General features: G+C 72.7%; 96 protein-coding genes and 3 tRNA genes (1 of these 99 running past the window's edge). 54 read left to right on the top strand and 45 right to left on the bottom strand.

Annotated features, from left to right (window positions below; translation table 11 throughout):
• From ACGF3J_RS29485 to ACGF3J_RS29470, 4 genes are all read right to left on the bottom strand, one after another.
• Positions 1-648: the 5' portion of a M15 family metallopeptidase gene (locus ACGF3J_RS29485; RefSeq protein ID WP_393855124.1), read on the bottom strand. The gene continues 618 nt to the left of window position 1, outside the view; only the first 648 of its 1,266 coding nucleotides appear in the window; its start codon is at positions 646-648; its stop codon lies off the left edge, out of view.
• The gene (locus ACGF3J_RS29480) at positions 645-1,193 is read right to left on the bottom strand and encodes an NUDIX domain-containing protein (RefSeq protein WP_393855123.1); all 549 of its coding nucleotides are present in this window, start codon (positions 1,191-1,193) and stop codon (positions 645-647) included. Before ACGF3J_RS29480 ends, ACGF3J_RS29485 begins: the two co-directional genes overlap by 4 nt.
• A gap of 72 nt (positions 1,194-1,265) precedes the next feature.
• Entirely contained in the window at positions 1,266-3,248 is a 1,983-nt protein-coding gene (locus ACGF3J_RS29475) for an ATP-binding cassette domain-containing protein (RefSeq protein WP_393855122.1), read from the bottom strand.
• Between the two features lie 385 nt (positions 3,249-3,633).
• Positions 3,634-6,492 carry a BTAD domain-containing putative transcriptional regulator gene (locus tag ACGF3J_RS29470; RefSeq protein ID WP_393855121.1) on the bottom strand — a complete coding sequence of 953 codons (2,859 nt, stop codon included), beginning with the start codon at positions 6,490-6,492 and terminating at the stop codon, positions 3,634-3,636.
• A 98-nt stretch (positions 6,493-6,590) separates the two neighbouring features.
• Here ACGF3J_RS29470 and ACGF3J_RS29465 point away from each other — a divergent pair, with 98 nt between their 5' ends.
• The 14 genes from ACGF3J_RS29465 (at position 6,591) to ACGF3J_RS29400 (ending at position 18,933) form a co-directional block, all read left to right on the top strand.
• A complete protein-coding gene (locus tag ACGF3J_RS29465) occupies positions 6,591-8,177 on the top strand; it encodes an MFS transporter (protein ID WP_393855120.1) in 1,587 nt (528 codons plus the stop codon).
• Between the two features lie 304 nt (positions 8,178-8,481).
• A complete protein-coding gene (locus tag ACGF3J_RS29460) occupies positions 8,482-10,359 on the top strand; it encodes a sensor histidine kinase (RefSeq protein ID WP_393855119.1) in 1,878 nt (625 codons plus the stop codon).
• A 41-nt stretch (positions 10,360-10,400) separates the two neighbouring features.
• Entirely contained in the window at positions 10,401-10,835 is a 435-nt protein-coding gene (locus tag ACGF3J_RS29455; RefSeq protein ID WP_122616453.1) for a roadblock/LC7 domain-containing protein, read from the top strand.
• A 2-nt stretch (positions 10,836-10,837) separates the two neighbouring features.
• Positions 10,838-11,212, top strand: a complete 375-nt coding sequence (locus ACGF3J_RS29450; RefSeq protein WP_161332607.1) for a DUF742 domain-containing protein — start codon at positions 10,838-10,840, stop codon at positions 11,210-11,212.
• On the top strand, positions 11,190-11,819 hold the full coding sequence (locus tag ACGF3J_RS29445; RefSeq protein ID WP_161332606.1) for an ATP/GTP-binding protein: 630 nt from the start codon (positions 11,190-11,192) through the stop codon (positions 11,817-11,819). Before ACGF3J_RS29450 ends, ACGF3J_RS29445 begins: the two co-directional genes overlap by 23 nt.
• Positions 11,816-12,391 (top strand): GAF domain-containing protein, encoded by a 576-nt coding sequence (locus tag ACGF3J_RS29440; protein WP_365644345.1) that lies wholly within the window; start codon positions 11,816-11,818, stop codon positions 12,389-12,391. Before ACGF3J_RS29445 ends, ACGF3J_RS29440 begins: the two co-directional genes overlap by 4 nt.
• Before the next feature lie 176 nt (positions 12,392-12,567).
• A complete protein-coding gene (tdh, locus tag ACGF3J_RS29435; protein ID WP_161332604.1) occupies positions 12,568-13,596 on the top strand; it encodes an L-threonine 3-dehydrogenase in 1,029 nt (342 codons plus the stop codon).
• Positions 13,597-13,637: 41 nt separating this feature from the next.
• Positions 13,638-14,831, top strand: coding sequence for a glycine C-acetyltransferase (locus tag ACGF3J_RS29430; RefSeq protein ID WP_393855118.1), 1,194 nt, complete (start codon positions 13,638-13,640; stop codon positions 14,829-14,831).
• A gap of 29 nt (positions 14,832-14,860) precedes the next feature.
• Complete coding sequence (locus ACGF3J_RS29425; protein WP_393855117.1) at positions 14,861-15,763, top strand: LysR family transcriptional regulator; 903 nt, start codon at positions 14,861-14,863, stop codon at positions 15,761-15,763.
• 46 nt (positions 15,764-15,809) lie between these two features.
• Positions 15,810-16,400, top strand: a complete 591-nt coding sequence (locus ACGF3J_RS29420; RefSeq protein WP_393855116.1) for a helix-turn-helix domain-containing protein — start codon at positions 15,810-15,812, stop codon at positions 16,398-16,400.
• Positions 16,397-16,930: a GNAT family N-acetyltransferase gene (locus ACGF3J_RS29415; protein WP_393855115.1), complete on the top strand. Its 534-nt coding sequence runs from the start codon at positions 16,397-16,399 to the stop codon at positions 16,928-16,930. The genes ACGF3J_RS29420 and ACGF3J_RS29415 overlap by 4 nt, the downstream gene beginning before the upstream one ends.
• Positions 16,931-16,960: 30 nt before the next feature.
• Complete coding sequence (locus ACGF3J_RS29410) at positions 16,961-17,320, top strand: MmcQ/YjbR family DNA-binding protein (protein ID WP_161332599.1); 360 nt, start codon at positions 16,961-16,963, stop codon at positions 17,318-17,320.
• Between the two features lie 120 nt (positions 17,321-17,440).
• The gene (locus ACGF3J_RS29405) at positions 17,441-18,757 is read left to right on the top strand and encodes an MFS transporter (protein ID WP_393855114.1); all 1,317 of its coding nucleotides are present in this window, start codon (positions 17,441-17,443) and stop codon (positions 18,755-18,757) included.
• A gap of 102 nt (positions 18,758-18,859) precedes the next feature.
• A tRNA-Pro gene (locus ACGF3J_RS29400) sits at positions 18,860-18,933 on the top strand.
• 87 nt (positions 18,934-19,020) lie between these two features.
• Here the strand turns inward: ACGF3J_RS29400 and ACGF3J_RS29395 are convergent.
• From ACGF3J_RS29395 to ACGF3J_RS29365, 7 genes are all read right to left on the bottom strand, one after another.
• Positions 19,021-19,548 (bottom strand): NUDIX hydrolase family protein, encoded by a 528-nt coding sequence (locus tag ACGF3J_RS29395; protein WP_161332608.1) that lies wholly within the window; start codon positions 19,546-19,548, stop codon positions 19,021-19,023.
• A gap of 80 nt (positions 19,549-19,628) precedes the next feature.
• Positions 19,629-20,774: an amidohydrolase family protein gene (locus ACGF3J_RS29390; RefSeq protein WP_393855113.1), complete on the bottom strand. Its 1,146-nt coding sequence runs from the start codon at positions 20,772-20,774 to the stop codon at positions 19,629-19,631.
• A 1-nt stretch (position 20,775) separates the two neighbouring features.
• Entirely contained in the window at positions 20,776-22,176 is a 1,401-nt protein-coding gene (locus tag ACGF3J_RS29385) for a glutamine synthetase (protein WP_393855112.1), read from the bottom strand.
• A gap of 150 nt (positions 22,177-22,326) precedes the next feature.
• Complete coding sequence (locus tag ACGF3J_RS29380) at positions 22,327-23,181, bottom strand: hypothetical protein (protein ID WP_393855111.1); 855 nt, start codon at positions 23,179-23,181, stop codon at positions 22,327-22,329.
• A gap of 111 nt (positions 23,182-23,292) precedes the next feature.
• Positions 23,293-23,943, bottom strand: coding sequence for an endonuclease (locus tag ACGF3J_RS29375; protein ID WP_393855110.1), 651 nt, complete (start codon positions 23,941-23,943; stop codon positions 23,293-23,295).
• A gap of 2 nt (positions 23,944-23,945) precedes the next feature.
• Positions 23,946-24,278 carry a DUF3140 domain-containing protein gene (locus ACGF3J_RS29370; RefSeq protein ID WP_393855109.1) on the bottom strand — a complete coding sequence of 111 codons (333 nt, stop codon included), beginning with the start codon at positions 24,276-24,278 and terminating at the stop codon, positions 23,946-23,948.
• A gap of 78 nt (positions 24,279-24,356) precedes the next feature.
• Positions 24,357-25,166 carry an alpha/beta hydrolase gene (locus ACGF3J_RS29365; protein ID WP_393855221.1) on the bottom strand — a complete coding sequence of 270 codons (810 nt, stop codon included), beginning with the start codon at positions 25,164-25,166 and terminating at the stop codon, positions 24,357-24,359.
• Between the two features lie 162 nt (positions 25,167-25,328).
• Here ACGF3J_RS29365 and ACGF3J_RS29360 point away from each other — a divergent pair, with 162 nt between their 5' ends.
• The 3 genes from ACGF3J_RS29360 to ACGF3J_RS29350 all read left to right on the top strand — a co-directional run bounded on the left by ACGF3J_RS29360 (position 25,329) and on the right by ACGF3J_RS29350 (position 28,969).
• Positions 25,329-26,516, top strand: coding sequence for a thiolase family protein (locus ACGF3J_RS29360; RefSeq protein ID WP_161330221.1), 1,188 nt, complete (start codon positions 25,329-25,331; stop codon positions 26,514-26,516).
• 72 nt (positions 26,517-26,588) lie between these two features.
• Positions 26,589-28,127: a long-chain fatty acid--CoA ligase gene (locus ACGF3J_RS29355; RefSeq protein WP_393855108.1), complete on the top strand. Its 1,539-nt coding sequence runs from the start codon at positions 26,589-26,591 to the stop codon at positions 28,125-28,127.
• A gap of 62 nt (positions 28,128-28,189) precedes the next feature.
• Positions 28,190-28,969 carry a sulfite exporter TauE/SafE family protein gene (locus ACGF3J_RS29350; RefSeq protein WP_393855107.1) on the top strand — a complete coding sequence of 260 codons (780 nt, stop codon included), beginning with the start codon at positions 28,190-28,192 and terminating at the stop codon, positions 28,967-28,969.
• On the opposite strand, the gene ACGF3J_RS29345 is transcribed toward ACGF3J_RS29350, so the two are convergent.
• The 3 genes from ACGF3J_RS29345 to ACGF3J_RS29335 all read right to left on the bottom strand — a co-directional run bounded on the left by ACGF3J_RS29345 (position 28,896) and on the right by ACGF3J_RS29335 (position 32,433).
• Positions 28,896-31,016 (bottom strand): MDR family MFS transporter, encoded by a 2,121-nt coding sequence (locus ACGF3J_RS29345; protein ID WP_393855106.1) that lies wholly within the window; start codon positions 31,014-31,016, stop codon positions 28,896-28,898. The two genes, ACGF3J_RS29350 and ACGF3J_RS29345, sit on opposite strands and share 74 nt — an antisense overlap.
• Positions 31,017-31,088: 72 nt before the next feature.
• Positions 31,089-31,853 (bottom strand): precorrin-6A synthase (deacetylating), encoded by a 765-nt coding sequence (gene cobF / locus ACGF3J_RS29340; protein ID WP_393855105.1) that lies wholly within the window; start codon positions 31,851-31,853, stop codon positions 31,089-31,091.
• Between the two features lie 64 nt (positions 31,854-31,917).
• Positions 31,918-32,433 (bottom strand): DUF309 domain-containing protein, encoded by a 516-nt coding sequence (locus ACGF3J_RS29335; RefSeq protein WP_161330226.1) that lies wholly within the window; start codon positions 32,431-32,433, stop codon positions 31,918-31,920.
• Between the two features lie 99 nt (positions 32,434-32,532).
• Here ACGF3J_RS29335 and ACGF3J_RS29330 point away from each other — a divergent pair.
• A tRNA-Pro gene (locus ACGF3J_RS29330) sits at positions 32,533-32,606 on the top strand.
• 86 nt (positions 32,607-32,692) lie between these two features.
• On the opposite strand, the gene ACGF3J_RS29325 is transcribed toward ACGF3J_RS29330, so the two are convergent.
• Positions 32,693-33,691: a GDP-mannose 4,6-dehydratase gene (locus ACGF3J_RS29325; protein ID WP_386930880.1), complete on the bottom strand. Its 999-nt coding sequence runs from the start codon at positions 33,689-33,691 to the stop codon at positions 32,693-32,695.
• Complete coding sequence (locus ACGF3J_RS29320; protein ID WP_393855220.1) at positions 33,688-34,818, bottom strand: glycosyltransferase; 1,131 nt, start codon at positions 34,816-34,818, stop codon at positions 33,688-33,690. The genes ACGF3J_RS29325 and ACGF3J_RS29320 overlap by 4 nt, the downstream gene beginning before the upstream one ends.
• Positions 34,819-34,956: 138 nt before the next feature.
• Between ACGF3J_RS29320 and ACGF3J_RS29315 the strand changes: the two genes are divergently transcribed.
• Positions 34,957-35,643, top strand: coding sequence for a response regulator transcription factor (locus ACGF3J_RS29315; protein WP_386930881.1), 687 nt, complete (start codon positions 34,957-34,959; stop codon positions 35,641-35,643).
• A complete protein-coding gene (locus tag ACGF3J_RS29310; protein WP_393855104.1) occupies positions 35,640-37,016 on the top strand; it encodes a sensor histidine kinase in 1,377 nt (458 codons plus the stop codon). Before ACGF3J_RS29315 ends, ACGF3J_RS29310 begins: the two co-directional genes overlap by 4 nt.
• Before the next feature lie 27 nt (positions 37,017-37,043).
• Here the strand turns inward: ACGF3J_RS29310 and ACGF3J_RS29305 are convergent, their stop codons facing one another.
• Genes ACGF3J_RS29305 through iolC form a run of 5 tightly spaced genes read right to left on the bottom strand, consistent with a single transcriptional unit; the run spans position 37,044 to position 42,518 of the window.
• Complete coding sequence (locus ACGF3J_RS29305) at positions 37,044-37,829, bottom strand: GntR family transcriptional regulator (RefSeq protein WP_161331806.1); 786 nt, start codon at positions 37,827-37,829, stop codon at positions 37,044-37,046.
• Between the two features lie 32 nt (positions 37,830-37,861).
• Positions 37,862-39,736 (bottom strand): 3D-(3,5/4)-trihydroxycyclohexane-1,2-dione acylhydrolase (decyclizing), encoded by a 1,875-nt coding sequence (gene iolD / locus ACGF3J_RS29300; protein WP_393855103.1) that lies wholly within the window; start codon positions 39,734-39,736, stop codon positions 37,862-37,864.
• A complete protein-coding gene (iolB, locus tag ACGF3J_RS29295) occupies positions 39,733-40,629 on the bottom strand; it encodes a 5-deoxy-glucuronate isomerase (protein WP_393855102.1) in 897 nt (298 codons plus the stop codon). The genes iolD and iolB overlap by 4 nt, the downstream gene beginning before the upstream one ends.
• Positions 40,630-40,654: 25 nt before the next feature.
• On the bottom strand, positions 40,655-41,542 hold the full coding sequence (locus tag ACGF3J_RS29290) for a deoxyribose-phosphate aldolase (RefSeq protein WP_161331812.1): 888 nt from the start codon (positions 41,540-41,542) through the stop codon (positions 40,655-40,657).
• A gap of 13 nt (positions 41,543-41,555) precedes the next feature.
• Positions 41,556-42,518: a 5-dehydro-2-deoxygluconokinase gene (iolC, locus tag ACGF3J_RS29285; RefSeq protein ID WP_161331814.1), complete on the bottom strand. Its 963-nt coding sequence runs from the start codon at positions 42,516-42,518 to the stop codon at positions 41,556-41,558.
• Positions 42,519-42,752: 234 nt separating this feature from the next.
• Here iolC and ACGF3J_RS29280 point away from each other — a divergent pair, with 234 nt between their 5' ends.
• The 5 genes from ACGF3J_RS29280 to ACGF3J_RS29260 all read left to right on the top strand — a co-directional run bounded on the left by ACGF3J_RS29280 (position 42,753) and on the right by ACGF3J_RS29260 (position 47,270).
• Positions 42,753-43,775, top strand: a complete 1,023-nt coding sequence (locus tag ACGF3J_RS29280) for a sugar ABC transporter substrate-binding protein (RefSeq protein WP_122616427.1) — start codon at positions 42,753-42,755, stop codon at positions 43,773-43,775.
• The gene (locus ACGF3J_RS29275) at positions 43,775-44,851 is read left to right on the top strand and encodes an ABC transporter permease (protein WP_161331816.1); all 1,077 of its coding nucleotides are present in this window, start codon (positions 43,775-43,777) and stop codon (positions 44,849-44,851) included. The genes ACGF3J_RS29280 and ACGF3J_RS29275 overlap by 1 nt, the downstream gene beginning before the upstream one ends.
• Before the next feature lie 5 nt (positions 44,852-44,856).
• Positions 44,857-45,840, top strand: coding sequence for an ATP-binding cassette domain-containing protein (locus ACGF3J_RS29270; protein WP_237552786.1), 984 nt, complete (start codon positions 44,857-44,859; stop codon positions 45,838-45,840).
• A gap of 1 nt (position 45,841) precedes the next feature.
• Complete coding sequence (locus ACGF3J_RS29265; RefSeq protein WP_161331818.1) at positions 45,842-46,744, top strand: sugar phosphate isomerase/epimerase; 903 nt, start codon at positions 45,842-45,844, stop codon at positions 46,742-46,744.
• A 112-nt stretch (positions 46,745-46,856) separates the two neighbouring features.
• Positions 46,857-47,270 carry a VOC family protein gene (locus tag ACGF3J_RS29260; protein ID WP_161331820.1) on the top strand — a complete coding sequence of 138 codons (414 nt, stop codon included), beginning with the start codon at positions 46,857-46,859 and terminating at the stop codon, positions 47,268-47,270.
• Between the two features lie 76 nt (positions 47,271-47,346).
• On the opposite strand, the gene ACGF3J_RS29255 is transcribed toward ACGF3J_RS29260, so the two are convergent.
• Positions 47,347-48,351, bottom strand: coding sequence for a Gfo/Idh/MocA family oxidoreductase (locus tag ACGF3J_RS29255; protein WP_161331821.1), 1,005 nt, complete (start codon positions 48,349-48,351; stop codon positions 47,347-47,349).
• Between the two features lie 181 nt (positions 48,352-48,532).
• Between ACGF3J_RS29255 and ACGF3J_RS29250 the strand changes: the two genes are divergently transcribed.
• Positions 48,533-49,567, top strand: coding sequence for a LacI family DNA-binding transcriptional regulator (locus ACGF3J_RS29250; RefSeq protein WP_393855101.1), 1,035 nt, complete (start codon positions 48,533-48,535; stop codon positions 49,565-49,567).
• A gap of 63 nt (positions 49,568-49,630) precedes the next feature.
• Entirely contained in the window at positions 49,631-50,275 is a 645-nt protein-coding gene (locus ACGF3J_RS29245; RefSeq protein ID WP_393855100.1) for a TMEM175 family protein, read from the top strand.
• On the opposite strand, the gene ACGF3J_RS29240 is transcribed toward ACGF3J_RS29245, so the two are convergent.
• Together ACGF3J_RS29240 and ACGF3J_RS29235 are read right to left on the bottom strand one after the other, a co-directional pair.
• Positions 50,253-51,416: a Gfo/Idh/MocA family protein gene (locus tag ACGF3J_RS29240; RefSeq protein ID WP_393855099.1), complete on the bottom strand. Its 1,164-nt coding sequence runs from the start codon at positions 51,414-51,416 to the stop codon at positions 50,253-50,255. The genes ACGF3J_RS29245 and ACGF3J_RS29240 overlap by 23 nt on opposite strands.
• A gap of 107 nt (positions 51,417-51,523) precedes the next feature.
• Entirely contained in the window at positions 51,524-51,877 is a 354-nt protein-coding gene (locus tag ACGF3J_RS29235; RefSeq protein WP_393855098.1) for a cupin domain-containing protein, read from the bottom strand.
• Between the two features lie 156 nt (positions 51,878-52,033).
• On the opposite strand from ACGF3J_RS29235, the gene ACGF3J_RS29230 reads away from it, so the two are divergent.
• From ACGF3J_RS29230 to ACGF3J_RS29210, 5 genes are read left to right on the top strand one after another with little or no spacing between them, the layout of a single operon-like run.
• Positions 52,034-52,684 carry a GntR family transcriptional regulator gene (locus tag ACGF3J_RS29230; protein ID WP_161331825.1) on the top strand — a complete coding sequence of 217 codons (651 nt, stop codon included), beginning with the start codon at positions 52,034-52,036 and terminating at the stop codon, positions 52,682-52,684.
• Between the two features lie 46 nt (positions 52,685-52,730).
• Positions 52,731-53,498 (top strand): PIG-L deacetylase family protein, encoded by a 768-nt coding sequence (locus tag ACGF3J_RS29225; protein ID WP_393855097.1) that lies wholly within the window; start codon positions 52,731-52,733, stop codon positions 53,496-53,498.
• Positions 53,495-54,208 carry a 4-carboxy-4-hydroxy-2-oxoadipate aldolase/oxaloacetate decarboxylase gene (locus ACGF3J_RS29220; RefSeq protein WP_393855096.1) on the top strand — a complete coding sequence of 238 codons (714 nt, stop codon included), beginning with the start codon at positions 53,495-53,497 and terminating at the stop codon, positions 54,206-54,208. The genes ACGF3J_RS29225 and ACGF3J_RS29220 overlap by 4 nt, the downstream gene beginning before the upstream one ends.
• Entirely contained in the window at positions 54,205-55,320 is a 1,116-nt protein-coding gene (locus ACGF3J_RS29215; RefSeq protein ID WP_393855095.1) for a 4-oxalomesaconate tautomerase, read from the top strand. Before ACGF3J_RS29220 ends, ACGF3J_RS29215 begins: the two co-directional genes overlap by 4 nt.
• Complete coding sequence (locus ACGF3J_RS29210; protein WP_161331829.1) at positions 55,301-56,251, top strand: VOC family protein; 951 nt, start codon at positions 55,301-55,303, stop codon at positions 56,249-56,251. Before ACGF3J_RS29215 ends, ACGF3J_RS29210 begins: the two co-directional genes overlap by 20 nt.
• 424 nt (positions 56,252-56,675) lie before the next feature.
• On the opposite strand, the gene ACGF3J_RS29205 is transcribed toward ACGF3J_RS29210, so the two are convergent.
• On the bottom strand, positions 56,676-57,635 hold the full coding sequence (locus ACGF3J_RS29205) for a bile acid:sodium symporter family protein (RefSeq protein ID WP_393855094.1): 960 nt from the start codon (positions 57,633-57,635) through the stop codon (positions 56,676-56,678).
• A gap of 194 nt (positions 57,636-57,829) precedes the next feature.
• Here ACGF3J_RS29205 and ACGF3J_RS29200 point away from each other — a divergent pair.
• A tRNA-Pro gene (locus ACGF3J_RS29200) sits at positions 57,830-57,903 on the top strand.
• A 140-nt stretch (positions 57,904-58,043) separates the two neighbouring features.
• On the top strand, positions 58,044-58,718 hold the full coding sequence (locus ACGF3J_RS29195) for a glutathione S-transferase family protein (protein ID WP_393855093.1): 675 nt from the start codon (positions 58,044-58,046) through the stop codon (positions 58,716-58,718).
• 170 nt (positions 58,719-58,888) lie between these two features.
• Here ACGF3J_RS29195 and ACGF3J_RS29190 read toward each other — a convergent pair whose 3' ends face one another.
• Positions 58,889-59,968: a hypothetical protein gene (locus ACGF3J_RS29190; protein WP_393855092.1), complete on the bottom strand. Its 1,080-nt coding sequence runs from the start codon at positions 59,966-59,968 to the stop codon at positions 58,889-58,891.
• 96 nt (positions 59,969-60,064) lie between these two features.
• Between ACGF3J_RS29190 and ACGF3J_RS29185 the strand changes: the two genes are divergently transcribed.
• Positions 60,065-61,855, top strand: coding sequence for a LuxR C-terminal-related transcriptional regulator (locus ACGF3J_RS29185; protein ID WP_393855091.1), 1,791 nt, complete (start codon positions 60,065-60,067; stop codon positions 61,853-61,855).
• 19 nt (positions 61,856-61,874) lie between these two features.
• Here the strand turns inward: ACGF3J_RS29185 and ACGF3J_RS29180 are convergent, their stop codons facing one another.
• Positions 61,875-64,736 carry a CHAT domain-containing protein gene (locus tag ACGF3J_RS29180; protein ID WP_393855219.1) on the bottom strand — a complete coding sequence of 954 codons (2,862 nt, stop codon included), beginning with the start codon at positions 64,734-64,736 and terminating at the stop codon, positions 61,875-61,877.
• 200 nt (positions 64,737-64,936) lie between these two features.
• Between ACGF3J_RS29180 and ACGF3J_RS29175 the strand changes: the two genes are divergently transcribed.
• The 3 genes from ACGF3J_RS29175 (at position 64,937) to ACGF3J_RS29165 (ending at position 67,535) form a co-directional block, all read left to right on the top strand.
• Positions 64,937-66,370 (top strand): S8/S53 family peptidase, encoded by a 1,434-nt coding sequence (locus ACGF3J_RS29175; protein ID WP_393855090.1) that lies wholly within the window; start codon positions 64,937-64,939, stop codon positions 66,368-66,370.
• A 71-nt stretch (positions 66,371-66,441) separates the two neighbouring features.
• The gene (locus ACGF3J_RS29170) at positions 66,442-67,017 is read left to right on the top strand and encodes an RNA polymerase sigma factor (RefSeq protein ID WP_393855089.1); all 576 of its coding nucleotides are present in this window, start codon (positions 66,442-66,444) and stop codon (positions 67,015-67,017) included.
• Positions 67,014-67,535, top strand: coding sequence for a hypothetical protein (locus tag ACGF3J_RS29165; RefSeq protein ID WP_393855088.1), 522 nt, complete (start codon positions 67,014-67,016; stop codon positions 67,533-67,535). The genes ACGF3J_RS29170 and ACGF3J_RS29165 overlap by 4 nt, the downstream gene beginning before the upstream one ends.
• Positions 67,536-67,555: 20 nt before the next feature.
• On the opposite strand, the gene ACGF3J_RS29160 is transcribed toward ACGF3J_RS29165, so the two are convergent.
• The 5 genes from ACGF3J_RS29160 to ACGF3J_RS29140 all read right to left on the bottom strand — a co-directional run bounded on the left by ACGF3J_RS29160 (position 67,556) and on the right by ACGF3J_RS29140 (position 74,632).
• Positions 67,556-68,353 (bottom strand): N-formylglutamate amidohydrolase, encoded by a 798-nt coding sequence (locus ACGF3J_RS29160; RefSeq protein WP_393855087.1) that lies wholly within the window; start codon positions 68,351-68,353, stop codon positions 67,556-67,558.
• 84 nt (positions 68,354-68,437) lie between these two features.
• The gene (locus tag ACGF3J_RS29155) at positions 68,438-70,657 is read right to left on the bottom strand and encodes an NADP-dependent isocitrate dehydrogenase (RefSeq protein ID WP_393855086.1); all 2,220 of its coding nucleotides are present in this window, start codon (positions 70,655-70,657) and stop codon (positions 68,438-68,440) included.
• 37 nt (positions 70,658-70,694) lie between these two features.
• Positions 70,695-71,837: a mechanosensitive ion channel family protein gene (locus ACGF3J_RS29150; RefSeq protein WP_386930907.1), complete on the bottom strand. Its 1,143-nt coding sequence runs from the start codon at positions 71,835-71,837 to the stop codon at positions 70,695-70,697.
• A 215-nt stretch (positions 71,838-72,052) separates the two neighbouring features.
• A complete protein-coding gene (locus ACGF3J_RS29145) occupies positions 72,053-73,597 on the bottom strand; it encodes an amino acid permease (protein WP_393855085.1) in 1,545 nt (514 codons plus the stop codon).
• A gap of 33 nt (positions 73,598-73,630) precedes the next feature.
• Positions 73,631-74,632: a hypothetical protein gene (locus ACGF3J_RS29140; protein ID WP_393855218.1), complete on the bottom strand. Its 1,002-nt coding sequence runs from the start codon at positions 74,630-74,632 to the stop codon at positions 73,631-73,633.
• 274 nt (positions 74,633-74,906) lie between these two features.
• On the opposite strand from ACGF3J_RS29140, the gene ACGF3J_RS29135 reads away from it, so the two are divergent.
• The 3 genes from ACGF3J_RS29135 to ACGF3J_RS29125 all read left to right on the top strand — a co-directional run bounded on the left by ACGF3J_RS29135 (position 74,907) and on the right by ACGF3J_RS29125 (position 79,190).
• Positions 74,907-76,346 carry an FGGY family carbohydrate kinase gene (locus ACGF3J_RS29135; RefSeq protein WP_393855084.1) on the top strand — a complete coding sequence of 480 codons (1,440 nt, stop codon included), beginning with the start codon at positions 74,907-74,909 and terminating at the stop codon, positions 76,344-76,346.
• Between the two features lie 217 nt (positions 76,347-76,563).
• Complete coding sequence (locus ACGF3J_RS29130) at positions 76,564-77,970, top strand: FAD-dependent oxidoreductase (RefSeq protein WP_161330598.1); 1,407 nt, start codon at positions 76,564-76,566, stop codon at positions 77,968-77,970.
• The gene (locus ACGF3J_RS29125; RefSeq protein ID WP_393855083.1) at positions 77,967-79,190 is read left to right on the top strand and encodes an NAD(P)/FAD-dependent oxidoreductase; all 1,224 of its coding nucleotides are present in this window, start codon (positions 77,967-77,969) and stop codon (positions 79,188-79,190) included. Before ACGF3J_RS29130 ends, ACGF3J_RS29125 begins: the two co-directional genes overlap by 4 nt.
• Before the next feature lie 26 nt (positions 79,191-79,216).
• Here the strand turns inward: ACGF3J_RS29125 and ACGF3J_RS29120 are convergent, their stop codons facing one another.
• A complete protein-coding gene (locus ACGF3J_RS29120; protein ID WP_393855217.1) occupies positions 79,217-80,116 on the bottom strand; it encodes a lysylphosphatidylglycerol synthase domain-containing protein in 900 nt (299 codons plus the stop codon).
• 207 nt (positions 80,117-80,323) lie between these two features.
• Here ACGF3J_RS29120 and ACGF3J_RS29115 point away from each other — a divergent pair, with 207 nt between their 5' ends.
• Complete coding sequence (locus ACGF3J_RS29115; RefSeq protein ID WP_393855082.1) at positions 80,324-82,204, top strand: ABC transporter ATP-binding protein; 1,881 nt, start codon at positions 80,324-80,326, stop codon at positions 82,202-82,204.
• Positions 82,205-82,228: 24 nt separating this feature from the next.
• Here ACGF3J_RS29115 and ACGF3J_RS29110 read toward each other — a convergent pair whose 3' ends face one another.
• The 10 genes from ACGF3J_RS29110 to ACGF3J_RS29065 all read right to left on the bottom strand — a co-directional run bounded on the left by ACGF3J_RS29110 (position 82,229) and on the right by ACGF3J_RS29065 (position 97,649).
• Positions 82,229-84,010, bottom strand: coding sequence for a SpoIIE family protein phosphatase (locus ACGF3J_RS29110; protein WP_393855081.1), 1,782 nt, complete (start codon positions 84,008-84,010; stop codon positions 82,229-82,231).
• Between the two features lie 116 nt (positions 84,011-84,126).
• Positions 84,127-85,731, bottom strand: coding sequence for a glycoside hydrolase family 13 protein (locus ACGF3J_RS29105; protein ID WP_393855080.1), 1,605 nt, complete (start codon positions 85,729-85,731; stop codon positions 84,127-84,129).
• Between the two features lie 131 nt (positions 85,732-85,862).
• Positions 85,863-86,738 carry a carbohydrate ABC transporter permease gene (locus tag ACGF3J_RS29100; RefSeq protein WP_125489809.1) on the bottom strand — a complete coding sequence of 292 codons (876 nt, stop codon included), beginning with the start codon at positions 86,736-86,738 and terminating at the stop codon, positions 85,863-85,865.
• A gap of 17 nt (positions 86,739-86,755) precedes the next feature.
• Complete coding sequence (locus ACGF3J_RS29095; protein WP_122616397.1) at positions 86,756-87,715, bottom strand: carbohydrate ABC transporter permease; 960 nt, start codon at positions 87,713-87,715, stop codon at positions 86,756-86,758.
• A 67-nt stretch (positions 87,716-87,782) separates the two neighbouring features.
• Positions 87,783-89,198: an extracellular solute-binding protein gene (locus ACGF3J_RS29090; protein WP_393855079.1), complete on the bottom strand. Its 1,416-nt coding sequence runs from the start codon at positions 89,196-89,198 to the stop codon at positions 87,783-87,785.
• 151 nt (positions 89,199-89,349) lie between these two features.
• Positions 89,350-90,363 carry a LacI family DNA-binding transcriptional regulator gene (locus tag ACGF3J_RS29085; protein WP_393855078.1) on the bottom strand — a complete coding sequence of 338 codons (1,014 nt, stop codon included), beginning with the start codon at positions 90,361-90,363 and terminating at the stop codon, positions 89,350-89,352.
• 84 nt (positions 90,364-90,447) lie between these two features.
• A complete protein-coding gene (locus tag ACGF3J_RS29080) occupies positions 90,448-94,737 on the bottom strand; it encodes a discoidin domain-containing protein (protein WP_161328388.1) in 4,290 nt (1,429 codons plus the stop codon).
• A gap of 264 nt (positions 94,738-95,001) precedes the next feature.
• A complete protein-coding gene (locus tag ACGF3J_RS29075; protein WP_393855077.1) occupies positions 95,002-96,012 on the bottom strand; it encodes a LacI family DNA-binding transcriptional regulator in 1,011 nt (336 codons plus the stop codon).
• An 88-nt stretch (positions 96,013-96,100) separates the two neighbouring features.
• Positions 96,101-97,051: an endonuclease/exonuclease/phosphatase family protein gene (locus tag ACGF3J_RS29070; protein ID WP_393855076.1), complete on the bottom strand. Its 951-nt coding sequence runs from the start codon at positions 97,049-97,051 to the stop codon at positions 96,101-96,103.
• Positions 97,052-97,199: 148 nt separating this feature from the next.
• On the bottom strand, positions 97,200-97,649 hold the full coding sequence (locus ACGF3J_RS29065) for a cold-shock protein (protein WP_393855075.1): 450 nt from the start codon (positions 97,647-97,649) through the stop codon (positions 97,200-97,202).
• Between the two features lie 252 nt (positions 97,650-97,901).
• Between ACGF3J_RS29065 and ACGF3J_RS29060 the strand changes: the two genes are divergently transcribed.
• From ACGF3J_RS29060 to ACGF3J_RS29035, 6 genes are all read left to right on the top strand, one after another.
• The gene (locus ACGF3J_RS29060) at positions 97,902-99,221 is read left to right on the top strand and encodes a cysteate synthase (RefSeq protein WP_393855074.1); all 1,320 of its coding nucleotides are present in this window, start codon (positions 97,902-97,904) and stop codon (positions 99,219-99,221) included.
• An 89-nt stretch (positions 99,222-99,310) separates the two neighbouring features.
• On the top strand, positions 99,311-100,381 hold the full coding sequence (locus ACGF3J_RS29055; RefSeq protein WP_393855073.1) for an alpha-hydroxy acid oxidase: 1,071 nt from the start codon (positions 99,311-99,313) through the stop codon (positions 100,379-100,381).
• Positions 100,382-100,445: 64 nt separating this feature from the next.
• Positions 100,446-101,525: a 3,5-dihydroxyphenylacetyl-CoA synthase DpgA gene (gene dpgA, locus ACGF3J_RS29050; RefSeq protein WP_393855072.1), complete on the top strand. Its 1,080-nt coding sequence runs from the start codon at positions 100,446-100,448 to the stop codon at positions 101,523-101,525.
• Positions 101,519-102,175, top strand: coding sequence for an enoyl-CoA-hydratase DpgB (gene dpgB / locus ACGF3J_RS29045; protein WP_161331148.1), 657 nt, complete (start codon positions 101,519-101,521; stop codon positions 102,173-102,175). Before dpgA ends, dpgB begins: the two co-directional genes overlap by 7 nt.
• Complete coding sequence (gene dpgC, locus ACGF3J_RS29040; protein ID WP_393855071.1) at positions 102,172-103,365, top strand: (3,5-dihydroxyphenyl)acetyl-CoA 1,2-dioxygenase DpgC; 1,194 nt, start codon at positions 102,172-102,174, stop codon at positions 103,363-103,365. The genes dpgB and dpgC overlap by 4 nt, the downstream gene beginning before the upstream one ends.
• A 79-nt stretch (positions 103,366-103,444) precedes the next feature.
• A complete protein-coding gene (locus tag ACGF3J_RS29035) occupies positions 103,445-104,830 on the top strand; it encodes a sulfotransferase (protein ID WP_393855070.1) in 1,386 nt (461 codons plus the stop codon).
• A gap of 27 nt (positions 104,831-104,857) precedes the next feature.
• On the opposite strand, the gene ACGF3J_RS29030 is transcribed toward ACGF3J_RS29035, so the two are convergent.
• Positions 104,858-106,030, bottom strand: a complete 1,173-nt coding sequence (locus ACGF3J_RS29030) for a sulfotransferase domain-containing protein (protein WP_393855069.1) — start codon at positions 106,028-106,030, stop codon at positions 104,858-104,860.
• A gap of 182 nt (positions 106,031-106,212) precedes the next feature.
• Between ACGF3J_RS29030 and hppD the strand changes: the two genes are divergently transcribed.
• A complete protein-coding gene (gene hppD / locus ACGF3J_RS29025) occupies positions 106,213-107,289 on the top strand; it encodes a 4-hydroxyphenylpyruvate dioxygenase (RefSeq protein WP_393855068.1) in 1,077 nt (358 codons plus the stop codon).
• Between the two features lie 18 nt (positions 107,290-107,307).
• A complete protein-coding gene (locus ACGF3J_RS29020; RefSeq protein WP_161330792.1) occupies positions 107,308-108,822 on the top strand; it encodes a tryptophan 7-halogenase in 1,515 nt (504 codons plus the stop codon).
• 21 nt (positions 108,823-108,843) lie between these two features.
• On the opposite strand, the gene ACGF3J_RS29015 is transcribed toward ACGF3J_RS29020, so the two are convergent.
• Positions 108,844-110,736 carry an ABC transporter ATP-binding protein gene (locus ACGF3J_RS29015; protein ID WP_393855067.1) on the bottom strand — a complete coding sequence of 631 codons (1,893 nt, stop codon included), beginning with the start codon at positions 110,734-110,736 and terminating at the stop codon, positions 108,844-108,846.
• Positions 110,737-111,014: 278 nt separating this feature from the next.
• On the opposite strand from ACGF3J_RS29015, the gene ACGF3J_RS29010 reads away from it, so the two are divergent.
• The 4 genes from ACGF3J_RS29010 to ACGF3J_RS28995 form a co-directional block, all read left to right on the top strand.
• Complete coding sequence (locus ACGF3J_RS29010; protein ID WP_393855066.1) at positions 111,015-112,334, top strand: PLP-dependent aminotransferase family protein; 1,320 nt, start codon at positions 111,015-111,017, stop codon at positions 112,332-112,334.
• Between the two features lie 368 nt (positions 112,335-112,702).
• A complete protein-coding gene (locus tag ACGF3J_RS29005) occupies positions 112,703-113,515 on the top strand; it encodes an alpha/beta fold hydrolase (protein ID WP_393855065.1) in 813 nt (270 codons plus the stop codon).
• A gap of 76 nt (positions 113,516-113,591) precedes the next feature.
• Positions 113,592-113,804: an MbtH family protein gene (locus ACGF3J_RS29000; RefSeq protein WP_361650539.1), complete on the top strand. Its 213-nt coding sequence runs from the start codon at positions 113,592-113,594 to the stop codon at positions 113,802-113,804.
• Positions 113,805-113,898: 94 nt separating this feature from the next.
• On the top strand, positions 113,899-115,343 hold a 1,445-nt coding region (locus tag ACGF3J_RS28995; protein WP_393855064.1), incomplete at its 3' end, for a condensation domain-containing protein.

Genomic DNA, 115,343 nt, shown 5'->3' with positions numbered 1-115,343 from the left:
CTGCGGATCGGACATCAGCACCACAGGGTTCATGGAGTCTCCTCGTGACGGCTTGGACTGCGGTGGAGGGGCGGCGGCAGCGCTCAGACCGGTGTCGCGCACGATGCGGGTGACGGTGTCCTCCAGCGTGCTGTCGGCGGGGATCACGGTCTCCGGAGCGCCGGGCAGCAGGTCCCGCTCGCGGTACCAGGAGGTGAGGTGGGTGTCGGTGACCTGTTCCCGGTAAGCGGCGTCCGCCTTGGAGGCGTGCCGGGCCAGCGTCGCCTCCAGCGGTACGTCCAGGTAGTAGCAGGCCGAGACGCCGCGGTGGTCCCGTACCAGTGACGTGATCATGTGGCTGTAGCGGTCGGCGTACAGGATTCCTTCGAGTACGACGTGGAAGCCGGCGTCCAGGGCGTGGCGGGCGACCCTGCCGAGGAGGGCGATGTTGGCGCCGCATGCGGTGTCGTGCTCGCGCAGCACGTTCCGGCGGATCACGTCCTGGCCCACGATCGCGACACCGCGGCCGTAGTGATCACGCAGGCCCTGGGCCACGCTCGACTTGCCCGACGCCGAGTTCCCGCGGATCACTACGAGGCGGGTGTCCGGACGTCCGGCCGCCGAGGCAGCGGGCACGCGACTGGACGCGCCGGCTGTTGTGTCGGTCATGCGGGCCAGCCCGTCTCGCTGTACAGCTCGCCGTTCTTGATGCCTTCGATGGCGATCCGGGTGTAGGGGACGAGGTCGTCGGGAAGGGCGGCGGGGTCCCAGAACTTCCACCGGGTGCACTTGTCCGGCTCGCGCAGCTCCGGCTCGCTGCTCCAGGCGCGGGCGCGGAAGAAGAGGCCCATGCGGGGCCGGTCCCCGGCACGGTCGATGTGGTGGACGACGTGGACGAGTTCGACGTCCCGGCGCTCGATGCGCAGGCCGGCTTCCTCCTGCGCCTCCCTGATGAGGCAGGCGAGGGCCTCGGCCTGCAGCCAGGGCGCCGAGATGGAGCCGGTGATGGTTCCGTCGTCGTGGCAGGTGGGGACGATGTCGTCGGCGTACGAGACGGGGAGGGGAACCTCGGGGGCGAAGACGTGCCGGGGCACGGTGCGGAAGGCGTGCTCGACGGCGGCGGAGCGGATGTGGTTGTGGGCGTGGAGTTGCTGGACGAGTTGGTGGCGAAGCCGGCTCGCGTCGCCGACTTCGGTGGCCGGTGAAGCCGTCACGGGATTCCTTCCGGGGGTCGTCGGGCGGTTGGTGTACGGGGGCAAGGTGGTTCGGCAGCGGGTCGGTTCGGTTTAGGCGCCCGGCGCGGCGGTGGCCTGGCGTGGGCAGGGTGATGTGGGGGTATCGCCGCTCATCCGGCGCTGTAGCTCCCACAGACTGCGGAACAGCCCCGGCTGCTGGGTGAGCTGTGCGTAGGTCCCTTCCTGGACGATTTGCCCACGGTCCAGGACCACGATCCGGTCGGCGACGGCCACGTTGGTGAGCCGGTGCGTGATGAGGAGGATCGCGCGGTCCTTGGCCAGTTCGCGCAGGCCGGCGAAGATCCGGTGCTCGGCGCGGGCATCGAGGGCGGCCGTGGGCTCGTCCATCACCAGCAGCGACGCCTGCCGGTGGAAGGCACGGGTGAGGACGAGACGCTGCCACTGGCCGCCGGAGAGCTGCTGTCCTCCGAACCACTCGCTGGTCAGGAGGGTGTTGAGGCCCGAGCGGAGTCCGGGGAGCATCTCCGCGGCGCCGGACGCCTCGCAGGCGGCGAGCAGGGCCGCGTCGCTGCCGTCGCCCTGCCCGAAGGTGATGTTGTCGCGCATCGTGAGCGGGAGGTAGGTGAACTTCTGCGGCACGAGCGCGACGTGCTCCCACGACCCCCAGGGGTCCAGGTCCGCGGTGGACGCGTGGTCCCAGGCCACGTTGCCCTCGGTGGGCAGCAGCAGCCCGCACAGCAGGCGCGAGAGGGTCGTCTTGCCGGAGCCGTTCTCCCCGACCAGAGCCACGATCTCCCCGCGCCGCACGTGCAGGGAGACGTTGCTCAGGCTGTCCTTGGGCGCGCCGTCGTAGCGGTATGTGCCGTCGCGGACCTCGAAGCGCTCTGGAGCGGTGGGAACGGGCGCGGTGGCACGGGAGTCGGTCATGGCCTGGCCGTGGGCGTTGTCGAGGAAGTTCTGCCAGTCCTGGACGTACCAGCCGGTTCGCACCAGGCGCGCGCCGCCGTTGATGATGCCGCGCACCGAGCCGGTGGCGGTCTGGAGGGCGAAGACGGCGCCACCGCCCGCCGCCAGGCCCATCCGCCCCGAGGCCAGGAGCCACAGCAGCGCCGCCCACACGGCGGTCGAGGCGAGCCCGCCGGCCACGGCTCCGGCCAGTCCCATCCAGGCCCCGGTGTTCGCGGCCTTGCGTTCGGCGGCGTTGACCGAGTCGGCCAGCCGCCGGTATCGGCCGATGAGGAAGGGGCCGGCCAGGCAGGCGCGCATTTCCTCACTGGACTCCTGGTAGGCCATGTGCCAGCGCAGCTTGCCCAGCATCCGGCGCCGGCCGGAGGTCTCGAGTCCGGCGAGGTAGATCACGCGGGCGGAGCGGACGTAGGCGGCGGCCTGAGGCAGGCAGGCGAGGAAGAGAAGGGGCAGGAGGAGGGGGTGCAGGACGGTCAGGACCGCGGCGCCGGCCGCGAGCGTGGCGGTCGCCGCGAGCACGTCCTGCGCTTCCTCGACGAGGTCGGGGGTGACCTGGGCGCCGCGGTCGGCGATGTCGTAGGCGTCGTTGTAGCCGGGTTTGTTGTTGGCGGCGAGTTCCGCGCCGAGCGCGGCCTCGATCATCGTCAGCTCTGCCGCCCGCCCGAGGACCGGGCGCAGACGCCCGGTCAGCCAGACCACGGTGATGCCCAGCAGAGCGCGCAGACCGGTGGCGACGGCGATCACGGCCAGCTGCGGGGCGGCGTCCCACAGCCGCTCGGCGATGTTCCCCGAGGAGATCAGGGCGGTGATCGTGCCCGTGACGGCCAGGAGGCCCAGAGCCGCGAGGACGCCGGTCGCGATCTGGCACACCAGCAGTCCGATGGTCGCGCCGCGGTCGACGCTCCAGGCCATTCGAACCGAGCGCCGCACGAGGGACGGCAGGCGCCGCGCCATGGTGCGGGAGGTCAGCAGGGAGCCGGCCTGGAGTCGTGAGGCGTCGCGGTAGAGGTACTCCTCCTCTCGAACACCGGCGTCCTGCGTTTCGTCGTCCGGTGCGGTCTCCTTGTCCGGTTGCGGTGGCTGGTCCTGCGTAATGGCCGAGGTCATCGTTCCCCCTAGGACGGTCGCTGCGGCTGAGTCGTGATGTCCAACGACGCGATCGCGATATCGAACACACGTCATTCGGTCGTGCTGGGGAGCCCGCTGTTTCCTGTGTCAGCCGGTCATACGGGCGCGGGAACCCTGGTCCGGCTTGGAGCGGCCGCGGGCAGGAAATGGCTGAAACGCCGACACCGCCGAACCTCGGCCCCCAGTCCGGCTGTGGCGGTCATCGCGTTCAGCGCGTCTTTCGCCGCGTCTTTCCCCACGTCGGTCGGGGACGGGCGTGGCGGGACGGTCCGGATGAAGCGGCCTCCCTCTGTGGCGGAGGCCCGGTGTCCGAGCGACGAGGCGGCGGACCTCCGGTCGGCGGCCGCGGGCGCCGCGGAGAGCGTCACACCTGGGGGGTGAGATCCAGTTCCGCCAGCGCGGCCGCCGCTTCGGCGGCGTGGTCCGCCGAGGGGCTTTTGGCGAGCGCACGGTTCAGGTGGCGCCGTGCGGCGTCCCGGTCGCCGCGCAGGCGCGCGGCGAGGCCCAGGCCGATCTCCGCGCGGGCCTCGCCCCGGCCGTAGGCGCGCTCGGCCGCCAAGGCCAGCGCGCGCTCGTACAGTTCTGCCGCCTGCGGGGCGTCGCCGCCGGCCAGCGCGGTCCCGCCGAGCCACGTCAGGGTCTCCACCGCCTCCGTCCACAGCCCGAGTTCCTCGGCCATCAGCAGCGCCGAGCGGTACAGCCGTTGGGCCCCTGCCCGGTCCCCGTCGCGTTCGGCCACGAGCGCGAGCGCCCGGGTGGCCCGCAGCTGTCCCCAGCGATCGCCCGCCTCCTGGAACAACGCCGCCCCCAGTTCCGCCCGTTGGCGGCCCTCGGCAGGCGTGTGCAGCGCCAGTTCGACCAGCGCGGCGGCCTCGGCCCAACGATCTCCGGAGCCCCGTGCGGCGGCCAGACCCGCCGTCAGCAGACGCAGTCCCTCCCGGTGCCGGCCGTGGCCGAACAGCCCGGTGCCCACGAAACACCGCAACCGCCCGCGCAGCACCGGGTCGACGACGCCCGACGCGGGGTCCACGTCCGCGGCGAGCACCGGCGCCGCCTCCGCCGACGAACCGCGCAGTTCGATGCCGGTCAGCCAGGCCCGCGCCGCCAGGCGCGCTGCCTCGCCTGCCTCGCCGTTCGCACCTGCCTCGCCGTCCGCGGCCAGCGCCGTGTGGAGCGACCTGCGGGCCTCGGTGAGCCGGCCGCGCAGGAACCAGTACCAGGTCAGCGCGTTGACCAGGCGCACCGCGTACGCCGGGGTGCCTGCGGCGACCGCCAGGTCGAGGGCACGGCGCAGGTTGACGGTCTCCGCGTCCAGGCGTTCCAGGCAGCGGCGCTGGTCCGGGCCGCGCAGCGACTCGGCCTCCCGCTCCGCCACTTCGGTGTGGCAGCGGACGAACCGCGCCCGGACGGAGGCTTCCTCGCCCGCCTCCGCCAGCCGTTCCCCGCAGTAGGCGGCCACCGACTCCAGCAGGCGGAACCGGTTCCCCTCCCGCACCACCAGTGAGCGGTCCACCAGCCGCGCCAGCAGGTCGGCCACCCGGTCGGCACCCAGGTCCGTGTCGGCGCAGACCGTCTCGGCGAACGGCAGGGTGCAGCCGTCCGCGTGCACGGCGAGGCGTCGCAGCACCGTCTGCTCGTCCGGGGAGAGCAGCTGCCAGCTCCAGTCGAGCATGCTGCGCAGTGTCCGCTGCCGCTCCGGCAGCCCGCGCACCCGGACCGCGGGCGGCGTCAGCCGGTCCTCCAGGCAGGCGGCCAGCTCGTCCGCGCTCAGCGTCCGCAACCGGGGCGCCATCAGTTCCAGGGCGAGGGGAATCCCGTCCAGGCGGCGGCAGATGGCGGAGACGGCCGCCGCGTTGTCCGCGTCGAGTGTGAAGCCGGGCGTGGCCGCCGCCGCTCGTGCCACGAAGAGCTCGACGGCGCCCGACCGGGCTGCCGCCTCCGCGTCGGCGCGCTCCGGCAACGAGAGCGGGGGCACCGGATGGACCAGTTCGCCGGGGATGCCGAGGGCTTCCTGGCTGGTGACCAGCAGGTGCCCCGCGGGCACCGCCGACAGCATGGCCCCGGCGAGCTGGGCGACCGGCTCGACCAGGTGTTCGCAGTTGTCCAGCAGGATCAGCAGCTGTTTGCCCGCCACCGCCCGGCACAGCCAGCTGACCAGGTCGTCGAGGTCCGGCTCGGTCGACGCGGTGTCGCACAGGCCGAGGGTGGTGATGACGCGTTCGGCGATGTCGTCGCGGCCGGCGGTGGCGCCGAGCCCGGACAGCTCGACAAGCCACACGCCGTCGGCGAACCGCCCGGTCATGTCCCGCGCCGCGGCGATCGCCAGCCGGGTCTTGCCCACCCCGCCCAGACCGGTGAGCGTGACCAGGCGGCTGCCCCCACCGGGACTCAGCCGGGCGCGGACCGTCTCGACCGCGCCGCGCCGCCCGATCAGCGGGGTCAGCGGGGTGGGCAGGTTGGTGCGGCAGGAGGGCGCGCCGACGACGGGCGCGGCCAGCCCGGGGTCCTGACGCAGCATCGCCTCGTGCAGCGCCGAGACCTCCGGTCCGGGCGACGTCCCCAGTTCCTCCGCCAAGTGCCGCCGCAACTCCTGGAAGCCGTGCAGCGCGTCGCCCTGCCGCCCGGCCCGGTAGAGCGCGCGCATGTGGAGCATGCGCAGCCGCTCCCGCAGCGGGTGACGGCACACCACTTCACCGAGCTCCGCCGCCGGCGCCGCGTGCTCGCCGAGCGCAAGCAGTGCCTCGGCCCGGTCCTCGACGACGCCGAGGCGCAGCTCCTCCAGGCGGGCGACCTCCCCGCGGGCGAAGAGGGACTCGGCCACGTCGGCGTAGGCCGGTCCGCGCCAGAGCGCGAGCGCGTCGGCGAACAGGCTCGCCCGCGCCGCCGGCTCCGCCTGACCGCGGGCGCGCTCGGCCAGCTCCTGGAAGCGTGCCGCGTCGAGCGCGCCGTCGGCGAGCGGCAGCCGGTAGCCGGCGGGCTCGCGGACCACCTGCTCGCGGCCCAGCACACGGCGCAGCTGGGAGATCTTGGTCTGCAGGGTGTTGGCCGAACCACCCGGCGGTTTCCCCGCCCACAGGTCGTCGATCAGCCGGTCCGCCGGCACGGGGCCGCCGCCGTGCACCAGCAGGTCCGCCAGGAGGGCGCGCACTTTGGCTTCGGGGACCTTGACCGGCCGGCCCTCGGCGTCCCAGACGGCCAGCGGGCCGAGCACCCCGTAACGCATGCCCCGCAGTGTATCCGCGCGTGACCCTCAGGAAATCGTGCGTGACGGTCGGCAGTGTGGCGGCGAAGGTTCCGGACCGGACGCCAAGGGGGAGTTCCATGAGCACGACGACCTTACGCAGGGCCGGTGCCCGGGAGTGGGGAGGCCTGGCCGTCCTGTCGATGCCCACCGTGTTGCTGGGCCTCGACGTCACCGTGCTGTACCTCGCACTTCCCTCCCTGGCGGCGGACTTGCGCCCCAGCGGCATCGAAGAGCTGTGGATCATGGACGCCTACGGCTTCCTGATCGCCGGCTTCCTGATCACCATGGGCACCCTGGGGGACCGCATCGGCAGGCGCCGGCTGCTGATGATCGGGGCCGCCGCCTTCGGCATCGTCTCCGTGCCGGCGGCCTGGTCCACCAGTGCCGAGATGCTCGTCGCCGCCCGGGCCGCCCTCGGCATCGCGGGGGCCACCCTCATGCCGTCGACCCTGGCGCTGATCGGCAACATGTTCCGCGACGAACGCCAGCGCTCGCTGGCCATCGGCGTCTGGGCGACAAGCTTCGCGCTCGGCATGGCGCTCGGTCCGGTGGTCGGCGGCGCGCTGCTGAACCACTTCTGGTGGGGCTCGGTGTTCCTCCTCGCGGTCCCGGTCGCCGTGGTGCTGCTGGTGGCCGCACCCCTGCTGATCCCGGAGTACCGGGCGCCGCACAGCGGAGGCTTCGACCTGCTCAGTGCCGTCCTGTCGCTGGTGGCGATCCTGCCGGTGATCTACGCGGTGAAGCGGTTCGCCAAGGACGGACCGGACGTCGCGACGATCGGCGGCGCGGTGATCGGCGTGGTGTTCGCGGTGGTGTTCGTCAAGCGGCAGGGCAGGCTCGCGAGCCCTCTGCTGGACGTGCGTCTCTTCACCGACCGCACCTTCAGCGCCGCGCTGAGCGTGCTGCTGATCGGCCTCGTCGGCGTCGGCGGCGCCATGCTGCTGATCACGCAGCAGCTGCAGTTCGTCGAGGAGCTTTCCCCGGTCGAGGCCGGGCTGTGGATGGGGCCGCCGGCGCTGATGATGTTCCTGGCCGCGATCGGGGCGCCGCTCGTCGCCCGCCGGGTCCCCCCGGGCATCGTGGTGGCCGGCACGCTGACGCTGTCCACGGTCGGCTACGTGCTGCTGAGCCGGGTCGACGCCTCGGGCGGGGTCGCCCAGATGGTGATCGGCTTCGGACTCGTCTACCTGGGGCTGGGGGCGATCGCCGCCCTGGGCACGGACCTGGTGGTGGCAGCCGCACCACCGGAGAAGGCGGGATCGGCCTCGGCGATGTCGGAGACTGTGCAGGAACTGGGTCTCGCGCTGGGCGTGGCGATCCTGGGCAGCCTGGCCACCGCGGTCTACCGCCGTCGCGTCGACGGCGAGATCCCCGCCGGTACGCCGTCCGACGTCGCCGAAACAGCCGGTGACAGTCTCGCGGGCGCCGCCTCGTCGGCACGGCGGTTGCCGGAGGGCTGGTTCGAGACGGCGAAGGAGGCGGCCACCTCGGGTCTGAACACCGCCATGCTCGTTGCCGCGGTCTGCACCCTGCTGCTCGCCTTCCTCTCCGCCGTCGTCCTGCGCCATGTCGGCGTCATCGGCGGCGAGGAGCCGCGGAAGGACGGCGGGGCCGGGAAGGCAGACCCAGCAGAGCTGAGGGGCGAATTCCACTACCGACAGTGACTGTTTCTGATCGAGTCCGACCGGTCTTCGGCCCTTCCGGAGCGGGTGCTTCACCGGCTTATCGGGCTGTCGTACGAGGGCTCATACCAGAGCAGGACGTTGCCCGGGGGACTTTGGCAACTGCCCACCGCACATGAGGGGCAGGCGACTACTGTCAGTGTCCGTCGGGCGACGTAGGGCCGGGTCCCCCGGTCCGGTCGGTCGACGCAGCGATGACGCGTGCCCGCGTGCCGTCGCCTGCCCGCGTGGCACTTCCGTCACCACGCGCGAGCACCCAGACCGACGGACCAGTACGAGGACCCCGATGTCTCACCTCCGCGCCCCGGCCGCGCGAGCAGACCGCCGCGAGGGCGGGCGGCACGGCCGGCCGGCCCCCCGCACCACCCCCGCGCTGCCCGAGACCCACATACGGCCCCAACTCCTGCGTCTTGCCGTGCTGCCGCCGGTCGCGGTCGCCCTCAGCGGCTGCGCGGTCGTCCTGTTCACCGTCCGCTCCACCGGCATCCGGCCCGGCCCCGTCCTGTGGGCCGTGGTCGCCGGCGCCATCTCGGTGACCGCCGCGGCCGTCGTCATCGCCGCCGTCGCAGCCGACCGTGCCGCCCGCTCCGTGCACGAACGCGTCGGCGCGCTGCGCCGCGGCGCCGCACGTCAGGAGGGCGACCTGCGCGCCGTGGTCGAGGCGCTGCGCCGCGGCGAGCCGCCGCCCCGGCGCAAACCGCGCGGCGGGCCGCCCGCCGACGCCGACGACTTCGAACTGCTCGCCGCCGACCTCTCCCGCGCCCACGACGGCGCCGTCACCGCCGTCGTCCGGGCCGCCCAGCTCTCCAGCCAGGCGGGCAGCGAACAGAAGCTGGAGGTCTTCGTCAACCTCGCGAGGCGCCTCCAGTCACTGGTGCACCGCGAGATCTCCATCCTGGACGAGCTGGAGAACGAGATCGAGGACCCCGACCTCCTCAAGGGCCTCTTCCACGTCGACCACCTCGCCACCCGCATCCGCCGCCACGCGGAGAACCTCGCCGTGCTCGGCGGCGCCGTCTCCCGCCGGCAGTGGAGCAATCCGGTGGACATGACCGAAGTGCTCCGCTCGGCCATCGCCGAGGTCGAGCAGTACTCCAGGGTCCGCCTGGTCCCGCCGATCGACGGGACCCTGCGCGGCCACGCCGTCGCCGACGTCATCCACCTGCTGGCCGAACTCGTCGAGAACGCCACCCTGTTCTCCGCCCCGCAGACCCAGGTGCTGATGCGGGCCAGCCTCGTCACCTCGGGCCTCGCCGTCGAGGTCGAGGACCGCGGACTCGGGATGCCCACCGCCGAGCAGGCCCGGATGAACGCCCTGCTCGCCGACCCCGACCAGGTCAACGTCGCCCACCTGCTGGCGGACGGCCGCATCGGCCTGTTCGTCGTCTCCCAGCTCGCCAAGCGGCACGGCATCACCGTCCGGCTGCAGACCAACATCTACGGCGGTGTCCAGGCCGTACTGGTCGTCCCGCAGGCTCTGCTGGGCACGGAACCCGGCCGGCTCCCCGGCGGCACGGCCCGGCCGCCGGAGGCGGCCGCCTCCGAACCGGTCCCCGTACCGGCGCCCCGTCAGCAGCCACCGCCCATGGCACCGGCGCCGACGGTGCCGGCGGCCCCCGCCACCCCCGCCGCAGGACCAACGACCGTCGTACCGACCGCCGTCGCACCCGCCACGACCGCGCCCGCGGTGCCCCGCCCCGCCCGGGGCCGCCCCGCCGCCGAGGGCGAACCCCTGCCGCTGCCCGTGCGCGGTACACGGCAGAACCGGCCCACCCCGGCCGCCGCCGTCCCCGGCGTACGCCCCGACGAGCGCGGTGTCATCGCCGAACACGCGGCCACCCCGCCCGTCCCGCGCCACAGCGCGGTGCGCGGCACCATGGGCAAACCCCAACTGCCCCGCCGCCGCGCCCAGGAGCACCTCGCACCCCAACTGCGCGGCGGCCCGGCACCGCGCCAGGAACCCGAGCGGTACACCGGTCACGACCCCGGCCTGATGGCGGCCTTCCAGCGGGGCATCGGCCTCGCCGAGGCCCAGCAGCACCGGGAACCGGCCTCCCTGGAGCCGGTCCGCACGGACTCCGTCCACACGGCGCCCGCCCCCACCGCGCCACCCCACCCGGCCGCACCGCACCTGGAGCCGACCCCCCGGGACCAGTCCGGATGAACGCCCCCACAGATCTTCGTACCCCAAGGAGTCGATCCACCATGGCGAGCGATGCGCCGACCGGCCAAGTGTCCGACCTCGACTGGCTGATGAGCGGCCTCGTCCAGCGCGTTCCGCACACGAGCAGCGCGGTGCTCCTGTCCTGCGACGGCCTGGTGAAGTCCGTCCACGGTCTCGACGCCGACAGCGCCGACCACATGGCGGCCCTGGCCTCCGGCCTGTACTCCCTCGGCCGCAGCGCCGGCGTCCGCTTCGGCGACGGCGGGGACGTGCGACAGGTCGTCGTCGAACTCGACTCGACGCTGCTCTTCGTCACCACCGCCGGATCCGGCACCTGCCTCGCCGTCCTGGCCGGCCGGGAGGCCGACGCCGCGGTGCTCGGCTACGAGATGGCCATGCTGGTCAAGAGCGTCCGCCCCTACCTGGCCACCGCGCCCCGGCAGCACGCCGTCGAACCACCGGCGATGAGGCCTTGAGGGTGGCCGCGGCCGGCGACGGGCCCTGGCTCGACGACGCCGCCGGACGGCTGGTGCGCCCCTTCACCGTCAGCAACGGCCGTACCCGGCCCACCGTCGCACTCGACCTGATGTCCCAGGTGATGGCCACGGGGACGACCCCCCTCGGCTACCTCGGACCCGAGCACACGCAGGTACTCGACCTGTGCCGGGCGCCGCTCCCCGTCGCCGAACTCGCCGCGCACCTGCGGCTGCCGGTGGCGGTCACCAAGGTGCTGCTCTCGGACCTCGTCGACTGCGGCGCGCTGACCACCAAACCCCCCGCCGCGTTCCACCACAACCCCACGGACCGGGCCCTTCTGGAGGCAGTGCTCGATGGACTACGACGACAGCTCTGACCACGTCCACGGCGAAGGCGCCGACCCGTTCCCCACCGCCCTGAAGATCCTCGTGGCGGGCGGATTCGGCGTCGGCAAGACGACCTTCGTCGGCGCCGTCAGCGAGATCGCGCCGCTGAGCACGGAGGAACTGCTCACCACGGTCAGCGCCGCGACCGACAACCTCGACGGAATCGAGAACAAACTCGAAACGACCGTGGCCATGGACTTCGGCCGCATCACCCTCGACCCCGCGCACGTCCTGTACCTGTTCGGCACGCCCGGCCAGGAACGCTTCTGGTTCATGTGGGACGAGCTGTGCGAGGGCGCGCTCGGAGCCGTGATCATCGCCGACACCCGCCGGCTGGAGGAGTCCTTCGCCGCCGTCGACTTCTTCGAGGAACGCGGCCTCGGCTTCGTCGTCGCGATCAACGAGTTCGACGGCTCCCACCGCTACGACCCCGAGGAGGTGCGCGCCGCCATGGACCTGCACCCCGAGATCCCCATCGTGCGCTGCGACGCCCGGATCTCCAGCTCCGGTGTGCAGACCCTGCTCACCCTCGTACGCCATCTCATCGCCCACACGCCGGCCCCCACCACGGGGTACGGCGCCGGAGCCCGCCCATGACCTACGACCCGCCGCGCCCGGCCGGACGCCTGCTGCTCACCCCCGAGGACCGGGAGGCCCCCGCCCGGGTACGACGGCTGCGCCTGCTCGGTCTGGTGGAACGCCCCGACCCCGCACTGGACACCTTCGCCGCGCACCTCGCCGGGCTCGCCGAGGCCCCGTACGGGATGGTCAACTTCCTGGTCGAGGGCGGGCAGTTCTTCGCGGGCCTCCGGGTCCCCGACATCCCGCCGGTGACCCGGGGGGACGGGACCAGCCCGGAGTTCGGCCGCGTCCAGCCCCGCGACCACGGCTTCTGCCCGCACGTGGTGGTCAGGCGCAAGGCCCTGGTCCTGGAGGACGTACGCGACTACCCGCGCTTCGCCGGCAACCCGGTCGTCGACGAGTTCGGCATCCGCTCCTACCTCGGCGCCCCGCTCATCGACAGCACGGGCACCGTCCTGGGCACGGTCTCCGCCGCCGACGTACGGCCCCGGACCTGGGGCACGGCGGGCCTGGCGACGATCAAGTCGACGGCGGCCGACCTCGTCCGCCGCATCGAGCGCAGCGCGCAGGACGGGCTCCCGCTGTGAGAACGCGGGACGGCGGGCGGGCGGCGTGAAGGAAAGCTGCGGCCGGGCTTAAGAAAGGCTCGATGGACCCGGGGCGGTGTCGTACGGCAGATTGCAGTGCGATCCCCTCCCCTCCCCGGACGCGGGCCGCTTCGGCGTGCGCGGTCCCGGGGTCTCACCCGTCAGGAGCCGTAGCGTTGAAGGCGCTGGTCAAGGAGAAGGCGGAGCCCGGTCTGTGGCTCGCGGACGTGCCCGAGCCCGTCGTGGGACCCGGTGACGTCCTCATCAAGGTGCTGCGCACCGGCATCTGCGGCACCGACCTGCACATCCGGGCCTGGGACGGCTGGGCGCAGCAGGCCATCCGCACCCCGCTCGTCGTCGGGCACGAGTTCGTCGGCGAGGTCGTCGAGACCGGCCGGGACGTCACCGAGATCAAGGCCGGCGACCGGGTCAGCGGCGAGGGGCACCTGGTGTGCGGCAAGTGCCGCAACTGCCTGGCCGGCCGGCGCCACCTGTGCCGCGCCACCGTCGGGCTCGGCGTCGGCCGCGACGGGGCGTTCGCCGAGTACGTCGCCCTGCCCGCCGGCAACGTCTGGGTGCACCGCGTCCCCGTCGACCTCGACGTCGCCGCGATCTTCGACCCGTTCGGCAACGCCGTGCACACCGCTCTGTCCTTCCCGCTGGTCGGCGAGGACGTGCTGATCACCGGCGCCGGACCGATCGGCCTGATGGCCGCCGCCGTCGCCCGGCACGCCGGGGCACGCAACGTCGTGATCACCGACGTCAGCAAGGAACGCCTGGACCTGGCGCTCAAGGTCGGGGTGAGCCTCGCCCTGGACGTCTCCCAGGCCACCATCGCCGACGGGCAGCGCGAACTCGGCCTGCGCGAGGGCTTCGACATCGGCCTGGAGATGTCCGGCCGCCCCGAGGCGATGCGCGACATGATCGCCAACATGACGCACGGCGGCCGGATCGCCATGCTCGGTCTGCCCGCCGAGGAGTTCCCCGTCGACTGGGCGCGGATCGTCACCTCGATGATCACCGTCAAGGGCATCTACGGCCGCGAGATGTTCGAGACCTGGTACGCCATGTCGGTGCTGCTCGAAGGCGGCCTCGACCTCGCCCCCGTGATCACCGGCCGGTACTCCCACCGCGACTTCGAGGCCGCGTTCGCCGACGCCGCGAGCGGCCGGGGCGGCAAGGTCATCCTCGACTGGACCGCGTGAGCCACCGCGCCCACCCGTACGTACTCCTAGGAGCTTCTGAGATGTTCGACTCCGTGCGCGACGACCTGCGCGCCACCCTCGACGAGATCCGCGCCGCCGGTCTGCACAAGCCCGAGCGCGTGATCGGCACCCCCCAGTCGGCGACGGTGAACGTCACCGCGGGCGGCCGCCCCGGCGAGGTCCTCAACTTCTGCGCCAACAACTACCTCGGCCTCGCCGACCACCCCGAGGTCGTCACCGCCGCCCACGAGGCGCTGGACCGCTGGGGCTACGGCATGGCCTCCGTCCGCTTCATCTGCGGCACCCAGGAGGTGCACAAGGAACTGGAGGCCCGGCTCTCCGCGTTCCTCGGCCAGGAGGACACGATCCTCTACTCCTCCTGCTTCGACGCCAACGGCGGCGTCTTCGAGACCCTGCTCGGCCCCGAGGACGCGGTGATCTCCGATGCCCTCAACCACGCCTCGATCATCGACGGCATCCGCCTCAGCAAGGCGAAGCGCCTGCGCTACGCCAACCGCGACATGGCCGACCTGGAGGCCCAGCTCAAGGCGGCCGGCGACGCCCGGCGCAAGCTGATCGTCACCGACGGCGTCTTCTCGATGGACGGCTACGTCGCCCCGCTCGACGAGATCTGCGACCTGGCCGACCGCTACGGCGCCATGGTCATGGTCGACGACTCGCACGCCGTGGGCTTCGTCGGCCCCGGGGGCCGCGGCACCCCCGAGCTGCACGGCGTCATGGATCGCGTCGACATCATCACCGGCACCCTCGGCAAGGCCCTCGGCGGCGCCTCCGGCGGCTACGTCGCCGCCCGCGCCGAGATCGTCGCCCTGCTGCGCCAGCGGTCCCGGCCCTACCTCTTCTCCAACACCCTGGCCCCGGTCATCGCCGCCGCCTCTCTGAAGGTCCTCGACCTGCTGGAGTCGGCCGACGACCTGCGCGTCCGGCTCGCCGAGAACACGGCCCTCTTCCGGAGCCGGATGACCGAGGAGGGCTTCGACGTCCTCCCCGGCGACCACGCCATCGCCCCGGTGATGATCGGCGACGCCTCCGAGGCCGGCCGCATGGCCGAGCTGCTTCTCGAGCGCGGCGTCTACGTCATCGGCTTCTCGTACCCGGTCGTGCCGCAGGGGCAGGCCCGTATCCGCGTCCAGCTCTCCGCCGCGCACTCCACGGCCGACGTGAACCGCGCGGTGGACGCCTTCGTCGCGGCCCGGGAGCAGCTCGCCGCGTGAAACGCCGGTGACCTGAGAGAATCGATCCCGTGATCGAAGCGCGGCGGCTGCACATCCTCCGAGCGGTGGCGGACCACCGCACCGTGACGGCGGCTGCCGCCGCGCTGTACCTCACCCCTTCCGCGGTCTCCCAGCAGCTGGCCGCCCTGGAGCAGGAGACCGGCCACCGCCTGGTCGAGCGCGGCGCCAAGGGCGTACGGCTCACCCCGGCGGGCGAGATCCTGCTGAGCCACACCAACGCCGTCCTCGCCCAGCTGGAGCGGGCCGAGGCCGAACTCGCCGCCTACGGCTCGGGCGCCGCCGGCACCGTCACCGTCGCCTCCTTCGCGACCGGTATCGCCCTGGTGGTCGCGCCCGCGCTGGCCCGCCTCGCCGAGACCGCGCCCGGCATCCGCATCCGCGTGCAGGACGCCGAGGGCGACGCCAGCCTGCCGATGGTCCTGGACCGGCAGGTCGACGTGGCCGTCGCCGTCGAGTACCGGGGGGCGCCGCCCGCCGACGACCCGCGGCTGACCCACGTCCCGCTGTACGCCGAGCCCTTCGACGCGGTCGTCCCGTTGGCCCACCGCCTCGCCGGTGCGGACGAGGTGCCGCTCGCGGAGCTGGCCAAGGACACCTGGATCGGCCCCTACCCGGGCAACCCGTGCCACGACGTCGTCGTGCTGGCCTGCGAGAGCGCCGGGTTCCAGCCCCGCCTGGAGCACTCCTCGGACGACTTCCGCGCGGTGGTCTCGCTCGCCGCGGCCGACGCGGGTGTCGCGCTGGTCCCGCGCTCGGCGCTGCACGGCACCGACCTCACCGGCGTGGTCGTCCGCCCGGTCGACGGGGTCGCGCCCACCCGCCGGGTCTTCGCGGCCGTACGCCGGGGGGCCGAGGAGCACCCGCTGATCCGGCCGGTGCTCGACGCGCTCGACGAGGTGGCCCGGGCGTGAGGCTTCCGTAACGTGCATGTCTCATATCAGGGATAACGTCCCTGATATGAGAGACGCCGACGGAGGGGTAGACGGGGCTCCCGACCTCGTGGATGCCCGGCTCGCCGCCCGCCTCGCCGAACTGCGGGCCGAGCACGGCTGGTCGCTGGGGGAGCTGGCGGAGCGCAGCGGAGTGAGCCGGTCCACGCTGTCCCGGGCCGAGCGTGCGGAGACCAGCCCGACCGCCGCCCAGCTGAACCGCCTGTGCGCGGTCTACGGCCGGACCATGTCGCGGCTGCTCGGCGAGGTCGAGGCGGAGCCCGCGCTGCTGGTACGGGCCGACGAGCAGCCCCGGTGGCAGGACAGGACCGCCGGCTTCGTGCGCCGCTCGGTCTCCCCGCCGCACGCCGGACTGCGCGGCGAACTGGTCGAGGGGCGGCTCGCCCCCGGCGCCGACATCGCCTACGACCGGCCGCCCGTCCCCGGCCTGGAACAGCACGTCTGGGTGCTGGGCGGCGCGCTGGAGGTGACCGCCCAGGACGTGGCGCACCACCTCGGCACCGGGGACTGCCTGCGGATGCGGGTGTGGGGGCCGACCAGGTTCCGCTGCGCGGGCCCGCAGGAGGCGCGCTACGTACTGGCGGTGGTGCTGCCGTGATCGTCAGCCGCGTCGACGAGCACCGACTGGCCGCGCTGCTGGAGGAGTTGGCGGACCTGCTGACCGACGTCGTGGACGGTGGCGCGTCGGTCGGCTTCCTCGCGCCGCTGGAACGCGGCCCGGCGCTCGCGTGGTGGCGGGCCAGGGTCCGCGCGGTGGCCGCCGGGGAGCTGGCCGTCTGGGTGGCGCACGAGGGGGAGCGGGTGTGCGGGACCGTGAGCCTCGCCCTGCCCGACAAGCCCAACAGCCGCCACCGCGCCGAACTGGTCAAGCTCATGGTGTCCCGCGCGGTCCGCGGCCGGGGCGTGGGCCGGGAGCTGCTGACGGCCGCCGAGGAGTCGGCCGCCGCCGCTGGCCTCACCCTGCTCCACCTGGACACCGAGACCGGCAGCCCCGCCGAACACCTCTACCGCTCCGCCGGGTGGACCCGGGCCGGCACCATCCCCGGCTACGCGGCGGACCCGGGCGGCGAGCTGCGCCCGACGACGCTCTACTACAAGCAGGTCGGCGTCCCCGCCGCCGCCGGGTGATTGTCAGTGGCGGCGGATAGCGTGCCTGGCATGCCGGACGCAGAAGACGTACGCCGTGTCGCCCTGTCCCTGCCGGACACCACGGAGAAGACCGCCTGGAGCATGCCCACGTTCCGGGTCGCGGGGAAGATGTTCGCCACGCTGCCCGAGGACGAGACCTCCATCGCGGTGCGCTGCCCCAAGGAGGAGCGCGACGAACTGGTGCTGGCCGAGCCCGGGAAGTTCTGGATCGCCGGTCACGAGGCGCAGTTCGCCTGGGTCCGGGCCCGGCTCGCGGCCCTGGAGGGCGAGGACGAGCTGCGCGACATCCTCGCCGACTCCTGGCGGCAGGCGGCCCCGACCCGCCTCCTGGAGGCCCATCCACGACTGGGGCTGCCGGCCGGGAGCTAGAAAAACCCCTCGGGCGTTGTCGGTGCCCCGTGGCATGATCCGGGGACACGCGTGGCAGCCGGGGCCGGAGGGGGGCTCCGGCTGTCGGACGTACGGCGCGGCCGGGGAGGGGAGCGCGGGATGGGCGGGACGGCCTCGCAGTCCACGCACGAGGGGGCGACGGCGGCGCGAGCCGTCTGGTCGCGGGACTTCGCGCTGTTCTTCGCCGCGCGGGCCATCGCCCGGCTGGGCGACACCATGCTGCCCGTCGCGCTCGCCGCCGGTCTGCTGCAGCACGGGTACGGGGCGGGCGCGGTCGGCCTCGCCATGGCCTCGACCGCCGCCGCCTTCGCCGGACTCGTCGTCTTCGGCGGAGTCCTCGCGGACCGCTTCAGCACCCGCAGGCTGATGATCGGCGCGGACCTGGTGCGGCTCGGCACCCAGGCGGCGGCCGCCGTCCTCTTCTTCTCCGGACACGTCGTGCTCTGGCAGATGTGCGCCATCGGGTTCGTCAACGGTGTCGCGAGCGCCGTCTTCCAGCCCGGCGTCGCCAGCACCGTGCCCCGCCTGGCCGCCGACATCCAGGGCGCGAACGGCGCGATACGCGTCGCCGAGTCCGCCGCCCAGCTCGCCGGTCCCGCCGTGGCCGGCCTCCTGGTCGGCTTCGCCTCACCCGGCGGGGTCTTCGCCGCCCACGCCACCACGTACGCGGTCAGCGCCGGGTGCCTGCTGCTGCTCCGGCTGCCCCCGCTCGCCCCGGGCGGCCGGACCGCGACCGGCCCGCGGACGAAGGCCTTCCGCGCCGACCTCGTCGAGGGCTGGCACGAATTCCGCTCCCGCCGGTGGCTGTGGGGCGTCATCGCCGTCTGGTGCGTCTACATGATCGCCGTCTGGGGCCCGACGGTCCCCCTCGTGGCCACCGAGGTGGTCCAGGAGCACGGTGCCCGCGCCTACGGCCTGGTCAACTCCGCCCTCGGCGCCGGCACCGTCGTCGGCGGCCTCGTCGCGCTGCGGCTGCGGCCCCGCCGCATGCTCCGCGCCGGGGCGATCGCCCTCGTCGGCTTCGCCGCCTTCCCGGCGAGTGTCGGCGCCGGGCTCGGCGTCCCCCTGATGGCCGCGGGCGCCGCCGTCGCCGGGGCCGGGATGTCCTTCTGGGGGGTGATGTGGGCGACCAGCGTGCAGACCCAGGTGCCGCCCGACGTACTCAACCGCATCCACGCCTACGACGTCGCGGGCTCGCTCGCGATGATGCCCGTCGGCCAGGCCCTCGCCGGGCCCGCCGCCTCGGCCCTCGGCGCCGACCACGTGCTGCTCGTCTCCGGCGCGACCAGCTTCGGCGTCTGCGCGGCCCTGCTCCTGATACCGGCGGTGCGCGGCCTGGTACGGGTCGACGCGGCCGCGGCCGGCTCGGGACGGGCGGCGCGGAAGACCCAGCCGTCCCGGGCCGAGAAGTGCTGACCGCGGTGCCCGCCCCGGAAAAGCGATGCGCGACCACGGGCCCGAGTGCGGTATGGTTTTCCTGCGCGTTCGGCCGGGGGAAACCCCAGGTCAGACGGGCAACGGGACGTGGCGCAGCTTGGTAGCGCACTTGACTGGGGGTCAAGGGGTCGCAGGTTCAAATCCTGTCGTCCCGACACGGCGAAGGGCCTTCGCGGACAGCAGTCCGCGAAGGCCCTCTTCGCGTGCGGGCGAGGTGGCGGCCGCACGCCGCCACCCGCGGCTCAGTCCACGCAGCCCACATGCGCCAGCGCCTGCTTCAGCAGCACCCCGTGCCCGCCCGGCATCTCACTGCGCACCGCCTCCGACAGGGCCTCGCGCGGGTCGAACCAGACCAGGTCCAGCGCGTCCTGCCGGGGCCGGCAGTCACCGGTGACCGGCACCACATAGGCCAGGGAGACGGCGTGCTGCCGGGGGTCGTGGTACGGCGTCACACCGTGCGTCGGGAAGTACTCGGCCACCGTGAACGGCTGGAGCGAGGACGGCACCCGGGGCAGCGCCACCGGGCCGAGGTCCTTCTCCAGGTGGCGCAGGAGGGCGTCCCGGACCCGCTCGTGGTGGAGCACCCGGCCGGAGACCAGCGTCCGGCTGACCGTCCCGTCCGGGCCGATGCGCAGGAGCAGGCCGACGCTGGTGACTTCGCCGCTGTCGTCGACGCGGACGGGCACCGCCTCGACGTACAGGATCGGCATGCGGGCACGTGCCATCTCCAGCTCGTCGGTCGTCAGCCAGCCCGGCGTGGTTTCGGTCATGTCAGACATCGCTTGATCATACTTTCAGCCGTTCCTGCTTCCCGGGCGGCGCTCCGGGACTGTGACCGGTCCCACGCCGCTCAGCCGTCGTCCATCGGGCCTCCGGGCAGCCGGTAGACCCGGCGGGCGTTGTCCCGGCCCGCCCAGCGCGCCAGGCGCAGCGCGTCCGGAAGGGACAGTTCGTCGGCGTCCAGCCGCTCCTGGAGCAGCCCCGCCAGTCCCCGCCGGAACGCGACCGCCCCGAGGTGATGGAACTCGGCCACACCATAGGCGTCGGAGCTGTACAGCAGCTTCCGGAACGGGGTGATCTCCGTCGCCTCCGCGAGGATCGCGCCGGCCCGCGCGGGGCCGACGTGGTGCAGGGTGAGGCCCACGTCCAGGTACACGCGCTCGAAGACCGCCGAGAGGTACGCCGCCTGGCGCTGGTAGGGCCAGCAGTGCAGCAGCAGGACGGGAACGGTGCCGGCGATGAGGTGCAGCCAGTCGGTCAGCAGGGTCGGGTCCACGCGGTGCATGCGGATGTCGCCGTCGCCGAACCCGGTGTGCAGTTGCAGCGGCAGCCCGAGGTCCACCGCGGTCCACAGCAGGTGCCGGACGAGCACCGGGTCGTCGAGCCGGCCGCCGCGCGCGAGCCACCGCCGGGCCGCCCCCGTGACCTCCTCCGGTGAGGGCCGGGCCGGGTCCAGGCCGAAGCCGGTCCGGTAGGCCGCCACCGACTTGACGGCCACCACTCCCGGCCGCCGTACCGCCTCCCACGCGGCCGTGCGGAACGCCTCCGCGTACGCGTCCGGCTCGACTCCGCCCGCCGCCACCGCCTCCGCGACCTGCTCGAGTCGCACCACTTCGTACGCGGTGGCGTCCGCGGCGCGCGCCAGCTCGGCCGGCCCGGTCACCCGGTGCGGGGCGTAGCCCGTGTCCACGCAGAACACGCCCGTGCCCGCGGCCCGCAGGAACCGCCGGTTCACCTCGGCCGCACCCAGTTCGGACCGCCGGGCCAGATACGCGTCCGGGGGCGCGTGGCGCGGCAGGTCCAGCAGGGGAGCGCAGTGACGGCGCACGGCAATGCCGACGGGGCTGTCGAAGGGGGACACACCGGGCCATCGCTCGCCCTCGGTGAGGAGCGACTCGAAGCCCTCGCGGTCCAGATCGCCGGTGACGGCGCCGTGGCAGTGGTGGTCCACCAGCTCCAGCGCGGCGAGGCTCTCGTGGACGGGTCCGCCGGCCATGTCAGTACTTCCAGCGGTAGGCCGCCGCCACCCGGTCGTCGTCGAACCCGTCGACCGCGTCGATCTCCCCCCGCCGTACGGCGGTCACCGCGTCGGCCAGGACCGGCCCCAGCGCGGTCCGCAGCACGTCGTCCGCGCGGAACGCCGCCACCGACTCGGCGAGGGAGACCGGCAGCCTGCGTACCCCCCGGGCCACCGCGTCGGCGGGGTCCAGCCGGGCCGGGTCGCCGGTGATCTCCTCGGGCAGCGGCGCGGAGGACGCGAGTCCGTCCAGTCCGGCGGCGATGACCGAGGCAAGCGCGAGATACGGGTTGGCTGCCAGGTCGACCGGCTTCACCTCCAGGTTCGCCGCCCGGCCCTGCTCCCCGGCGCTCCCGGTGACGATCCGCAGGGCCGCCTCCCGGGTCTCCCGGCCCCAGGCGGTGAAGACGCCCGCCCACTGCGAGGGGCGGAGCCGCAGATGGCTGGCCGGGCTCGGCGCGGTCATCGCGAGCAGCGCCGGCAGGTGGCCCAGCACCCCGGCGACGAAGGACTCGGCCTCGGCGGTCATGCCGTACCGGCCGGTGCCGCCGGCGTGCAGGTTGGTCCCGTCCCGCCAGGCGGAGAGGTGGATGTGCCCGCCGTTGCCGACGCCTTGCCCGAGGACCGCCGGGGCGAAGGAGACCCGCAGCCCGTGCCGCTGGGCCACGGCCCGGATCGTCTGCCGCACCAGCACGCTGCGGTCGGCCGCCGCCACCGGGTCGAGGGCGCCCACCGAGACCTCGAACTGCCCCGCCGCGTACTCGGGGTGCAACTGCTCCACGTCCACGCCCTGGGCCGCGAGCGCCGCCAGCAGGTCGGCCGCGCAGTTGCTGAGCCCGATCTGGCGGGCGGCGCCGTAGGCCGGCCCCGACACGGCCGGGACGAAGGCGCCGTCGTCCGCGTCGCCCCGGCCCACCGACCACTCGATCTCGATCGCGGCCTTGAACCGGACGCCGTACCGCTCGGCGGCGTGCGCGACGGTCCGGCGCAGGACGGTGCGCGCGCACGCCGGGTGCGGCCCGCCCTCCTGCGTGATCCGGTCGACCGGCGCCCACGCCCAGCCGGGCTGCGCCGCCAGCACGGTCAGCCGGTCCAGGTCGGGGTGGAGGCGCAGGTCGCCGTCGGGGGAGCCGAGGACGTCCGTGGCGACGATCGAGTCGTCCGCCAGGAAGGTGTCGAACACCGGGGACATGCCCACGCCCCACGCGGCGGCCGAAGCGAGTCGCGCGGTGGGCACGGTCTTCACCCGGGCGATCCCCGCCGTGTCGACGTACGCCAGCACGACACCGTGCACCCCCTGGCCGGACAGCTCACCGCTCAGCGCGGTGGCCCGCTCGGTCTCGCCCGGACGCCCGCCGGGTACGGGGTCGCTCTCGCTCACGTCTCGGGCTCCTTCGCGCATGCGCCGTCCGCCGCCGACCATTGTGCCGTCCGGTGATCACCCTGTCCGGGTTTCGCCGGATCCGTGCACGCGGCGCCGCCCCGCGCCGTGTCGGCGTACGCGGGGCGGGGCGGGGTGCGGGAGCCCGGGTCAGGTCATGGGGGTGGGCTGCGGGGAGGGCGTCCCGCCGTCCAGGACGGTCTTCAGGCGGTCGGTGCCCTGCCGCACCCCCTGCTCGACGGCGTCGGCCTGGTCGCCGTCGAGGCCGCCGCCGGTCACGGTCAGGGCGGAGGTGCCGACGCGTACGACGGCCACGTCCAGGCTGAGTGTGGCCGGATCGCCGCCGGTGGACCCCTGCACGGTCACGCGCAGGCCCGCGCGGGCATCGCCCACCTCGGGCACCGAGGCCTCGGTCACCTGGACCGTGCGCTTCTCGCCCTCGGAGTCGGTCGCGGTGAACTGGTCGCACTTCTGGGGCAGGGAGTCCATCCACTCCAGGCGGTCGTCCAGCCCGCCGCGGTCGTAGCCGGCCACCTGGTCCAGGAGGCGGGAGTCGCCCTGCTCGAAGCCGGTGACCGCCGACGGCCCCGACGGCTCGCCCAGCAGCTTCTCGCCGTAGAGCCCGTCGAGGAGTTCCTGGCAGTCCGAGGCGTCCGTCTTGGCGGTGAGGAAGTCGGACACGTCGACCTCGCCGACGAGCATCTGATCGCGCCACTTGTCCGCGTCCTGGACCTGGTTCCAGTCGCCCTCCAGGTCGCCCTCCGTGAGCAGCGCGGCCTTCGCGCCGGACTCGGTGAGGGTGGGGGCGGTCTTGGGGGACCCGGTGGGCTGTGCCGCGATCGACTGCTCGGCGGCCGGGGAGGCCGGCCGCGCCCGTTCCGCGGCGGTGTCCGAGGCCGCGCCCGACCCGCCGGCGTCGTCCGAGCAGGCCGCGGCGGTCAGCAGCGCGCCCGCCGTCAGGGCGGAGGCCACGAGGCGGGCGGGGCGGGACGGTCGACGGCTCATCGCGGGATGCCTCCTGGGACGGGAACGGTGTCCTCAGCGCATCACCGCGGCCGCGGGCCCACCAGCGCACGGGGCTGTCCGGGTGACATGACCCGGGCCGGGCGGCCGGACTCAGCCCGCGCGTTCCAGGGTGTCCTCGGCGACGTCCTTGTCCACCGCCGCGCGCACCAGCGCGGCCGCGAGGACGGCCGGTTCCGTCGTCCCGGCGAGGCCGAGCAGCCGGTCCGGGTCGGACGGCAGACCGAGGCGTTCCGCGCCCTGGAGGGCCTTGCGGTCAAGGGTGGGGCCCGCTTCCGGCCAGACCAGCTGGGCCTCGCGCAGGAAGATGTCCGCGCCGGTCGGACCCACCCCGGGAAACTCCCGGAGCAGCCGCCGTACTTCGCCGAGGTCGCCGTCCGCCTCCTCGCGGAGCCGGCGCAGGTCGCCGCCCCACCGCTCGGTCAGCAGCTGTGCGGCCTCGCCGAGCTGGGTGGCGGTGCGCTCGTCGTAGCGCCGGTAGCCGCCCCGGCCGAGGGCGTCCACCCGCTCCTGCCAGTCGGCGTCGGCCATGCGCCGCGGGTTCCGCAGCCCCGCGTCGTACAGGGCGCGCGCGGTGGCCACCGCGATCGAGCCGCGGATGCGGGCACTCAGCAGGTGGGAGAGGACCAGCAGCCGGTACAGCGGCTGCGGGGTGTCCCTGAGCCGGATGCCCGCCTCCTCGGCGTACGTCCGCCCGTGCGCGTCGACGAGCGCGCGGACCACTTGCCGCCGGCCGGGGCTCACGGCTAGGGCTTCAGCGGGTCGTGGCCGACCGTCATCAGGCGGTGCCGGAGCGCGGTGTCGTCGGACCGGGGCTCGTTCTCCAGGTCCGCCTGCGCCGTCACGGTGTCCACGACGTCGCGCATCGCGCCCAGGTCGTCCTCCGTGAGGTCGGTGCGCCGCTTCTGCAGGATCTGCAGGACGTGCCGCCCGAGCGGCGGTCCCGCGTCGTCGGGCAGCGGCTCGGTCAGCTCACCGGAGTCGCGTACCCGGAGCCAGTCCGCGAGTTCCGCGGAGGTCATGTTCACGACGCGGTGGAAGTCCTCCCACAGCGCGTCGAGTTCGAGGGCGTCGGCCATGAGGTGCCCCTCAGATCGTCGTGCGTACGTGCGTAGGCGCGGGTGCCCGAGGGGTGGAGCGGCAAACGCGCCGCCCGGTCAGCGGGCGAGCACGCCGTCCAGGAAGCGAGTGACGTCGGCGAAGACCTCGGCGCGGTTGGTCTCGTTGAACAACTCGTGCCGGGCGCCCGGATAGATCCGCTCGGTCAGGTCGCCGCCGCTCAGCGCCTCGACGCCGGGGCGGCTGCCCGGCAGCGGCACCAGGCGGTCGTCGTCCCCGTGCACCCACAGCAGGGGCAGCGGGCCGACGTCGCCGTCGTCGGCCACCTTCCCCAGGGTCCGGACGAAGGCCTCCAGGGTCGGCCGCTTCATCGGGCCGTGCCAGACAAGCGGGTCCGCCGCGTACGCCGCGCCGACCGCCGGGTCCCGGGAGAGCGAGGACGGGCTGATCGGGATGTCGGGGATCTCCGGCAGGGCGAGCAGCCTGCGCGGCAGCTCCCACTCGCCGATGACCGGCCCGGACAGCACCAGCGCGGCCGGCCCGCCGGGGTGGCGCTGGGCGTAGCGGGAGGCGATCAGGCCGCCCATGGAGTGGCCGATCACGACGAACGGGAGGTCCGGGTGGGCGGCGCGGGCCCGTGCGGCCACGAAGTGCACGTCGGTGACCACGTCCTCGAAGTCCTCGACCAGCACCCGCTCGCCGTCGGACCGGCCGTGTCCGGTGTGGTCGAGACCCCAGACCGCCGCGCCGTGTCCGGCCAGGACGCCGGCCACCTCCTCGTAGCGCCCGACGTGCTCGCCGTAGCCGTGCACCAGCAGCGCCACGTACCTGGGCCGGTCCGCGGGCCACTCGCGGGCGCTGATCCGTCCCCGTGTCCCGGTCAGGTCGTGTGCGCGGGCCTCGGCCATGGCTCCTCCGGCTGCGTCGGTGAAGGTCACCGGAGGATCTTCCCAGGGAGCCGTCCGGCGGTCTATAGTCCAAAACTAGCAGTGCTAATTAATGTCGTGTGCCCCTCGTCCGGCGGTGGCGTGCCGTCCGACGGCCGGGCGACGACGGTCAGGAGTCCCCTCGTGCGTCCCGTCCACTTCGCGGCCGCCCGCCGCACCCCGATCGGCAAGCTGCGCGGTGCCCTGTCCTCCGTGCGGCCCGACGACCTCGCCGCCGCCGTGATCCGGGGCCTGATCGCCGACGTGCCCGCCCTCGACCCGGCCCGCGTCGACGACGTGTACTGGGGCGCCGCCAACCAGGCCGGCGAGGACAACCGCAACGTCGCGCGGATGGCCGCCCTCCTCGCGGGCTTGCCCGAGTCCGTCCCCGGCGCCACCGTCAACCGGCTGTGCGCCTCCGGCCTGGAGGCCGTCACCACCGCCGCCCGCACCGTCGCCGCGGGCGAGGCGGACGTCGTGCTCGCGGGCGGCTCCGAGTCGATGAGCCGCGCCCCCTTCGTGCTGCCACGCCCCGACGAGGCACTGCCGCACCGCATCGAGACCGTCGACACCCGGCTCGGCTGGCGCCTGGTCAACCCGGCGATGAAGGACCTGCACGGACTGCTGGCGATGGGCGAGACCGCCGAGGAGGTCGCCGGGCGGTACGGCATCGCGCGCGAGCGCCAGGACGAGTTCGCCCTGCGCAGCCACCACCTCGCCGCCGAGGCCCGCAAGAACGGGTACTTCGACGACGAGATCCTCCCCGTCGAGCGCCCCGACGGCGTGGTCGTCGACGCCGACGAATGCGTCCGCGAGGACACCTCGCTGGAGAAGCTGGGCCGCCTCAAGCCCGTCTTCCGCCCCGGCGGCACGGTCACCGCGGGCAACGCCTCCCCGATGAACGACGGCGCCGCCGGACTCCTCCTGGTCAGCGAGGAGGCCCTGAACGACCTGGGCCTGGAGTCGCTGGGCCGCTACGTCGCCGGCGGCTCGGCCGGCGTCCACCCGGACGTGATGGGCATCGGCCCGGTCCCCGCCACCCGCAAGGTCCTCGCCCGGGCCGGCTGGAGCGTCGGCGACCTGGCCGAGGCCGAGTTCAACGAGGCGTTCGCCGCCCAGGCCCTCGCCTGCGTCGACCAGCTCGGCATCGACCCCGGCCTGGTCAACCCCACCGGCGGCGCCATCGCGCTGGGCCACCCGCTCGGCTGCTCCGGCGCCCGCATCCTCACCACCCTGCTCCACCGCATGCGCCGCACGGGAGCGGCCCGCGGGCTGGCCACCATGTGCGTCGGCGTGGGGCAGGGCAGCGCGGTGCTCGTCGAACGGCACTAGGTCCGACAGGACCTGGCCGCAGGAACGCCGCACCTCTCCGCAGAGCCGCAGCAAGGAACGGAGCAACACCCCATGGCAACCCTCTCCGTCGCCGCCATCCTCGCCGAGAACGCCCGGCGCCGTCCCGACAAGGAGGCGCTGGTCGAGGGCGGCCTGCGGCTCTCCTTCGCCGAGGTGTGGCGGCGGGCGCGGGCGCAGGCCGGCGCGCTGACCGGCCTCGGCGTCCGGCCTGGGGACCGGGTCGCGCTGATGGCGCCGAACACCGCCGACTTCCCGCAGGCGTACTACGCGATCGCCGCCGCCGGTGGCGTCGTCGTGCCCGTGCACCTGCTGCTGTCGGCCGCCGAGGTCGAGCACGTCCTGCGCGACAGCGGCGCCACGCTGCTGCTGTGCCACCCCGCCCAGGCCGAGACGGGCGCGGCCGCCGCGCGGGAGGCGGGCGTACGGGTGATCACCCTCGGCGACGAGTTCGGCAAGCTCGCCGCCGACGCCGAGCCGCTGCCGACGTACGTCACCCGCGACGCCGACGACCCGGCCGTGGTCTTCTACACCAGCGGCACCACCGGTGTCCCCAAGGGCGCGGTGCTCAGCCACTTCAACCTGGTGATGAACGCGACCGTCAACGCCTTCGACGCCAACGACATCCGGCCCGAGGACATCGCGCTCGGCGCGCTGCCGCTGTTCCACGCCTTCGGCCAGACCGTCTCCCTCAACTCGACCTGGCGGGCGGGGGCCACCCTCGTCCTGCTGCCCCGCTTCGACGCGGCGCGCGCGATCGAGCTGATGGTCGAGGAGAGGGTCAACACCTTCCACGGGGTGCCGACCATGTTCGTCGCCCTCGCCGCCGCGGCGGGCGACGTCGACGCCCTGCCGGATCTGAGGGTGTGCGTCTCCGGCGGCGCCTCGCTGCCGGTGGCGGTGCTGGAGCGGTTCGAGGCGGCGTTCGGCGCGCGCGTCCACGAGGGGTACGGGCTGTCGGAGACCTCGCCCGCGGCGGCCGTGAACCAGCCCGTGTTCGGGACCAGGCCCGGCACCATCGGCCACCCCCTGTGGGGCGTGGACGTGGAGATCGCCCACGCGGACGTCGAGGGCCGCGTCGTCCTGCTGCCCCCCGGTGAGCTGGGCGAGGTCGTGGTACGCGGCCACAACGTCTTCTCCGGCTACCTCGGCCGGCCGGAGGCCACCGCCGAGGCGCTGGTCGACGGCTGGTTCCGCACGGGGGACCTCGGCACCAAGGACGACGAGGGCTTCCTCCGCATCGTCGACCGGAAGAAGGACGTCATCATCCGGGGCGGCTACAACGTCTACCCGCGAGAGGTCGAGGAGGTGCTGATGCGCCACCCCGGCATCGCGCACGTCGCCGTCATCGGCCTCCCGGACGAACTCCACGGCGAGGAGGTGTGCGCCGTCGTCGTCCCCGAGCCGGGCGCGGCGCCGGACGCGGCCGGGATCACCGAGTGGTCCAAGGGGCACCTCGGCCGGTACAAGTACCCGCGCCGGGTGGAGTTCGCGGACGCGCTGCCGCTCGGGCCGAGCATGAAGGTGCTGAAGCGGGAACTGCGGGCCCGCTACGTGGACCGGGCCCAGCACCAGGGACCGGCGGCCCACTAAGGACCGACTGGCGAGACGGTGCTTACGCCGACGGTTGAGTGCGCATAGCATCAGTGGCCGCAATGGACACCATGACGCTCTGGCACCTCACCGGCTGGGAGTTCGCGGCACTCGCCTTCGCGGCCCTGCTCGTCGGCTTCTCCAAGACCGCCGTGAGCGGGGCCAACACGGTCAGTCTCGCGATCTTCGCCGCGGTCCTGCCCGCCCGCGCCTCCACCGGCATCCTGCTGCCCGTCCTGATCGCCGGGGACGTCCTGGCCGTCCTCACCTACCGGCGGCACGCGCACTGGCCCACGCTCTGGCGGCTGTTCCCCGCCGTGGGGGTCGGCGTGGCCGTGGGCACCCTGTTCCTGGTCTGGGCGGACGACGCGGTCGTCCGGACCTCGATCGGCGTGATCCTGCTGCTCATGGCCGGGGTGACGGTGTGGCGCAGGAGACAGGCCGACGTGTCCGACCCGTCCGAGGGCGACGGTACGGCCTCGCGGGCCGGCCGGGTCAAGGCCCGTTCGTACGGCGTCCTCGGCGGCTTCACCACGATGGTCGCCAACGCGGGCGGCCCGGTGATGTCGATGTACCTGCTCTCCGCGGGCTTCCGCAAGCTCGGCTTCCTCGGCACGTCGGCGTTCTTCTTCCTGATCGTCAACGTCTCCAAGGTGCCCTTCAGCGCCGGCCTCGGCCTGATCGACGGCCGCTCACTGCTCCTCGACGCCGCGCTGGTCGTCTTCGTGGTGCCCGGCGCGCTCCTCGGCAAGTGGGCGGTGAAGCGGATCAACCAGCGCCTGTTCGAGCGTCTGGTGATCGCGGCGACGGTCGTGGGCGGTCTTCAGCTGTTGCTGACCTGAGGCGCTGCGGGAACCCGTTGCTCAGGTCCTCGACCAGCAGCCGCTTGGCGATCGAATCGACCGCGGCCCGCAGATCCGCGCCCGAGGGCCGGCCGATGTCCTGCTCCACCCGGCCCTCCAGCCAGGTGGCCCACGCTCGCCCGATGACCAGCGCCTCGCGGGCGCCCGCGTCGGTGTGGGAGTACAGCGAGCCGTGCCGGGTCAGGAAGCCCTCCTCCACCATCCGCTCGAAGACAGGCAGCAGCACCTCCGGCGGCAGCCGGCGGCGGGCGGCGATCAGCCCCAGGCCGGCGTGCCCGACCAGGCGCGTGAACAGCTCGACCTGCATCACGGCCCAGGCGCCGGCGACGTCGAGCCGGGTGTCGCTGTCCACGATGATCCGGCGCGCGGTGTCCAGCTCCGTACCGCCGAGGATCCTCCCGACGCACGCCTCCAGGGTGCGCCTGTTGTCCGCACCGTGCGGGGAGGCGAAGCCCTCGCCCAGGTCCGTCGAGCCCGCGCGGGCGCTGTCGCGCAGCCGGACCTGCTTGAGGAACAGGGCCACGAGGAAGCCGACCGCCGCGACCGGCACCGTCCACAGGAACACCGTGTGGATGGTGTCCGCGTACGCCCCGATGATCGGCGCCGACGTCTCGGCGGGCAGCCCGTGCACCCCCTCCGGACTGGTCGCCGCCCGGGCGATCGCCGACGGGTCGGCGGCGCCCGTGCGAGCGGCCTCGGCGACGCCGTCGCGCAGGTTGGGGCCGAGGGCGTTGACGTAGATGGTGCCGAACACGGCGGTGCCGAAGGAGCTGCCCAGAGTGCGGAAGAAGGTGACGCCGGAGGTCGCGGTGCCGAGGTCGGCGTAGTCGACGGTGTTCTGCACGGCGATGATCAGCACCTGCATGGACAGGCCGATGCCCGTGCCCAGCACGAACATGTACAGCGACTCCAGGACGGCGCCGGTCGACGGGTCCATCAGCGACATCAGGTACAGGCCGACGCCCATCACCAGCGTGCCCACGATCGGGAACAGCCGGTACCGTCCCGTCCGGCTGACGACGCTGCCGCTGAAGACCGAGGCGATCAGCAGTCCCCCCACCATCGGCAGCGTGCGGACCCCGGAGACGGTGGCCGAGTCGCCGTCGACGTACTGAAGATAGGTCGGCAGGTACGTCAGCGCCCCGAGCATCGCGAAGCCGACGATGAAGCTCAGCACCGAGCAGACCGTGAACACCGGGTTGGCGAACAGCCGCATCGGCAGCATCGGTTCGGCCGCCCGCAGCTCCACCAGGCAGAACAGCGCGAGCGCGACCAGCCCGCCCGCGAACAGGCCCAGGATCACGCCCGAGCCCCACGCGTACTCGTTGCCGCCCCAGCTGGTGGCCAGGATCAGCGCGCTCGCCCCCACCGCGACCAGCGTGATGCCCAGGTAGTCGATGACGGGCCGGACGGCCGACTTCACCACCGGGATGGTGCGGGCCGCGGCGATCACGACGGCGATCGCGATGGGCACGTTGACGTAGAACGCCCAGCGCCACGAGAGGTGGTCGGTGAACAGCCCGCCCAACAGCGGTCCGATGACCGTCGAGACCCCGAACACCGCACCGATGGCGCCCTGGTACTTGCCGCGCTCCCGCAGCGGGATCACGTCCGCGATCAGCGCCATCGCCGTCACCAGCAGCCCGCCCGCGCCGATGCCCTGCATCGCCCGCCAGGTGATCAGCAGCGGCATGCTGGTCGCCAGGCCGCACAGGAACGACCCGGTGATGAACACGATCGCCGAGACCTGGAAGACCACCTTGCGGCCGAACAGGTCACCGAACTTGCCGACCAGCACCGTTGCCACGGTCTCGGCCAGCAGGTACGACGTCACCACCCACGACTGGTGCGAGGCGCCGCCCAGGTCGGACACGATCGTCGGCAGCGCGGTGCCGACGATCGTCTGGTCCAGGGCCGCCAGCAGCAGCCCGAGCATGATCGTGACGAAGACGACGTTGCGCCGCCGCCGGTCCAGCACGGGCGGCTGGGCGGCGGCGGTCCGTGGCGCTTCCTCGGCGACTGTCACGAGGTCACGATCACACCCGTGCGGCGGCCACGCATGTGGGGACGGGCCGCCCGGGTGCGCCGGAGCCCAGGCTCAGGTGCGCCGCCGCAGCAGGTACGTGTCCATGATCCAGCCCTTGCGCTCCCGCGCCTCGGCGCGCAGCCGCTCGATGCGCGGGCCGGCCTCGGCGATCGGACCCGAGTCGAGGATCTCGTCCGGGGTGCCCAGGTAGGCGCCCCAGTAGATGTCGAGGTCCTGGTCCGCGTACCGCCGGAAGGTCTGGTGGGCGTCCAGCATCACCACGACGTCGTCGACGCCCTCGGGGAAGCCCTCCGCGAGCCGTCGCCCGGTGGTGATCTGCACCGGCCGCGCCACCCGGTTCAGCCCCGTCCGGTGCCGGGCGGCCAGGGACGAGACGCTGCTGATGCCGGGCACGACGTCGTACTCGAACGCCACCGTGCCGCGCCCCAGGACCTCCTCCAGGATGCCCAGCGTGCTGTCGTACAGCGACGGGTCGCCCCACACCAGGAACGCGCCGCTCTCGTCCTCGCCCAGCTCCTCGGCGATCAGCCGTTCGTAGATGCCGGCGCGGGCCAGACGCCAGTCCTCGACGGCGGGGGAGTACGCCGCGCCCTCCGCGCTCCGGTCCCGCTCCGGGTCACGGGCCTCGACGACCCGGTACGTGCCCTCCGGTACGTGCGTCTCCAGCATGTCCCGGCGCAGCCGCACCAGGTCGTCCTTCACCTCGCCCTTGCCCAGGACGAAGAACACGTCCGTGCTCCGCAGCGCCCTGACCGCCTGCAGGGTCAGCTGGTCGGGGTCGCCCGCACCGATACCGATCACATGAATCTTCCGCACCCCACGAGTCTGCCGTACGCCACCGGCGGCACCCGGACCGGGCCGCCTCCCCGGCACGTGCGGGTCAGCCCCGCAGCCGCGGCGCCCGGGCCCCAGCGTCCACCCGCGCGCCGTCCTCCACGTCCCCCGCCAGCTCCACGGCCCACCCGGCGACCGCGCCCAGGTCCATCCCGTACGGCCGTTCCCGTCCGGGGTCCGACGCCGCCCACTCCGTCACGGCGCCCGCCCCGCGCCGCAGCAGCCTGGCGCCGCCGGTGCCGTTGCCACGGGCCGCGTGTGTGAGACCCACCGCCAGCTGGGCCATCCCGCGCCACAGCTGCCGCTCCTCCCCGGGGCCCGACTTCCAGGCGTCCTCGAAGACCTCGTGCGCGTGGAACGGCTTCCCCTCGTCCAGCAGCCGCTGCGCCTCGGCCACCGTCGCGTCCGGCGCCCGTACGACGCCCTCCGGCTGGCGGGCGACGCCGTCCGCGCCGTACGGCAGCGGGCGCCCCAGCCCGTCGCGCGGCCGGGCGTTGCGCGCCCGCCCCTCCTCGTCCCGGTCGCGGGCGCCGGCCGGGCGGTCCGATGCTGTGCTGTCCATACGGCCGATTGTCCCCCGCCGGTCCCGCTTAGGCGTGGCCCGGTGGGTGCGGTAAGGTGCTGTCGCGTGATCGCGCGGTCGCACCGCGCGTGGGCACACCGGGACGTGGCGCAGCTTGGTAGCGCACTTGACTGGGGGTCAAGGGGTCGCAGGTTCAAATCCTGTCGTCCCGACGGTGACGTAAGAAGGGCCTCCGCGGGCATCAGCCCGCGGAGGCCCTTCTCGCATGTCCGGCCGCCACGGCCGCGGGAATGCCGGTTCAGACCTGGTAGCGCTCCGCCGCGAACAGGTCCAGGTGCTCCTTCACCCACGCCGACGTCCTGCGCAGCCCGTCCGCCAGGCCCACCTGCGGCTCCCAGCCCGCCCACCTGCGGGCGCGGGAGTTGTCGGACAGGAGGCGCTGGACCTCGCTGCCGCTCGGGCGCAGCCGGGCGGGGTCCACGACGATCTCCGCGTCGGTGCCCGCGGCGACGGTGAGGGCCTGCGCCAGGTCGCCGATGGATATCTCCCGGCCCGAGCCGAGGTTGACCACCTGCCCGAGGGCACGGTCGCAGTCGGCCATCGCCACGAAGCCCCGCGCGGTGTCGGTGACGTAGGTGAAGTCCCGGGTGGGCGTGAGCGAGCCGAGCCTGATCGTGCGGGCCCCGGAGTGCAGTTGGGCGAGGATGGCCGGGATCACCGCGCGGGCGGACTGCCGGGGGCCGTAGGTGTTGAAGGGGCGCACCACGGTGACCGGCAGTTCGAAGGCGTGCCAGTGGGAGAGCGCCATCATGTCGGCGCCGATCTTGGACGCGGAGTACGGCGACTGCGGCTGCAGCGGGTGGCTCTCGCTGATCGGCGCCGTGCGGGCGGTGCCGTACACCTCGCTGGTGGAGGTGTGCACCAGGCGGCGCACCTGGTGGCGCCGGCAGGCCTCGGCGATGTTCTCGGTGCCGACGACGTTCGTCTGGACGTAGGCGCCGGGCGAGTCGTAGCTGTACGGGATTCCGATCAGCGCGGCGAGGTGGAAGACGGTGTCGCAGCCGTCGACGGCGTCCATCACCCGCCCGGCGTCGCGGACGTCGCCGGTGACCGTCGTGACCAGCGGGTGGCCGAGGAGGTGGGCGAGGTGGCCCTTCTCGGCGTACGGCTTGTAGTGCGTGAACGCCCGGACCCGGGCGCCCCGGGCGACGAGCAGGTCGACCAGGGCCGAGCCGATGAAGCCCTCGGCTCCGGTGACCAGTACCTCGCGGCCGGTCCAGTCGGGGGTGTGGTTCATGGGGTGCGCTCCAAGGGGTCGAAGGCCGGAAGGGGGTGGCCGGCGAGGCGCAGTACCTCGGCGGCGAGCAGGTCGGCGGCGTACGCGTGCGGGCCGGGGTCGGCGGCCGACCCCATCGCCGCGAGCCGGGCGGGATCGGCCAGCAGCGGTCCGATCAGTTCGGCCAGCCGCGTCGCCGAGGTCTCGGCGTCGGACAGCAGCAGGCCCGCCCCGGCGTCGGTCAGCACCCGCGCGTTGTGGGTCTGGTGGTCGCCGGGCGCGTGCGGGTAGGGCACGAGCACCGCGGGCACGCCGGTGCTGGCGAGTTCGGCGACCGTCGCCGAACCGGCCCGGCAGACCACCAGGTCGGCGGCGGCGTACACCTGGTCCATGTGGTCCAGGTAGGGCACCACACGGGCCACCTGGCTGCCCGCGAGCCGGAACCCGGCCTCCTTCAGGGCGTCCGGCCCGGTCTTGATCAGCAGATGGACGTCGGTGCGCCCACGCCAGAGCCGGGCCAGCTCCGTCGCCGCCTCGGTGAGCCGCGCGGCGCCTAGGCTGCCGCCGTTGAAGACGACGAGCCGCGCCCCGTCCGGCACGCCCAGCGCCCGCCGTGCCTCGGGGCGCCGGGCGGCGCGGTCCAGCCCGGCGAGGGCCGCCGCGATGGGCATGCCGACGACGCGGGCGTTCTCGCCGCCGGCCAGGCCCGAGCGCGAGCGGTCGAAGGCGACCGTGACGTGCGGGGTGAGCCGGGCGGCGAAACGGTTGGCGCGGCCCGGTACGGCGTTGGACTCGTGGATCAGGCTCGGCAGGCCCGACCAGCGGGCCCCGAGGATCACCGGGGCGCTCGGATAGCCGCCCATGCCGACCGCCACCTGGGCCCGCTGCTCGCGCAGCACCGTCCGGCACTGCCCGGCGGACCGGACCAGCGCCGAGGGAAGCAGGTAGCGCCGGGCGCCGAGGCTCGGGTCGAAGGGGATCATGTCCACGGTGTGCAGCCGGTACCCGGCCTGCGGGATGAGCCGGGTCTCCAGGCCCCGGGTGGTGCCGACGAAGGAGATCTCCGCGGCCGGTACGGCGCGGCGCAGCGCGTCGGCCAGGGCGAGACCGGGGTAGATGTGCCCACCGGTACCGCCCGCGCCGATCACCACGGACAGCCGGGGCGGGGGACTGTGAGGTCCGGCGGGCGGCACGTGGGCCGGGCCGGAGGAGGATCCGAACATGGCCGCCACGGTCACAAGCCGGCCTAAGAAGGTTTTAAGACACTCCTTTGGCAGGCTGGGCGCGTGCTGAGAAGAATTCTGGTGGTCGACGACGAGCCCGAGGTGCGGGCCGCCGTCGAGGACGGCCTCACCGTCGAGGGCTACGCCGTGCGGGGCGCCGCCGACGGTCTCGCGGCCCTCTCCGAGGTCGCCGCCTGGCAGCCGGACGCCGTGGTCGTCGACGTGATGATGCCGGTACTGGACGGCCTGGCGTTCTGCCGCCGACTGCGGGGCATCGGCGACCGGACCCCGGTGCTGGTGCTGACCGCGCTCGACTCGGTGAGCGAACGCGTCGACGGGCTCGACGCCGGCGCCGACGACTACCTGGTCAAGCCGTTCGCGCTGGACGAGCTGACCGCCCGGGTGCGGGCCCTGCTGCGCCGGGCGGACACCGGCGCCCAGGAGCCGGGCGACCTGCTGTCGTACGCCGACCTGGTGGTGGACCCGGACACCCGGACCGGACGGCGCGGCGAGCGGACCATCGAGTTCAGCCGGACCGAGTTCGCGCTCCTCGAGCAGCTGCTGCTCCACCCCGGACAGGTCCTCACCCGGGAGACCCTCTTCGAAAGGGTCTGGGGACACGACTTCGGCCCCGGCTCCAACTCGCTCGCCGTCTACGTCGGTTACCTGCGCCGCAAGCTGGAGGCGGAGGGCGAGCCGCGTCTCGTGCACACCGTGCACGGTGTCGGCTACCGCCTGGGCGCGGCGTGAACCGCCCGTGGCGTCTCCTGCCGCGCCCGCGCCGGCTGCGGTCCCGGCTGGCGCTGGCGGCCTCGGCGGCCGTCGTCCTCGTCACCGTAGGCGTGTGCACGGCCGCCTTCTTCGTCCTGCGCTACAAGCTCTACCAGCAGGTCGACCAGAACCTCGCCCAGTCGGCCACCCTCGTCGCCCAGCAGAGCCGGGAGGACGGCCCGACCGTGCACCGCGGCGAGTGCCGCTTCCTGGGCGCCCCCGCCTGCGCCCAGACGGTGCCGTCCGATCCGGCCGACGACCCCGCCGAACCGTACGTCCTGCCCGTGTCCCCGGCCGTCCGCGAGGTGGCGGCCGGCCGCCACGCGCCCTACTACCGGAACATCACCGTCGACGGGCATCCCGCGCGCATGCTGACCACCACGTTCGGCGACGGCACCGCCGTCCAGGTCGCGCTCCGTTCCGACGTGGCCGAGCGCGGCGTGCACCAGGCCGCGTGGCTGCTGAGCGGCATCGGCGCGGCGGGCGTGGTCGTCGCCGGACTGCTCGGCTACGCCGTCTCCCGGACCGGCCTCGCCCCCGTCACCCGGCTCACGGCCACGGCGGAGCGGGTCGCCGCCACCCGCGACCCGCGCCACCGCATCGACCTGCCCGCCGGTCCGGGGTCCGGCCGACACCGGGACGACGAGATCACCCGGCTCGCGACGACCTTCAACACGATGCTCGACGAGCTGGAGCGGTCGGTGACGGCGCAGCGCCGGCTGATCGCCGACGCCTCGCACGAGCTGCGCACCCCGCTGACCGCGCTGCGCACCAACGCCGAACTCCTCACTCGCGCCGACCGCCTGCCCGCCGACCGGCGCGAGCGGGCGGCCGGCGCCCTGGTCCGGCAGCTGGAGGACGTCACCACCCTGGTGAACGACCTCATCGAGCTGGCCCGGGACGAGGAACCGCAGCCGCTCCTCGAACAGATCGACCTCGCCGCGCTCACCCGGCACGCCCTGACCCGCGCCCGCGAACGCTGGCCCGGCGTCACCTTCACCCTGGACGTCACCGACCGCGCGGCCGGCCTGCTGCGCCCCGGCATCCCGGCCCGGCTGGCCCGGCTGCTCGGCAACCTGCTGGACAACGCGGCCAAGTTCAGCCCGCGTGGCGGCACGGTCGAGGTCGTCCTGACCGAACGGGAGCTGACCGTGCGCGATCACGGCCCCGGCATCGCCGACCAGGACCTGCCGCACATCTTCGACCGCTTCTACCGGGCACCCTCCGCCCGCGCGCTGCCCGGTTCGGGCCTGGGACTGGCCATGGCCCGCCAAATCGCCCGCACCCACGGCGCCGAACTCACCGCCGAGCGCGCGCCCGGTGCGGGGGCGCTGTTCCGGCTCACCCTCTGAGGCCGGCCGAACCGGACGGAGCCGGCGTCAGGTCCTCACCAGCAGCTGGAAGTCGAAGGCGTACCGGGACGCGCGGTAGACGTGCGTCCCGTACTCGACCGGGCGCCCGGTGTCGTCGTACGCGGTGCGCCGCATGGTCAGCAGTGCGGCGCCCTCCCGTTCGTCGAGGCGTTCGGCCTCCTCGCGGGTGGCGATGCGGGCGCCGACGGTCTGACGGGCGCTGTGCAGGGTGATCCCGGACGCGCGCATCAGCCGGTACAGGCCGGTCGACTCCAGCCGTGTGCCGTCGAGTTCCAGCAGTCCCGCCGGAAGGTAGTTGCACAGCAGCGCCACCGGCCGGCCGTGGGTGAGGCGCAGCCGCTCCAGGACGGTGACCTCGTCGCCCTCCGCCACGCCGAGCGCCGCCGCCGCTTCGGCGGGGGCCGGGGCACCTTCGTTGCGCACCACCAGGGTGCCGGGGCTCTGCCCGGCCGCCTCCAGGTCGTCGTACAGGCTGCTCAGCTCCAGCGGGCGCTTGACCTGGCTGTGCACCACCTGGGTGCCGACGCCGCGCCGCCGGACCAGCAGGCCCTTGTCCACCAGGGACTGGATGGCCTGCCGGACGGTCGGCCGGGACAGGCCCAGCCGTACCGAGAGATCGACCTCGTTGCCCAGCAGGTTCCCCGGCGCGAGGACCCCGTGCTCTATCGCCCCCTCCAACTGCTGGGCCAGCTGGTAGTAGAGCGGCACGGGACTGCTCCGGTCGAGGGCGAAGTCCAGGGTGCTCAGCGCGGGGGCGGTCACGGCAGGTCCGCGGTCGCCGGTCTTCGCCATGGACGTACCTCCGTTGCGTGGATGACGGGGTGTCAGAGGTGGTGGCGGCGGTCGGCCACCGCGTGCTCGTACCTGGCGCGGGCGTCGGTGACGGGCTCGCGGCCCGACACCTCGGCCACCGGCACGTCCCACCAGGCCTCGGCCGGGAGGGCGTCGCGGGCCGCCGCGGTCTCGACGTGGACGCAGGTCGGGCGGGTCGCCGCGCGCGCAGTGGCCAGCGCCTCGCGCAGCTCCCGCACGGTCTTGGCGCGCAGTACGTCCATGCCGAGGCTGGCCGCGTTGGCGGCGAGGTCGAGGGGGAGCGGGGCGCCGGTGAAGGTGCCGTCGGCGGTGCGGTGGCGGTAGTCGGTGCCGAACCGCTCGGCGCCCACCGACTCGGACAGGCCGCCGATCGAGGCGTAGCCGTGGTTCTGCACCAGGACCAGCTTGACCGGCAGGTTCTCCTGCACGGCGGTGACGATCTCGGTCGGATTCATCAGGTACGTGCCGTCGCCCACCAGGGCCCACACCGCCGTGCCGGGCGCGGCCTGCTGGACGCCGAGCGCGGCCGGGATCTCGTAACCCATGCAGGAGTAGCCGTACTCCAGGTGGTACTGGCGCGGCGAGCGGGACCGCCACAGCTTGTGCAGGTCGCCGGGGAGCGAACCGGCCGCGTTGATCACCACGTCCTCGTCGCCGACCACCGCGTCCAGCGCGCCCAGCACCTGCGTCTGGGTCGGCACGGCGCTGTCGTCGTCGGCCCGGAAGGCGGCCCGCACCTTCTCCTCCCAGCGTCCCCGGCCGGCCCGGTACTCGTCCTCGTACGACGACGGCACCCGGTGGCCGGACAGCGCCTCGGTCAGCGCCGTGAGCCCGGCGCGCGCGTCGCAGACCAGGGTGCGGGCGGCGAGCTTGTGGGCGTCGAACGCGGTGATGTTGAGGTTCAGGAAGCGGACGTCCGGGTCCTGGAAGAGCGTGCCGGATGCCGTGGTGAAGTCCGAGTAGCGGGTGCCGACGCCGATCACCAGGTCGGCGGTGCGGGCCAGGTCGTCGGCGACGGCGGTGCCGGTGTGGCCGATGCCGCCGAGGTCGGCCGGATGGTCGTGGCGCAGGGCGCCCTTGCCGGCCTGGGTGGAGGCGACCGGGATGCCGGTGGCGTCGACCAGCGCCGTCAGCGCCGCCTCGGCCTCGCTGTGGTGGACGCCGCCGCCCGCGACGATCAGCGGCCGCCGGGCGGCGCGGAGCGCCCGGACGGCCTCGGCCAGCTCCTCGGGGTCGGGTGCCGGCCGCCGTACCCGCCAGACGCGGTCGGCGAAGAACTCCTCCGGCCAGTCGAACGCCTCCGCCTGCACGTCCTGCGGCAGAGCGAGGGTGACCGCGCCGGTCTCGGCCGGGTCGGCGAGCACGCGCACGGCCCGGAGCGCGGAGGCGAGCAGCGCCTCGGGTCGGTTGATCCGGTCGAAGTACCGCGAGACGGGACGCAGGGCGTCGTTGACCGACACGTCGGCCTCGACCGGGTGCTCCAGCTGCTGGAGCAGCGGGTCCGCGGCGTGCGAGGCGAAGTAGTCGCCGGGCAGGAGCAGGACCGGCAGGCGGTTGACGGTCGCCAGGGCCGCGCCGGTGACCAGGTTGGTGGCGCCGGGGCCGATGGACGTCGTCACCGCCTGCGCGGAGAGGCGGTTGAGCTGCCGGGCGTACCCGACGGCGGCGTGCACCATGGCCTGTTCGTTGCGCCCCTGGTGGAAGGGCATGACGCCGCCGTACTCGACGAGGGCCTGGCCGACGCCCGCCACGTTGCCGTGGCCGAAGATGCCCCAGGTACCGGCGATCAGGCGGTGCCGTACGCCGTCGCGTTCGGTGTACTGCGCGGCCAGGAACCGCACCAGGGCCTGGGCGGTGGTCAGTCGGCGGGTGCCGGTGGCGCTCATGCGGACCTCTCCGGTGCGGTGTAGAGGGGGAGTCGGGGGTCGACGGCCTGGTCCGGCCAGGTGTCGCGGATCCAGGCGTGCCCGGGGTGGTCGCAGATCAGCCAGGCGCGTTCGGCCTCCGGGCCCGCCATGACGTTCAGGTAGTACATGTGGTGGCCGGGGACGGCCATCGACGGTCCGTGCCAGCCGTCGGGGATGAGGACCACGTCGCCGTCGCGCACCTCGGCCAGCACGTCCGTGCCCCGCCCCTGCCCCGACGGGGAGACCCGCTGGTAGCCGAGGCCGGGTGTGCCGTCGTGATCCGCGAACTCGAAGTAGTAGACCTCCTCCAGCACCGACTCCTCGCCGGGCCGGTGCTCGTCGTGCTTGTGCGGCGGGAAGGAAGACCAGTTGCCGCCCGGGGTCAGCACCTCGACCGCGATCAGCTTGTCGCACTCGAACACCCCCGCCGCACCGAAGTTGTTGACCTGCCGCGAGCAGTTCCCGGTGCCGCGCAGCTCCACCGGCACCGAGGACGCCGGGCCGTACCGGGCGGGCAGGCGGCGGGTGCAGCGGGCGCCGGTGAGGGCGAAGCGGCCGCCGCCGGCCGAGGTCACGGTCGTACGCGCGTCCCGGGGCACGTAAGCGAAGTCGCTGACGCCGCTGAACACGCTGTCACGGCCGGTGAGTTCGAAGGTGTCCTGGCCGAAGTCGTCGGCGGTGGCCACGGTGCAGCCGCCGCTCAGCGGCAGGACGATCCACTCGCTCTCGCCGCTGTCGAAGGTGTGGCCGCCGCCGGGCGGCAGGTTCAGGACCCGCAGACCGGCGTAGCCCCAGCCGGCGCTCTCGGGCGTCACGTCCACGGCGTACGGGCCGTCCGCCGCCGCCTTGCCCGCTGGAAGGTGATACGTCATCGCCTGCTCCTCCGCCTCTCCTCTGTCACAGCAGTCCGACGGCCGTGTCCACCGCCTGTTCGACGCTGCCCTCGGCCGGGTAGAGCAGCGAGCGGCCGACGACCATGCCCTGCACGGTGGGCAGCCTGAGCGCCTTGCGCCAGCGCTCGTAGGCGGCCGTCTGGTCGGCGGGCGAGCCGCCTATGTCGCCGCCGAGCAGTACGGCGGGCAGCGTGGAGGTCTCCAGGACCTCACCCATGTCCTCCGGGTCGTCGGTGACGGGCAGTTTCAGCCAGGTGTAGGCCGAGGTGCCGCCGAGGCCGGAGGCGATGGCGACGGAGCGGGTGACGGCCTCGGCGGACAGGTCGTTGCGCACCCGGCCGTCGACCCGCCGGGAGATGAACGGCTCCACGAACAGCGGCAGCCGGCGTTCCGCCATGGCGTCCACGGCGCGGGCGGCGGCCTCCATGGTGGCCAGCGAGCCCGGATCGTCGTAGTCGACGCGCAGCAGCAGCTTCCCCGCGTCGAAGCGCAGCCGGGCGATGTCCTCGGCGCGGTGACCGGTGAAGCGGTCGTCCATCTCGAAGGCGGCGCCCGCGAGACCCCCGCGGTTCATCGACCCCATGACGACCTTGTTCTCCAGCACCCCGAGCAGCAGCAGGTCGTCCAGCACGTCGGCGGTGGCGAGCACGCCGTCGACGCCCGGCCGGGACAGCGCGGTGCACAGGCGCTCCAGCAGGTCGGCCCGGTTGGCCATGGCGAGCCGGCGGTCTCCGACACCGAGCGAGCCGCGGGCCGGATGGTCGGCGGCCACGATCATCAGCCGGCCGGAGTCACCGATCAGCGGCCGGCGGGTACGGCGGGCCGCGGCCTCGGCGACCGCCTCCGGACGCCGGGCTCTGACCGCGGTGAGGTCGGGGATGCTGAGGGACAAGGCGTTGCTCCGTTCAGGGAGTGGCTCGCGCGAGGAGGTCGTCGACCTCGGCCCCGGTGGGCATCGCGGAGGAGCAGGCGAGTCGGGAGGCGACGAGGGCGCCGGCCGCGTTGGCGTACCGCATGATCCGCTCCAGCTCCCAGCCGGAGAGGAGACCGTGGCAGAGGGACCCGCCGAACGCGTCGCCCGCGCCGAGGCCGTTGACCACCTCGACCGGCACCGGGGGCACCTCGGCGCTGCGGCCGTCGCGGTGCACGGCCAGGACGCCCTTCGGCCCCTGCTTGACGACGGCCAGTTCCACACCGGCGGCCAGCAGCGCCTCGGCGCAGGCCCGCGGCTCGCGGACGCCGGTGGCGATCTCGCACTCGTCCAGGTTGCCGACCGCGACGGTCGTGTGCCGCAGCGCCTCGGCGTAGTACGGGCGGGCCTGGTCGGGGTCGGCCCAGAACATCGGCCGCCAGTCGAGGTCGAAGACGGTGGTGCCGGACTTGGCGCGGTGGGCGAGCGCGGCCAGGGTCGCCGCGCGGCTCGGTTCCTCGCTCAGCCCCGTCCCGGTGATCCAGAAGATGCGGGCGGCGCGGATCGCGTCCAGGTCCAGCTCCTCCGGGTGGATCTCCAGGTCGGGTGCCTTGGGGCGGCGGTAGAAGTACAGGGGGAAGTCGTCCGGCGGGAAGATCTCGCAGAAGGTCACGGGGGTCGGGTGGGCGGCCACGGGGGTGACCCAGCGGTCGTCGACGCCGAAGTCCTGGAGCGCGCGGTGCAGATAGCCGCCGAACGGGTCGTCCCCGGTCCGGGTGATGACGGCCGTGGCGCGGCCGAGGCGGGCGGCGGCGACCGCCACGTTCGAGGCCGAGCCGCCGAGAAACTTGCCGAAGGTCTCAACCTCCGCCAGGGGTACGCCCGTCTGCAAGGGATAGAGATCGACCCCGATGCGGCCCATCGTGATCAGATCGAAACGCGGGACTGACTCGGCCATGTGCGACGCTCCTCGGGCTGGGCGGGGGCCTGCCGCCTCCCAGGTGTATGACTCCTGGACGACGCTGTCAATAGTTTGTACTTACATTCGGACCTGTGAGTGAAATGATGTCTTGACAAAGTATTGACAGCGGGCGCCCCAAGGACTTGTATCCGGTCCCAGCGCCACAGCCGTTCTTCTCCGGTCTGGCACACGGCTTCCCGTCGCACAGTCGCACAGTGAGGTGCAGGAAAGATGGACCGCTCTTCGCACGCCCGCTCCCGCAGATTCGCCCCCGCCGTGGCCCTCGCCGCCGCCGCGGCCCTGACCCTCGCCGGCTGTTCCAGCAGCTCGGGCGGGAAGAAGGCCGACGAGGAGGGAGACTCGGGCGCCTCCGCGGGCAAGGCGAACACCCCCCGTATGACCGTCGCCCTGGTGACCCATCAGGCGCCCGGCGACACCTTCTGGGACATCGTCCGCAAGGGCGCCGAGGCCGCGGCCGCCAAGGACAACGTCAAGCTCGTCTACTCCGCCGACCCGAACGCGGGCAACCAGGCCAACCTGGTGCAGAACGCGATCGACCAGAAGGTCGACGGCATCGCCGTCACCCTCGCCAAGCCGGACGCCCTGAAGAGCGTCCTCGGCAAGGCGGAGAAGGCCGGCATACCCGTCGTCGGGCTCAACTCCGGTCTCGCCGACTGGAAGAAGCTCGGCCTGATGGAGTTCTTCGGCCAGGACGAGAGCGTGGCCGGCGAGGCGCTCGGCAAGCGGCTCAACGAGGACGGCGCCAAGAACGCCGTCTGCGTGATCCACGAGCAGGGCAACGTCGGCCTGACCCAGCGCTGCGAGGGCGTGAAGAAGACCTTCGAGGGATCGATCGAGAACCTCTACGTCAACGGCACCGACATGCCCTCGGTGAAGTCGACCGTCACCGCCAAGCTCAAGCAGGACGGCGACATCGACCACCTCGTCACGCTCGGCGCCCCCTTCGCGATGACGGCCGTGCAGGCCGTGGACGAGTCCGGCAGCGAGGCCAAGGTCGCCACCTTCGACCTCAACAAGGAACTGACCGGCGCCATCGAGAAGGGCGACATCGAGTTCGCCGTCGACCAGCAGCCCTACCTCCAGGGCTACCTGGCCGTCGACGGACTGTGGCTCTACAAGAACAACGGCAACTACAGCGGCGGCGGTGAGCAGCCGGTGCTGACCGGCCCGGCCTTCGTCGACGAGTCCAACGTGAAGGCCGTCGCCGAGTTCGCCTCGAAGGGCACCCGGTGATGAGCATGGCCCAACAGGCTGAGCCGGCGGTGACCACACCGCCGGCCCCCGGCCCCAAGGAGACCGACGGGCGCACCCGCGAGCGCTCGGTGGCGCTGCGGGTGCTCGCCCGGCCCGAGGTCGGGGTCTTCCTCGGCGCCGTCGCCGTGTTCGTCTTCTTCCTGATCGCCGCCCCCTCGGTCCGCGACGGCGGCTCCATGGCGACGGTCCTCTACCAGTCGTCCACCATCGGCATCATGGCGCTGCCGGTGGCCCTGCTGATGATCGGCGGCGAGTTCGACCTGTCGGCCGGTGTCGCCGTGGTCGCCTCCTCGCTCACCGCGGGCATGCTCAGCTACCAGCTGACCGTGAACGTCTGGATGGGCGTGCTCGTCGCCCTCGTCGCCTCCCTCGCCGTCGGCGCGTTCAACGGCTGGGTGCTGATGAAGACCGGCCTGCCGAGCTTCCTCGTGACGCTGGCCACCTTCCTCATCCTCCAGGGCGTCAACCTCGCCGTCACCAAACTCGTCACCGGCAACGTTGCCACCGACGACATCAGCGACATGGACGGCTTCGACCAGGCCAAGGCCGTCTTCGCCTCGTCCTTCGACATCGGCGGCGTCGAGGTGAAGATCACCGTCTTCTACTGGCTGGCCTTCGCCGCCCTGGCCACCTGGGTGCTGCTCCGCACCAAGTACGGCAACTGGATCTTCGCGGTCGGCGGCAGCCAGGACTCCGCCCGCGCGGTCGGCGTACCCGTCACCTTCACCAAGATCACGCTGTTCATGCTGGTCGGCTTCGGCGCCTGGTTCGTCGGCATGCACCAGTTGTTCTCCTTCAACACCGTGCAGTCCGGCGAGGGCGTCGGCCAGGAGCTGATCTACATCGCCGCGGCCGTGATCGGCGGCTGCCTGCTCACCGGCGGCTACGGTTCCGCCATCGGCCCGGTCTTCGGCGCCTTCATGTTCGGCATGGTGAACCAGGGCATCGTCTTCGCCGGCTGGAACCCCGACTGGTTCAAGGCCTTCCTCGGCGTGATGCTGCTCGGCGCCGTCCTGATCAACCTGTACGTCCGCCGCGCGGCGACCCGGAGGTGACGGAAATGACCACCAAGACCCCCGGCACCGACGGTGCCGTCCGCACGGACCCCGCACCCGGGCAGGGCGGCCCGATCGTCGAACTGCGCGGCACGGGCAAGGCGTACGGCAACGTCCGCGCCCTGCACGGCGTCGACCTCGCCGTCCACCCCGGCCGGGTGACCTGCGTGCTCGGTGACAACGGCGCGGGCAAGTCCACCCTCATCAAGATCATCTCCGGGCTGCACCAGCACACCGAGGGCGAGTTCCTCGTCGACGGCGAGCCGGTGCGCTTCACGACCCCGCGCGACGCCCTCGCGCGCGGCATCGCCACCGTCTACCAGGACCTCGCCACCATCCCGCTGATGCCGGTGTGGCGGAACTTCTTCCTCGGCTCCGAGATGACCAGGGGCCCCTGGCCCGTGCGCCGCCTCGACATCGCCCGCATGAAGCGGACCGCCGACGAGGAGCTGCGCAACATGGGCATCGTCCTGGACGACCTGGAACAGCCCATCGGCACCCTCTCCGGCGGCCAGCGCCAGAGCGTGGCCATCGCCCGCGCCGTCTACTTCGGCGCCCGCGTCCTCATCCTGGACGAGCCCACTGCCGCCCTCGGCGTCAAGCAGTCCGGCGTGGTCCTCAAGTACATCGCCGCCGCCCGCGAACGCGGCCTCGGCGTCATCTTCATCACCCACAACCCCCACCACGCCTACATGGTCGGCGACCACTTCAGCGTGCTGCGCCTGGGCACCCTCGAACTCAGCGCCGCCCGCGCGGGCATCACCCTCGAACAGCTCACCAACCACATGGCGGGCGGCGCGGAACTGGCCGCCCTCAAGCACGAGCTGGCCCAGGTCGGCGGGGTGGACGTGGAGGCGCTGCCGGACGCGGAGCCCGAGGAGGGGGAGCCCAGGGAGGGGGAACAGAAGGAGGAGAAGCCGCAGGACACGGTGGCGGGGGACACGCCACCCGCCACCGACGCACCGCACACCGTCGAAGGGAAGACCTGACATGCCCGCTGCCCTGGACCGCATCCGCGTCGGCTCGGCACCCGACTCGTGGGGCGTCTGGTTCCCCGACGATCCTCAGCAGGTGCCCTGGGAACGCTTCCTGGACGAGGTCACCGAGGCCGGGTACGACTGGATCGAGCTGGGCCCCTACGGCTACCTCCCCACCGACCCGGCCCGGCTCACCGACGAGGTGACCCGGCGCGGGCTCAAGGTCTCCGCGGGCACCATCTTCTGCGGGCTGCACCGCGGCCCCTCCGAGTGGGACGCCACCTGGGAACAGGTCGGCCGCGTCGCCGCCCTGACGCGGGCCATGGACGCCGAGCACCTGGTCGTCATCCCATCCTTCTGGCGCGACGACAAGACCGCCGAGATCCTGGAGCCGCCGGAGCTGACCGGTGAGCAGTGGACCCACCTGACCCGGGGCATGGAACGCCTCGCCCGCGAGGTGCGCGACACCTACGGCCTGGACATCGTCGTCCACCCGCACGCCGACACCCACATCGACACCGAGGAGCACGTCGAGCGCTTCCTTGACGCCACCGACCCCGGTCTGGTCAACCTCTGCCTGGACACCGGCCACTACGCCTACTGCGGCGGCGACAGCGTCAAGCTGATCGAGACCTACGGCGAACGCATCGGCTACCTGCACCTCAAGCAGGTCGACCCGGAGATCCTCGCCGAGGTGCGGGCGGGCGGCGTGCCGTTCGGGCCGGCCGTGCAGCGCGGGGTGATGTGCGAACCGCCGGCCGGGGTGCCGGAGCTGGGCCCGGTGCTCACCGCCGCCCAGAAACTGGACGTGGACCTGTTCGCCATCGTCGAGCAGGACATGTACCCCTGCGAGCCGGACAAGCCGCTGCCCATCGCCGTGCGCACCCGGAAGTTCCTGCGCTCCTGCGGCGCCTGAGGCCGACCGCGCCGGCGGGCGGGTCCCGCCGGTGCGCCGCTCGGCGGGCCGTTGTCGGTGCTGCGCGCTAGCGTCGCAGCACTGGCACTTTCGTCCCGACCCGGGAGGCGTCATGACCTCGCGACTCAACCCCTACCTCAGCTTCGACGGCGACGCCCGACAGGCCATGGAGTTCTACGAGCAGGTGTTCGGCGGCACCCTCGCGCTGAACACCTTCGGCTCGGCCGGCATGCCCGACCCCGCGTACACCGACAAGATCATGCACGCCATGCTGGAGACCCCGAGCGGCTTCACTCTGATGGGTGCCGACACCCCGCCCGGGATGGACCACACGCCCGGGACCAACTTCTCGGTGAGCCTCAGCGGCGACGAAGCGGCCGAGCTGCGCGGCTACTGGGAGAAGCTGTCCGCCGGCGGTTCCGTCTCCGTGCCGCTGGAGAAGCAGATGTGGGGCGACGTCTTCGGCATGTGCACCGACCGGTTCGGCATCCCCTGGATGGTGAACATCAGCGAGCCGACGGGCTGACCCCGCCGGCTCGTAGGTCACTCGACCCGTCACCCGTCACCCGTCGGCCCGGCCGTCCCACCGGGCCCGTCCGGGCTCACCCCCGCCGCACCTCCGCGATCGTCACGGGGCGGTGCTCGTGCAGCGACAGGGTGCACGCCTCGGCGATCCAGCCCGCCTCCAGCGCGTCCTCGATCGTGCAGGGCGAGGGCCGCCCGCCCGCGACGACCTCGGTGAACGCGGCGAGTTCGGCGCGGTAGGCGGCGGTGAACCGGTCCATGAAGAAGTCGTGCGGCGTGCCCGCCGGGAAGGTCACGCCGGGCTCGACCGAGCGCAGCGGCAGCCTGTCCTCCAGACCGACGGCGATGGAGTCGGCGAAGCCGTGGAGCTCCATGCGGACGTCGTGGCCACGCGCGTTGTGACGGCTGTTGGAGACCACGGCGATCGTGCCGTCGTCCAGGGTGAGGACCGCGCCGGTGGTGTCGGCGTCGCCCGCCTCCCTGATGTACTCGGCACCCCGGTTGCCGCCGACCGCGTAGACCTCGGTGACCTCGCGGCCGGTCACCCAGCGGATGATGTCGAAGTCGTGCACCGAGCAGTCCCGGAAGATGCCCCCGGAGGCGGCGACGTACGCGGCGGGCGGCGGCGCCGGGTCCAGCGTGGTCGAGCGCACCGTGTGCAGCTTGCCCAGCTCGCCCCCCAGCACCGCCTCCCGTGCGGCGGTGAACCCGGCGTCGAAGCGCCGGTTGAAGCCGATCTGCACCGGCACGTCGCGGCCCGCGACCGCCTTGAGCACGTCGACGCCCTCCGCCATGGTCCGGGCGACGGGCTTCTCGCAGAAGACCGGGACGCCGGCCTCGACGGCGGCCACGATCAGCTCGGGGTGGGCGTCGGTCGCCGCGGCGACCACCACACCGTCCACGCCGGCGGCCAGCAGCGCCTCCGGCGAGGCGGCGACCTCGGCGCCGAACCGGTCGGCGGCGGCCCGCGCGGCATCCGCGAACGGGTCGGCGACGACCAGCGAGTCGACGGCGGCAAGTCCGGAGAGGGTCTCGGCGTGGAAGGCACCGATGCGGCCGAGGCCGAGGATTCCGATACGCATGTTCTTCCGCTGCTCCTTGTGCGTGGTTGCCGTGGCCGGCACCCGGTCGTCCTTTCGCTGACAGGGGCGGCACGGTGCTGCCATTCTTGTCCTGACAAACAGCGCGAACAACCAGCAGCCAGCCATCAAAAACCCCTCAAGACGTCCGCGCGGGACTGAGCGGGTCACGGAGGAGCCGGACATGGGGCATCCCTTCCCGATCAGGGAGATCGCACGTCAGGCGGGGCTGAGCGAGGCCACGGTCGACCGGGTGCTCAACGGCCGCGGCGGGGTGCGGGAGTCCACGGCGGACGAGGTGCGCCGGGCCATCGCCGACCTGGACCGGCAGCGCACCCAGGTCCGGCTGGTCGGCCGCACCTTCATGATCGACATAGTGATGCAGTCCCCGGAGCGCTTCTCGACCGCCGTGCGCGCGGCGCTGGAGGCCGAACTGCCCTCCCTGCACCCCGCCGTCGTGCGCTCGCGCTTCCACTTCCGTGAGACCGGCCCGGCCGGCGGGCTGACCGCCGTCCTGGACCGGATCGCCCGGCGCGGCTCGCAGGGAGTGATCCTCAAGGCACCGGACGTCCCCGAGGTCGCCGCCGCGGTGGGCCGCCTGACCGCGGCGGGCGTGCCCGTCGTGACCCTGGTGACGGACCTGCCCGCCGCATCCCGGCTCGGCTACGTGGGCATCGACAACCGGGCGGCGGGCGCGACCGCCGCCCATCTGACGGGCCAGTGGCTCGGCGACCGACCCGGCAACGTCCTCACCAGTCTCAGCAGCGGCTTCTTCCGCAACGAGGAGGAGCGCGAGATGGGCTTCCGCGCCGTCATGCGCGCCCGGCACCCGGAGCGCGCCCTCGTGGAGATCGCCGGGGGCCAGGGACTGGACGCCACCCAGTACGACCTGGTCCGGGCCGCGCTGGAACGCGATCCGGAGATCCGCGCGGTCTACTCGATCGGCGGCGGCAACATCGCCACGCTGCGGGCCTTCGCCGACCTGGGCCGCACCTGCGTGGTGTTCGTCGCCCACGACCTCGACCAGGACAACACCCGCCTGCTGCGCGAGCACCGCCTGTCCGCCGTACTCCACCACGACCTGCGGCAGGACCTGCGGGAGGCCTGCCGCATGGTGATGCGGGCCCACGGCGCACTGCCGCCCGCGGGCCCGTCCCTGCCCTCCGCGATCCAGGTGGTCACCCCCTACAACATGCCGCCCGGCGTCGCGGCCGTGTGACGTCGCGTGGCCTCCCGGGCGTGTGACGCCGCCCCGCGTGGTGCCGCTTCTACCGTCGGGGACATGTGGAAATCGACTCCGGCCGGAGGTCCCGAGCGGGTGGTGGCGCTGGCCGACGGCGTCTTCGCGATCGCCATCACCCTGCTCGTCCTCGACTTCGCCATGCCCCGCGGCCTCGACGCGGCGGCGTACCGCGACGAACTGCGGGAGCTGGTGCCCAACCTGGGGGCGTACGCGCTGAGCGTCGTCGTGCTCGGTGTCTTCTGGCGCGACCACCGCCGCATCTTCCGCTTCGTCGAGCGGGTCGACGGCCAGGTGATCACCCTGTCGCTGCTCGGCCTCGGCGTCGCCGCCCTCGTGCCCTTCCCCACCACGCTCATCTCCGAGTACGGCCACGAGCCGGCCTCCGTCGCCATCTACGCGGCGGCGGTGGCCTCCCTGGGCGCCTCGCACCTCGCCCTGGTCGCGCTACTGGCCGCCCGGCCCTGGCTGCGCGGCGACACCGTCCCCGAGGAGGGCTTCCTGATCTACGGCCTGGATCTCGCCGCGTCGGTCGTGGTGTTCGCGCTCAGCGTGCCGCTCGCCCTGGCGATCGGCCCCGCGGCCATGTGGGGCTGGCTCGTCCTGCCCCCGGTGAAGGTCATGCTGGGCAGGTGGGCGATGCGGGCGCGACGCCCACCCGAGGTCAGGCGGGAAACTCGGGGGTGACCCAGCCGCCGCTCAGCGCCGAGGCCGCCATCGCCTCCAGTACGGCGGCGCTGTGCACGGCGTCCGGCAGGCCCGCGCCGTGCGGCACGCCCTCCGCGACCGAGCGCAGGAAGCGGTACGCCTCCACCACCTTGAGGTCGTCGTAGCCCATGGCGTTGGCGGCACCCGGCTGGAAGGCGGCGAACTCGCCGTGCCCGGGGCCGACGTACACCGTGGAGACCGGCTGGTCCTGGTACCCCGTGCCCCGGCTGACGCCCAGCTCGTTCATGCGGCGGAAGTCCCAGAACACCGCGCCCGTGGTGCCGTGCACCTCGAAGCCGTAGTTGTTCTGCTCCCCGACCGAGACCCGGCAGGCCTCCAGGACACCCCGGGCGCCGGACGCGAAGCGCAGCAGGCAGTTGACGTAGTCCTCGTTCTCGACCGCTCCCAACTCGCCGCCCGAGGAACGTGAGTGACCCGCCGTCGCGCCGGTGGGCCGGGCCCGCTCGGCCAGGAAGACCGCCGTGTCGGCGGTCAGGGACGCGATGTCGCCGAGCAGGAAACGGGCCAGGTCGGCGCCGTGCGAGGCCAGGTCGCCGAGCACCCCGCTGCCGCCGCGCGCACGCTCGTAGCGCCAGGTGAGCGCGGACTCGGGATGGGCGGCGTAGTCGCTGAAGAGGCGGATGCGGACGTGCGTGACGGTGCCGATCCCGCCGGTGGCGATCAGGTCGCGGGCGGCCTCCACGGCGGGCGCGTTGCGGTAGTTGAAGCCGACCGCGCCCTGTACGCCCGCCGCGGCGACCGCGTCCGCGACCGCGCGGGCGTCGTCGGTGGTCAGGCCGACCGGCTTCTCGATCCAGATGTGCTTGCCGGCCTCCGCCATCGCCACGGCGATCTCGCGGTGCAGGAAGTTCGGCGCGGTGATGCTGACCGCGCCCACGCGCGGGTCGGCGGCCACCTCTCGCCAGTCACGGGTCGTCGACGCGAACCCGAACTGCTCGGCGGCCTCCTCGGCCCGTCCGGGTACCTCCTCCGCGACCGCCACCAGCTCCGGCCGCAGGGCGAGCCGCGGGTAGTGGTGCCGGACACGGGCGTACGCCTGGGTGTGCACCCGGCCCATCCAGCCGAACCCGACGACGGCGACCCCGAGTGCGTCGACCATGAGAGCCCCTTTTCGGACCTGTCCGTGATCTGTCCAGGCCACCCTGGGCGGGCATCGGCATCATGTCAACCTTTTGACAGGACAAAGCTCCGGACAACCGCCGGACCTCAGGAGCCGCCGAGGTTGATCGCGTACGCCTTGCGGAGCGTCTCGTGCACCGTCCACGTCGTACGCTCGCCCTCGCGCAGCACGGCCAGGTCGCCGGGGCCGACCCTCAGCGTCGGGCCGCCCGCGACCTCGATGGTGGCCGAGCCGCTGAGCACGACGAACAGCTCGTCCGCCTCGGTGTCGGTGACCACGCCCGGCGTGATCTGCCAGATGCCCCGCACCTGCCTGCCGTCCGCCGACTCCCAGACCACCTTGCCCGTCACCTCGGGGGCACCGGACACGATCTGGTCGGGGGAGAGCGGCTCGGGTTCGAGTTCCGCGTCGGGCACGTGGACGACGAAGCTGTGGGTCATGCCGCGACGCTAGCCGGGTCGCACGGCGCCGCGGGGGAGACAGGGTGTGCGGAAACCGGCCGGGTGCTACGACACTTCGTCAACGCGAACAAAATTGTTGACAATCTTGTTTGGCTAGATTTACGTTCGACAGGCACTCACCCAGGGAGGGCGACCATGCCGAACCAAGCCCGTCCGGGCACCGGGGAGCAGGCCAAACAGCTTGCGCTCGGCCAGCTGCGGCAGGCGATCCTGCGCGGCGACATGGCACCCGCGCAGCGGCTGGTGGAGAACGAACTCGCCGAGCAGTTCGGCGTGACCCGGGCCAGTATCCGGGCCGCGCTGATCGACCTGGAGGGCCAGGGGCTCGTCGAGCGCATCCGCAACCGCGGTTCACGCGTACGGGTGGTGACCGTGGAGGAGGCGGTCGCCATCACCGAGTGCCGCCTGGTCCTCGAAGGGCTCTGCGCGGCCAAGGCCGCCGCGGCCGTCGACGACGGGCAACTCGCCCAGCTGAAGGAGCTGGGCTCGGCGATGCGCAAGGCCGTGACCGCGGGCGAACCGCTGACCTACTCGGATCTCAACCACGAACTCCACGCCAGGATCCGGGAGTTCTCCGGCCAGCACACGGCCGTGGAACTGCTGGAACGGCTCAACGCCCAACTGGTGCGCCACCGCTTCCAACTGGCGCTGCGCCCCGGGCGGCCACAGCAATCCCTGAACGAGCACCTGGCCATGATCGAGGCGATCGAGGCCAGGGACCCCCAGGCCGCCGAGGCGGCCGTCCGGGCCCACCTCACCAGTGTGATCGAGGCGCTGCGCGACTGACGCACACATCGAGGCGGGCGCCCCTGTCCAGCAAGGAGACCCGAGCATGACCCACGGCAACGCGCCCGCCGCCGTCCCCCGTTCGGCACCCGCCCGTTCGACCCTCGTCGTCACCGCGCACGCCGGTGACTTCGTGTGGCGGGCGGGCGGCGCCATCGCTCTGGCCGCCGCACGCGGGGAGACGGTCACCATCGCCTGCCTGACCTTCGGTGAGCGCGGCGAGTCCGCCAAGGCCTGGCGGGAGGGGATGACGCTGGCGGAGATCAAGGCACTCCGCCGGGACGAGGCCGAACGGGCCGCCGCCGCCCTCGGCGCCGAGGTCCGCTTCTTCGACGCCGGCGACTACCCCCTGACCGCCACCCCCGAACTGACCGACCGGCTCGTCGAGGTCTACCGCGCCACCCAGCCCGACGTCGTACTCACCCACCCCGTCGAGGACCCCTACAACGGCGACCACCCGGCCGCCAACCGCCTCGCCCTCCAGGCCCGCGTCCTCGCCCAGGCCATCGGCTACCCGGCCGAGGGCGAGATCATCGGCGCCCCGCCCGTCTTCTACTTCGAGCCCCACCAGCCCGAGATGAGCGGCTTCCGGCCCGAGGTGCTGCTCGACATCACCGAGGTGTGGGAGACCAAGCGCCAGGCCATGGAGTGCCTCGCCGCCCAGCGGCACCTGTGGGACTACTACACCGACCTCGCCGTCCGCCGCGGCGTCCAGCTCAAGCGCAACGCGGGCCCCAACCTGGGACTCGCCCACACGACCATGGCCGAGGCGTACATGCGCCCCTACCCGCAGATCGCGAAGGAGCTGGCATGAGCGGCGTCGTCGTCACCAACCCCCCGAAGGCGGACGCCGCCGACGTCGAGGCGCTCGCCGGGTACGGCGTCGCCACGGTCGGCGAGGCGATGGGCCGCACCGGACTGCTCGGGCCGGAACTGCGCCCGATTCAGCAGGGCGTGCGGATCGCCGGCACCGCCGTCACCGTCCTCGGCTGGCCCGGCGACAACCTGATGATCCACGCCGCCGTCGAGCAGTGCGGCGAGGGCGACGTCCTCGTCGTCACCACCACCTCCCCGTCCACCGACGGCATGTTCGGCGAGCTGTTCGCCACCGCCCTCCAACGGCGCGGCGTACGCGGCCTGGTGATCAACGCCGGGATCCGCGACACCCAGGAACTGCGGGAGATGGGCTTCGCCGCCTGGTCCCGCGCGGTCAGCGCCCAGGGCACGGTCAAGGCCACCGGGGGCTCCGTCAACGTCCCTATCGCCGTCGGCGGCCAGGTGATCCGCCCCGGCGACGTGATCGTGGCCGACGACGACGGCGTGGTGGTCGTCCCCCGCGAACGGGCCCGGCGGACCGCCGAGGCGTCCGAGGCCCGCGAGGCGAAGGAGGCCGGCGCCCGCGCCGCCTTCCTCGAGGGCCAACTGGGCCTGGACCGCTACGGGTTGCGCGAGAAACTCGCGCAACTCGGCGTGACCTACCAGTCGTACGAGGAGTACACGTCCGCCCCCGGGGAGCCGTCATGAGCGCTCCAGAGGGGGTGCGCTGCACACTGATGCGCGGCGGCACCTCCAAGGGCGCCTACTTCCTCGCCGGCGACCTGCCCGCGGAACCCGCCGCCCGCGACGCCCTGCTGCTGCGGGTCATGGGCAGCCCCGACCCGCGCCAGATCGACGGGCTCGGCGGCGGCCACCCGCTGACCAGCAAGGTCGCCGTGGTCTCCGGCTCGGCCGACCCCGACGCCGACGTCGACTACCTGTTCCTCCAGGTCGCCGTGGACGCGCCCGAGGTCACCGACCGGCAGAACTGCGGCAACCTCCTCGCCGGGGTGGGCCCGTTCGCCGTGGAGCGCGGACTCGTCCCGGCCGGGGACACCGAGACGGCGGTACGCATCCGGATGCTCAACACGGGTGAACTCGCCGTCGCCACCTTCCCGACCCCGGGCGGGCGGGTCGACCCCACCGGCACCGCGGCGATATCCGGGGTGCCCGGGACCGCCGCCGTGGTCGTCGTCGAGTTCCCGCAGGGCACCGGCCCGCTGCTGCCCACGGGCAACGTCCGTGACACCGTCGCAGGCACCGAGGTCACCTGCGTCGACAACGGCATGCCGGTCGTGCTGATCCCGGCCGCCGCGCTCGGGGTCGGCGGCCACGAGACGCCCGCGGAACTGGAGGGGGACGCGGTGCTCGCCGGGCGCCTGCGCGAGATACGTTCGGCCGCCGGGCGCCTGATGGGCCTCGGCGACGTCGAGGGCACCACCGTGCCCAAGCTCACCCTGCTGGCCCCGCCCCGGGACGGCGGCGCGGTCGCCACCCGCACCTTCATCCCCGTGCGCTGCCACACCTCCATCGGCGTCCTGGGCGCGGCGAGCGTCGCCGCGGGCCTGCGGCTGCCCGGCGGGGTGGGGGAGGGGATAGCGCGACTCCCCGGATCCGGCGACCGCGTGCGCGTGGAACACCCCACCGGATTCCTGGAGGTCGACGTCCGGGTCGACCCCGGTCCCCCCGTGGTCCGGCGCACCGCCGTCGTCCGCACCGCGCGCAAGATCTTCGACGGCACCGTCTACCCCCGGTCCGCCGCGGTGGCGCCGACCCCCGCACAACGCCCTGGAGGGCACCATGACTCCGCCGCTTCGTGACATCGCCCATGTCGGCCACGCCCAGCTGTTCACCCCCGACCTGGACGCCAGCGTCGCCTTCTTCACGGACTTCCTCGGCCTCACCGTCAACGGCCAGGACGGCGGCACCGTCTACCTGCGCACGTTCGACGACTACGAACACCACAGCCTGGTGCTCACCGCGCGCGATCAGGCCGGCCTCGGCCGCCTCGCCCTGCGCGCCTCCGGCGAGGAGGCGCTGCGGCGCCGGGTGGCTGCCCTGGAGGCCGCGGGACGCCCGGGGAAGTGGGCGGAGGACGAACCGGGCCTTGGCCCGCTCTACGTCACCACCGACCCCGACGGCCACGAACACGCCCTGTACTGGGAGAGCGAGCACCACCGGGCGCCGGAGGAGCTGCGGCCCGCACTGAAGAACCAGCCGCAGGCCAAACCCAACCGGGGTGTGGGCGTCCGGCGGCTCGACCACGTCAACTTCCTCGCCGCCGACGTCCTGGCCAACGCCGAGTTCCAGGAACAACTCCTCGGCGCCCGGCCCACCGAGCAGATCCGTCTCGACTCCGGGCGGATCGCCGCCCGATGGCTGACCTTCACGGACAAGTCGTACGACGTCGTCTACACCGAGGACTGGACCGGCTCCTCCGGGCGACTGCACCACATCGCCTTCGCGGCAGACACCCGCGAGGACATCCTGCGCGCCGCCGACCTCGCCATCGACACCGGTGTGTTCATCGAGACGGGACCCCACAAGCACGCCATCCAGCAGACGTTCTTCCTGTACGTCTACGAGCCCGGCGGCAACCGCATCGAGCTGTGCAACCCGCTCACGCGGCTGGTGCTGGCGCCCGACTGGCCGCTCGTCACCTGGACCGAGGCCGAGCGCGCCAAGGGGCAGGCGTGGGGCCTGCGGACCATCGCGTCCTTCCACACCCACGGGACACCGACAGTCGGCTGACAGGAGGCGCACAGCGCGGGCGGGATTGTCAACAAAAGTGTTGACACTTAGGAGTGGGGTCCCTAGCGTCGCCCCACACGGTCCCCTCCAGGGCACCGCCTCCTGGCCGCGGGCAAGGGCGACTGGGGCTTCACCGCCTTCGCACTCGCCGGCTTCTCGTCCATGGTCTTCATCGGCATCGCGGCCCTGCGCACGTCACGGCGCGAGGCCGCCGTGAGACGCGGCGGGTGCGGGTGCGGGTGCTTCGGCGCGGGCGGTGCGTCCCGGTAGGGCGGTGGGCCCCGCGCCGTACCGGCCGGGGAGCCGAGGGGGCGTAGCGCGACGGGGACGGCGCGCCCCACGGTGGAGGCCGCCCCCGTGCGTGCCCGGAGCCGGAATCCGCGGCAGGGCCCGTCAAACGGCCCTCCGGCCGGCCACCGCCGGCCTAGCGCTCCCGGCGTGACAGCCACGCGGCCGTCAGGGCACCGGAGATGTTGTGCCAGACGGAGAAGACCGCGGCGGGGAGGGCCGCCAGAGGGCTGAAGTGGGCGGTGGCCAGGGATGCCGCGAGGCCGGAGTTCTGCATGCCCACCTCGAAGGCCATCGCCCGGCTGCAGGGCTCACCGAGCCGGCCGAGGCGGCCCGCTCCGTAACCGAGTGCCAGGCCGAGGCCGTTGTGCAGGATCACCGCGACGAACACCAGCCCCGCGGCCGACTTGATGGCGTCCGCGCTGCCCGCCACGACCACCGCGACGATCACGGCGATCGTCAGCGCCGACAGCCAGGGCAGCGCCGGCAGCGCCCGCTGCACGTACCGCCCCGCGAGCAGCCGTACGACGACGCCCGCGAGGACCGGCAGCAGGACCGTCTTGAGGATGTCGGTGACCATGGACCCGGCGTCGACCGGAAGGTACTCGCCCGCCAGCAGCAGCGTCAGCGGCGGAGTGACCAGCGGCGCGACCAGCGTGGAGACGGTGGCGACGGAGACGGAGAGGGCGACGTCACCGCGAGCGAGGTACGTCACCACGTTGGAGGCCGTCCCGCTGGGCGCACAGCCGACCAGGATCACGCCGGCCGCGAGCTGCGGGGGGAGATCGAGCAGGTGGGCCACGGCCCAGCCGAGCCCGGGCATGATGACGTAGTGCGCGACCAGCCCCAGGGCCACCGCCCAGGGACGTGTGGCGACCCCGCGGAAGTCCTCCGGAGTCATGGTGATGCCCATGCAGAACATCACGACGCCCAGCAGGTACGGCACGGCCTCGCTCCACCCGGTGAAACCTCCGGGGAGCAGCAGGCCGAGCGCGCCGGCCAGGAGGACGAGGATCGGGAAGACGGTCACGGCCCGCCGCGCGGAGCGGTCGGCGGTGACGTCGGTACTGGCCTGTTCGGGTCGTTCGGTTCGCACCGTGCGAGGTAACGCCTGGTCGGGCGCATGACGCAAAACCGTCTCGCGATGTGATCATCGGTATGCGTGAGTGACGGGCGGCCCGCCGACCTCGCGTTCCGCCGGTGATCCGGCGGCACACCGCCGGACATCGTCCCGCCCCCGGATGAGGTAGGGTTGACCAGCGCGATCACGGGAATCAGCGGATCGCGCACCGGGACGTGGCGCAGCTTGGTAGCGCACTTGACTGGGGGTCAAGGGGTCGCAGGTTCAAATCCTGTCGTCCCGACGGTGATGAAGGGTCCTCGCGGGCGACAGCTCGCGGGGACCCTTTTCTTGATGGGCGGACGCCCCCTTGACGCGCCCCAGGCCCCGGTCGACACTTCCCGAGTAATCCTAGTGAATAGGTAGGGAAACGTGGGGAGAACCATGTCCGTCACACCGCTCATCCCCGCCGCCGCCTTCCGGGGCCGGATCGGCCGCGACCCGCGCAGCGGGCACTACGCCGTACCGCGCCGCTACCGCCTCCATCTGTCGCCCGGTCACGACGACTGTCTGGGCATCGCCGTCGTACACGGCCTTCTCGCCCTGGACGAGATCTGTCCGGTCACCCTCCTGGACCCGGTCCCCGATCGCGCCGACGGCGGCCACTCCGTCCTGCGCCCCCTCTACGAGGCGAGCGCCCACCACTACCGGGGCCCGGCCGTCGCGCCGGTGCTCAGCGACGGCTGGTCCGGCCGGATCGTGTCCACGCACGCGCGCGACATCATGCGCGACCTCGCCCGCTCCTTCACTCCGGCCGCCGGTCCGGTGCTGTACCCGTCCGGTGCCGAGGCGGAACTGGCGGCCGTCGAGGAGCTGTGCGCCCGGGTCGCCGACCCCGCGGTGCTGCCCGGCGTACTGGACCTCCTGGAGCGGCGCCTGACCGCGCACTCCCACGTCGTCGACGACCGGCTCACCGCGGCCGACGTCCAGGTGTGGGCGGCCCTCGTCCGGCGCGACCGCCCCGGCAGAGGGACCGGCCACCCGGCCCTGTGGTCCCACGTGCGGAACCTGACCGCGCACCCCGCCTTCGGCCGGCACCTCGCGGGCCGGCCCGTCTGACGCGACGGCGCCGGCACCCGCCGGATCACGTACGACGCCGTGTCCGCCGCCCCCCAGCGGCGGACACGGCATGTGCCGCGGACGTCACCCTCCCCCGAAGGTGGCGTCCGCGGCCGGCCCCCGGCGCCGGACTGTGGCCGCGGCGCCCGGGTGCTTGCGGAGCCGCGCGGTCACCAGCACATGACCGCGGTCTCGCCCGCACCCCACGAGGAGTACAGACGCACCCGGACGACATAGCGGCGGCCCTTGACGAAACGGGCCCTGATGGTGGCGTTGCGGGAGGTGCCGCCGTCGTCCTGTCCCACGAGGAAGCGGGGCACGCCGTCCCGCTCCTCGAAGACCACGACGACGGCGTCGCTGTCCCCGAAGGTGCCCACGGTGTACTCGCGGGTCTCCGGCGGGTCCAGACGGAAGTCGGCCTGCTCGCCGGGCCCGAGGCCGAGCGGCACCGAACGGAACGGCACCAGCGGACCCGGCCGGCCGGTGGGCGGGTACCAGCGCAGGGCGAACTCCTTGTCGGCGGCGGACAGCGTGCCGGGCGGCTGGAGGCCCGAGCGGTAGTGCTCCGGCTCCAGTATCAGACCCGACGGGAAGGGGTACTCCATGATCGACTGCGGGTCCCATACCGGTCCGTTGGCCTCGTCGCCGTCCAGCTTGCGCAGGATGTTGTGGAAGGTCCGCTCCCGGCTCCAGTGGTTGGGCGGGCCCGCCAGCTCGGCGTAGACCGCCTCGTCGTCCCAGAGGATGCCCGCGAACGGGCTCTGGTGCTCGTGCAGCATGCCGAGCGCGTGCCCGATCTGGTGCAGGGCCGTCGCACGCTCACCCGGCGCGGTCAGGTCCCAGCCGAAGTTCATCGTGCGGTCGTTCAGACCGACCCGGAGCGCGTCCTTGCCGATCGCCGACCAGGATCCGTCACCGGGCTGGAAGCCGATGCGCAGCTCCGCCTCCGAGCGGTCCCGCACCTCGGTGAGACCGACCCCGATGCCCAGGTCCCGCCACTCCCGGAAGCAGTCGCGCACCACGTCCCGCTGCTCCTCGGTCCCCACCCACGATTCCCGCCGCGGCCGGCCGGACCCCCGCATCGGGACCACCGAGTCGTCGGTGTCGCCGCCCAGGAAGCAGTAGTGCAGAACGGTTCCGTCGACCCACATCCGCTGCCCGCCGACGAGCGCGGCGACACGCTCGGCGGCCAGCCCCGGCGCGAACGCGGGGAGCGGCTGCTGCGCGAGCGAGCAGTAGCGTGCGGTCATGGCCCCCAGACTGCCGTCAGGCCTGGATCCGGCGCCTGAGTCGGGGGGTACTCAAGTCACCCTGTATCAGGGTTGAGCAATCCGACTCATGTTGTCGTGACGACTTCTCTGCGCGACGCGACGACGCTTCGGACGCCCTGGCCGTTCACCGGGCGGGCGGACGAACTGGAACTGGTGCGCCGGTCCGTGGCCGCCGGACGTGGCGGTCTCGTGGTGACGGGCCCGGCGGGCTTCGGCAAGACCAGGCTCGTGACCGAGGCCCTGCGCGGCCTGGACTGCGCCCGCGCCGCCGGCACGCCCGAGGCCCGGGACATCCCCTTCGCCGCCTTCGCCCACCTGCTGCCCGAAGGCGTCACGCTGCACCGCGCGGTACACCTGCTGTCCGGCGTACGGCTGCTGCTGGTCGACGACGCGCACCTGCTCGACAGCGCCTCCGCCGCCCTGGTGCACCAGCTCGCCGTGCACGGCCGCACCCGCCTCCTGGTGGTCGCCACCGAGGGCGCCGCCGTACCGGGCGCGGTGTCCCGGCTGTGGTCCGGCGAACTGCTGCCGCGCCTCGTCCTGGAGCCGCTGCCCCGCGAGGAGACCGCCGAACTGCTCACGGCGGAGGCGGGCACCCCCCTGGACCCCCTCACCGCCGACCGGCTGTACCGCCTGTGCCGGGGGGACCTGCGGCTGCTGCGCGACCTGCTGACCGCGGTGCGCGAGCACGGCCTGCTCGTGCCGGTACCCGGTACGGACCAGCGGGCCTGGCGGGGGCCCGTGCCGATCTCCGTGGAGGTGCGGGAACGCACCGCGCACCCCCTCTACCGCGAGCGCGCCGAGGAGCGCGAGACGCTCGAACGCCTGGCCTTCGCCGAGCCCCTGCCCCTGGACCCGGACACCCTCGACGTACCGATCCTGGAGCGCCTGGAGGCGGACGGCCTGGTCACGGTCGACGACCGGGGCACCGCCCGGCTCGCCCACCCCCTGCACGGCCCGGTCCTGCGCGCCGCCGCGGGCCGGCTGCGCGCCCGGCGCCTGGCCCGCACCCCCGACCAGTGCGGCCCCGCCCTGGAGGCCGAGCGGGCCGCCCTCGCGCTGCGCATCGAACAGGCCGACGTACGCGACCTGGAGACGCCCGTGGGGGAGTGGCTGGCGGCCGAGGGAGCGCCGCTGCCCGCCGGGTACGCGGCGCTGCGCGCCCGGTTCGCCCGGTTGCGCGGACGGCTGAGCGAGGCCGCCGCGTGGGCCCGGGAGGGACTGCGGACGAGCCGCGACGACTCCTCCTGCCTCGCTGAACTCGCCCTGTCCACCGCCCAGTCGGGCGAGGCACCGGCGGGGAGCCACGGTACGCACGCCTGGGCCGCCGCCGCGCGCGGCGACCTCGACGAGGCCGTCCGCGCGGCGGGTTCCGACGACCCGTACGACGCCGTACGGCTCGGCGCCCCCGACCGGGCCGCGGGACGGCTGACCGGCGTCTTCGCCGAGCACGCCGACGCCCTCGAGCGCGAGGACGGGCCCGCGCTCGACCGGGTGGCCGAGGAACTGGAGCGGCGCGGCTTCCTGCTCTTCGCGGCCGAGGCGCACGCCCAGGCGGTGCCCGCCCACCGCGACCCGCGCGCCGCCCGTACCGCCCGCACCCGCGCCGCCGCCCTCGCCAGGCGCTGCCAGGGCGCCCGCACCCCGGCTCTGTCCGGACTGGTGCTCGGCGAACTCACCGCCCGCCAGCGGCAGATCGTCACGCTGGCCGCCGCGGGGCTGAGCAACCGGCAGATCGCGGAGCGGCTCACCCTGTCCGTCCGCACCGTCGGCAACCACCTCTACGGCGCCTACACCCGTCTCGGCGCCGGTGACCGCGGTGCCCTGCCCTGGCTGATGGACCTGCCCGAGTCCCAGCCCGCCTGACGAGGTCGGCGGCCGGGTCTCAGGCCGCCCCGAATGCGGAGAAGGCCCAGCCGGTCGCCTGGTGCACGGCGTCGCCCGGCAGCGCCGCCCGTGCGTCGCGCAGCGCCTCCGCCAGCGACAGACCGGCGTCCAGGCCCTTGTGCAGGGTGAGCATCAGCGGCACCACCGCGGCGTCGTTGACGGGCGCGCTGCACGCCACCACGCCTGCCGTACCCAGCGGCAGCAGAGCGGTGACCAGCCCGAGCACCTCGTCCGCGCCTACGGACGCGAACCGCGCCGTGTCGCAGCAGGACAGGATGATCCGGTACGGGCTGCGGTCGAGGCGCTCCAGGTCGTGCACGATGAGCGGCCCGTCGGTCATGCGCAGCGACGAGAACAGCGGGCTGTCCGCACGGAAGGTGCCGTGCGCGGCGATGTGCGCCAACGCGGCTCCGTCCAACTCCCGCAGCACCCGCGGCACCCGCGCCGCGTCGCCCTCCAGCACGGTGGGCCGCGGGACGGGACGGCCGGCGGCCCCGGCCGCGCCGCCCCGGACGCCGTACGCGTCGACCGGGACGTGCGCCCGGTCCGCCCGGCCGGGTGTCCCGTCCGCGCGGCCGAACGTCCCGTCGACGCGGTCCGACGTCGCGTTCATGTCGGCCGACCCGTCCGTCCGTCCCACCGGCCCCCTGTCCGCGCCGGTGCCGGGCACGCCCGGAGTCGTTGCGTCCGGTGCCGCCGAGCCCGGAGTCGTCGCGTCCGGTGCCGCCGAGCCCGGAGTGCCGCTCCCCGGCGCCCCCGCCGCCCCGTACCGCTCCGCCAGCTCCGTCACCTCGGCGCCGCCGCTCGCCAGTCCCGGGCCGCGGACCAGGACCTGGCGGCCGCCGGGCGGTGGGGCCGTGTCGCTCGCGCGGAGCCAGCTGCTCGCCGACGGCGACACGCTGAGCACCCGCTCGCGCAGCGCGGGCAGCAGGGCCCACGGCACCCGGTGCAGCCGTCCGGGCGGGACCACCACCACCGGACCGGAGCCGAGGTGGGCCGCGGCGGGGCCGAGCAGCAGCTCCTGGAGGCGCGCGCCCGCCGCCTCCACCAGGGGCAGCCGCGCCTCCGCCCCCGGGTGGGCCAGCCGCCGCAGCCCGGCCTGCACGTGCTCCGCCTCCCGTTCCGCCTCCGCCAGCAGCCCGGCCTCGAACCGCCGCACCCGCCCCTGTCCGCACAGCAGCACCTGCACGCGCCCGTCGAGCACGGCCAGTTCCACCAGCCGTACGTCGTCCCCCAGCCGCCGCAGCAGCCGCCCCACGTCGAACCGGTGGCCGTCGCCGGGCGCCCCGCCCCGCATGTGCAGGGTGCGGGAGCGGATCTCCCGCTCCAGACGCCGCTGTTCGCGCTCCAGGGCGGGGACGGGCCGGCCGCCGTCCGTGCGGGCCTCCTCCGCGCGGGCGGCGATCTCCCGGAACGCCGTCATGCCGCTCAGCAGCGCGGGATCGGCCGGCGGACGGGTCGGCGGTGCCGTCAGCACGGTCGCCCGCCAGCGCTCGCTCCACACCAGCAGCCGCCGCGGCCCGCCCGAGACCAGACTGGCCTCCTGTGCGAGCGCCGCCAGTTCGGCCCCCTGAGCCGTGGCCCGGGCCCGCAGCTCCGAGGCGCCCAGCGTCATCCGGTGGTCGTCGAGCACGTCCAGGCCCCGTCGGCAGGCCTCAAGGACCCCGCGCGCCGACCCCGCCGCCCGGGCCCGCAGCGCCTGCGCCGCCCAGCCGGTCATCCGCGCCAGCGGCGGCCCGCCGTGCCGGCTGCGCGCGGCGACCGCCAGATGCCGTTCCGCGTCCGCCGTCCAGCCGAGACCGAGCGCGATCCGGCCCGCGAGCAGCGACGCCTCCGGCGCGGCCGGCGCCCCGAAGGCGGTCAGCCGCTCGGCCACCGCCGCCGCGTCCGCGACCAGCCGCCCCGACGCGCGCCCGGTGGCGACCCGAGCCTCCAGCAGCACCAGCCGGGCGTGCGTCTCGTACCAGGTGCGCCGCTGCCCGGCGAACAGCCGCACCGCCAGAGCCGCGCGCGCCAGCGAGGTCCGCGGCTCGCCCGCCAGCCGGGCCGCCCGCGCGGCGACCAGCAGCAACTCGGCCCTGCGGGTGGACTGCCCGCCGATGCCGTCCAGCGCGGCCGTCGCCGCGTCCGCCTCGGCCAGCGCCTCCGTGGCCAGCCCCGCCGCCATCAGCACCTCGCACCGCCGGATGGTGAGCATGAACGTCGGCGTGCCCAGCTTCGCGTACCGCTCCTCCGCCTCGTCGAGCAGCCGCAGTGCCGCCGGCACGTCACCGGACCGGAACGCCGCGAGCCCCCGGCTCTCCACCGCGTCCGCCTTGTCGTGCTCCTGGCCGGTGGTGTCCCACAGCCGCTCCGCCGCCGTGAAGTCCGCGTCCGCGCGCTCCACCGAGCCCAGCGCCAGGTGCACGGTCGCCCGCAGGGTCAGCGCCCGCGCCGTCCAGATCACGTCGTCCGCCTGCCGCAGCACCGGGATCGCCCGCCGTACGTCCTCCAGCGCCTCGCCGTGCCGCCCGAGCACCCACCAGACGTACGCCCGCCGGTACAGCACCCGCGCCCTGGTGTGCCCGGTCCCACGCGCCACGCCCCGCTCGAACGCGGCCAGTCCCTCCCGCGTGCGCCCGGAATGCACCAACGCGACCCCGAGCGTGGCCAGTACGTCCGCCTCCCGCTCGGGCGAGTCCGCACGGGAGGCCAGATCCCGGGCGCGCCGCAGCTGGGCCAGGGCCAGCCGGGTGTCGCCGAAGTCCCGCTGCCAGATACCGATCACCTGGTGGGCGACCGAGGCGTGCAGCGGCGACGGATCGGCCGCGAGCAGTTCCTCCGCCCGCGCCAGCGCTTCGTTGGGGGCGGCGAACACCATGGGCAGCAGTTGGAGAACCGAGTCGTTTCCCGCCGTCACCCCACGGATGGTAGTGCTCCGGAACCACACCCCACAGGTTCGAGTCTGTATCAATCGGCCGCCTGCGGACTCTGATTGACGAACGCGGCCCAGACCGCAGCCAGACCGCAGCCGGACGCGGCCACGACCGCCGTCACCGCCGCCGACGTGGAGGACATGCCATGGCACCACAGCGATTCCACGAGCAGTTCGACCAGATCCAGCGCTCCATGCCGGACATCCCGCTGGCGATGGGCCCGGACGACTCCGCCGAGTTCTTCTACGAGAAGGGTGTCGTCCTCGCCCGCGACGGCGAAGAGGCCCGCATCGTCGAGGACACCGTGCGCGACCACTTCACCGCGATGTCCGGACTCACCTCGGACTCCGTGCGCCGCACGAGCCCCGAGACCAACCGCACCGGCATCACCCGCATCCGGGTCGGCGAGGCGGACGAGGGCGACCGAGGCACCGACTCCACGGTCGCCCACGCCCTGCGCTCCCTGCGGACCGTGGAGGGACGCGCGGGCCGCCGGCTGATCAGCCGCAACCACGTCGTCTCCATCGCCGTCAACGCCTGCCCCGGCGACGAACCCGTACCGGTCCCGGTCAGCGAGCCGCCGAACCCGGCCGCCGCCGGGACGCCGTACGACGAGGAGACCGCCGTGGGCGTCCTCGTCATCGACACCGGCCTCATGAACGACTACCGCTCCTACCCGCTGCTGGCCCACACCGACGGCGACGCCCAGCTCAAGGAGTGCGACGACGACGGCGTCCTGCTGCAGTACGTCGGCCACGGCACCTTCATCGCCGGGCTCGTCGCCGCCGTCGCCCCCAACACGGACGTGACCGTCCTGGGCACGCTCAACGACGCCGGGGCCATCCTGGAGTCCGAGCTGGGCGAGAAACTCTTCGAGGCCGTGGACCGCGGCGGCTGGCCCGAGATCCTCAGCCTCTCGGCCGGCACCTCCAACGGCCGCGTGGACGGGCTGCTCGGGGTGCACGCCTTCATGGAGGAACTGCGCGACCAGCGCACCCTGCTCGTCGCCGCCGCCGGCAACAACGCCAGCGCCACGCCGTTCTGGCCCGCCGCCTACGCCGACCTGCCCGGCTGGGAGAACTCGGTGCTGTCGGTCGGCGCGCTGCGTTCCGACGGCGAGTTCGGCGCCTGCTTCTCCAACCACGGCGGCTGGGTCAAGGTCTACGCCCCGGGCGAGCGCCTCACCAGCGCGCTGACCGGCTTCGGCACCCCCGTGCCGTACGTCTACCAGCACTCCACCTACGACGCCTGCCGGTTCGGGTTCGCCTATCCCTGCACCTGCCAGTACCCCCGGCACAACGGGGTGCTGAGCGAGCCGGGCGAGGCGCCCGCCAAGCCGGACCAGGTGATGTTCGAGGGGCACGCGCAGTGGAGCGGCACCTCGTTCGCCACCCCCGTGGTCGCGGGTCTCGTCGCCGCCCACATGACGGCCCACAAGGAGACCGACCCGCGCGCGGCCCGGACGCAGCTCCTCGCGGCCAACACCGAGTACGCGGAGGTGCGGGGCGCGCACGTTCCCGCGCTGCTCCCGCCCACCTGGCACCCGGTCACCGTCGACCCGTCGGCCGGCGGGTCGTGAGCGTCCTGACGGCGGCCGGAACCACTCGCTCCACGGCGTACGATGACGTGTCGTACACGAGGGGTGGGACCGTGGACCGTGCACATGTCGGGGCGCTCGTCCAGTCGGCCGCCGACGGGGACGCCGCGGCCTGGAAGTCACTGGTGGACGGGCTCGGCCCGCTGGTGTGGTCCGTCGTGCGGGCACACGGGCTGTCCGACGCCGACGCGCACGAGGTGTACCAGACCGCCTGGTTCCGGTTCGCCCAGCACCTGGGGCGGATCCGCGAACCGGAGAAGACCGGCTCCTGGCTGGCGAGCACGGCGCGCCACGAGTGCCTGAAGCTGCTGCGGGCCTCGAAGCGGTGGACGCCGACGGACGACCCGCAACTGCTCGACCGGCCGAGCGAGGACCGTACGCCGGAGGAGTCGGTGCTCGACTCCGAGGAGGCCGCCGCGCAGACCGAGCGGGTGCGCCGGCTGTGGCAGGAGTTCGAGGAACTGGGCGAGCGGTGCCGCCAGTTGCTGCGGGTGCTGATCGCCTCGCCGCCGCCCAGTTATCAGGAGGTGTCCGCGGCGCTGGGGATCGCGGTGGGCAGCATCGGACCCATGCGCCAGCGCTGTCTGCGCCGGCTCCGGGCCCGGCTGGAGACAGGGGGGACGGCATGAGCGGCCAACACGACGACTTCGACGGGCTCGACGACTTCGACGAGCCCCGCGACGGACTTCCCGAGGGGGCGTCAGCGGACGACGACCCGGACGACGGCCTGCTGGAGGAGGAGCTGCGGCAGGCGGCCGCGATCCTGGACCCGGTTCCGGCCGGCCTGCGCCAGGTCGCGGTCGACGCCTTCGCGCTGCACGACCTCGACGCCCGCGTCGCCGAGCTGACCTTCGACTCGCTGGTCGACGCCATCCCGGTCCGGGGGGAGACGGATCCGCCGCGGATGCTGACCTTCCGCAGCGACGGAGTGACCGTCGACGTGGAGGTCACCGCGGACGGCCTGATCGGCCAGGTGCTGCCGCCGGGCCCGGCCGGGATCGAGGTGCTGAGCGGCCCGCGGGCGCACGCCCGGCTGACCGCCGACGACATGGGCCGCTTCACCGGCGACGCCCCGCCCGCGGGCCCGTTCGCGCTGCGCCTGCGGACCGGCGGCGAGGTGGTCGTGACGGAGTGGCTGCGCGCCTGACCCGCCGGCGGTCGCCGAGGTCAGACCGGCACGGCGTCCACCAGTGCCGCGAGTGACCGCGCGAGGCCGGGCAGGCCGGGCCCGGCCGGGCCGCCGGGCTCGGTCATGTAGGTGTCCCGGCGGATCTCCACCATCAGCGCGCCGACCTCGTGCCGCTGCCCGTAGAAGTCCAGCGGCACGTACGTCCCGCCGAAGGGGCTGTCCAGGCCCATGTCCCCGCACGGCTCGAACGCCGCCCGGGCGGCCGCGAGCAGGTCGGGCGGGGTGTGGAAGGAGTCGGTGCCGAGGCAGACCGCCGGGCGCGGGCCCTCGCCGTGCAGCTCGTAGGGGAGCGGCTCGGCGGGGTAGGAGTGCACGTCGATGACCACGGCCCGCCCGGTCGCCGCCAGCCGGTCGGCGACCGCTTCGGTCATCGCCCGCGCGTACGGCCGGAAGTACCGCTCGACCAGCGGCCCGGGTTCGGTGCCGGCGGCGCGCAGCACCTCGCGGTGCGAGGTCCGCGTGTACACGGCGCCCATGCCGACGGCGGCCATCTCCTCCCGTTCGTCCGGGAACCGCTCCGGGTCGACGACCAGCCGCGACGTCCGGTTCACGAACCGCCAGGGCGTGAGGCCGGCCAGCCCGGCGGCGCGCTCGGCGATCTCGGCGGTGTGCGCGTCGGTCATGTGGTCCAGCTCCCGCTCCAGCGCCGCGTCCGTGAGCACGATGCCGGTGCGGACGTCGGCGGGGATCTCGCGGGAGGAGTGCGGCACGTGGAGGATCACGGGGGACCCGGGAGCGCCGGGCAGCAGCTCGAAGGCGGGCGGGGCGTCGGTCACGGGGCGGCTCCTCGGGCTCGGACGGCACAGACGGGCACCCCGCCTCCCAGGAGAGGAGACGGGGTGCCGAGGAACGGATGAGGATCAGGCGAGGGACGCCAGCGCCTCGTTCCAGGTGGCCGACGGGCGCATGACCTCGGCGGCCTTGGCCGGGTCGGGCTGGTAGTAGCCGCCGATCTCGGCGGGCTTGCCCTGGACGGCGTTCAGCTCGTCGACGATCTTCTGCTCGGCGGCGGTGAGCGTCTCGGCGAGCGGGGCGAAGGCCTTGGCCAGTTCCTGGTCGTCGGTCTGCTTGGCCAGCTCCTGCGCCCAGTACAGGGACAGGAAGAAGTGGCTGCCGCGGTTGTCGATGCCGCCGACGCGACGGGTCGGGGACTTGTCCTCGTTGAGGAAGGTCGCCGTGGCACGGTCGAGGGCGTCGGCGAGGACCCGGGCCTTGGTGTTGCCGGTCGTCTCGGCGTACTGCTCCAGGGACGGCACCAGGGCGAAGAACTCGCCGAGGGAGTCCCAGCGCAGGTAGTCCTCCTTGACCAGCTGCTGCACGTGCTTCGGGGCCGAGCCGCCGGCACCGGTCTCGAAGAGGCCGCCGCCCGCCATCAGCGGGACGACCGACAGCATCTTGGCGCTGGTGCCCAGCTCCAGGATCGGGAAGAGGTCGGTCAGGTAGTCGCGCAGCACGTTGCCGGTGACCGAGATGGTGTTCTCGCCGCGGCGGATGCGCTCCACCGACAGCTTGGTCGCCTCCACCGGGGAGAGGATCCTGATGTCCAGGCCCTCGGTGTCGTGCTCCGGCAGGTAGGCCTTGACCTTGGCGATCAGGTTGGCGTCGTGGGCGCGGCCCTCGTCCAGCCAGAAGACGGCCGGGTCGCCGGTGGCACGGGCGCGGGTGACGGCCAGCTTCACCCAGTCGCGGATCGGGGCGTCCTTGGTCTGGCAGGCGCGGAAGATGTCACCCGCGGAGACCGTCTGCTCCAGCACGGCGTTGCCGTCGGCGTCGACCAGGCGGACCGTGCCCGTGGTGGGGATCTCGAAGGTCTTGTCGTGGCTGCCGTACTCCTCGGCCTTCTGCGCCATGAGGCCGACGTTCGGGACCGAGCCCATGGTGGAGGGGTCGTAGGCGCCGTTCGCGCGGCAGTCGTCGATGACCGCCTGGTACACGCCGGCGTAGGAGGAGTCCGGGATGACGGCGAGGGCGTCGTGCTCCTGGCCGTCCGCGCCCCACATGTGGCCCGAGGTGCGGATCATGGCCGGCATGGACGCGTCGATGATGACGTCCGAGGGCACGTGCAGGTTGGTGATGCCCTTGTCGGAGTCGACCATGGCCAGCTCCGGGCCCTCGGCCAGCTCCGCGTCGAAGGAGGCCTTGATCTCGGCGCCCTCGGGCAGGGACTCCAGGCCCTTGTAGATGCCGCCCAGGCCGTCGTTCGGGGTGAGACCGGCCGCGGCGAGCTTGTCGGCGTACTTCGCGAAGGTCTTCGGGAAGAAGGCGCGGACCACGTGGCCGAAGATGATCGGGTCGGAGACCTTCATCATCGTGGCCTTGAGGTGCACGGAGTACAGGACGCCCTCGGCCTTGGCGCGGGCGACCTGCGCGGTCAGGAACTCGCGCAGCGCGGCGACGCGCAGCACGGAGGCGTCGACGACCTCGTCCTTCTTCACGGGTACCGACTCGCGCAGCACCGTGGTGGTGCCGTCGTCGCCGACCAGTTCGATCCGCAGCGCGCCGTCCTCGGCGATCACCAGGGACTTCTCGGTGGAGCGGAAGTCGTTCTCGCCCATGGTCACGACATTGGTCTTGGAGTCGCCGCTCCACGCACCCATGCGGTGCGGGTGGTTCTTGGCGTAGTTCTTCACCGAGGCCGGGGCGCGGCGGTCGGAGTTGCCCTCGCGCAGGACCGGGTTGACCGCGGAGCCCTTGACCTTGTCGTAGCGGGCGCGGATGTCGCGCTCCTCGTCGGTCTTCGGGTCGTCCGGGTAGGCCGGCAGCGCGTAGCCCTGGCCCTGGAGCTCGGCGATCGCGGCCTTGAGCTGCGGGATGGACGCCGAGATGTTCGGCAGCTTGATGATGTTGGCGGCGGGCGTCTTGGCCAGCTCACCGAGTTCCGCGAGGGCGTCCGGGATGCGCTGGTCCTCGGCCAGGTACTCCGGGAAGAGGGCGATGATGCGGCCGGCCAGCGAGATGTCGCGGGTCTCGACGGCGACACCCGCCTGCGAGGCGTACGCCCGGACCACCGGCAGGAACGAATACGTCGCCAGGGCCGGGGCCTCGTCAGTGTGTGTGTAGATGATGGTCGAGTCAGTCACCGGGTGCTCCGCTCCACGTCTGCAACATTGCTCGACATCAAGATATCTCGTGCTCGGCGTCGACTCGACTGGGGTTCGACGGGAGATTCCGGACGAATCCGGCGTGCGGGGCGTCGTCGGGCTCTCCCGTCCGCTGCTGCGGGAACACCACGGCCCCCTGCTGGAGCGCGACCGTCCGGGCGGGCGACGGGATGCGGATGCCCTCCGTGCGGTAGCGCCGGTGCAGGCGCTTGATGAACTCGTGCTTGATCCGGTACTGGTCGCTGAACTCGCCGACGCCGAGGATCACCGTCATGCCGATGCGCGAGTCGCCGAAGGTGTGGAAACGCACCGCGGGCTCGTGCTCGGGCACCGCGCCGGTGATCTCCGCCATCACCTCGGCGACCACCTCGATCGTCACCCGCTCCACGTGCTCCAGGTCACTGTCGTAGGAGACACCCACCTGGACCAGGATGGTCAGCTGCTGCTCGGGCCGCATGAAGTTGGTCATGTTGGACTGCGCGAGCTGGCCGTTCGGGATCACGACCAGGTTGTTGGACAGGTCGCGGACGGTGGTCTGGCGCCAGTTGATGTCCTCGACGTATCCCTCCTCGCCGCTGCTGAGCTGGATGTAGTCACCCGGCTGCACGGTCTTCGAGGCCAGGATGTGGATACCCGCGAAGAGGTTGGCCAGCGTGTCCTGGAGGGCCAGCGCGACCGCCAGACCACCCACGCCCAGCGCGGTGAGCAGCGGCGCGATGGAGATGCCCAGTGTCTGCAGCATCACCAGGAAGCCGATGGCCAGCACCAGGATCCGGGTGATGTTGACGAAGATCGTGGCCGACCCGGCCACCCCGGAACGGGACGTCGTCACCGACCGCACCAGGCCGGCGACCAGCCGCGCCGCCGTCACCGTCGCCACGAAGATCAGCAGGACCGTCAGCACCTGGTTGACGTGGTGCTGCACGGCCCGCGTCAGCGGGAGCGCCGCCGCCGCGCCGGCCGCACCGGCCGAGACCGCCACCCACGGCGCCATCGTGCGCAGCGCGGCCACGATGACGTCGTCGCCGCTCCAGCGGGTGCGCCCCGCGTGGCCGGCCAGCCAGCGCAGCAGCATCCGCAGCAGGAACGCCCCCAGCAGGCCCGCCCCCAGCGCGATACCCGCGGGCACCAGGTGGTCCATGGTCAGGTCGTCGTTCACCGGCCACCTCCGCGGGGCTCGGCGGCGGCGAAGTTCCCCGCCGACGGCCGGATGTGAGCTCGCGTCACGTCGTCACCTGCTCGATCACTCGATGGCTACTGGAATCCGGGATCTGCGCTCGCGCCGGTCGCAAGGCCGTTCGACCGACGCGAGGGCTCATCCTGCCGTATCCCGAGCGGTGTTCCGTACCGCGCACAGGGGCGGGGAGGGGCGTTTCAGACGATCCCCTCGGCGAGTTCCGCCTGGTCACGGTCGTCGCCGTACGCCGCGGTCGTCGGGGTGCCGTACGACCGGCGGGCGACGAACCACCACACCGTGGCCAAAACCAGTACGACGACCAGGGCGACGGCCGCGTAGTTCATCGTGTCGACCGTCACCGGCGACGACTGGGGGAGGCAGAACAGCACGGTGACGAACGCCACCCACACCACCGCGACCCAGCCCACCGGCCTGCTCCACCGGCCCAGGTTCCACGGCCCCGGCGTGAACCGGTCGCCCGCCCGCAGCCGCAGCAGCACCGGGATGGCGTACGCGGGAGTGATGCCGATGACGTTGATCGCGGTCACCGCGCCGTACGCCGTCGCCGAGTACAGGGACGGCACGGCCAGCAGACCGGCCACCACCACCGACAGCCACACCGCGGCCACCGGCGTCTGGGTGCGGGCGGAGACCTTGCGCCACAGGGCCGAGCCGGGCAGGGCGCCGTCCCGGCTGAACGCGAACACCATGCGGCTGGCGGCGGCCACCTCGGCGTTGCCGCAGAACAGCTGCGCCACGATCACCACGAGCAGCAGCGCGCTCGCGCCGTCCGTGCCCAGGGCGTCCAGGAGGATCTGCGCGGGCGGCACCCCGGTCGCCGTGTTCTGCGTGGCCGCGTAGTCCTGGATCGCGAAGGTCAGTCCGGCCAGCAGCACGAAGCCCGCCAGCCACGACACCCAGATGGCCCGCACGATGCCGCGCGCCGCCGACACCGAGGCGTTCGACGTCTCCTCGGACAGATGGGCCGAGGCGTCGTAGCCGGAGAACGTGTACTGCGCCAGCAGCAGCCCGATCGCCGCCACGTACAGCGGGTTCTCCCAGCCGGTGTCGTTGACGAACTCGGTGAAGACGAAGGACGGCGACTGGTGGTGGTCGGGGACGATCACCAGCGCGCCGACGATGAGCGCCACACCGGCCAGGTGCCACCACACGCTCACCGAGTTGAGGACGCTGACCAGCCGCACGCCGAAGAGGTTGAGGGTGGCGTGCAGCATCAGGATCACGACGAAGATCAGCATCGTCTTCTCCGGCGTCGGCTCGAAGCCCCACTGGAGGTTCAGGAACGCGCCCGTGAACAGGGCCGCCCCGTAGTCGATCCCGGCGATCGCGCCGAGCAGCCCCAGCAGGTTCAGCCAGCCCGTGTACCAGCCCCAGCGGCGTCCGCCGAGCCGGTCGGCCATGTAGTACAGCGCGCCGGACGTCGGATACGCGCTGGTGACCTCGGCCAGCGCCATCCCGACGCAGAGCACGAACAGGCCGACGCCCGCCCAGCCCCACAGCATCACGGCGGGGCCGCCGGTGCCCATGCCGAAGCCGTACAGGGTCATGCAGCCGGACAGGATCGAGATCACCGAGAAGCTGATCGCGAAGTTGCCGAAGCCGCCCATGCGGCGGGCCAGCACCGGCCGGTAGCCGAGTTCGCGCAGGCGCTGCTCCTCGTCGGTCGCGGCGCCGGACGCGGCGCGCGGCCCCGGGACGGACGGTTCGGAAGGGCGGGACATACGAAACCTCCGGAACGGAAGGGTGGGGGGGGGTCAGGGTTGGCGGCCACCGCCGTGGGCGGCCGAGCGGCTGCGCGTCCGGGCCTGGCGGAAGACCTCCACCGCCCGCTGGGAGGAGCCCGTCCCCGGTACCCGGCAGGCCCAGGGCTGCGGCGTCCAGTAGGGGCCGAGCGCGTCGAACACCCGGTCCGCCTCCGAGAACCGCAGGGCGCCCCACAGGGCGTGCGCCAGATGGTTCATGTCCAGCTGGGACCGCTCCTCGTGGGGGGTGAGCGCGAACCAGGAGTGGTACGCCTGCCGCGCCTCCCGGGTGGCGTCCTCCGCCACCCAGTGCAGGTCGAGGGCGGCCTCCCGCCCGCCCGAACGCCGGTAGCGCTCCACCCGCACGTACAGCGGCAGCACGTGCAGCGCGGAGCCGGGCGGCGCCGACCCCGCCGCCCACTGCGCGAACCCCGCGGCCTGCGCGAGCCGTTCGGAGCCGCCCCGCGGATACAGGAACTGGAGCATGCGGTGGTGCGCCTCGCGGTTGTACGGGTCCCGCTTGCCGGCCTGCGCGAGCAGCCCCCACGGCCCCGCCGGCAGCATGGGTTCCGGCGGCGCCATGCGGTGCTCGTCCCAGCGCTGCTCCTCGTCCAGCCGGGCCAGCGCCAGCAGGCACACCCACGGCACCGGGTCGTACGGCGCCGAGCGGGTCGCCGCGTCGCAGGCGTGCCAGGCCTGGAGCCACAGTTCCCGCGTGCGCGGATGGTCCTCGCGGTGCGCCCGCAGCGCGCGCTCCACGACGACCCGGGCGTGCATCACCGCGGCCGGCACGCTGTGCGGCTCCTCGGTGAGCCAGGCCCGCACCACATCCGTACCGGCGGCGGACGCGGCCAGCACCTGGGTGCGCTGCGTCCACCGCGACCAGGACGTGGTCTCGTCGAGCAGGGCGCGCATCGACATCCAGCGTCCGGCCCGCAACTCCTGGAGGGCGGAGCGCAGTCCGGTGTCGTGGCCCGCGGGGTCGTAGGCGGGCTGTGTCCCGTCCCTGGCCATCATGCGCCCGCTGCCGGGAGTGGTACGGGCGGGACGGCAGCGTGGCGTGACAAACAGCCCTCCCCTGGGCGGCGGTGAAGCGGTCGTGCGGTCGGCGGACACTATAGAGGCGGAGGTTCCGCCTCTGATCAGTTTCGGCACAGCCGTGCAAATCCGCTCCCACCAGGGCGAATTGACGCCTCACCAGTCACTCTTGACGCGGGTCCGCGCCCGGCGGCAGGCTGGCCCGCAGTGATCGCCGAGGCCGTCGGCGGGGGAGGCGGGAAGGGACGCGATGACCGGTGCGGTGCTCGCCGTCGACCAGGGCACGTCCGGCACCAAAGCCCTGGTGATCTGCCCCGAACGCGGCGTCGTCGGCACCGGCTTCGCCGAGGTCGGCCCCCGCCACCTGCCGGGCGGCCTGGTCGAGGTGGACCCGGAGGAGCTGTACGGCTCGGTGGTCGACGCCGGCCGTCAGGCCCTCGCCGAGGCGGGGCGGCCCGTCACCGCGCTGGGCCTGGCGAACCAGGGCGAGACCGTACTCGCCTGGGACCCGGACACCGGCCGCCCGCTCACCCGCGCCCTGGTCTGGCAGGACCGCAGGGCCGAACCGATCTGCACCGAACTCTCACCTCAAGCGGACGAGTTGCGCCGCCTGACCGGCCTGCCGCTCGACCCGTACTTCGCCGCGCCGAAAATGGCCTGGATCCGACGCCACCTCACCCGCGACGGCCGGATCTCCACGTCCGACAGCTGGCTGATCCACCGGCTCACCGGCGCCCACGTCACCGACGCCGCGACCGCCTCCCGCACCCAGCTCCTCGACCTCGACCGCGCCGACTGGTCGCCCCGCGCCCTGGAGCTGTACGGCCTGTCCGACGAGCCGCTTCCGGACGTCGTCGACAACGCCGCGCCGGTCGGCACGACCAGCGCCTTCGGACCCGAACTCCCGCTCACCGGGCTCGCCGTCGACCAGCAGGCGGCCCTGCTCGCCCAGCGCGTCACCGAGCCCGGAACCGCCAAGTGCACCTACGGCACCGGCGCCTTCCTCCTCGCCCACACCGGCGACACCCCGCGACGGGGCGGCTCGGGCCTGGCCGGCTGCGTCGCCTGGCGGCTGGGCGGACGCACCGAGTACTGCCTGGACGGACAGGTGTACACGGCCGCCTCCGCCGTGCGCTGGCTCACCGGCATCGGCGTCATCACCGGCGCCGCCGACCTGGACCCCGTCGGCGCCACCGTGCCGGACAGCGGCGGCGTCACCTTCGTCCCCGCACTGGCCGGCCTCGCCGCCCCCTGGTGGCGCGGCGACCTGCGCGGCTCGCTCACCGGTCTCGGCCTGGACACCGCCCCCGGACACCTGGTGCGCGCCCTGTGCGAGGGCATCGCAGCCCAGGTCGCCGAACTCGCCGACGCGGCCGCCGGCGACCTTGGTACCCCCCTGAAGGTGCTGCGCGTCGACGGCGGACTCACCCGCTCGGCGCTCCTCATGCAGACCCAGGCCGACCTGCTGCAACTCCCCGTGGAGGTGTCCGCCCTGCCGGACGCCACCGCGCTGGGCGTGGGAGCGCTGGCCCGCCTCGGCGCGGACCCCGCCCTGATGCTCGCCTCCGCACTGCCCGCCACCGGCCCGACCACCGTCTACGAGCCCCGCGTCACCGCCGACGAGGCCGCCTCGCGCCGTGCGCGCTTCCGCACGGCGGTCGGGGTGCTGCTGGCCGGGGGCCCGGCGTGAGGGGCGTCGGGCGGGTGCGGGGGTCAGGGTGCGCCGAGGAAGGCCCCGCGGGCTCGTCCCCGTCACCGCTGACGGGACCGGTCTGCCGCCGCGCGCGTTTCCGCGGGGCCGTCCACGCGCTGCTCGCCGGGGCTCGGCTCGACGCGTGCCGCCGCGGGCGGCGTGCCGGTCGCCGGGAACCACGCGTGACGGGCGCCCGTACCGGGCGGAGCCCCGCATGACGACCGTCACCGTCTCCGGCGCGCTGCCCGAGGACCCGTACGACGTGGTGATCGTCGGTGCCGGAGTGGTCGGGTGCGCGATCGCGCGTCGGCTCGCGCACCATCCGGAGCTGCGTGTGGCGCTCGTCGAGGCGCGGGACGACGTCGGAGAGGGCACCTCCAAGGCCAACACCGCCATCCTGCACACCGGCTTCGACGCCGTGCCCGGCTCCCTCGAGGCCCGGCTCGTACGGACCGGCTCCCGTGAACTCGCCGCGTACGCCGCCGAGTCCGGCATCCCCGTCGAGCCCGTGGGCGCGCTGCTCGTCGCCTGGGACGAGGAACAGCTCGCCGCCTTGCCCCGCCTCGCCGAGAAGGCCGCGCGCAACGAGTACCACGACACCCGCGTCCTCGGCCCCGCCGACCTCTACGCCCGCGAACCCCACCTCGGACCCGGCGCGCTCGGCGCCCTGCACGTGCCCGGCGAGAGCGTCATCTGCCCGTGGACGACGACCCTGGCGTACGCCACCCAGGCGGTCCGGGCCGGCGTCCACCTGCACCTCGAGGCGCCCGTCGGACACGCCGGACACCACGACGGCGTCCACCACCTGACCACCCCGCGCGGCACCCTGCGCGCCCGCCGCCTGGTCAACGCCGCCGGACTGCACGCCGACACCCTCGACCGGCAACTCGGCCACGACGACTTCACCGTCACCCCGCGCCGGGGCCAGCTCATCGTCCATGACACGTTCGCCCGCGCACTCGTCCGGCACATCCTCCTGCCCGTCCCCACGGCGCTCGGCAAGGGCGTCCTGGTCGCCCCCACCGTGCACGGCAACGTCCTGCTCGGGCCCACCGCCGAGGACCTCGACGACAAGGACGCCACCGAGTCCACCGCCGAGGGCCTGCGCCGACTGCGCGAGCAGGGCCGCCGTATCCTCCCCGCGCTGCTGGAGGAGGAGGTCACCGCCGTCTACGCCGGCCTGCGCGCCGCCACCGAGCACGACGACTACCGGATCACCGCCCACCCCGGCCAGGGCTGCGTCACCGTCGGCGGCATCCGCTCCACCGGCCTCACCGCCTCCCTCGCCATCGCCGAGCACGTCACCGGCCTCCTCGCCGGTACCGGACTCGACCTCGGTCCGCGACGCCCGCCGGAGCCGGTCCGCATGCCCTCCCTCGGCGAGACGTGTCCGCGCCCCCACCAGCGGCCCGACCTGGTCGCCGCCGACCCGGAGTACGGCGTCCTCGTCTGCCACTGCGAACGGGTCTCCCGGGGCGAGATCCGCGACGCCCTCGCCAGTACGATCCCGCCCCGCGGCCTCGACGGACTGCGCCGCCGCACCCGCGCCCGGGCGGGCCGCTGCCAGGGCTTCCACTGCGGGGCCGCGGTCCGGCAACTGTTCGAGGAGGCACGGCGATGACGCGAGAGGTCGACGTCCTGGTGGTGGGGGCGGGCCCCGCCGGACTCGTGGCCGCCACCCGGCTCGCGACGACCGGTGCGCGCGTCGAGGTCCTGGAGCGCGAGCCGTGGCCCGGGGGAGCGCCGGTCCACTGCGCGCACCGCGGCTTCGGCACCTGGCCGCACACGCGGACGGGGCCCGCCCACGCCCGGCTGCTCGCCGACGCGGCGGTCCGCGCGGGGGCGGACGTACGGACCGGCGTCACCGCCCTCGACTGGGCGGGTCCCCGCACCCTCGCCACCGTCGGACCCCGGGGCGCCGAGACCATCGCCGCCCGGGCCGTCATCCTCGCCACCGGCGCCCGCGAACGCCCGCGCGCCGCCCGCCTCGTCCCCGGCACCCGCCCCGCCGGCGTGTACACCACCGGCGAACTCCAGCGGGCCGTGCACCAGTACGGGCAGCACATCGGCGACCGCGCGGTGATCGTCGGCGCGGAAGCCGTCTCGCACGCCGCCGCCGACACCGTACGCGCCGCCGGAGCCGAGGTGGTGGCACTGCTCACGGAGCTGCCCCGGCCCCCCGCCCGCCCCGCGCTGACCCTGAACACCCGGCTGCGGCACCGCACTCCGGTCCTCACCGGCACCACGGTCAGCGAACTCCTCGGCCACGGACGCCTGTCGGGCGTGCGGGTCCGTCACCGCGACGGCCGTACGGCCACCCTCCGCTGCGACACCGTCGTGTTCACCGGCGACTTCGTCCCCGAGCACGAACTCGCCCGGCGCGGCGCGCTCACCCTCGACCCCGGCACCGGCGGCCCCGCCGTGGACGGCGCCCTGCGGACCACCCGCCCCGGTGTCTTCGCCGCCGGCAGTGTGCTGCACGCCGTCGAGAGCGCCCACACCGCGGCCCGCGAAGGCGCCCACGTCGCGACCGCCGTACTCGACCGGCTCCGCACACCCGCGCCGGACGACGGACCCGCCGCCGTCCCCCTCATCGCCGGACCGCCCCTGCTCCGCGTCACCCCGAACCGCGTCACCCCCGCCGACCGCCTCCCCTACCTCCTGCGCACCGCGATCCCCCTGACCCGCCCCGTCCTGTACGTCACCCAGGACGGCCGCCCGCTGCACCGCGCCCGCCTCCCGCTCACCACCGCCGTCCCGCACCGCCCGCTGACCCTCACGGCCCGCTGGACGCACCGGGTCGACCCCGGCGGCGGACCGGTACGCGTCACCGTCGCCTGACCGGTACCCGGAGCGCCCGGCGAACCTCAGATCACCCGCATCCGCACCAGCGCGGCCAGCGTCAACGCCCCCGGCAGCAGCGGCAGCCAGACCGTCAGGAGCCGGAACGCCAGCACCACCGCCGTGGCCACCGCCGCCGGACCGCCCGCCGCCACCAGCGCCACGACCAGCGCCGCCTCGACCGAGCCGATACCGCCCGGCGTCGGCACCAGCGCCACCGCGACGGTCGCCGCCAGATACGCCACCGCCATGTGCGCGACCGGCACCGGCAGCCCCAGCGACAGGCCCACCAGAACCAGCGCGGACGCCTGCAGGGCGGGGAACGCGAGCGCGCCGCCCCACAGCGCCACCGCCCGCGCCGGGACACGGTGCACCGAGCGGGCCTCACCGAGCGCCGTCCGCAGGAAGGAGACCACCGCCCGACGCAGCCGCGGCACCAGCACGAGCACCCCCGCCGCCACCACCGGCACCGCACCCGCGACCGCCAGCAGCGGCCCCACCGCCCCCTCGGGCAGCAGCGTGCCGAGCCGCAGCGCGCCGGGGAACAGGAGGAACAGAACGCCCAGCAGGGCGAGCCGGCCCACGCTCTCCGCCAGCAGATACAGGGCGAGAGCCGCCGAGGACCGGGCCAGCGGCAGCCCGCACACCGCCATGAACCGCAGATTGACCGCGCTCGCGCCCAGGCCCGTCGGCAGCAGGTGGTTGGCCGCGCCCGCCGCGAACTGCGCGGCCAGCAGCCGCCGTCGGGGCAGCCGTTCCACCACCGCGCCCTGCCGGGTGCAGGCGGCGGCCACCCAGGTCAGACAGGTCGCGCCGGCCGCCGCCAGCAGCCACGGCCAGCGGGCCGTGGCGAGATGACCGAAGCCCTCGGCGAGCACCGACCGGTGCCGCACCGCGACCACGGTGACCAGCAGCAGCGGAAGCACGCACAGGATCCGGCGGACCGGAACCCGGCGCAGGAGCGGCTTCTCGGGGAGACGGGGGAGGCGTGGGAGTCGTACCGCTGTCGTCACACCACAAGACATTCCCCCAGCCGCGCCAACTACGGATGGCCGACGCGCGGACGACGGCTTACGGACCGCGGGCGGCGCCGCCTTGACCTCAAGGTTGATTGAGGTTCTACCGTCCTTCGCATGAGCATGGAGACCACAGCCTGGACCCAGCTGCACAGCGTCATGAACGCCGAGCAGGAGCGCCGCCCCCTCGCCCGCGCCACACTGCGCCGCATCGGCGCCTTCGCCCGCCCGCACCGCACCCGCATCGTCCGGTTCGTGCTGCTCGGCGTGGTGACCGCACTCCTCGCCGTCGCCACCCCCGTCCTGGCCGGACGCGTCGTGAACGCGATCGTGTCGGACGGGGACGAGGGCAGGGTCGTCCGCCTCGCCCTGCTCATCGCCCTCATCGCGGTCGCCGAGGCGGTGCTCGGCATCCTCTCCCGCAGGATCTCGGCGACGCTCGGGGAGGGGCTCATCCTCGATCTGCGCACGGCCGTGTTCGATCATGTGCAGCGCATGCCGGTCGCGTTCTTCACACGTACTCGTACGGGCGCGCTGGTCTCCCGGCTCAACAACGACGTCATCGGCGCCCAGCGCGCCTTCAGCAACACCCTGTCCGGCGTCGTCAGCAACCTCGTCACCCTCGTGCTCACCCTCGCCGTCATGCTCACCCTGTCCTGGCAGATCACCCTGCTCGCGCTCGCGCTGCTCCCGGTGTTCGTGCTCCCCGCCCGGCGGATGGGCCGCCGCATGGCCCGCATGCAGCGCGAGGCCGCCGCCCTCAACGCCGCGATGGGCACCCGGATGACCGAGCGGTTCTCGGCACCCGGCGCCACCCTGATCAAACTCTTCGGCCGCCCCGAGGACGAGTCCGCCGAATTCGCCGACCGGGCCCGCCGCGTCGCCGACATCGGAGTGCGCACCGCCACCGCACAGGCGGCCTTCATCACCGCGCTCACCCTCGTCTCCGCCCTGGCCCTCGCCCTCGTCTACGGCCTCGGCGGCTTCCTCGCCCTGCGCGGCAGCCTGGACCCCGGCGCCGTCGTCGCGCTGGCCCTGCTGCTCACCCGCCTCTACGCGCCGCTCACCGCGCTCGCCGGGGCCCGCGTGGAGGTCATGAGCGCCCTCGTCAGCTTCGAGCGGGTCTTCGAGGTGCTGGACCTGACCCCGCTCATCGACGAGAAGCCCGACGCCCGCCCGGTCCCCGACGGTCCGGTCGCCGTCGAGTTCGACGACGTCCGCTTCGGCTACCCGGCCGCCGACAAGGTCTCCCTCGCCTCCCTCGAAGAGGTCGCCTCCCTGGACACCCGCGGCGGCGACGAGGTCCTGCACGGCCTCTCCTTCCGCGCCGAACCCGGACAGACCGTCGCCCTCGTCGGCTCCTCCGGCGCCGGCAAGTCCACCATCGCCGGCCTGCTGCCACGCCTGTACGACACCGACGGCGGCGCCGTGCGCGTCGGCGGCGTCGACGTCCGCGACCTGAGCGCCCGGTCACTGCGCGACACCGTCGGCATGGTCACCCAGGACGGCCACCTCTTCCACGACACCGTCCGCGCCAACCTGCTGCTGGCCCGCCCCGGGGCGAGCGACACCGAACTGTGGGACGCGCTGCGCCGCGCCCGCCTGACCGACCTCGTCCGGTCCCTGCCCGACGGCCTCGACACCGTGGTCGGCGAGCGCGGCTACCGGCTCTCCGGCGGCGAACGCCAGCGCATGACCATCGCCCGGCTGCTCCTCGCCCGCCAGCGCGTCGTCATCCTCGACGAGGCCACCGCCCACCTCGACAACACCTCCGAGGCGGCCGTCCAGGAGGCCCTCACCGAGGCCCTGGCGGACAGGACCGCCCTGGTGATCGCGCACCGGCTGTCCACCGTCCGCGCGGCCGACCGCATCCTGGTCGTCGAGGCCGGCCGCATCGTGGAGAGCGGCACCCACGAGGAACTCCTCGCCGCCCAGGGCCGCTACGCCCAACTGCACCGCACCCAGTTCGCCCGCCGGACGATGGACAAGGCCGCGTAGCCGCCAGGGCCTGTCCGACATGCCCTACCGCGGGCCGGGCACCCCGGCCCGCACCGGCAGGTCCTGCTCCGCCCAGACCACCTTGCCGTCAGGGGTGCGGCACGAACCCCAGCGCCGGCACAGCATGTTGATCAGCTGCAGACCCCGCCCGCTCTCGTCGCTCACGTCCGCGTGCTGGATCTGCGGCAGGTCGGGGCCGGAGTCGGAGACCTCCACCGACAGCCGCTCGTGCCGCAACAGCCGCAGCTCACCGGGGGCGTTCCCGTACCGCAGGGCGTTGCCGACCAACTCGCTGACCACCAGCTCCGTCGTGTCGACCAGTTCCTCCAGACCCCACCGCTCCAACTGCTCGCGCACCGCCGCACGGGCCTGTCCCGCGGCCTTGCCGTCCGGCGGCAGCGGGCGCACGTACACGTCGCACTCCGGACCGAGCGGCAGGGCGAGGGCCGCCAGGACGATCGCGTCGTCCGACCGGTCACCGCCGATCCGCTCGGCGACCGCCCGGCATTCGGTGCCGTCGGCCGGCAGGCCCTCACCGACCGCCACGCGCAGCCGCTCCAACTGCGTGCCCAGATCACTCGTGCGCGATCTGACCAGCCCGTCCGTGAACAGCGTCAGCCGGCTCCGCTCGGGCACCCGCCGCTCGACCACGTCGTACGGGATCACCCCCGCCCCCAGCGGCGCCCCCGCGGGCACCTCCAGGAACGCGGAGGCGCCGTCGGGCCCGGTCAGCAGCGGCGGCGGGTGACCGGCGCTGGAGACGCGGAACGTGCCGCCGTACGGGTCGTACACCGCGCACAGACAGGTGGCGACCTGGTCCTCCTCCAGGTCGCGGGCGGCGAGGTCGAGGCGGGCCAGCAGCCGCTCGGGCGCGATGTCCAGCGCCATCAGGGTCCGGGCCACCGTGCGCAGCCGCCCCATGGTCGCGGCGGCGGCCAGCCCACGCCCCATCACATCGCCCACCATCAGGGCGGTGCGTCCGCTGGGCAGCGCGACCACGTCGAACCAGTCGCCGCCCACCGCGGCCGGGTCCGTCGCCGGGTCGTAGCACGAGGTCACGTCGAGACCGGGAGTGCTCGGGCTGGACCGCGGGAGCAGGGCCCGCTGCAGCGTCACCACCTGCTCGCGCTCGCGCCCGTAGAGCCGGGCGTTGTCGATGTACACGGCGGCCTTGGACGCCAGCTCGACGGCCAGGGCCACGTCGGTCCGGCTGAACGGCGCCCGGTGGCCCGCCCGTACGAAGTCGGCGAGTCCCAGCAGCACCCCGCGCGCGATCAGCGGCACCGCCAGGTAGGAGTGGACGCCCGCCCGGCGCATGATGTCCGACGACTCGCGCGAGGGCGCGATCACGGCGAAGTCCGCCCGCGTCATCCGGGTCACCAGCACCGGCCGGCGGGAGGTCAGGCACCGCTGCCCCAGCCGGTCGGCGGTGTGCACCGACAGCTCGCCCACGGGGTCGGGCGCGAGGTTCAGGCCCTCGACCTCCGACACCGCCATGGCCCTGAGCCGCGGCGCGTCCCCTCCCGGGATCCGGTCGCCCTCCTGGAACCGCAGTACCGAGTCCAGCAGGTCCACCGCCGCGCCGTCGGCCAGCTCCGGCACGGCGAAGCCGGCCAGCTCCTCCGCCGTCCGCCGCACGTCGAGCGTGGTGCCGATGCTCAGGTCCGCCGCGTTCAGCCAGGCCAGCCGGCGTCGCGCGCCCAGCGCCTCCGTCATCGACCGCAGCGCCCCCCGCGCCGCCCGGTGCCCGCTCACGAGGGGGTTCGGGGGGCGCCGCACCCCGCTCAGCCACGGTCGCTCCCGCACGCCTCGCCTCCTCCCACGGCCTCCTGCCCCGATTCTGCCTCGCCTCGGGTCGAGGGGCGACGGCGAGGCCCCGATCGGCGGGGGAGCGCCGACCGGGGAACCGGTCCGGGGGCGGCTCAGCCGCGCAGCCACACCGCCGTGTCGGCGCGCAGCCGGCCGTCCTCGTCCAGCGGCCCGCTGCCGAGCAGCAGGGAGTCGTGCGCGGGCAGCTCGACCGGGGCGGCCGACAGGTTGACCACGCACACCAGACCGCCGGGGCGACGGAACGCGAGGACCCCGTCGGGGGCGGGCAACCAGTCCAGCGGACCGTCACCGAAGCCCTCGGTGGAGCGCCGCAGTCGCAGCGCCTCGCGGTAGAGCGCCAGCATCGACCCCGGGTCCGCGGCCTGCCGGTCCGCCGCGTACCGCGCCCAGCCCTCCGGCTGCGGCAGCCAGGGCTCGTTCTCGGAGCCGAAACCGCAGTACGGGGCGTCGGCCGCCCAGGGCAGCGGAACCCGGCAGCCGTCCCGGCCCGGATCGGTGCCCCCGGAGCGGAAGTGCATCGGGTCCTGGATGCTCCCGCGCGGGACGTCGGCCTCGGGCAGGCCGAGTTCCTCCCCCTGGTACAGGTAGACAGAGCCCGGCAGGGCCAGCGTGAGCAGGGCGGCCGCGCGGGCGCGCCGGGTGCCGAGGGCCGGGTCGGTCGGGGTCCCGAACGCCTTCTTGGCGAAGTCGAATCCGGTGTCCTCGCGGCCGTACCGGGTCACCGTCCGGGTCACGTCGTGATTGCACAGCACCCAGGTGGCGGGGGCGCCGACCGGAGCGTGCTCGGCCAGCGTGTCGTCGATGGTGCGCCGCAGCCGTCCCGCTTCCCAGGGGCAGGACAGGAAGTTGAAGTTGAAGGCCGTGTGCAGTTCGTCGGGCCGCAGATAGCGCGCGAAGCGTTCGGCGTCGGGCAGCCACACCTCGCCCACGAAGACGCCCCCGTACTCGTCGGCGACGGCCCGCCAGGAGCGGTAGATGTCGTGCAGCTCGTCCTGGTCGATGTACGGGTGCGGGTCGACGCCCTCCACGAAGTCCGCCAGCGCGGGGTCCTTGGCGAGCAGCGCGGCGGAGTCGATGCGGACGCCGGCCACCCCGCGTTCGAACCAGAACCGCAGGATCTCCTCGTGCTCCCGGCGTACCTCCGGATGGGCCCAGTTGAGGTCGGGCTGCTCCGGCGTGAACAGGTGCAGGTACCACTCGCCGTCCGGCACCCGGGTCCAGGTGCGGCCGGAGAACTGGGAGGGCCACTCGTTGGGCGGCAGTTCACCGTTCTCGCCGCGGCCGGGCCGGAAGTGGAACCGCTCCCGCTCCGCGCTGCCCGGACCGGCGGCCAGCGCCGCACGGAACCACGCGTGCTGGTCGGAGACGTGGTTGGGGACGATGTCGACGATGGTGCGGATGCCCATCTCCCGTGCCTCGGCGATGAGTTTCTCGGCCTCGCCGAGGGTGCCGAAGGCCGGGTCGATGGTGCGGTAGTCGGCGACGTCGTAGCCGCCGTCGACGAGCGGGGAGACGTACCAGGGCGTGAACCAGACGGCGTCGACCCCGAGTTCGGCGAGGTACGGCAGTCGCGCTCGGACGCCCGCGAGGTCACCGGTGCCGTCGCCGTCGCCGTCGGCGAAACTGCGGGGGTACACCTGGTAGATGACGGCGTCGCGCCACCAGTCTTCGGTGCGGTGCGAGGTGGGGGCTGCCACGTGACGGTCCTTTCGGGCAGGGTGGATCTTCGCCGCCGGCCCGGACAGTGCGGGGCGTCGGACGGGCCGGCGGCGAAGGCTGACGGGACGAGCCGGCGGGTCGGAAGAGGAGGAGGGCGGGGCGCGGTGCCTCAGCCCTTGAGCCCTCCGGCGGTGAGTCCGCTCATGATGTTGCGCTGGAAGATCAGGAAGATGATGAGCGTGGGCAGTGAGGCCATGGTCAGCGCGGCGATCAGCACGTTGACGGGCACACCGTTGGACAGCGAGTAGATCCCCACGTTCAGGGTCTGCCTGGCCGGGTCGGGCAGGGTCAGCATGGGCCAGAGGAAGTCCTTCCACACGCCCACGATCGCGAAGATGGACACCACGCCGAGGATCGGCCGCGAGATCGGCAGGACGATCGACCGGAGGGTGCGCATCGGGGAGGCGCCGTCCATCGAGGCGGCGTCGAGCAGCTCCCTGGGGATCGAGTCGAAGAACCGCTTCAGCAGGAAGATGTTGAAGGCGTTGGTCACCGAGGGCAGCCAGATCGCCCACGGCGTGTTCAGCAGGTTGCGTTCGAAGATCGGCACGTCGAGCACCGTCAGGTACTGCGGCACGACCAGGACGGTCGCCGGGATCATCAGCGTCGCCAGCATCATGCCGAGGATGGCCTTGCCGAAGACCGGCCGGAGCTTGGACAGCGAGTAGGCCGCCGCCACGTCGAGCACCAGCTGGAAGGCGAGCGCGCCGAACGCGTAGTACAGCGTGTTCCCCAGCAGGCCGGCCAGGTCCATGACGTTCCAGGCCTGCGAGTAGTTGTCCGGTTCGAAGGACTCGGGGACCAGCGTCGGCGGCGTCCGGACGACCTCCTGGGTGTCCTTGAACCCGCTGGAGACCATCCAGTACATGGGGCCCAGGAAGACCACGGTGAACAGCGTGATCACACCGCCGAACGTCACCCAGTAGAGGACCTTGCCGCGGGGCCGGGCGAGCTGGGCCGGCGAGATGAGCGTGCGTGTGGACATCGGTGGATTCCCCCGGCCTACTCGTCCTCGGCGCGGTTGAGCTTCACGTACGCCGCCGAGAAACCGGCCAGCAGTACGAGGAGCAGCAGGCCGAGGGCCGCCGCGGCGCCGTAGTTGTTGAAGTTGAAGGCGTACTGGTAGATGAGGTAGACGACGGTGGTGGTCGAACCCTCGGGCCCGGCCCCGCCGGTGAGCAGGAAGGGCTCCACGAACACCTGCATGGTGGCGATGATCTGCATCAGCAGCATCAGCGAGAGGATGAGCCGCGTCTGCGGGATCGTCACGTGCCAGACCTTGCGCAGCAGTCCGGCCCCGTCCAGCTCCGCCGCCTCGTACAGCTCGCCCGGGATGCCCTGGAGCGCGGCGAGGTAGATGAGCGCCGCGCCGCCCATGTTCATCCACGTCGACGCGATGACCACGGACAGCATCGAGAGGTCGGGGTCCTGGAGCCACTGCTGCTCGGGCAGTCCGACGGAGCCGAGCAGTTCGTTGAGCAGCCCGTAACCGGGGTCGTACAGGTACTTGAAGAGCAGGACCGCGGCGACCGGGGGGAGCATCACCGGCAGGTAGACCAGCAGCCGCAGGTATCCCTTGCCGTGCCTGAGTTCGTTGATGACGAGCGCGACGACGAACGGCACCGCGAAGCCGAGGACCAGGGCCAGCACGGTGAACAGCAGCGTGTTGCGCCACGCCTGCCAGAACGCCGGGTCGTTGAAGACCGTTCGCAGGTTGTCCAGGCCGACCCAGGAGACCTCGCCCTGGTCCGTCTTCTGGAAGGCGAGGAGGAACTCCCGGACCATCGGGTACCAGGAGAAGAACGCGAAGCAGAGGACCGCTCCGATCAGAAAGCCGTGCGCGGTGAGGTTGCGCTTCAGGCTCCTGCCGAAGGACCCGCCGCGCGGGGGCGGGCCGTCCACCGGCGGCTGGGCGTGGCGGGCTCTCGCCGCCTTGCTCGGGGTCAGGCTGGGGGCCGACATCGTCGCTCCTTGGGACTGATCTCATGGGCCCCGGGGGGCGGTGCGGCCCGCCCCCCGAGGGAGCCGGTCACTGCGTGGCCAGAACCTGGTCGACCTGCTTCTCCGCGCTGGAGAGCAGCTTGTCGATGTCGGCGTCCTTGTTGGTGAGGATGCCGGACATCACGTTGTCCAGGACCTTGTAGACCTCCTGCGCCTTCGGCGGCTCGGCCATGCCGGGCACCGGGTTGTCCATGAACGCCTTGAAGTTCTCGACCGGCATCGTGGCGTGCTCGATCCGGGCCGCGTCGTCCTTCGTCTTGGACTCGTTCAGCCAGAAGTTGGGCTGCGGGAGGCCGACCGGGAGCTTGTCGGTCTTCTTGCGGCCCCAGTTGAACTGACCCTCACCGACGGTGAGGTTCTGGAAGTTCAGCCAGGCGACGGCCGCCTTGATCTTGTCGGCGGAGATCCCCTTCTTGATCATGTAGCTGTTGCCGCCGGCCAGGGTGTTCTTCTCACCCGGGATCGGGCCCATGCCGAAGTTCTCGTAGTCCGCGCCGAGTTGCTGGACCATGTAGGTGATGTCGTCCGGCGCGGCGAGGAACATGCCGAGCTTGTCGGTGGCGATCTGCTTCTGGAGGTCGCCCCACTTGAGCAGCTGGGTCTTGCCCATGCTCTCGTCCTCCCAGCGCATGGCGTGGAGGTTCTCGGCGACCTGCTTGCCCGTCTCGTTGTTGAACGCGGCCTTCTTGCCGCTCTCGTCGACGACCTGGGCGCCACGGCTGTACATCTGGGCGGTGAAGTGCCAGCCACCGGTGTTGCCCGCGCTGTACTCGCCGAAGCCGGCGATGCCGTCGCCCAGACCGGCGATCTTCTTCGCGGCGGTGCGGACCTCGTCCCAGGTGCGCGGCGGGTTGTCCGGGTCGAGTCCGGCCTTCTCGAAGAGCTTGCGGTTGATCAGCAGGCCCATGGTGTAGTTGCTGGTGGGCAGCCCGTAGAGCTTGTTCTCGTGCTTCAGCGAGCCCAGGACGTTCGGGTCGATGTCCTTGAGGGCGGGGACGGTCTTGTCGTTGACGTACGCCGTGATGTCCTCGGCGCCGTCGTTGTCCAGCACCTGCGGCAGGTCGGTGAAGTAGGTGTAGAAGACGTCGGGCTGCGACTTGGCCTTGAGCATCGCGGTGAAGCGCGGCGGCTCCAGGCACTGGCCGGGGGTGGAGCGGCCCTCGATGGTGACGTTGGGGTAGGTCTTGTTGAACTCCTTGACGTCCTCCTTCCACTCCTTCAGCTCGGCCGCCTTCGCCGTCGGCGGCATGCAGTCGATGGTGATCGTGACCTTGGTCTTCGGGTCCAGCGGAGCAGCCGGGTCGGAGGACCCGCTGCCGCCTTCGGAACCGCCGCCGTCGTCACTGCTGCTCGTGCCGCAGGCGGCCAGAGCGGTCAGGGTGAGAGCGGAGACGAGCGTGATGGCGCCGGCACGGCGAGTACGGCGGAACCGAGCACTTCTCATGGGTGGTCCCCTTCGGGCATGAACGTGGAAGGCGCCCCACCGCCGATGCGTTGTGGGGCGCCGCTCACTCAACCACCGCGAACAAGTGAACGCAATATCTCGCGCTGATTTCGTAATTGCTTGACAGTCGACCGAAGAAGTTGAGGATCCGCTACCGGGCCCCAACCTGCGCGGTGGAGCCCCGAACCACGAGTTCCGGTTCGAAGAGCAGCTCCCTGTGCGGGACTTCGGTGCCTTGGATCTGGGCGCAGAGGAGGTCGACGGCGGCGCGTCCCATGGCTTCGATGGGTTGGCGGACGGTGGTGAGGGGTGGTTCGGTGCAGGTCATGAAGGCGCTGTCGTCGTAGCCGATGACGGAGACGTCGTGGGGTACGTGGAGTCCGCGTCGTCGGGCGGCGCGGACGGCGCCGAGGGCGAGGGGGTCGCTGGCGCAGATGATGCCGGTGACGCCGCGTTCCAGGAGGCGGGCGGCGGCGGCCTGGCCGCCTTCCAGGGAGAACATGGCGCGTTCCACGTACTCGTCCGGCAGCTCGGTGTGTGCGGCGCCGGCCGCTTCCCGGGCCGCGGCCAGCTTCCGGCGGGAGGGGATGTGGTCCGAGGGGCCGAGTACGAGGCCGATGCGGTCGTGCCCGAGCGATGCAAGGTGCCGCCAGGACTGCTCGACGGCGACCGCGTCGTCGCACGCGATGCACGGGAAGTCCAGATCCGGGATGGAGGCGTTGATGAGCACGACGGGGATGTTGCGCTCGGCGAGCAGCCGGTAGTGGTCGTGCGGCGCGTCCGCCTGCGCGAACAGCCCGCCGCCGGCGAAGACCACCCCAGAGACCTGCTGCTGGAGCAGCAGCTCGACGTAGTCGGCCTCGGAGACGCCGCCCTTGGTCTGGGTGCACAGCACCGGCGTCAGTCCCTGCTGGGCGAGCGCACCACCGATGACCTCGGCGAACGCGGGGAAGATCGGGTTCTGCAACTCGGGCAGCACCAGTCCCACGAGTCTCGCTCTCTCGCCCCGCAGCTGGGTGGGCCGCTCGTAGCCCAGCACGTCCAACGCGCTCAGCACGGACCTCCGGGTCGCCTCGGAGACCCCGGGCTTGCCGTTGAGCACCCGGCTGACCGTGGCCTCGCTGACCCCAACCTTCTTCGCCACCTGAGCAAGTCGTCGCGTCACAGACGCAAGACTAGCGCAAGCCTCTGCAAGAGGCTTGCGCCAGTCAGTGGTCCGACCGACAAGGGCCGAGGCGGCCCGGTCGGTCTACGGGTTGCGGTTGATCTTGAAGGTGGACGTCGTGTTCCGGACGTCCACGGCGTTGCCCTCCAGCCTCAGCCCGTTGAACGTGACCTCGCCGACCGCGGGGCCCTGCCCCGGCTCGGGCATCTCGTTGGCCCAGAGGCCGAAGCCGGACTTGGCGTCGAACGCGTCACCGCTCTTGCGCGCGCCGGTGACGGACACGTCGGTGAAGACGGTGTCCTTGATCGGGAACTGCGGCTGCCCTCCCACGTAGTTCGTCTGGAACATGATGCCGCTGTAGGTCGGGTCGACGATGTCGACGTTGTTGACCCGGATCCCCTGGAACACCTTCGACGCGGAGAACACCCAGATGCCGGGGAATGTCTGCTGCCCCCAGAAGTGGCCGCCGGCCCGGACGATCGAGATGTTCTCGAAGGTCGTCGGATCGGTGCCGAAACCGTTCATCGGGTAGCCGAAGTCCAGCGAACTGATGGTGATGCCGGAGTAGACCAGGGTGTCCGCGATGTGGATGTTGCGGAAGGTGTTGTTGTAGCCGCCGTAGACGGCGAGACCCGCGGCACGCCAGGTCAGCGTCGTCGAGAGGTTCTCGTACAGGTTGTTCTTCATGTCCGCCCCGCCGGCGTCGATCGCGGAGAACAGCGCGAAGCTGTCGTCACCGGTCGCCCGGGCGTCGTTGTTGGACACCAGGTTGTCGGTCGAGCCGTTGGTCATGTTGACGCCGTCGGCGAACATGTTGCGGATCCGGGAGTTCTTGATCGTGATCCGGTCGGTGTTGGCTCCCCAGTAGAGACACACCATGTGCTCGTTCCAGATGTTGTCGATCACGATGTCCGACACGTTGGAGAAGTCGAACACCTTGCCCGGGCCGTCGATGCGGCTGGTGTAGTTGCCGAAGTAGGCGAAGTTCGCGAACGACGACCCCTTCGCGCTCGCCTCGGCCCGGAAACCGACGTCGGTGTTGTCCTGCGTCGTGGGCGCGTGGAACTTGGTGAACCACGGACCGGCGCCCACCACCTTCACCGCCTTGCCGTACACCTGGAACTTGCTCGACGTCTGGTAGTCCCCGGCCGGCAGGTACACCCCGGTCAGCTTGCCGGAGGTGTCCATGCGGACCCGGTCGAGCGCGTTCTGCACGTCCTGGTGCGTGAACCCGGCCGGCACCGCGTACGCCGCGGGGTCGGGATTGGCCACCGGGGCGACCCGCTCCAGGTTGACGAAGTCGATCGCGTAGTCGGTGTTGTTCGCGGCGTCCTTCTGCAACCGGATCCTGCTGCCCGCCGGGACGGTCTCGCCCAGCATCAGGTGCGCCTCGTCGTAGATGTGACGCGGCGCCCCCGCACCGGGTGAGTTGCCGGGCGAGGCCTCGTTGCCGTAGAGCCAGGCGTACTTCGACGTCAGCGGCAGCGCCTTCTTCATGACGCCGTCGACGTAGACGTTGAGCGTGGAGTCGATGCCGCCGCCGCCCGGCGCGTCCGGGATGGAGAAGCGGGTCACCAGGGTGTTGGTGGCGGCCCGGGTGGTGAACTCGACGTACTCACCGGTCGCGTCGAGCTCGACCGCCTTGCGGCCGGAGGCCTCTCCGGCGATGTCGCCGATGGTCCGGTTCGGCCCGGCCACGGTGGCACCGCCGCCGACGGTGCCGTCCTCCGCCTCGTACATGTCGTACGGCATGTTGGCGCCGCGCCCGACGAACAGCGGCTGCGTGGAGGTGTTGTTCTCCCGCTTGACCGGCAGTTCGTTGGCGTCGTCGGCCACCTTCACCTTCACCGTGTACGAGCCGTTGGCCGCCTTCCAGGGACCGAGGCTCACCGCGGGGCTCGTCGAACCGGCGGCGATGACACCGGAGTGCGCGCCGGTCAGCGTCTTGACGGTGGCGCCGTCGGAGTCCACCAGGGTGAGCGTCACCCCGTGGCCGCCGCCCGCGGAGTCCTGGGTGCCCTGGTTGCGCAGCGCGACCTTGAACGTGACGTCGTCACCGGCGGCCGGGCTGGAGGGGGAGGTGGTGACGGTCGCGGCGACCAGGTCGGAACTCTCGACCGGCTTGACGACCAGCGGCTCCGGACGCGTGTAGGTGTTGTTGGTCTCGTTCTGCTCGATGATCTCGCCGGCCTCGTCGGCGACCGCGCTCAGCTCGTAGGAGCCGGCGTCGCGCGCCCCGATGGAAGCGCTGACCGTGCTCTGCGCACCCGCCTGGAGCGCGCCCACGGAGGCGGTGGCGACCTTGGTGTCACCCAGCCGCAGGGCGACCTTGCCGGCCGGACTGGCCGCGGCGCCGCTGTTGCGGACGGTGGCCGACACGGTGATCTCGTCCGACTCGACGGGCGAGGCGGGCGAGGTGGCCAGGTTCGTCACCTCCAGGTCGGGGTTGGGCGCGGCGGCGCCGATCACCTGGAACTCGGCGATCTGCCCGGCCGTCGCCCCCGTGTTGGAGGTGAACCTGAGCTGCACGTCGGCGACCCGGCCGTCGACGGGCACGGTCACGCTGTTGGCGCCGCTCGCCGGGTCGAAGACGTAGTCCTTCGCGGCCACCAGACTGGTGAACCCGGAGGCCGCCTGCTCGCGCCCGAGCACCTGGATGTTCTGGGTGCGCTTCGACCAAGCGGTGTCGGGGTTGAGCTTGAGCACGACGGCACTGATGTCGGCGTTGGCGCCGAGCTTGACGGTCAGCGTGTTCGGGTAGCTGCCCGCAGCCCCCTCCCAGTAGGTCGACGTGCTGTTGTCGTTGGCGTTCTCGGCGACGTACGTGTGGATCACGGACGAGGCGCTGATCGGCTTGCCGACGGCCAGGTTCGAGCCGTCCCGGGTGCCGTTGCGGAGGACGGAGTTGCTGTCGCCCGACACGTTGCCGGCCGCGTCCCTGGCCCGCACGAAGTAGGTCACGTTCGCGGTGACGGGCTGTGTGTCCGTGTAGGTGGTGACGTCGCCCGCGACGCTCTTGCGGAGCTTGTTGTCGGCGTAGATGTCGTAGCCCGTGACGCCCTTGTTGTCGGTGGACGCGCTCCAGGTCAGCTTCACCTGACCGGCGGCGGGCTCGGTGAGGGCGAGGTTCGACGGCGCGGTGGGCGCCTGCGTGTCCCCGTTGTCGCCGCGCCGGGTGACCGTGTTGCTGTTGCCCGACACGTTGCCGGCCGCGTCCTTGGCCCGCACGTGGTAGGTGACCGTCGCGTCGCCCGGGCGGGTGTCGGTGTACGTGGTGACGTTCCCGCCGACCGAGGTCAGCAGGTCGCCGTCGGCGTAGATGTCGTACCCCGTGACGGCCGTGTCGTCCGAGGACGCGTTCCAGGTCAGCCTGATCTGGCCGGTGGCCGGCTCGGTGAGGGCGAGGTTCGCGGGGGTGGTCGGGGCCTGGGTGTCGCCGCTCGCCGGGCCGTAGACCTCCAGCTCGGAGAGCTGGGCGGCCGGCTGGCCGGTGTTCGCCGTCACCAGGACGCGCAGATGGCGGGCGGTCGTGGCGTCGAAGGCGACCGTCGCCGACTGGCCGCCCGCCGCGTCGAAGGTGTACGCCTTGGCGGCGGTCAGGTCACTGAAGTCCGAGCCGTTCTCGCTCGCCTGGATCTTCAGGGTCTGGCTGCGGGCACCCCAGCCGTCCGGCAGCCGCAGCACCACGCGGTCGACCCTGCGGGAGGCGCCGAGGTCGGCCTGGATCCACTGCGGCAGCGCGTTGTTGGCGCTCTCCCAGTAGGTCGCCTTGTTGCCGTCGTTGCCATTGCCGGCCGTGTACGAGCCCGTGGAACTGCTCGCCGTCAGAGTCCGGTTCGCGGCGAGGTTCGTCGACGACTCCCCGGCCGCGTGCACCTCCAGTTCGGAGAGCTGCGCCGCCTGCCAGCCGGTGTTGGCCGTGATCTCGACCCGCACGAACCGCGTCCTGGTCGCGGGGAAGCTCACGGTGACCGTGTTGCCCGACCCCGGGTCGAAGCGGTAGGTGGCGGAACCCTTCAGGGTGCTGAAGCTCGTACCGTCGGCGCTGCCCTGGAGGGCGAGTGTCTGGTCGCGGTGCTCCCAGCCGGCGGGCAGTCTCAGGACCACCTCGTCGATCCGCTCCGTGGTGCCGAGGTCGGTCTGGACCCACTGCGGGAGGCTGCCGCCGCCGCTCTGCCAGTACGAACCCTGGTTGCCGTCGGTGATGTTGGCGGCGCCGTACTCGCCGTGCGCGCTGCTCGCCGCCGTGGCGTCCCCCACGGCGATGTTGGGTCCGCCTGCCGCCGTGGCCGACAGCAGTGGGCCGCCCAGCGCCAGGAGACTGGTCGCGACCACCGTGCACAGAGCACGTGATCTCCAGTTCCGGATTCTCATCTGGCTCCGATCTCCGCCTCGTTCCTGAATGTGCTCTGTCATTTACGTTGAGCGCTCAGAGAGTTGCAGAGAACTGTTGGGTCGTCTACAGGATGCGCGTCATGAACTCGGCGCACGACGGCCCGGAGTGGCCGCCGTGAGACGCGGGGAAGTCCCGTGTGATGTCTCGGATCAGCGACTTTCACGGTCTCCGTCGGAGTACCGCAAGCCGCTGCCATTTCCCGCAAGGAATTTGCGGGCGAGGAGAGGGTGAGAGGTCCGCCGTCAGGCGGCGGACGGCTGTGCCGTGGAGCCGCGGACGACGAGTTCCGGTTCGAAGAGCAGCTCGCCGTGGGGGACTTCGGTGCCTTGGATCTGGGCGCAGAGGAGGTCGACGGCGGCGCGTCCCATGGCTTCGATGGGCTGGCGGACGGTGGTGAGGGGTGGTTCGGTGCAGGTCATGAAGGCGCTGTCGTCGTAGCCGATGACGGAGACGTCGTGGGGTACGTGGAGTCCGCGTCGTCGGGCGGCGCGGACGGCGCCGAGGGCGAGGGGGTCGCTGGCGCAGATGATGCCGGTGACGCCGCGTTCCAGGAGGCGGGCGGCGGCGGCCTGGCCGCCTTCCAGGGAGAACATGGCGCGTTCCACGTACTCGTCCGGCAGCTCGGTGTGTGCGGCGCCGGCCGCTTCCCGTGCCGCGGCCAGCTTCCGGCGGGAGGGGATGTGGTCGGACGGGCCGAGCACCAGGCCGATGCGCTCGTGGCCCAGCGACGCCAGGTGCCGCCAGGACTGCTCCACGGCCACGGCGTCGTCGCACGCGATGCACGGGAAGTCGAGGTTCTCGATCGACGCGTTGATCAGCACCACCGGGATGTTGCGCTCGGCGAGCAGCCGGTAGTGGTCGTGCGGCGCGTCCGCCTGCGCGAACAGCCCGCCCGCGAAGACCACCCCTGAGACCTGCTGCTGGAGCAGCAGCTCGACGTAGTCGGCCTCGGAGACGCCGCCCTTGGTCTGGGTGCACAGCACCGGCGTCAGTCCCTGCTGGGCGAGCGCACCGCCGATGACCTCGGCGAACGCGGGGAAGATCGGGTTCTGCAGCTCGGGCAGCACCAGCCCGACCAGCCGGGCCCGTTCGCCGCGCAGCTGGGTGGGCCGCTCGTAGCCCAGGACGTCCAACGCGCTCAGCACGGCCTGCCGGGTCGCGTCGGAGACCCCGGGCTTGCCGTTGAGCACCCGGCTGACCGTGGCCTCGCTGACCCCAACCTTCTTCGCCACCTGAGCAAGTCGTCGCGTCACACACGAAAGGCTAACGCAAGCACCGCAAGCGGCTTGCTCGGCGGTCGCATTGGGCCGGCTGCGCACTGATTCAGGCAGTATGCCCCGGTCAGTCCCAACTGACCCGTGCGAGGACCGGAAGGTGATCGCTGCCGGTGGCGGGCAGGGTGCGGATCCGGCCGACCGTCGCGGAGCGGGCCATCACCTGGTCGATCCGGGCCATCGGGAAGGCGGCGGGGAAGCTGAGGGCGACGCCCCGCTCGGGCACGTTCAGCTCGCTGGTCAGCGGATCGAGTGCCCGGTCGTCGACGGTGCCGTTGAGGTCGCCCAGCAGGACCACCCTGCGCGACCGCTCCGCCGCGACGGCGTCGCCGAGCAGCCCGGCGCTCTCGTCCCGCCAGGACGACGCGAGGCCGGTGACCCCGACCCGGACCGACGGCAGGTGCGCGACGTACACGGCGACCTCGCCGCGCGGCGTGTGTGTCACGGCCCGCAGCCCGCGCTCCCACTCCTCCGTGATGCCCCGCGGTCTGATGTCCAGCGGTCGGGCCCCGCCGAGCGGATGCTTCGACCAGAGCCCGACCGTGCCCCGGACCGTCCGGTACGGGTAGTCCCGGGCGAGGGTCTTCTCGTAGACCGCCAGGGCCGGCGCCACCAGCTCCTGGAGCGCTATCAGGTCGGGCCCCGCACCGGCCAGGGCGCGGGCCGTTCCCGCCGGGTCGGTGTTCTCGTCGCTGACGTTGTGCTGCACCACGACGAGGTCGCCGGCCCCGGGTTCCGGCGCGGGGAGCAGCAGCGGGCCGAACCGGTACGTCCAGGCCGCCGCCGGCAGCAGCAGGGCGACCAGCGCGAGAGCCGAACGGCGCAGCAGGGCCGGCGGGAGCAGCACCACGACCAGCACGCCCAGCCACGGCAGGAAGGACTCCAGGAGGCTGCCCAGCCCGCCGGGCCGGTGGGGGACCAGGCCGTGGAACACCAGCAGCAGGGCGGTGAACACCGCCACCCCGGCCGCTACCCGCCCGCGCCGCCAGCTCCACCCACGCCTCGCCCGCTCGGTCATCGTTCCTCGTTCCGTCGTCCTCGCTGTCAGGACGACGGAACCGGTGGATCGAGTTCCGGGCGAAGGAGGGAAGCGCTCTGCGAGGGTGCCGACCTCCAGCATGGGGAAGGGCCCCACGGACGCACATCCGTGGGGCCCTTCCTCACGCTCAGCCTTCGACCCAGCCGTGCTTCCTGCCGTACTCCACCAGCCGCTGCCGGAGCCGCAGGATCTGCTCCCCGGACAGTGACGGAGCCGCGCTCAGCATCAGTTCCGTCATCTCGTGGGTGAACTCCGCGGCGCCCAGCACATCACACGTCGGCTCCTCGGCCTCGTGGAACGAGGGCATCGGCGAATGCGCCGGCGCGGCGGACCGCAGCGGCGCGACATGCGCCGGCGCCACGGACGGCTGCGGCCCCTCGGCCAGCTGGACGGACGACGCCTTCAGCCCGCGGTCGCCCTCCTCCACCTCGAACTGCACCCAGGCCCCGGAACGCACCGACGTCTCCGGGATCAGCAGATCATTGGCATGCAGGAAGACGTCCTCCCCGCCGTGCTCGGGGGCGATGAACCCGTAGCCCCGCACCCCGTCGAACCTGACAACCCTGCCTACCGCCATCTCAACCACACACCTTCTCGCACCTCTGAGCCCCAACGACTCGACAGGATGGTAACTCCGGACCGCGGCGAGGGAAGACCGGGACGTCCAAGTGAGGCCCAGCGTCAGTTGAACACGCAACCGTCGGGTGGGTGTGCCGGGCGGCGCACTCATGGATCGGACGGCCCGGCTGCCGTACGCTGACTGCCGCACCGCGACACCCGAAACCTCCGCATTCGAGCCATGTCCAAGTGGTCGGCGAAAGGTGGGCACATGGCCGGGAACGGGCGGCGCGGTACGGACGCGAAGGCCGCGGCCGGGGACCGGCACTACGTACTCGTCTGCTCGCTGTGCGGCGACCGCCGGCCCGACGACGGCCTGATCCTGGACTGCCCGCGGGACCATCCGCCCGCCCTGCTCAGAACCGAGTACGCCAACCCGCGGTTCACCCCCGACCAGGCATACGACGGACTCTTCCGCTACCGGGAGTGGCTGCCCGTCGTCCGCGCCCCCCGGTCCACGGGCCGGGGCGTCGTGTACCGCAGCCGGGGCCTCGCCGCCGCCCTGGGACTGCCGCGGCTGTGGATCGCGTTCAACGGCTACTGGCCCGAACGCGGCGCCTCGCTCGAGACCGGCACCTTCAAGGAGTTCGAGGCCCTCACGGTGCTCGGCCGGCTCCCGGGCCGGGAGCACGTCCTGACCGTCGCCTCGTCGGGCAACACCGCCGCCGCGTTCGCCTGGGTCTGCTCCCGGCAGCGGGTGCCCTGCCTGATCGTCGTCTCGGGCAAGGGCCTGGGCCGGCTGCGGTTCCCCGGGACCCTCGACCCGTGTGTGACGCTCGTGGTCATCGACGACGGCGACTATCCCGACGCCATCGCACTCGCCTCCTCGATCTCCCGCCTGCCGCCCTTCCGGGCCGAGGGCGGCGTGAAGAACGTCGGCCGCCGGGACGGCCTGGCGGCCGTACTGCTGACGGCGTACGAGGAAATGAGGTGCCTGCCGTCGCACTACTTCCAGGCCGTGGGCAGCGGCACCGGCGCCATCGCGGTCCTCGAGGCCGCCCGCCGGATCGGCGTCGCCGCCGGCGGACTTCGGCTGCCCAGACTCATGCTGTGCCAGAACCTGCCGTTCACCCCCATCCACGACGCGTGGCGCATGGGGGAGACCGTGCGGGATCCCGAACTCACCGACGGGTTCAGGGAGTCCATCGCCAAGGTGCATGCCGACGAGCTGACGAACTGGGCACCCCCCTACGGCATCCGCGCGGGCGTGCGCGACGCGCTGCGCGACAGCGACGGCGACGTCCTGGTCGCGGACAACGCCTCCGTCGTCGTCGCCCGCAACATGTTCCGCGAACTCGAGGGGATCGACATCGAACCCGCCGCGGGTGTGGCCGTCGCCTGCCTGCGCGACGCGGTGGCCCAGGGGAAGGTCGGCCGGGACGCGGTCGTCCTGCTGAACATCACCGGTGGCGGGCGCCGCCGCCTCGCGACGGACCGCCCTCTGGTGGGCGCCCGCCCGCACTGGCGCCTCACGAAGGACGCACTCGCCGACGACGGACTGGCGCAGCGGATCGCCGAGCGACGCACATGAACGGCTTGGACGGGAGGAGCGGCGACAGGCGATACTCAAGCGCCCCTCAAGGAAATCGCTGCGTGCTGCTTTGATCGGGGAAGGATCTGATGCGGCTCTCGCTCGGCGACTACGCCCGACTGGCGCGCGAACGACTGGACCCACCCGTCTGGGACTTCCTGGACGGCGGCGCCGGTGAGGAACGCACCCTACTGGCCAACACCACCGCCTTCGACCGGGTACGGCTGCGGCCCACGGTACTGAGCGGAGTCACCGCCCCGGAACTCCAGACCAAGATCCTCGACCGCCCGTGGGCGGTTCCGCTGGCCGTCGCGCCGATGGCCTACCACACCCTGGTGCACCCCGAGGGCGAGACCGCCACCGTCCGGGCCGCGGCGCGACGCGGCGTCCCCGTCGTCGTCAGCATGTTCGCCGGCCGCACCTTCGAGGACCTCGCCGCCGCGGCAGGCGCCCCGCTCTGGCTCCAGACGTACTGCCTGCGCGACCGCGCCACCGTCCGACGGCTCGTGGAACGTGCCGAGCACGCCGGATTCGAAGCGGTCGTCCTCACCGTCGACACCCCTCGCCTCGGCCGGCGGCTGCGCGACCTGCGCAACGGCTTCCGGCTGCCCCCGGGCGTCGGACCCGCCAACCTCGACGGCGACGGCTTCGACAGCCCGGCGGGCCACGCCCTGACCCAGTTCGACCCGGCCCAGGACTGGGGCTGGGTCGAGTGGCTGCGGTCGGTCACCCGGCTGCCGGTCGTTCTCAAGGGGATCCTCACCGCAGCGGACGCGGCACGCGCGGTCACCGCCGGGGTGGACGGAATCATCGTCTCGAACCACGGCGGACGCCAACTCGACGGCGTACCGGCGTCCCTGGACGCGCTGCCCGAAGTCGCGGCCGCGGCGGGGGACGCATGCCCCGTCCTCCTCGACGGGGGCGTGCGCCGCGGCGCCGACGTCCTGGTCGCCCGTGCCATGGGCGCGGACGCCGTCCTCCTCGGCCGCCCCGTGCTGTACGGACTCGCCGTCGACGGCGAGGAGGGCGTCGCACGGACCCTCGACCTGCTGGTCGACGAACTCACCGACGCCATGACCCTCACCGGCACCGCCTCCGTGGCCACCGTGCCCCCCGAACTGGTCAGAACGAAGAGCACAGAAGGAGAGAGGAGTGGGTGATGTCCGGCTGGACTGTCAAGCGGCTTGTCCGCAGTAAGCGTCGGATGTGGGGGTGGACGTTCCGATGACCGTCCGGGCCCGGATCGTCGGCGTGGGCACGGCCGTGCCGCCGACCTCGTACTCGCAGCAGGAAGTGCTGGACACCTTCGAGATCACCGACGCCAGGGCAAGAGGCGTCTTCCTGAACAGCGCCATCGAACGACGTCACCTGGTACTCCCCCCGCCCGGCGCCGACGGCCGCCCCGTCGGCGAGCAGCAGGGCGATCTGCTCGACAAGCACAGGACCCACGCCGTGGAGTCCGGAATCCGCGCCCTCGAAGCCTGCCTGAAGCGGGCCGGCGCGAGCCTCGCCGACGTACGTCATCTGTGCTGCGTCACCTCGACGGGATTCCTGACCCCGGGGCTGAGCGCACTGATCATCCGTGAACTGGGCATCGACCGCGACTGCAGCCGCTCCGACATCGTCGGGATGGGATGCAACGCGGGCCTGAACGCGCTCAACCTGGTCGCCGGCTGGTCGGTGGCCAACCCAGGCGAACTGGCCGTGGTCCTGTGCTCGGAGGCGTGCTCGGCCGCCTACGCCATGGACGCCACCATGCGGACGGCCGTGGTGAACAGCCTCTTCGGCGACGGAGCCGCGGCGGTCGCGCTGATCGCCGGCGAACCCGCGTCCCCCGCACACCCGGCCGGCGCGGGCGCGGACGGCCCGCGCATCCTCCGGTTCGCCAGCCACATCATCCCCGACGCGGTGGACGCCATGCGGTACGACTGGGACCGGGACCTGGGCAGGTTCAGCTTCTTCCTCGACCCGCAGATCCCCTACGTCATCGGCGCGCACGCCGAAGAGGTCACCGACCGCCTGCTGGCCGGAACCGGCCTGCTCCGCGACGACATCAGCCACTGGCTGGTGCACTCGGGCGGCAAGAAGGTCATCGACGCGGTCGTCGTCAACCTCGGCCTGAGCCGCCACGCCGTCCGGCACACCACCGGAGTCCTGCGCGACTACGGGAACGTCTCCAGCGGGTCGTTCCTGTTCTCCTACGAGCGTCTCCTGGAGGAACAGGTGGCCACCCCCGGCGAATACGGCGTCCTCATGACCATGGGGCCCGGCTCCACCATCGAGACGGCGCTGATCCAATGGTGACCGGCGAGCGCTTCCACCTGGAGATCGACGGCTCCGCACACCTCACGGCCGCCTCCGTACGCGCCGTGGAAGAGGCCTGCGCCGTCGCCGAGCGCGACGGGTTCCTCGCCGTGGCCGTCACCGGCGTACCGGACGGCATGCGGACCGAGGCCGATGTCGCCCTGGTCAGCAAGTGGGAACGGGCACTGCGACGGCTCGAACGGCTGCCCGCGACCACGATCGCGGTCGCCTCCGGCGCGGTCGGCGGCCCCGCCCTCGACGCGCTTCTCGCCACCGACCACCGCATCGCGACCCCCGACACCCGCCTCGAGGTCTCCCTGAGCGGTGCGGCCACCTGGCCGGGCATGGCGCTGCACCGGCTCGTCCAACAGGCCGGCATCGCGGCCGTGCGGCGCGCGGTCCTGTTCGGGCAGCCCCTCACGGCGGCGCGAGCGCTGGCCCTCGACCTCGTCCACGACCTCGTCGACGCGCCCCTGCCCGCGCTGACCGAGGCCGTCACGGCGGCCCGCCTCCGGTCCGGCCGCGAACTGGCCATCAGACGGCAGCTGATGCACGACGCCGCCACCACCAGCTTCGAGGACGCACTCGGCGCCCACCTGGCGGCCTGCGACCGGACGCTCCGCCAGGCCGCCGCGGGAGCGGGCCGATGACGGCCGGAGCACCCGAGGCGCCGGACGGGCTCGACGCGGACGTACGCCGGGATCTGGCCGGGCTCACCGACGAGTCCGCGACCTCGGACCGGGCCAGGAAACTGCGGGTCGAGATCATGGACCGGCACGCGGAGGCCCTCTACGACCGGCTCACCGACGGGCGCTCGGCGCACCCGCGCCTCGACCGGCTGATGGCCGACACGGCCAAGACGTTCCCCGCGCTGGTGCCGACCGAGATCGACCAGGGCATCTTCCTGCGCGGCGTCCTGCGCGCACCGGACGCCGGCCGGCACCTGCTGTCGTCGATGCTCCGTCCGACCGAGCGCGCGCTGGCCCTGCTGCCGGAGTTCCGCCGGACCGGGGTCGTGGAGACCCACTCGGTGCTTCTGGAGCGCCGGGACGGCGTGGCCCACCTGACCATGTGCCGGGACGACTGCCTGAACGCCGAGGACAACCGCCAGGTCGACGACATGGAGACCGCCGTCGACCTGGCCCTGCTCGACCCGGACGTGGAGGTCGGCGTCCTGCGCGGCGGCACCATGACACACCCCCGCTACCGCGGACGACGGGTCTTCAGCGCCGGCATCAACCTCAAGAGCCTGCACGCCGGGGAGATAACCCTGGTCGACTTCCTGCTGCGGCGCGAACTCGGCTACATCAGCAAGCTCGTCCGGGGCCTGCTCGTCGAGCGGGACGACGACTGGCGGTCGGCCACGGTGGAGAAGCCGTGGATCGCCGCCGTCGACACCTTCGCCATCGGGGGAGGCTGCCAGCTCCTGCTCGTCCTCGACCACGTGATCGCCGGCTCGGACGCCTACGTCAGCCTCCCCGCCGCGCGCGAGGGCATCGTCCCCGGCGTGTCGAACCTGCGGCTCGGCCGCGTCGCCGGATCGCGCCTCGCCCGCCAGGTCATCCTGGGCGGACGGCGCGTCTGGGCCACGTCCCCCCAGGCCCGCGCGCTGATCGACGAGGTCGTGGAACCCGACGAGATCGACGCCGCCGTCGACCGGGCGGCCGAGCGGCTGCGCGCCCCGGCGGCCGTCCCGAACCGCAGCATGCTCAACCTCGCCGAGGAACCCCCCGACGTGTTCCGCGCCTACGTCGCCGAGTTCGCCCTGCGGCAGGCGCTGCGGCTGCACGCGGAGGACGTGCGGGACAAGGCGGCCCGCTTCGGCGGCCGAGCCACATGACCCGTCCCGCACGGCCACGAGCCGGCCGAGACGTCTTCGTCGACGCGCGCCCACCCGCGCGCAGAACTGGAGGAACGCGGTGCGCAGTCAGCAGCCCGAACCGGCCGAACCGGCAGGCACGGACGAGGGAGCCGGTCCCCCCGATCCGGTCGTCGCCACCGCACGCCGCCGACTGGACGAACTGCGCGCCGTGCGGGCACCGGTCGAGGACTTCAGGACGGCGGTCAGGGACCTGGTGGTCATCGCCTCCCCCTTCCGGGGCGGCACCACACTGCTGACGGAACTCCTCCGCGGCGCCGGGGACCTCCTGCACTTCCAGGCCGAGATGCAGCCCATCCTGCGCCTGGCCGGGTGGACCCACCCGGAGAACGGCGCCGACTCCGAACGGCTCTCCGGCCTCACCGGAGACGTCGCCCTCCTCGAGAGCGAACTGGGCAGCGACGTGGGCAACCCGGTGAGCGACTGGGACGCCATCGACTGGTCGCGGTTCGCCCAGGACGTCCTGTGGCGGTGGATCGTGCAGTGGCCCACGGCACCGCTCAGCCTCGCCGAGGTCGAATCCATGCTGGCGAAGGCGCTCGCGGACCAACCGCCCGGCGGCCTCGACGACGGCAGCGGCGATCCCACCCGCGCGGTCGGCCTCACCCTGCTGAAGATGCTGACGACACGGTACGGGTGCGTGAACCCGTACTACGCCGACGTCTCGGCGACCGAGATCAACGGCATCCTCCCCGAGGCGGCCCGGCCGGCCGGACCGCACGGCGACACCGTCCTCGAATTCGCACCCCTCGCCCTGCCCAAACCCTGGAAGCGGGCGACGCGGCAGGAGGTGGAGAGCCGGACGGTCATCACCAAGACCCCGGTCAACGTCTACAAACTGGGTGCCCTCAGGGAGTTCTTCCCTCGGGCCCGTATGAGGATCGTCCACCTCACCCGCAACCCGGGCGCCGCGATCAGCAGCTACCGCGAGGCATGGCTGTCGCACTGGTTCTTCAACGCCCGGGTCGGCACCCCGCTGAACATCGCCGGATACACCGAACCGGGACGGCCGTGGAGCCGTGACTGGTGGAAGCTCGACTTCCCGCCGGGCTGGCAGGACCTCACCCAATCCCCGCTGGAGGAGGTCTGCGCCACCCAGTGGCGCTGCTCGCACACCGCCATCCTCGACTTCGCGGCGCGGAACAAGGACATCGACGTCCTCCGTCTCCAGTACGAGGACCTGATCGGCACCGCCCACGAACGCACCCGTGCCATCGACGAGCTGGCGGGCTGGCTCGGCACGGACCGCGCCCCCCTGCTGGACCCGGCGGTGCGGGGGATGACCCCCATGAACGCCCTCACGCTGCCCCGGCGCGCGAAGTGGTACGGCAACTACGACGTCCTCAAGGACGCCCTGAACAGCCCCGACGTGCTGTCCCTCGCGTCGGAGCTGGGTTACTCGACGGACCCGACCGACTGGCCGTGACCCGCGCCCGGCGGCCGTGACCTCCGCTCACCGGCGGTGCAGCCACGCGAGGAAGTCGGGCGGTGCCAGTGCGGCCGCCCTGGCGTGATACCTCGTCAGCTCGTCGCCGGTCAGCAGGGCGGTGCCGGACCCGGACCCACCCCGCCGGAAGAAGGCCCTGTTGTCACGGGTCGTTCCCAGGGGCTGGATCCGGTCCGCTGCCGCGCGCATCCGGTCGAACGAGGCGGCCGCCACCAGATCGTCCCAGCCGGCGCCCCCGGTGGGGACCCCGAGATGCCGCCCCAGGCGGGCCATCTCACCCGAGAGGTCGGCCGACAGGTCCTCGTAGTGGAAGAGGACGACCCCGCCGTCGGCGCGGCGGGACCAGGCGTCCGACAGATGCCACAGCACACCCCGCAGGGACGACGGCTGCCCCTCACGCGGGGGATCCTCCTCCACCCACCGGGCCAGCCACTCCCGCGGTGCCACCTGCCGCTCCTGACGCGGGCCCCCGGGCCCCGGCACACCGCCGGACCGGTCGTGGTTGCCGCTCTGGTGGTACAGCGAGATCGCGGTGTCCAGCGGATGCCGGGCGACGACCACATGGGTGACGTCCGGCGCCGTGACGACGTCGCTCAACGGCGTATGGGTCTTGATCAGCCGCCGGTGCGACTGACCGGTGAACGCGGCGAACACCTCGTCGCACGGACGCGCCATGTCGTCCAGCCAGGGCGACAGTTGAGGCAGCGGCGCCGGGAGGTCCGGAGTCCGCAGCACCAGCAGGGCGCAGATCATCTGCATCCACGTGGTGCCGCTCTTGGCGGGGGTGCTGATGACGATGTCACCGGGCCGGAAGTCGAACCGGCGCCACCGCGCCGTCCGGAGGAACGTCCACAGCGAGAGGGCGGCGACGCGTCCGCGGTCGGTCAGGACGAGCCGCACCCGCCGACGGTCGGCCCGGTCCACCCGCAGCTCCAGGTACCCGTGCGTGGTCAGCGCGTCCACGGTCTCGCCGGCCTGCCGGTCGCCGATCCCCAGCACGCGCTTGAGGTCCCCGGCCGCCCCGCCCCGGAACGCCATGGCACCCAGCACGAAAGGCCCGTGCCGCGGAAGGCCGTCGAATCCCGCCGCCGCGAGATGGGCGTCGAGGTCCGCCTCCACCTCCCCCGCCTCCCGGAGCAGTGAGCGGAGCATTTCATCGCTGACGGCAACAGGAAACACATCCGCAGCGTATTGACCTGCCGTCCGGCCGTCAATGCGTGCAATCTCGACAACGCCCGCCACCCGTCCGGAAATCGAAGCGAAAGCCGAGCATTTCACTTTACGCCCGTCGGCCGTCGTTCCCAGCGGCAGTGATCCTCAGGTAGCGTGCACCGACGCCATTCGGATACCGGAGGGTTCCCATGGATATTGGCGCGATCGATCATCTCGAATGCTATGTGGCCGATGTGGACGACTCGGCCCACTTCCTCCGCGACGCGTTCGGCTTCCAGGTATGCGGTCGCGGCGGCCCCGACACCGGCCTGACCGGCTGCCGGTCGGTGCTGCTGCGCCAGCACGGGATCAGCCTCCTGCTGACGACGGCCCTGGACGAGCACCACCCGGCGGCCGCCTACGTGGAGCGCCACGGCGACGGAGTCGCCGTCATCGCCGTCACGACCCCCGACGCCCACGCGGCGTTCACCGAAGCCGTGGAACGCGGGGCGGCCGCCGTCGAACCCCCCACCGAACTCAAGGGCGACGGAACGCGCGTCGCCACCGCCTCGGTGATCGGGTTCGGCGACGTCGTCCAGCGGTTCGTCGAGCGGACGCACCCCACCGGCCCCTTCGCCCCCGGCCTCCTCGTCGAGGAACACCCCGGGGCCACCGCGCCGGGACTGCTGCGGACCATCGACCACCTCGCCGTGTGCGTGCCCGCCGGCGAACTGGACCGCACGGTGCACGACTACCAGTCGATATTCGGATTCTCGCAGACATTCGAGGAACGCATCATCGTCGGTTCCCAGGCGATGGATTCCAAAGTGGTGCAGAGTGAATCCGGAAAAATAACCCTGACCATTATCGAACCGGACACCACCCGGGAGCCGGGGCAGATCGACGCATTCGTCCGCGCCCACGACGGCGCCGGCGTGCAGCACATCGCTTTCCTCACCGAAGACATCGCTCAGGCCGTACGCGACTGCACGAAACGAGGCGTCCGCTTCCTTTCGACACCGTCCCGCTACTACGACGCGCTGCCCGAGCGGATCGGCGCCCTCGGCGTGCCCCTGGACGAGCTGCGCGAACTCAGCATCCTCGCCGACCGCGACCACTGGGGCCTGCTGCTCCAGCTCTTCACCGAGTCACGGCACCCCCGGGGCACCCTCTTCTACGAGCTGATCGACCGGCGCGGCGGGCGCACCTTCGGCAGCAACAACATCAAGGCCCTCTACGAGGCGGTCGACCGACAGCGTGCCGCGGACCCGGAACCGGCCACCTGAGACGAGCGGAGGACCGTGATGGGGCAGACACGGGCACGGACGGAAGAAGCCGACGTCGTCGTGGTGGGAGGCGGTCCGGCAGGATCGACCGCCGCCGCACTCGTCGCGCTGCGGGGACACCGGGTGGTGCTCCTGGAGAAGGAGAGGTTCCCCAGGTACCAGATCGGCGAGTCGCTGCTGCCGGCCACGGTGCACGGAGTCTGCCGCCTCACGGGCGTCGCGGACGAACTCGCCGCCGCCGGCTTCACCAGGAAGCGCGGCGGCACCTTCCGCTGGGGGGCGAGACCCGACCCCTGGACCTTCTCCTTCTCGGTCTCGCCCAGGATGGCGGGACCCTCCTCCTTCGCCTACCAGGTCGAACGCTCGAAGTTCGACCACATCCTCCTCAACCACGCCCGCAACCTCGGCGTGGACGTCCGCGAGGGCTCCGCCGTCGACCGCGTCCTGGAGGACGGCGAACGCGTGAGCGGCGTCGGCTACACCGACGAGGCCGGCGAGCGGCACGAGATCACGAGCCGGTACGTCATCGACGCCTCCGGCAACACCAGCCGCCTCTTCACTAACGTCGCCGGCACCAGGAACTACTCGGAATTCTTCCGCAGCCTCGCCCTCTTCGGCTACTTCACCGGCGGCAAGCGACTCCCGGAACCCAACTCCGGCAACATCCTCTCCGCGGCCTTCAAGAGCGGCTGGTTCTGGTACATCCCCCTGAGCCCCGAACTGACCAGCGTCGGCGCCGTCGTACGCCGCGACATGGCGCAGAAGGTCCAGGGAGACCCCGAGGCGGCACTGCGCGCCCTGATCGACGAATGCCCCCTCGTCAAGGAGTACCTCGCCGACGCCGAACGCGTCCGCACCGGCCAGTACGGGCGGCTGCGGGTGCGCAAGGACTACTCCTACCAGGCCACGTCCTACTGGCGTCCCGGAATGGTCCTCGTCGGCGACGCCGCCTGCTTCGTGGACCCGGTGTTCTCCTCCGGCGTCCACCTCGCCACGTTCAGCGCGCTCCTCGCCGCCCGCTCCATCAACAGCGTCCTGGCCGGCACGGTCGGCGAGCAGGACGCCTTCCGCGAGTTCGAGGCCCGCTACCGCCGCGAGTACAGCGTCTTCTACGAGTTCCTCGTCTCCTTCTACGACATGAACGTCAGCGAGGAGTCGTACTTCTGGCGGGCGAAGAAGGTCACCGGCAGCTCGGCGGCGGAATTCGAGTCGTTCATCGACCTCGTCGGCGGAGTCGCCTCCGGGGAGGCGGCACTCACCACCGACGGCCGGACGACCGCTGCCCAACTCCGCTCGAGATCGGCGGAGTTCTCCGGCGCCGTCGACCAGGTCGCCGCGGACGACGGAGGGACCATGGTCCCCCTCTTCCGGTCCGAAGTGGTCCGCAACGCCATGCGACAGGGCGGCCAGGTCCAGAGCCACGCCCTGCTGGGAGACGACGCCGAGGACGAGACACCCCTCTTCCCCGGCGGACTCGTCGGCTCACCCGACGGGCTGTCCTGGCAGATCCCGAAACGCGAGGAGACCCCGTAGGAAGCAGACCGCGGCGGCCGGCTAGGACCCGGCCGCCGCCGACTTCTGCGGGGCGAACTGCGTGCGGTACACCTCCGCGTAGAGCCCGCCGCCCGCGAGCAGCTCCTCATGCGTCCCGCGCTCGGCGATCCGGCCCTCGTCGATGACCAGGATCTGGGAGGCGTCGCGGACCGTGGACAGCCGGTGCGCGATCACCAGCGACGTCCTGCCCTCCAGCGCGGTCGCCAGCGCCCGCTGGACGGCCGCCTCCGACTCCGAGTCCAGGTGCGCCGTCGCCTCGTCCAGCACCACGACCGCAGGGGACTTCAGCAGCAGCCGGGCCAGGGCGATCCGCTGCTTCTCACCACCCGAGAGCCGATGGCCGCGATCACCCACCACCGTGTCCAGACCCTCCGCAAGCGAGGACACCAACTCCCAGATCTGCGCCGCCCGGCACACCTCGACGATCTCCCGCTCCGTCGCGTCCGGCCGGGCATAGGCCAGGTTCGCCCGGATCGTGTCGTGAAACAGATGGGCCTCCTGACTGACCACACCGATCGTCTCCCGCAACGAGGCGAGCGTCAGGTCCCGGACGTCCTCACCCCCGATGCGCACCGTCCCCACATCGGGGTCGTACAGCCGGGGCACCAGCCGGGTGACCGTCGTCTTGCCCGACCCCGAACGCCCCACCAGCGCCGTCAGCCGGCCGGCGGGCGCCCGGAAGCTCACCCGGTCCAGCACCTGCGCCGGGACCGCACGCTCGGGAACCGCCGACGCGATGGACTCCAGCGACGCCAGGGAGACCTTGTCGGCGGCCGGGTACGAGAACGACACCCCCTCGAACTCGATCTCCGGCGCGCCGGCGTCCGACGCGAGCGCCAGCGGGCGAGCCCCGGGACGCTCCTTGATGATCGGCTCCAGGTCCAGCACCTCGAACACCCGGTCGAAACTCACCAGTGCCGTCAACACACTCACCTGCATGTTCGACAACTGGTTCACCGGCCCGTACAGCCGGGCCAGCAGAGTGACCAGCGCGACCATGGTGCCCAGCTGGAACACCCCGTCGATGACGAGGCTCCCCCCGAGCCCGTACATGACGGCGGTGGTCAGCGACGTGAGCAGACCCATCAGGATGAAGAAGGAACGCGCGTACACCGCCGTGACCGTCGCGATGTCCCGGACCTTCCCGGCCCGGTCCGCGAAGAGGCCGGACTCCTCCTCCGGCCGCCCGTACAACTTGACGAGCAGCGCACCCGACACGTTGAACCGCTCGTTCATCATGGAGGCCGCCTCGGCGTCCAGCTGCATCTGCTGCCTGGTGAGCCGCTGCAGCCGCTTCCCGATCACCTTGCCGGGCAGCAGGAACAACGGAATGAGCACCAGCGCGGCCAGCGTCAGCTGCCAGGACAGATACAGCATGGCAGCGAGGACGAGTACCAGCGTGAGCAGCGTCGACACCGCCTGGGACAACAGCGTCGTCACCGCCTGCTGGGCGCCGATGACATCCGTGTTCAGCCGGCTGACCAGGGACCCGGTCTGCGCGCGGGTGAAGAAGGCCATCGGCTGCCGCTGCACATGCCGGAAGACCTCGGTCCGCAGATCGTAGATGAGCCCCTGACTGATCTGGGCCGAGCACCTGGTCTGCACGAACAGCACCAGCGCGTCGAGCACCGCCAGCCCGGCGATCGCCAGGGACAGCGTGACCACCACCGAGACCCGGCCCGGCATCACACCGTCATCGATGATCACCTTGAGGATCAACGGCATGGCGACCGTGATGACCGCGTCGGTCGCGGTCACGAACATCAGAAGACCCAGCCGCCACCGGTACGGCTTCGCGTAGGGAATGATCCGGCCCAGCGTGCCGGGCTTGATCTGCTGGCGGGTGACCGAATCACCGAGGCGCAGCCGTATCGGCCCGGGGCCTCCAAGCATGGGGCGCGTACCTCCTCCGTCATGGGCGACGAGACGTACCCACCCTCCATGGCAGATGTGCCAGCCGAGTATCGCCCGCCGCGACTCCGACTGACAACACACACAGGGAGGTTGGAGCCCCTGCCCGTCAGTGGCGGCATCCGGTGCCTGCTGTTAGCGTCCGCGCGAACGCACCGCCATCGGCTTCCCGCTCCAGGAGGGTGACGTTGACGACCGAGAATCCACCCGCGACACCGCCCCGGCCCATTCCCGCGGAATCCGGCTTGAACGGGGCCTTCGTGAGCGGGGCCTTCCTCCACCGGGCCGACCTGCACGGCAGCGTCTCCGACCCGACGCTGGACACGATGAACTTCCTCAACGAAATCACCCTGCGATATCCGGAGGCCATCTCATTCGCCCCCGGCCGGCCCTACGACGGATTCTTCGACACCGGCCAGATATTCGAACACATCCAGCGATATCTGAACCACCTCTCGGACAACGGGAATTCACCCGAATCCGTCCGCGACGCGATGTTCCAGTACGGCCCGACCGCCGGGCGCATCCGTGAGCTGATCGCCGACTCACTGCGCCGCGACGAGGACATCGACGTCCCCCCGGAATCCATCGTCGTGACCGTCGGCTGCCAGGAGGCGATGCTCCTCGCCGTACGGGCCCTCATCGCCGGACGCGACGACGTACTCCTCGTGGCCAGCCCCTGCTACGTCGGCATCACCGGCGCCGCCCGCCTCCTGGACGTCGAATTGATCGCGGTCGAGGAACAGGAGAGCGGCCTGAACACCGCCGACCTGGAAGCCGCACTGGAAGCCCAGCGAGCCCTCGGACGCCGCCCCCGCGCCTTCTACGTCGTACCCGACCACTCCAACCCCTCCGGCACCACCATGCCCCTGGCCACCAGGCACCAACTGCTGGACCTGGCCGACCGCCACGACATCCTGCTCCTCGAGGACAGCCCGTACCGGCTGGTGAGCGGCGCCCCACGCCTGCCCACCCTCAAATCCCTCGACCGCCGCCACCGCGTGGTCCACCTCGGATCCTTCTCCAAGACGCTCTTCCCCGGCGCCCGCGTCGGCTACGCCGTCGCCGACCAGCCCGTCCACGACGCACACGGCCGCACCGGCCTCCTGGCCGACGAACTGGCCAAGATCAAGAGCATGGTGACCGTCAACACGTCCCCACTCAGCCAGGCCGCCGTGGCCGGCATGCTGCTGGCCGCCGAAGGACAGGTCGCCGAACTCAACAAGGAAACCTCCGCCTACTACCGGGGCACCATGCGCTCCACCCTCCACCGGCTCGAACAACGCTTCCCACCAGGCGTCCGCGAGGCGACCGGAGTCCGGTGGAACAGCCCCGAGGGCGGCTTCTTCCTGACCCTGCGGGTCCCCTTCCGCGCCGACAACGAGGCCCTCGCCCGGTCGGCCCAGGACTTCGGCGTCATCTGGACCCCCATGTCCTACTTCCACCCCCACGGCGGCGGCGACCACAGCATCCGCCTCTCCACCAGCTACCTGACCGAGGATCACATCAGGGAAGGCATCGACCGACTCGGCGACTTCATCGAGCACGAGGCACAGCGCCCGAACGGACCCGAGGCCTGACAACCGCCCCCGCGGGCACGGCCGTTCAAGTGGCGCCACGCCCCAGTTGAACACTTCAACCAACTTGGCCCGGCCAGGACGCTGACCTCGGGCGGCGAACGGATCGACGTATTGCGCCGATCCGTTCGGCAGGACAGTATTCCCCGGGGTGGGCTCCCGGACGCGAGCCCACCGTGTGCGCAGGTAATGGGGGAGGATTACTCGCTCGTGAGCCAGGCCATGCCACCCGTACGCGACGACGACGCACGCCGACCGCGACAGACCGCTGAAGAACCGGCCCGCCGCCGAAGGCGGCACCAGGACAGACGGCCACACCACGACCGACCCTGCGAACGGCCGGCGGTGACGACGCTGGAAGCGGTGCGGGCATGCCGCAGCTTCTGACCAACGGTGTCCGCCTCGCCTACGAACGCCAGGGCGCGGGCACACCGGTGCTCTTCATCATGGGCTCCGGCGCCGCCGGACGCGTGTGGACCGTCCACCAGACCCCCGCCGCGGTACGCGCGGGCTACGAGGCCATCACCTTCGACAACCGCGGAATCCCGCCGTCCGACAGCCCTCCCGGCAAGTACTCACTCGCCGACCTGGCCGAGGACACCCGAGGACTGATCGAAAAACTGGACCTCGCACCCTGCCGGATCGTCGGCGTCTCCCTGGGCGCCCTGATCGCCCAGGAACTGCTGATCACCTCGCCGCACCTGGTCCACTGCGCCGTCCTCATGGCCACCAAGGCACGCTCCGACAAGGCCCGGACCGCGCACGCCATGGCACACCGCGCCCTCACCGACGCGGGCATCACCCTGCCACCCGAGTACTACGCCGCCACGACGGTCTTCGAGATGTTCTCACCGAAGACCCTCGACAACGACGACGTGATCTCCCTCTGGCTCGACACGTTCCAGATCGCGGACGGCGGCCGCCACATGGGCGGCGGCCAGTCCTGGGCCGGCCTCACCGGAGAGGACCGCCGACCCGCCCTGCGCGACACCACCGTCCCCTGCCGGGTCATCGCCTTCTCCGACGACCTCATCACACCACCACACCTGGGCGCCGAAGTCGCCGACGCCATCCCGGACTGCGACTACGTCGAAATCCCCTCCTGCGGACACCTCGGCTACCTGGAACGCCCCGAAGAGATCAACTCCGCCATCCTGGAATTCCTGCGAAAGCACGACGACTGACCGTCACCGCGCGCCAATTTACGTCCTTTCATGTCTACGTCATCCATGCCGTCAGCAGCCAGAGAGGAAAACGTAAATGACCAACCCCTTCGAGGACCCGGACGCCACCTACCTCGTGCTCGTCAACGACGAGGGCCAGCACTCACTGTGGCCCGCCTTCATCGACGTACCGGCCGGCTGGGAGGTGATCCTCAGTGAGTCCAGCCGCCAGGAATGCATGGACTTCATCGAGACCAACTGGACCGACCTCCGTCCCAACAGCCTGATCAAGGCCATGGAGAACAACTAGCTCCACCGCTCCGCACCACGAGTTGTCAGCCGGCCGAGCAGCCGGCTCCTGTGCCGCTCACGGGCAGTCGAAAGCCGAGGAGGTCAGGTCAGCCATGTCCCATGACGCGGAAAACGGCCAGGAGCTGATGACGGGGCAACTCGCCATCTGGAACGCACTCCAACTCGAACCGGTGGACCCGATCTTCAACATCGCCGAATACCTCGACATCCAGGGCGACCTGAATGTCGAGATATTCGTCGCCGCACTGCGCCGGCTCCTGGATGAATGCGACTCCCTCCACGCCTGCTTCCGCCCCACCGGCACGGAGGCCAGACAACACAGGATGCCGCCGGACCGCCTGCCCATCCACGTCATGGACGTCACCTCCACCGCCGACCCCGCCGCGGCGGCGGTCGAGTGGATGCGCACCGACATGAACCGCTCCCTCGACGTGGCGAACGGCCCCCTCGCCACCCACGCGGTCTTCCGCATCGAGGAGCGGCGCTACTTCTGGTACATGTGCGCCCACCACCTCGTCGGCGACGGCTTCAGCGCCACCGTGCTCGTCGCCAGGCTGTCGCACATCTACGCCGCCCTGCTCGCCGGCGACGACCCCGCCGAGTCCGGCGATGTCCTGGAGTCCTCCGCACTCCTCCTGGAGGAGGACCGCAGATACCGCCAGTCGGAAGAATTCCAGGAGGACCGGCGCTTCTGGCTCGACCTGCTCGCCGACTGCCCCCGCACGGCCACCGTCAGCGGCCTGCCCGTACGCAGGGCCAGGTTCCTGCGCCGCAGGCACCTGGTCGAGGTCGACCGCGACCAGGCGGCCCGCATGAGGTCGTCCGCACGGAGACTCCGCACCAGCCTGGCCGGACTCGCGATCACCGCCGGCGCCGCATGCCTGCACCAGATCACCGGAGCCGACGATCTCACCTTCGGGATCCCCGTCCTCGGGCGCGCCAACAACCGCCTGCGCGGAATCCCGGGTACCACCACGAACATCGTCCCCGTCCGCTCCAGACTGGACCCCCGCGCCACGCTGGCCGACCTCGTGCGGGCCACCTCGCGCAACGTCCGTGCCTCGCTGAAGCACCAGCGCTACCACCAGATGGACATCCTCAAGGACCTGCACCGCGTGGGATCGGGCCCCGTCTTCGGCACGATCCTCAACGTCATGTCGTTCGACTACCAGGTCACGTTCGGAGACTGCACGGCGACGGCCCACAACATCTCCAGCGGACCGGTCGACGACGTCCAGATCTCCATCTACGACCGCTCGACCGACGCCGGCTTCGAGATCGCCGTCGACGTGAACCCCGAGACCTACACCGCCGAAGCGGCCGAGGACATCGCCCGCCGCTTCCTGACCGCCCTGCAGCAGCTGACTGAGGCTGCCCCCACGGAGCCGGTCGGCCGCTTGCAGCTGCTCTCGGCAGCGGAGCGCCATCAGGTGATCTCCGAGTGGAATGACACGGGTGTGGTGGTGGGGGGTGTGTCGGTGTTGGGGTTGTTCGGGGAGGTGGTGGGGCGGGATCGGGGTGCGGTGGCGGTGGTGTG

It is taken from the genome of Streptomyces sp. NPDC048171 (genome assembly GCF_043202655.1).
Taxonomy (GTDB): domain Bacteria; phylum Actinomycetota; class Actinomycetes; order Streptomycetales; family Streptomycetaceae; genus Streptomyces.
The sequence above is the reverse complement of the archived record's forward strand: the minus strand, read 5'-3'. Positions and strand labels throughout refer to the sequence as shown.

Bases quoted from the DNA above. Each gene is read 5' to 3' on its own strand.
- ACGF3J_RS29235 (WP_393855098.1), bottom strand. From the start codon at position 51,877: ATGACCCACAGCTTCGTCGTCCACGTGCCCGACGCGGAACTCGAACCC.
- ACGF3J_RS29455 (WP_122616453.1), top strand. From the start codon at position 10,401: ATGGCGAGCGATGCGCCGACCGGCCAAGTGTCCGACCTCGACTGGCTG.
- ACGF3J_RS29190 (WP_393855092.1), bottom strand. From the start codon at position 59,968: ATGACCGCACGCTACTGCTCGCTCGCGCAGCAGCCGCTCCCCGCGTTC.
- ACGF3J_RS29225 (WP_393855097.1), top strand. From the start codon at position 52,731: ATGACCCACGGCAACGCGCCCGCCGCCGTCCCCCGTTCGGCACCCGCC.
- ACGF3J_RS29020 (WP_161330792.1), top strand. From the start codon at position 107,308: ATGGGGCAGACACGGGCACGGACGGAAGAAGCCGACGTCGTCGTGGTG.
- ACGF3J_RS29270 (WP_237552786.1), top strand. From the start codon at position 44,857: ATGACCACCAAGACCCCCGGCACCGACGGTGCCGTCCGCACGGACCCC.
- ACGF3J_RS29370 (WP_393855109.1), bottom strand. From the start codon at position 24,278: ATGGCCGACGCCCTCGAACTCGACGCGCTGTGGGAGGACTTCCACCGC.
- ACGF3J_RS29165 (WP_393855088.1), top strand. From the start codon at position 67,014: ATGAGCGGCCAACACGACGACTTCGACGGGCTCGACGACTTCGACGAG.
- ACGF3J_RS29365 (WP_393855221.1), bottom strand. From the start codon at position 25,166: ATGGCCGAGGCCCGCGCACACGACCTGACCGGGACACGGGGACGGATC.
- iolC (WP_161331814.1), bottom strand. From the start codon at position 42,518: ATGGCCGAGTCAGTCCCGCGTTTCGATCTGATCACGATGGGCCGCATC.
- ACGF3J_RS29325 (WP_386930880.1), bottom strand. From the start codon at position 33,691: ATGAACCACACCCCCGACTGGACCGGCCGCGAGGTACTGGTCACCGGA.
- ACGF3J_RS29095 (WP_122616397.1), bottom strand. From the start codon at position 87,715: ATGTCGGCCCCCAGCCTGACCCCGAGCAAGGCGGCGAGAGCCCGCCAC.
- ACGF3J_RS29420 (WP_393855116.1), top strand. From the start codon at position 15,810: ATGAGAGACGCCGACGGAGGGGTAGACGGGGCTCCCGACCTCGTGGAT.
- ACGF3J_RS29145 (WP_393855085.1), bottom strand. From the start codon at position 73,597: ATGTCCCGCCCTTCCGAACCGTCCGTCCCGGGGCCGCGCGCCGCGTCC.
- ACGF3J_RS29175 (WP_393855090.1), top strand. From the start codon at position 64,937: ATGGCACCACAGCGATTCCACGAGCAGTTCGACCAGATCCAGCGCTCC.
- ACGF3J_RS29410 (WP_161332599.1), top strand. From the start codon at position 16,961: ATGCCGGACGCAGAAGACGTACGCCGTGTCGCCCTGTCCCTGCCGGAC.
- ACGF3J_RS29390 (WP_393855113.1), bottom strand. From the start codon at position 20,774: ATGGCCGGCGGACCCGTCCACGAGAGCCTCGCCGCGCTGGAGCTGGTG.
- ACGF3J_RS29195 (WP_393855093.1), top strand. From the start codon at position 58,044: ATGTCCGTCACACCGCTCATCCCCGCCGCCGCCTTCCGGGGCCGGATC.
- ACGF3J_RS29100 (WP_125489809.1), bottom strand. From the start codon at position 86,738: ATGTCCACACGCACGCTCATCTCGCCGGCCCAGCTCGCCCGGCCCCGC.
- ACGF3J_RS29180 (WP_393855219.1), bottom strand. From the start codon at position 64,736: ATGGTGTTCGCCGCCCCCAACGAAGCGCTGGCGCGGGCGGAGGAACTG.
- ACGF3J_RS29265 (WP_161331818.1), top strand. From the start codon at position 45,842: ATGCCCGCTGCCCTGGACCGCATCCGCGTCGGCTCGGCACCCGACTCG.
- ACGF3J_RS29215 (WP_393855095.1), top strand. From the start codon at position 54,205: ATGAGCGCTCCAGAGGGGGTGCGCTGCACACTGATGCGCGGCGGCACC.
- ACGF3J_RS29470 (WP_393855121.1), bottom strand. From the start codon at position 6,492: ATGCGTTACGGGGTGCTCGGCCCGCTGGCCGTCTGGGACGCCGAGGGC.
- ACGF3J_RS29255 (WP_161331821.1), bottom strand. From the start codon at position 48,351: ATGCGTATCGGAATCCTCGGCCTCGGCCGCATCGGTGCCTTCCACGCC.
- ACGF3J_RS29130 (WP_161330598.1), top strand. From the start codon at position 76,564: ATGACGACCGTCACCGTCTCCGGCGCGCTGCCCGAGGACCCGTACGAC.
- ACGF3J_RS29140 (WP_393855218.1), bottom strand. From the start codon at position 74,632: ATGGCCAGGGACGGGACACAGCCCGCCTACGACCCCGCGGGCCACGAC.
- iolD (WP_393855103.1), bottom strand. From the start codon at position 39,736: ATGAGCGCCACCGGCACCCGCCGACTGACCACCGCCCAGGCCCTGGTG.
- ACGF3J_RS29350 (WP_393855107.1), top strand. From the start codon at position 28,190: ATGGACACCATGACGCTCTGGCACCTCACCGGCTGGGAGTTCGCGGCA.
- ACGF3J_RS29125 (WP_393855083.1), top strand. From the start codon at position 77,967: ATGACGCGAGAGGTCGACGTCCTGGTGGTGGGGGCGGGCCCCGCCGGA.
- ACGF3J_RS29380 (WP_393855111.1), bottom strand. From the start codon at position 23,181: ATGAGCCGTCGACCGTCCCGCCCCGCCCGCCTCGTGGCCTCCGCCCTG.
- ACGF3J_RS29005 (WP_393855065.1), top strand. From the start codon at position 112,703: ATGCCGCAGCTTCTGACCAACGGTGTCCGCCTCGCCTACGAACGCCAG.
- ACGF3J_RS29060 (WP_393855074.1), top strand. From the start codon at position 97,902: ATGGCCGGGAACGGGCGGCGCGGTACGGACGCGAAGGCCGCGGCCGGG.
- ACGF3J_RS29405 (WP_393855114.1), top strand. From the start codon at position 17,441: ATGGGCGGGACGGCCTCGCAGTCCACGCACGAGGGGGCGACGGCGGCG.
- ACGF3J_RS29440 (WP_365644345.1), top strand. From the start codon at position 11,816: ATGACCTACGACCCGCCGCGCCCGGCCGGACGCCTGCTGCTCACCCCC.
- hppD (WP_393855068.1), top strand. From the start codon at position 106,213: ATGGATATTGGCGCGATCGATCATCTCGAATGCTATGTGGCCGATGTG.
- ACGF3J_RS29275 (WP_161331816.1), top strand. From the start codon at position 43,775: ATGAGCATGGCCCAACAGGCTGAGCCGGCGGTGACCACACCGCCGGCC.
- ACGF3J_RS29355 (WP_393855108.1), top strand. From the start codon at position 26,589: ATGGCAACCCTCTCCGTCGCCGCCATCCTCGCCGAGAACGCCCGGCGC.
- ACGF3J_RS29430 (WP_393855118.1), top strand. From the start codon at position 13,638: ATGTTCGACTCCGTGCGCGACGACCTGCGCGCCACCCTCGACGAGATC.
- ACGF3J_RS29070 (WP_393855076.1), bottom strand. From the start codon at position 97,051: ATGACCGAGCGGGCGAGGCGTGGGTGGAGCTGGCGGCGCGGGCGGGTA.
- ACGF3J_RS29445 (WP_161332606.1), top strand. From the start codon at position 11,190: ATGGACTACGACGACAGCTCTGACCACGTCCACGGCGAAGGCGCCGAC.
- ACGF3J_RS29240 (WP_393855099.1), bottom strand. From the start codon at position 51,416: ATGGTCGACGCACTCGGGGTCGCCGTCGTCGGGTTCGGCTGGATGGGC.
- ACGF3J_RS29280 (WP_122616427.1), top strand. From the start codon at position 42,753: ATGGACCGCTCTTCGCACGCCCGCTCCCGCAGATTCGCCCCCGCCGTG.
- ACGF3J_RS29015 (WP_393855067.1), bottom strand. From the start codon at position 110,736: ATGCTTGGAGGCCCCGGGCCGATACGGCTGCGCCTCGGTGATTCGGTC.
- iolB (WP_393855102.1), bottom strand. From the start codon at position 40,629: ATGACGTATCACCTTCCAGCGGGCAAGGCGGCGGCGGACGGCCCGTAC.
- ACGF3J_RS29305 (WP_161331806.1), bottom strand. From the start codon at position 37,829: ATGGCGAAGACCGGCGACCGCGGACCTGCCGTGACCGCCCCCGCGCTG.
- ACGF3J_RS29475 (WP_393855122.1), bottom strand. From the start codon at position 3,248: ATGACCTCGGCCATTACGCAGGACCAGCCACCGCAACCGGACAAGGAG.
- ACGF3J_RS29395 (WP_161332608.1), bottom strand. From the start codon at position 19,548: ATGACCGAAACCACGCCGGGCTGGCTGACGACCGACGAGCTGGAGATG.
- ACGF3J_RS29460 (WP_393855119.1), top strand. From the start codon at position 8,482: ATGTCTCACCTCCGCGCCCCGGCCGCGCGAGCAGACCGCCGCGAGGGC.
- ACGF3J_RS29230 (WP_161331825.1), top strand. From the start codon at position 52,034: ATGCCGAACCAAGCCCGTCCGGGCACCGGGGAGCAGGCCAAACAGCTT.
- ACGF3J_RS29135 (WP_393855084.1), top strand. From the start codon at position 74,907: ATGACCGGTGCGGTGCTCGCCGTCGACCAGGGCACGTCCGGCACCAAA.
- ACGF3J_RS29065 (WP_393855075.1), bottom strand. From the start codon at position 97,649: ATGGCGGTAGGCAGGGTTGTCAGGTTCGACGGGGTGCGGGGCTACGGG.
- ACGF3J_RS29000 (WP_361650539.1), top strand. From the start codon at position 113,592: ATGACCAACCCCTTCGAGGACCCGGACGCCACCTACCTCGTGCTCGTC.
- ACGF3J_RS29080 (WP_161328388.1), bottom strand. From the start codon at position 94,737: ATGAGAATCCGGAACTGGAGATCACGTGCTCTGTGCACGGTGGTCGCG.
- ACGF3J_RS29260 (WP_161331820.1), top strand. From the start codon at position 46,857: ATGACCTCGCGACTCAACCCCTACCTCAGCTTCGACGGCGACGCCCGA.
- ACGF3J_RS29335 (WP_161330226.1), bottom strand. From the start codon at position 32,433: ATGGACAGCACAGCATCGGACCGCCCGGCCGGCGCCCGCGACCGGGAC.
- ACGF3J_RS29115 (WP_393855082.1), top strand. From the start codon at position 80,324: ATGAGCATGGAGACCACAGCCTGGACCCAGCTGCACAGCGTCATGAAC.
- dpgC (WP_393855071.1), top strand. From the start codon at position 102,172: ATGACGGCCGGAGCACCCGAGGCGCCGGACGGGCTCGACGCGGACGTA.
- ACGF3J_RS29090 (WP_393855079.1), bottom strand. From the start codon at position 89,198: ATGAGAAGTGCTCGGTTCCGCCGTACTCGCCGTGCCGGCGCCATCACG.
- ACGF3J_RS29245 (WP_393855100.1), top strand. From the start codon at position 49,631: ATGTGGAAATCGACTCCGGCCGGAGGTCCCGAGCGGGTGGTGGCGCTG.
- ACGF3J_RS29220 (WP_393855096.1), top strand. From the start codon at position 53,495: ATGAGCGGCGTCGTCGTCACCAACCCCCCGAAGGCGGACGCCGCCGAC.
- ACGF3J_RS29210 (WP_161331829.1), top strand. From the start codon at position 55,301: ATGACTCCGCCGCTTCGTGACATCGCCCATGTCGGCCACGCCCAGCTG.
- ACGF3J_RS29250 (WP_393855101.1), top strand. From the start codon at position 48,533: ATGGGGCATCCCTTCCCGATCAGGGAGATCGCACGTCAGGCGGGGCTG.
- ACGF3J_RS29465 (WP_393855120.1), top strand. From the start codon at position 6,591: ATGAGCACGACGACCTTACGCAGGGCCGGTGCCCGGGAGTGGGGAGGC.
- dpgB (WP_161331148.1), top strand. From the start codon at position 101,519: ATGGTGACCGGCGAGCGCTTCCACCTGGAGATCGACGGCTCCGCACAC.
- ACGF3J_RS29055 (WP_393855073.1), top strand. From the start codon at position 99,311: ATGCGGCTCTCGCTCGGCGACTACGCCCGACTGGCGCGCGAACGACTG.
- dpgA (WP_393855072.1), top strand. From the start codon at position 100,446: ATGACCGTCCGGGCCCGGATCGTCGGCGTGGGCACGGCCGTGCCGCCG.